Source organism: Acidimangrovimonas pyrenivorans (genome assembly GCF_042643245.1).
Taxonomy (GTDB): domain Bacteria; phylum Pseudomonadota; class Alphaproteobacteria; order Rhodobacterales; family Rhodobacteraceae; genus Acidimangrovimonas; species Acidimangrovimonas pyrenivorans.
This window is the reverse complement of the sequence record NZ_JBHRSK010000017.1, coordinates 1-110,348: the sequence shown is the minus strand read 5'-3', so window position 1 is coordinate 110,348 and position 110,348 is coordinate 1. Positions and strand designations below refer to the sequence as shown.

112 protein-coding genes (1 of these 112 running past the window's edge) are annotated in these 110,348 nt (G+C 69.4%); 59 read left to right on the top strand and 53 right to left on the bottom strand.

The features are described 5' to 3' along the window. From ACFOES_RS18715 to ACFOES_RS18705, 3 genes are all read left to right on the top strand, one after another. Window positions 1-559, top strand: partial view of a TRAP transporter permease gene (locus ACFOES_RS18715; protein ID WP_377834898.1) — the end only. The gene continues 2,060 nt to the left of window position 1, outside the view; 559 of the gene's 2,619 nt are visible here — the last part of the coding sequence; the start codon falls outside the window, past its left edge; the stop codon is at window positions 557-559. Further along, window positions 556-996: a universal stress protein gene (locus ACFOES_RS18710; protein ID WP_377834897.1), complete on the top strand. Its 441-nt coding sequence runs from the start codon at window positions 556-558 to the stop codon at window positions 994-996. The genes ACFOES_RS18715 and ACFOES_RS18710 overlap by 4 nt, the downstream gene beginning before the upstream one ends. 108 nt (window positions 997-1,104) lie before the next feature. Then, window positions 1,105-2,622 (top strand): YifB family Mg chelatase-like AAA ATPase, encoded by a 1,518-nt coding sequence (locus tag ACFOES_RS18705; protein ID WP_377834896.1) that lies wholly within the window; start codon window positions 1,105-1,107, stop codon window positions 2,620-2,622. 10 nt (window positions 2,623-2,632) lie between these two features. On the opposite strand, the gene ACFOES_RS18700 is transcribed toward ACFOES_RS18705, so the two are convergent. The 4 genes from ACFOES_RS18700 to rsmI form a co-directional block, all read right to left on the bottom strand. Next, window positions 2,633-3,574 carry an alpha/beta hydrolase gene (locus ACFOES_RS18700; RefSeq protein WP_377834895.1) on the bottom strand — a complete coding sequence of 314 codons (942 nt, stop codon included), beginning with the start codon at window positions 3,572-3,574 and terminating at the stop codon, window positions 2,633-2,635. Next, window positions 3,571-4,515, bottom strand: a complete 945-nt coding sequence (gshB, locus tag ACFOES_RS18695) for a glutathione synthase (RefSeq protein ID WP_377834894.1) — start codon at window positions 4,513-4,515, stop codon at window positions 3,571-3,573. The genes ACFOES_RS18700 and gshB overlap by 4 nt, the downstream gene beginning before the upstream one ends. A 78-nt stretch (window positions 4,516-4,593) precedes the next feature. Further along, window positions 4,594-4,965: a YraN family protein gene (locus ACFOES_RS18690; RefSeq protein WP_377835053.1), complete on the bottom strand. Its 372-nt coding sequence runs from the start codon at window positions 4,963-4,965 to the stop codon at window positions 4,594-4,596. Between the two features lie 100 nt (window positions 4,966-5,065). Then, window positions 5,066-5,950 carry a 16S rRNA (cytidine(1402)-2'-O)-methyltransferase gene (gene rsmI / locus ACFOES_RS18685; RefSeq protein ID WP_377834893.1) on the bottom strand — a complete coding sequence of 295 codons (885 nt, stop codon included), beginning with the start codon at window positions 5,948-5,950 and terminating at the stop codon, window positions 5,066-5,068. 90 nt (window positions 5,951-6,040) lie between these two features. On the opposite strand from rsmI, the gene ACFOES_RS18680 reads away from it, so the two are divergent. The 16 genes from ACFOES_RS18680 to ACFOES_RS18605 all read left to right on the top strand — a co-directional run bounded on the left by ACFOES_RS18680 (window position 6,041) and on the right by ACFOES_RS18605 (window position 22,817). Then, window positions 6,041-7,228, top strand: a complete 1,188-nt coding sequence (locus ACFOES_RS18680) for a penicillin-binding protein activator (protein ID WP_377834892.1) — start codon at window positions 6,041-6,043, stop codon at window positions 7,226-7,228. Further along, window positions 7,185-10,004 (top strand): [protein-PII] uridylyltransferase, encoded by a 2,820-nt coding sequence (locus ACFOES_RS18675; protein ID WP_377834891.1) that lies wholly within the window; start codon window positions 7,185-7,187, stop codon window positions 10,002-10,004. Before ACFOES_RS18680 ends, ACFOES_RS18675 begins: the two co-directional genes overlap by 44 nt. Continuing rightward, a complete protein-coding gene (gene murJ, locus ACFOES_RS18670; RefSeq protein ID WP_377834890.1) occupies window positions 10,004-11,548 on the top strand; it encodes a murein biosynthesis integral membrane protein MurJ in 1,545 nt (514 codons plus the stop codon). The genes ACFOES_RS18675 and murJ overlap by 1 nt, the downstream gene beginning before the upstream one ends. A gap of 81 nt (window positions 11,549-11,629) precedes the next feature. Then, window positions 11,630-12,796: a 4-hydroxybenzoate 3-monooxygenase gene (pobA, locus tag ACFOES_RS18665; protein WP_377834889.1), complete on the top strand. Its 1,167-nt coding sequence runs from the start codon at window positions 11,630-11,632 to the stop codon at window positions 12,794-12,796. Window positions 12,797-12,827: 31 nt separating this feature from the next. Continuing rightward, window positions 12,828-13,616 carry a 3-oxoadipate enol-lactonase gene (pcaD, locus tag ACFOES_RS18660; protein WP_377834888.1) on the top strand — a complete coding sequence of 263 codons (789 nt, stop codon included), beginning with the start codon at window positions 12,828-12,830 and terminating at the stop codon, window positions 13,614-13,616. Beyond that, window positions 13,609-13,992, top strand: coding sequence for a 4-carboxymuconolactone decarboxylase (pcaC, locus tag ACFOES_RS18655; protein WP_377834887.1), 384 nt, complete (start codon window positions 13,609-13,611; stop codon window positions 13,990-13,992). The genes pcaD and pcaC overlap by 8 nt, the downstream gene beginning before the upstream one ends. Then, window positions 13,985-14,716: a protocatechuate 3,4-dioxygenase subunit beta gene (pcaH, locus tag ACFOES_RS18650; RefSeq protein WP_377834886.1), complete on the top strand. Its 732-nt coding sequence runs from the start codon at window positions 13,985-13,987 to the stop codon at window positions 14,714-14,716. The genes pcaC and pcaH overlap by 8 nt, the downstream gene beginning before the upstream one ends. Beyond that, the gene (gene pcaG, locus ACFOES_RS18645; protein ID WP_377834885.1) at window positions 14,716-15,333 is read left to right on the top strand and encodes a protocatechuate 3,4-dioxygenase subunit alpha; all 618 of its coding nucleotides are present in this window, start codon (window positions 14,716-14,718) and stop codon (window positions 15,331-15,333) included. The genes pcaH and pcaG overlap by 1 nt, the downstream gene beginning before the upstream one ends. 6 nt (window positions 15,334-15,339) lie before the next feature. Beyond that, entirely contained in the window at window positions 15,340-16,047 is a 708-nt protein-coding gene (locus ACFOES_RS18640) for an alpha/beta fold hydrolase (RefSeq protein WP_377834884.1), read from the top strand. 9 nt (window positions 16,048-16,056) lie between these two features. Next, on the top strand, window positions 16,057-16,887 hold the full coding sequence (locus tag ACFOES_RS18635) for a BKACE family enzyme (protein ID WP_377834883.1): 831 nt from the start codon (window positions 16,057-16,059) through the stop codon (window positions 16,885-16,887). Further along, entirely contained in the window at window positions 16,887-18,227 is a 1,341-nt protein-coding gene (locus ACFOES_RS18630) for a class-II fumarase/aspartase family protein (RefSeq protein ID WP_377834882.1), read from the top strand. The genes ACFOES_RS18635 and ACFOES_RS18630 overlap by 1 nt, the downstream gene beginning before the upstream one ends. 100 nt (window positions 18,228-18,327) lie before the next feature. Next, on the top strand, window positions 18,328-19,551 hold the full coding sequence (locus ACFOES_RS18625; protein ID WP_377834881.1) for an MFS transporter: 1,224 nt from the start codon (window positions 18,328-18,330) through the stop codon (window positions 19,549-19,551). Between the two features lie 36 nt (window positions 19,552-19,587). Continuing rightward, window positions 19,588-20,670 (top strand): Zn-dependent alcohol dehydrogenase, encoded by a 1,083-nt coding sequence (locus ACFOES_RS18620; protein ID WP_377834880.1) that lies wholly within the window; start codon window positions 19,588-19,590, stop codon window positions 20,668-20,670. Between the two features lie 94 nt (window positions 20,671-20,764). Further along, window positions 20,765-22,015, top strand: a complete 1,251-nt coding sequence (locus ACFOES_RS18615; RefSeq protein WP_377834879.1) for a mandelate racemase/muconate lactonizing enzyme family protein — start codon at window positions 20,765-20,767, stop codon at window positions 22,013-22,015. A 309-nt stretch (window positions 22,016-22,324) separates the two neighbouring features. Continuing rightward, window positions 22,325-22,534, top strand: a complete 210-nt coding sequence (locus ACFOES_RS18610) for a DUF2905 domain-containing protein (protein WP_377834878.1) — start codon at window positions 22,325-22,327, stop codon at window positions 22,532-22,534. Between the two features lies 1 nt (window position 22,535). Next, a complete protein-coding gene (locus tag ACFOES_RS18605; protein WP_377834877.1) occupies window positions 22,536-22,817 on the top strand; it encodes a hypothetical protein in 282 nt (93 codons plus the stop codon). Here the strand turns inward: ACFOES_RS18605 and ACFOES_RS18600 are convergent. Continuing rightward, window positions 22,814-23,068: a GlsB/YeaQ/YmgE family stress response membrane protein gene (locus ACFOES_RS18600; RefSeq protein WP_377834876.1), complete on the bottom strand. Its 255-nt coding sequence runs from the start codon at window positions 23,066-23,068 to the stop codon at window positions 22,814-22,816. The genes ACFOES_RS18605 and ACFOES_RS18600 overlap by 4 nt on opposite strands. Window positions 23,069-23,321: 253 nt before the next feature. Then, window positions 23,322-23,594 carry an accessory factor UbiK family protein gene (locus ACFOES_RS18595; RefSeq protein ID WP_377834875.1) on the bottom strand — a complete coding sequence of 91 codons (273 nt, stop codon included), beginning with the start codon at window positions 23,592-23,594 and terminating at the stop codon, window positions 23,322-23,324. A gap of 104 nt (window positions 23,595-23,698) precedes the next feature. On the opposite strand from ACFOES_RS18595, the gene lgt reads away from it, so the two are divergent. The 4 genes from lgt (at window position 23,699) to ACFOES_RS18575 (ending at window position 26,831) form a co-directional block, all read left to right on the top strand. Beyond that, window positions 23,699-24,586: a prolipoprotein diacylglyceryl transferase gene (lgt, locus tag ACFOES_RS18590; protein ID WP_377834874.1), complete on the top strand. Its 888-nt coding sequence runs from the start codon at window positions 23,699-23,701 to the stop codon at window positions 24,584-24,586. Continuing rightward, window positions 24,583-25,656, top strand: coding sequence for a class I SAM-dependent methyltransferase (locus ACFOES_RS18585; protein WP_377834873.1), 1,074 nt, complete (start codon window positions 24,583-24,585; stop codon window positions 25,654-25,656). The genes lgt and ACFOES_RS18585 overlap by 4 nt, the downstream gene beginning before the upstream one ends. Next, complete coding sequence (gene pgeF / locus ACFOES_RS18580) at window positions 25,657-26,412, top strand: peptidoglycan editing factor PgeF (protein WP_377834872.1); 756 nt, start codon at window positions 25,657-25,659, stop codon at window positions 26,410-26,412. A 242-nt stretch (window positions 26,413-26,654) separates the two neighbouring features. Beyond that, a complete protein-coding gene (locus tag ACFOES_RS18575) occupies window positions 26,655-26,831 on the top strand; it encodes a hypothetical protein (RefSeq protein WP_377834871.1) in 177 nt (58 codons plus the stop codon). 474 nt (window positions 26,832-27,305) lie between these two features. On the opposite strand, the gene ACFOES_RS18570 is transcribed toward ACFOES_RS18575, so the two are convergent. Next, on the bottom strand, window positions 27,306-27,806 hold the full coding sequence (locus tag ACFOES_RS18570; RefSeq protein WP_377834870.1) for an Lrp/AsnC family transcriptional regulator: 501 nt from the start codon (window positions 27,804-27,806) through the stop codon (window positions 27,306-27,308). Window positions 27,807-27,999: 193 nt separating this feature from the next. Between ACFOES_RS18570 and trxB the strand changes: the two genes are divergently transcribed. After that, complete coding sequence (gene trxB, locus ACFOES_RS18565) at window positions 28,000-28,971, top strand: thioredoxin-disulfide reductase (protein ID WP_377834869.1); 972 nt, start codon at window positions 28,000-28,002, stop codon at window positions 28,969-28,971. A gap of 266 nt (window positions 28,972-29,237) precedes the next feature. Then, a complete protein-coding gene (locus tag ACFOES_RS18560) occupies window positions 29,238-30,944 on the top strand; it encodes a bifunctional sulfate adenylyltransferase/adenylylsulfate kinase (RefSeq protein ID WP_377834868.1) in 1,707 nt (568 codons plus the stop codon). A gap of 135 nt (window positions 30,945-31,079) precedes the next feature. Here ACFOES_RS18560 and ACFOES_RS18555 read toward each other — a convergent pair whose 3' ends face one another. Beyond that, window positions 31,080-31,313, bottom strand: coding sequence for a DUF1150 family protein (locus ACFOES_RS18555; RefSeq protein WP_377834867.1), 234 nt, complete (start codon window positions 31,311-31,313; stop codon window positions 31,080-31,082). A 10-nt stretch (window positions 31,314-31,323) separates the two neighbouring features. Then, on the bottom strand, window positions 31,324-31,737 hold the full coding sequence (locus tag ACFOES_RS18550; protein ID WP_377834866.1) for an Hsp20 family protein: 414 nt from the start codon (window positions 31,735-31,737) through the stop codon (window positions 31,324-31,326). A 208-nt stretch (window positions 31,738-31,945) separates the two neighbouring features. Here ACFOES_RS18550 and ACFOES_RS18545 point away from each other — a divergent pair, with 208 nt between their 5' ends. The 3 genes from ACFOES_RS18545 to ACFOES_RS18535 all read left to right on the top strand — a co-directional run bounded on the left by ACFOES_RS18545 (window position 31,946) and on the right by ACFOES_RS18535 (window position 33,831). Continuing rightward, complete coding sequence (locus ACFOES_RS18545; RefSeq protein WP_377834865.1) at window positions 31,946-32,164, top strand: YdcH family protein; 219 nt, start codon at window positions 31,946-31,948, stop codon at window positions 32,162-32,164. A 106-nt stretch (window positions 32,165-32,270) separates the two neighbouring features. After that, window positions 32,271-32,759, top strand: coding sequence for a 5-(carboxyamino)imidazole ribonucleotide mutase (purE, locus tag ACFOES_RS18540; RefSeq protein WP_377834864.1), 489 nt, complete (start codon window positions 32,271-32,273; stop codon window positions 32,757-32,759). Continuing rightward, window positions 32,752-33,831 (top strand): 5-(carboxyamino)imidazole ribonucleotide synthase, encoded by a 1,080-nt coding sequence (locus ACFOES_RS18535; RefSeq protein ID WP_377834863.1) that lies wholly within the window; start codon window positions 32,752-32,754, stop codon window positions 33,829-33,831. Before purE ends, ACFOES_RS18535 begins: the two co-directional genes overlap by 8 nt. A 78-nt stretch (window positions 33,832-33,909) precedes the next feature. Here ACFOES_RS18535 and ACFOES_RS18530 read toward each other — a convergent pair whose 3' ends face one another. Beyond that, window positions 33,910-34,644 carry an esterase/lipase family protein gene (locus ACFOES_RS18530; RefSeq protein ID WP_377834862.1) on the bottom strand — a complete coding sequence of 245 codons (735 nt, stop codon included), beginning with the start codon at window positions 34,642-34,644 and terminating at the stop codon, window positions 33,910-33,912. Between the two features lie 108 nt (window positions 34,645-34,752). Between ACFOES_RS18530 and ACFOES_RS18525 the strand changes: the two genes are divergently transcribed. After that, a complete protein-coding gene (locus tag ACFOES_RS18525; RefSeq protein ID WP_377834861.1) occupies window positions 34,753-35,244 on the top strand; it encodes a GreA/GreB family elongation factor in 492 nt (163 codons plus the stop codon). On the opposite strand, the gene ACFOES_RS18520 is transcribed toward ACFOES_RS18525, so the two are convergent. From ACFOES_RS18520 to groES, 3 genes are all read right to left on the bottom strand, one after another. Next, on the bottom strand, window positions 35,222-36,073 hold the full coding sequence (locus ACFOES_RS18520) for a DMT family transporter (protein ID WP_377834860.1): 852 nt from the start codon (window positions 36,071-36,073) through the stop codon (window positions 35,222-35,224). The genes ACFOES_RS18525 and ACFOES_RS18520 overlap by 23 nt on opposite strands. A 138-nt stretch (window positions 36,074-36,211) precedes the next feature. Then, window positions 36,212-37,858, bottom strand: a complete 1,647-nt coding sequence (groL, locus tag ACFOES_RS18515; RefSeq protein WP_377834859.1) for a chaperonin GroEL — start codon at window positions 37,856-37,858, stop codon at window positions 36,212-36,214. 50 nt (window positions 37,859-37,908) lie between these two features. Next, window positions 37,909-38,196, bottom strand: coding sequence for a co-chaperone GroES (gene groES / locus ACFOES_RS18510; RefSeq protein WP_377834858.1), 288 nt, complete (start codon window positions 38,194-38,196; stop codon window positions 37,909-37,911). Window positions 38,197-38,407: 211 nt separating this feature from the next. On the opposite strand from groES, the gene ACFOES_RS18505 reads away from it, so the two are divergent. From ACFOES_RS18505 to ACFOES_RS18475, 7 genes are all read left to right on the top strand, one after another. Beyond that, window positions 38,408-39,409 carry a TraB/GumN family protein gene (locus tag ACFOES_RS18505; RefSeq protein ID WP_377834857.1) on the top strand — a complete coding sequence of 334 codons (1,002 nt, stop codon included), beginning with the start codon at window positions 38,408-38,410 and terminating at the stop codon, window positions 39,407-39,409. A gap of 118 nt (window positions 39,410-39,527) precedes the next feature. Then, window positions 39,528-40,445, top strand: a complete 918-nt coding sequence (locus ACFOES_RS18500; RefSeq protein WP_377834856.1) for a manganese-dependent inorganic pyrophosphatase — start codon at window positions 39,528-39,530, stop codon at window positions 40,443-40,445. Between the two features lie 173 nt (window positions 40,446-40,618). After that, window positions 40,619-41,500 carry a TIGR01459 family HAD-type hydrolase gene (locus tag ACFOES_RS18495; protein WP_377834855.1) on the top strand — a complete coding sequence of 294 codons (882 nt, stop codon included), beginning with the start codon at window positions 40,619-40,621 and terminating at the stop codon, window positions 41,498-41,500. Between the two features lie 127 nt (window positions 41,501-41,627). Then, the gene (locus ACFOES_RS18490) at window positions 41,628-42,086 is read left to right on the top strand and encodes a MaoC family dehydratase (RefSeq protein WP_377834854.1); all 459 of its coding nucleotides are present in this window, start codon (window positions 41,628-41,630) and stop codon (window positions 42,084-42,086) included. 39 nt (window positions 42,087-42,125) lie between these two features. After that, window positions 42,126-43,064, top strand: coding sequence for a bifunctional riboflavin kinase/FAD synthetase (locus ACFOES_RS18485; protein ID WP_377834853.1), 939 nt, complete (start codon window positions 42,126-42,128; stop codon window positions 43,062-43,064). Window positions 43,065-43,215: 151 nt separating this feature from the next. Continuing rightward, a complete protein-coding gene (locus ACFOES_RS18480; RefSeq protein WP_377834852.1) occupies window positions 43,216-43,686 on the top strand; it encodes a YcgN family cysteine cluster protein in 471 nt (156 codons plus the stop codon). Beyond that, window positions 43,686-44,723 (top strand): threonine aldolase family protein, encoded by a 1,038-nt coding sequence (locus tag ACFOES_RS18475; RefSeq protein ID WP_377834851.1) that lies wholly within the window; start codon window positions 43,686-43,688, stop codon window positions 44,721-44,723. The genes ACFOES_RS18480 and ACFOES_RS18475 overlap by 1 nt, the downstream gene beginning before the upstream one ends. On the opposite strand, the gene ACFOES_RS18470 is transcribed toward ACFOES_RS18475, so the two are convergent. Both ACFOES_RS18470 and ACFOES_RS18465 read right to left on the bottom strand, forming a co-directional pair. Beyond that, complete coding sequence (locus ACFOES_RS18470; protein ID WP_377834850.1) at window positions 44,710-45,531, bottom strand: alpha/beta fold hydrolase; 822 nt, start codon at window positions 45,529-45,531, stop codon at window positions 44,710-44,712. The genes ACFOES_RS18475 and ACFOES_RS18470 overlap by 14 nt on opposite strands. Continuing rightward, on the bottom strand, window positions 45,528-46,127 hold the full coding sequence (locus ACFOES_RS18465; RefSeq protein ID WP_377834849.1) for a 2-hydroxychromene-2-carboxylate isomerase: 600 nt from the start codon (window positions 46,125-46,127) through the stop codon (window positions 45,528-45,530). The genes ACFOES_RS18470 and ACFOES_RS18465 overlap by 4 nt, the downstream gene beginning before the upstream one ends. A gap of 107 nt (window positions 46,128-46,234) precedes the next feature. On the opposite strand from ACFOES_RS18465, the gene ACFOES_RS18460 reads away from it, so the two are divergent. Next, on the top strand, window positions 46,235-47,254 hold the full coding sequence (locus ACFOES_RS18460) for a ribose-phosphate pyrophosphokinase (protein WP_377834848.1): 1,020 nt from the start codon (window positions 46,235-46,237) through the stop codon (window positions 47,252-47,254). An 81-nt stretch (window positions 47,255-47,335) separates the two neighbouring features. Here ACFOES_RS18460 and ACFOES_RS18455 read toward each other — a convergent pair whose 3' ends face one another. The 7 genes from ACFOES_RS18455 to ACFOES_RS18425 form a co-directional block, all read right to left on the bottom strand. After that, window positions 47,336-47,683, bottom strand: coding sequence for an H-type lectin domain-containing protein (locus ACFOES_RS18455; RefSeq protein WP_377834847.1), 348 nt, complete (start codon window positions 47,681-47,683; stop codon window positions 47,336-47,338). Between the two features lie 190 nt (window positions 47,684-47,873). Further along, entirely contained in the window at window positions 47,874-48,272 is a 399-nt protein-coding gene (locus ACFOES_RS18450; protein ID WP_377834846.1) for a F0F1 ATP synthase subunit epsilon, read from the bottom strand. Between the two features lie 10 nt (window positions 48,273-48,282). Continuing rightward, window positions 48,283-49,704: a F0F1 ATP synthase subunit beta gene (gene atpD, locus ACFOES_RS18445; protein WP_377834845.1), complete on the bottom strand. Its 1,422-nt coding sequence runs from the start codon at window positions 49,702-49,704 to the stop codon at window positions 48,283-48,285. Window positions 49,705-49,725: 21 nt separating this feature from the next. Next, entirely contained in the window at window positions 49,726-50,598 is an 873-nt protein-coding gene (locus ACFOES_RS18440; protein WP_377834844.1) for a F0F1 ATP synthase subunit gamma, read from the bottom strand. A 23-nt stretch (window positions 50,599-50,621) separates the two neighbouring features. Then, window positions 50,622-52,160: a F0F1 ATP synthase subunit alpha gene (atpA, locus tag ACFOES_RS18435; RefSeq protein ID WP_377834843.1), complete on the bottom strand. Its 1,539-nt coding sequence runs from the start codon at window positions 52,158-52,160 to the stop codon at window positions 50,622-50,624. After that, the gene (locus ACFOES_RS18430) at window positions 52,161-52,721 is read right to left on the bottom strand and encodes a F0F1 ATP synthase subunit delta (protein WP_377834842.1); all 561 of its coding nucleotides are present in this window, start codon (window positions 52,719-52,721) and stop codon (window positions 52,161-52,163) included. It lies immediately after the preceding gene. Between the two features lie 262 nt (window positions 52,722-52,983). After that, on the bottom strand, window positions 52,984-53,727 hold the full coding sequence (locus ACFOES_RS18425) for a class I SAM-dependent methyltransferase (RefSeq protein ID WP_377834841.1): 744 nt from the start codon (window positions 53,725-53,727) through the stop codon (window positions 52,984-52,986). A gap of 84 nt (window positions 53,728-53,811) precedes the next feature. On the opposite strand from ACFOES_RS18425, the gene gloB reads away from it, so the two are divergent. The 3 genes from gloB to ACFOES_RS18410 all read left to right on the top strand — a co-directional run bounded on the left by gloB (window position 53,812) and on the right by ACFOES_RS18410 (window position 58,050). Further along, a complete protein-coding gene (gene gloB, locus ACFOES_RS18420; RefSeq protein WP_377834840.1) occupies window positions 53,812-54,573 on the top strand; it encodes a hydroxyacylglutathione hydrolase in 762 nt (253 codons plus the stop codon). 164 nt (window positions 54,574-54,737) lie between these two features. Then, window positions 54,738-57,059 carry an ATP-dependent Clp protease ATP-binding subunit ClpA gene (gene clpA, locus ACFOES_RS18415; RefSeq protein WP_377834839.1) on the top strand — a complete coding sequence of 774 codons (2,322 nt, stop codon included), beginning with the start codon at window positions 54,738-54,740 and terminating at the stop codon, window positions 57,057-57,059. A gap of 79 nt (window positions 57,060-57,138) precedes the next feature. Continuing rightward, window positions 57,139-58,050, top strand: coding sequence for a M23 family metallopeptidase (locus tag ACFOES_RS18410; protein WP_377834838.1), 912 nt, complete (start codon window positions 57,139-57,141; stop codon window positions 58,048-58,050). Window positions 58,051-58,110: 60 nt separating this feature from the next. On the opposite strand, the gene ACFOES_RS18405 is transcribed toward ACFOES_RS18410, so the two are convergent. The 3 genes from ACFOES_RS18405 to ACFOES_RS18395 all read right to left on the bottom strand — a co-directional run bounded on the left by ACFOES_RS18405 (window position 58,111) and on the right by ACFOES_RS18395 (window position 61,923). After that, window positions 58,111-60,054, bottom strand: coding sequence for a peptidoglycan -binding protein (locus ACFOES_RS18405; protein WP_377834837.1), 1,944 nt, complete (start codon window positions 60,052-60,054; stop codon window positions 58,111-58,113). A gap of 3 nt (window positions 60,055-60,057) precedes the next feature. Then, window positions 60,058-61,287, bottom strand: coding sequence for a biopolymer transporter ExbB (locus tag ACFOES_RS18400; protein WP_377834836.1), 1,230 nt, complete (start codon window positions 61,285-61,287; stop codon window positions 60,058-60,060). An 87-nt stretch (window positions 61,288-61,374) separates the two neighbouring features. Next, complete coding sequence (locus ACFOES_RS18395; RefSeq protein ID WP_377834835.1) at window positions 61,375-61,923, bottom strand: gamma-glutamylcyclotransferase; 549 nt, start codon at window positions 61,921-61,923, stop codon at window positions 61,375-61,377. 66 nt (window positions 61,924-61,989) lie between these two features. Between ACFOES_RS18395 and ACFOES_RS18390 the strand changes: the two genes are divergently transcribed. Further along, complete coding sequence (locus ACFOES_RS18390) at window positions 61,990-62,982, top strand: DUF2125 domain-containing protein (RefSeq protein ID WP_377834834.1); 993 nt, start codon at window positions 61,990-61,992, stop codon at window positions 62,980-62,982. Between the two features lie 125 nt (window positions 62,983-63,107). Here ACFOES_RS18390 and ACFOES_RS18385 read toward each other — a convergent pair whose 3' ends face one another. The 6 genes from ACFOES_RS18385 to ACFOES_RS18360 form a co-directional block, all read right to left on the bottom strand. Further along, window positions 63,108-64,043, bottom strand: a complete 936-nt coding sequence (locus ACFOES_RS18385; protein WP_377834833.1) for a prephenate/arogenate dehydrogenase family protein — start codon at window positions 64,041-64,043, stop codon at window positions 63,108-63,110. After that, window positions 64,043-65,128, bottom strand: coding sequence for a histidinol-phosphate transaminase (hisC, locus tag ACFOES_RS18380; RefSeq protein WP_377834832.1), 1,086 nt, complete (start codon window positions 65,126-65,128; stop codon window positions 64,043-64,045). Before hisC ends, ACFOES_RS18385 begins: the two co-directional genes overlap by 1 nt. 146 nt (window positions 65,129-65,274) lie before the next feature. Continuing rightward, window positions 65,275-65,895, bottom strand: a complete 621-nt coding sequence (rpsD, locus tag ACFOES_RS18375; protein WP_377834831.1) for a 30S ribosomal protein S4 — start codon at window positions 65,893-65,895, stop codon at window positions 65,275-65,277. A 379-nt stretch (window positions 65,896-66,274) separates the two neighbouring features. Continuing rightward, window positions 66,275-67,285 (bottom strand): Hint domain-containing protein, encoded by a 1,011-nt coding sequence (locus tag ACFOES_RS18370; protein ID WP_377834830.1) that lies wholly within the window; start codon window positions 67,283-67,285, stop codon window positions 66,275-66,277. A 206-nt stretch (window positions 67,286-67,491) separates the two neighbouring features. Beyond that, the gene (gene dnaE / locus ACFOES_RS18365; protein ID WP_377834829.1) at window positions 67,492-71,007 is read right to left on the bottom strand and encodes a DNA polymerase III subunit alpha; all 3,516 of its coding nucleotides are present in this window, start codon (window positions 71,005-71,007) and stop codon (window positions 67,492-67,494) included. Window positions 71,008-71,122: 115 nt separating this feature from the next. Then, entirely contained in the window at window positions 71,123-71,962 is an 840-nt protein-coding gene (locus tag ACFOES_RS18360; protein WP_377834828.1) for a DUF6544 family protein, read from the bottom strand. Window positions 71,963-72,091: 129 nt separating this feature from the next. Here ACFOES_RS18360 and ACFOES_RS18355 point away from each other — a divergent pair, with 129 nt between their 5' ends. From ACFOES_RS18355 to ACFOES_RS18345, 3 genes are read left to right on the top strand one after another with little or no spacing between them, the layout of a single operon-like run. Next, on the top strand, window positions 72,092-72,274 hold the full coding sequence (locus ACFOES_RS18355) for a hypothetical protein (RefSeq protein ID WP_377834827.1): 183 nt from the start codon (window positions 72,092-72,094) through the stop codon (window positions 72,272-72,274). Next, entirely contained in the window at window positions 72,261-72,887 is a 627-nt protein-coding gene (locus ACFOES_RS18350; RefSeq protein ID WP_377834826.1) for an SCO family protein, read from the top strand. Before ACFOES_RS18355 ends, ACFOES_RS18350 begins: the two co-directional genes overlap by 14 nt. A gap of 34 nt (window positions 72,888-72,921) precedes the next feature. After that, a complete protein-coding gene (locus tag ACFOES_RS18345) occupies window positions 72,922-74,136 on the top strand; it encodes a winged helix-turn-helix domain-containing protein (RefSeq protein WP_377834825.1) in 1,215 nt (404 codons plus the stop codon). 315 nt (window positions 74,137-74,451) lie between these two features. Here the strand turns inward: ACFOES_RS18345 and ACFOES_RS18340 are convergent, their stop codons facing one another. Next, the gene (locus ACFOES_RS18340) at window positions 74,452-75,279 is read right to left on the bottom strand and encodes an LOG family protein (protein ID WP_377834824.1); all 828 of its coding nucleotides are present in this window, start codon (window positions 75,277-75,279) and stop codon (window positions 74,452-74,454) included. 153 nt (window positions 75,280-75,432) lie between these two features. On the opposite strand from ACFOES_RS18340, the gene dapD reads away from it, so the two are divergent. Then, on the top strand, window positions 75,433-76,260 hold the full coding sequence (gene dapD / locus ACFOES_RS18335) for a 2,3,4,5-tetrahydropyridine-2,6-dicarboxylate N-succinyltransferase (RefSeq protein ID WP_377834823.1): 828 nt from the start codon (window positions 75,433-75,435) through the stop codon (window positions 76,258-76,260). 1 nt (window position 76,261) lies between these two features. Continuing rightward, window positions 76,262-76,594, top strand: coding sequence for a hypothetical protein (locus tag ACFOES_RS18330; protein ID WP_377834822.1), 333 nt, complete (start codon window positions 76,262-76,264; stop codon window positions 76,592-76,594). A gap of 194 nt (window positions 76,595-76,788) precedes the next feature. On the opposite strand, the gene ACFOES_RS18325 is transcribed toward ACFOES_RS18330, so the two are convergent. The 4 genes from ACFOES_RS18325 to ACFOES_RS18310 all read right to left on the bottom strand — a co-directional run bounded on the left by ACFOES_RS18325 (window position 76,789) and on the right by ACFOES_RS18310 (window position 78,968). Further along, entirely contained in the window at window positions 76,789-77,505 is a 717-nt protein-coding gene (locus ACFOES_RS18325) for an LrgB family protein (protein WP_377834821.1), read from the bottom strand. Further along, the gene (locus ACFOES_RS18320; protein WP_377834820.1) at window positions 77,498-77,851 is read right to left on the bottom strand and encodes a CidA/LrgA family protein; all 354 of its coding nucleotides are present in this window, start codon (window positions 77,849-77,851) and stop codon (window positions 77,498-77,500) included. The genes ACFOES_RS18325 and ACFOES_RS18320 overlap by 8 nt, the downstream gene beginning before the upstream one ends. Window positions 77,852-78,126: 275 nt before the next feature. Beyond that, the gene (locus ACFOES_RS18315) at window positions 78,127-78,594 is read right to left on the bottom strand and encodes a GNAT family N-acetyltransferase (protein WP_377834819.1); all 468 of its coding nucleotides are present in this window, start codon (window positions 78,592-78,594) and stop codon (window positions 78,127-78,129) included. Then, window positions 78,591-78,968: a GFA family protein gene (locus ACFOES_RS18310; protein WP_377834818.1), complete on the bottom strand. Its 378-nt coding sequence runs from the start codon at window positions 78,966-78,968 to the stop codon at window positions 78,591-78,593. The genes ACFOES_RS18315 and ACFOES_RS18310 overlap by 4 nt, the downstream gene beginning before the upstream one ends. Before the next feature lie 267 nt (window positions 78,969-79,235). Here ACFOES_RS18310 and ACFOES_RS18305 point away from each other — a divergent pair, with 267 nt between their 5' ends. Further along, the gene (locus tag ACFOES_RS18305; RefSeq protein WP_377834817.1) at window positions 79,236-82,691 is read left to right on the top strand and encodes a chromosome segregation SMC family protein; all 3,456 of its coding nucleotides are present in this window, start codon (window positions 79,236-79,238) and stop codon (window positions 82,689-82,691) included. Window positions 82,692-82,700: 9 nt separating this feature from the next. Here ACFOES_RS18305 and ACFOES_RS18300 read toward each other — a convergent pair whose 3' ends face one another. Both ACFOES_RS18300 and ACFOES_RS18295 read right to left on the bottom strand, forming a co-directional pair. Next, a complete protein-coding gene (locus ACFOES_RS18300) occupies window positions 82,701-83,870 on the bottom strand; it encodes a lytic murein transglycosylase (protein WP_377834816.1) in 1,170 nt (389 codons plus the stop codon). A 199-nt stretch (window positions 83,871-84,069) separates the two neighbouring features. Next, on the bottom strand, window positions 84,070-85,140 hold the full coding sequence (locus ACFOES_RS18295; RefSeq protein ID WP_377834815.1) for a bifunctional transcriptional activator/DNA repair enzyme AdaA: 1,071 nt from the start codon (window positions 85,138-85,140) through the stop codon (window positions 84,070-84,072). Between the two features lie 189 nt (window positions 85,141-85,329). Here ACFOES_RS18295 and ACFOES_RS18290 point away from each other — a divergent pair, with 189 nt between their 5' ends. Continuing rightward, a complete protein-coding gene (locus tag ACFOES_RS18290; protein ID WP_377834814.1) occupies window positions 85,330-85,692 on the top strand; it encodes a hypothetical protein in 363 nt (120 codons plus the stop codon). Here the strand turns inward: ACFOES_RS18290 and ACFOES_RS18285 are convergent. Continuing rightward, window positions 85,674-86,690 (bottom strand): glutathione S-transferase family protein, encoded by a 1,017-nt coding sequence (locus tag ACFOES_RS18285; RefSeq protein ID WP_377834813.1) that lies wholly within the window; start codon window positions 86,688-86,690, stop codon window positions 85,674-85,676. The two genes, ACFOES_RS18290 and ACFOES_RS18285, sit on opposite strands and share 19 nt — an antisense overlap. Window positions 86,691-86,904: 214 nt before the next feature. Here ACFOES_RS18285 and ACFOES_RS18280 point away from each other — a divergent pair, with 214 nt between their 5' ends. After that, window positions 86,905-87,258: a hypothetical protein gene (locus tag ACFOES_RS18280; RefSeq protein WP_377834812.1), complete on the top strand. Its 354-nt coding sequence runs from the start codon at window positions 86,905-86,907 to the stop codon at window positions 87,256-87,258. 3 nt (window positions 87,259-87,261) lie between these two features. On the opposite strand, the gene ACFOES_RS18275 is transcribed toward ACFOES_RS18280, so the two are convergent. Beyond that, complete coding sequence (locus tag ACFOES_RS18275) at window positions 87,262-87,831, bottom strand: DNA-3-methyladenine glycosylase I (RefSeq protein ID WP_377834811.1); 570 nt, start codon at window positions 87,829-87,831, stop codon at window positions 87,262-87,264. A 137-nt stretch (window positions 87,832-87,968) separates the two neighbouring features. Between ACFOES_RS18275 and ACFOES_RS18270 the strand changes: the two genes are divergently transcribed. The 3 genes from ACFOES_RS18270 (at window position 87,969) to phbB (ending at window position 91,010) form a co-directional block, all read left to right on the top strand. Further along, entirely contained in the window at window positions 87,969-88,829 is an 861-nt protein-coding gene (locus ACFOES_RS18270; protein ID WP_377834810.1) for an EAL domain-containing protein, read from the top strand. A gap of 184 nt (window positions 88,830-89,013) precedes the next feature. Beyond that, window positions 89,014-90,189, top strand: a complete 1,176-nt coding sequence (locus ACFOES_RS18265) for an acetyl-CoA C-acetyltransferase (RefSeq protein WP_377834809.1) — start codon at window positions 89,014-89,016, stop codon at window positions 90,187-90,189. 98 nt (window positions 90,190-90,287) lie between these two features. Then, window positions 90,288-91,010: an acetoacetyl-CoA reductase gene (phbB, locus tag ACFOES_RS18260; RefSeq protein ID WP_377834808.1), complete on the top strand. Its 723-nt coding sequence runs from the start codon at window positions 90,288-90,290 to the stop codon at window positions 91,008-91,010. A 175-nt stretch (window positions 91,011-91,185) separates the two neighbouring features. On the opposite strand, the gene ACFOES_RS18255 is transcribed toward phbB, so the two are convergent. The 3 genes from ACFOES_RS18255 to ACFOES_RS18245 all read right to left on the bottom strand — a co-directional run bounded on the left by ACFOES_RS18255 (window position 91,186) and on the right by ACFOES_RS18245 (window position 92,469). After that, window positions 91,186-91,353 carry a YdcH family protein gene (locus ACFOES_RS18255; RefSeq protein ID WP_377834807.1) on the bottom strand — a complete coding sequence of 56 codons (168 nt, stop codon included), beginning with the start codon at window positions 91,351-91,353 and terminating at the stop codon, window positions 91,186-91,188. A 136-nt stretch (window positions 91,354-91,489) separates the two neighbouring features. After that, a complete protein-coding gene (locus ACFOES_RS18250) occupies window positions 91,490-92,254 on the bottom strand; it encodes a tRNA1(Val) (adenine(37)-N6)-methyltransferase (protein ID WP_377834806.1) in 765 nt (254 codons plus the stop codon). Beyond that, on the bottom strand, window positions 92,254-92,469 hold the full coding sequence (locus ACFOES_RS18245; protein WP_377834805.1) for a putative signal transducing protein: 216 nt from the start codon (window positions 92,467-92,469) through the stop codon (window positions 92,254-92,256). The genes ACFOES_RS18250 and ACFOES_RS18245 overlap by 1 nt, the downstream gene beginning before the upstream one ends. A 56-nt stretch (window positions 92,470-92,525) precedes the next feature. On the opposite strand from ACFOES_RS18245, the gene ACFOES_RS18240 reads away from it, so the two are divergent. Beyond that, complete coding sequence (locus tag ACFOES_RS18240; RefSeq protein ID WP_377834804.1) at window positions 92,526-93,527, top strand: polyprenyl synthetase family protein; 1,002 nt, start codon at window positions 92,526-92,528, stop codon at window positions 93,525-93,527. A gap of 70 nt (window positions 93,528-93,597) precedes the next feature. On the opposite strand, the gene ACFOES_RS18235 is transcribed toward ACFOES_RS18240, so the two are convergent. Both ACFOES_RS18235 and ACFOES_RS18230 read right to left on the bottom strand, forming a co-directional pair. Next, window positions 93,598-94,260 carry a YggS family pyridoxal phosphate-dependent enzyme gene (locus ACFOES_RS18235; protein WP_377834803.1) on the bottom strand — a complete coding sequence of 221 codons (663 nt, stop codon included), beginning with the start codon at window positions 94,258-94,260 and terminating at the stop codon, window positions 93,598-93,600. A gap of 109 nt (window positions 94,261-94,369) precedes the next feature. After that, a complete protein-coding gene (locus tag ACFOES_RS18230) occupies window positions 94,370-95,302 on the bottom strand; it encodes a porin (RefSeq protein ID WP_377834802.1) in 933 nt (310 codons plus the stop codon). A 299-nt stretch (window positions 95,303-95,601) separates the two neighbouring features. Here ACFOES_RS18230 and ACFOES_RS18225 point away from each other — a divergent pair, with 299 nt between their 5' ends. Beyond that, window positions 95,602-96,129, top strand: coding sequence for a DUF3576 domain-containing protein (locus ACFOES_RS18225; protein ID WP_377834801.1), 528 nt, complete (start codon window positions 95,602-95,604; stop codon window positions 96,127-96,129). 55 nt (window positions 96,130-96,184) lie between these two features. On the opposite strand, the gene ACFOES_RS18220 is transcribed toward ACFOES_RS18225, so the two are convergent. After that, window positions 96,185-96,631: a hypothetical protein gene (locus ACFOES_RS18220; RefSeq protein WP_377834800.1), complete on the bottom strand. Its 447-nt coding sequence runs from the start codon at window positions 96,629-96,631 to the stop codon at window positions 96,185-96,187. A 14-nt stretch (window positions 96,632-96,645) separates the two neighbouring features. Next, window positions 96,646-97,908 (bottom strand): FAD-dependent monooxygenase, encoded by a 1,263-nt coding sequence (locus tag ACFOES_RS18215; protein ID WP_377834799.1) that lies wholly within the window; start codon window positions 97,906-97,908, stop codon window positions 96,646-96,648. 49 nt (window positions 97,909-97,957) lie between these two features. On the opposite strand from ACFOES_RS18215, the gene ACFOES_RS18210 reads away from it, so the two are divergent. From ACFOES_RS18210 to ACFOES_RS18195, 4 genes are all read left to right on the top strand, one after another. Next, window positions 97,958-99,289 (top strand): amidase, encoded by a 1,332-nt coding sequence (locus tag ACFOES_RS18210; RefSeq protein ID WP_377834798.1) that lies wholly within the window; start codon window positions 97,958-97,960, stop codon window positions 99,287-99,289. Between the two features lie 272 nt (window positions 99,290-99,561). Next, the gene (locus ACFOES_RS18205; RefSeq protein WP_377834797.1) at window positions 99,562-100,755 is read left to right on the top strand and encodes an aminotransferase class I/II-fold pyridoxal phosphate-dependent enzyme; all 1,194 of its coding nucleotides are present in this window, start codon (window positions 99,562-99,564) and stop codon (window positions 100,753-100,755) included. A gap of 15 nt (window positions 100,756-100,770) precedes the next feature. Next, the gene (locus ACFOES_RS18200) at window positions 100,771-103,833 is read left to right on the top strand and encodes a DNA translocase FtsK (protein WP_377834796.1); all 3,063 of its coding nucleotides are present in this window, start codon (window positions 100,771-100,773) and stop codon (window positions 103,831-103,833) included. Window positions 103,834-104,333: 500 nt separating this feature from the next. Beyond that, window positions 104,334-105,533, top strand: a complete 1,200-nt coding sequence (locus ACFOES_RS18195; protein WP_377834795.1) for a hypothetical protein — start codon at window positions 104,334-104,336, stop codon at window positions 105,531-105,533. A 7-nt stretch (window positions 105,534-105,540) separates the two neighbouring features. On the opposite strand, the gene ACFOES_RS18190 is transcribed toward ACFOES_RS18195, so the two are convergent. The 5 genes from ACFOES_RS18190 to ACFOES_RS18170 all read right to left on the bottom strand — a co-directional run bounded on the left by ACFOES_RS18190 (window position 105,541) and on the right by ACFOES_RS18170 (window position 109,224). Beyond that, entirely contained in the window at window positions 105,541-106,302 is a 762-nt protein-coding gene (locus tag ACFOES_RS18190) for an enoyl-CoA hydratase/isomerase family protein (RefSeq protein WP_377834794.1), read from the bottom strand. After that, window positions 106,299-107,606, bottom strand: coding sequence for a phenylacetate--CoA ligase family protein (locus ACFOES_RS18185; protein ID WP_377834793.1), 1,308 nt, complete (start codon window positions 107,604-107,606; stop codon window positions 106,299-106,301). Before ACFOES_RS18185 ends, ACFOES_RS18190 begins: the two co-directional genes overlap by 4 nt. Then, a complete protein-coding gene (locus ACFOES_RS18180) occupies window positions 107,603-108,295 on the bottom strand; it encodes a TetR/AcrR family transcriptional regulator (protein ID WP_377834792.1) in 693 nt (230 codons plus the stop codon). Before ACFOES_RS18180 ends, ACFOES_RS18185 begins: the two co-directional genes overlap by 4 nt. A gap of 93 nt (window positions 108,296-108,388) precedes the next feature. Then, window positions 108,389-108,865 carry an aminoacyl-tRNA deacylase gene (locus ACFOES_RS18175; RefSeq protein ID WP_377834791.1) on the bottom strand — a complete coding sequence of 159 codons (477 nt, stop codon included), beginning with the start codon at window positions 108,863-108,865 and terminating at the stop codon, window positions 108,389-108,391. After that, the gene (locus ACFOES_RS18170; RefSeq protein WP_377834790.1) at window positions 108,862-109,224 is read right to left on the bottom strand and encodes a DUF4186 domain-containing protein; all 363 of its coding nucleotides are present in this window, start codon (window positions 109,222-109,224) and stop codon (window positions 108,862-108,864) included. The genes ACFOES_RS18175 and ACFOES_RS18170 overlap by 4 nt, the downstream gene beginning before the upstream one ends. A gap of 165 nt (window positions 109,225-109,389) precedes the next feature. Between ACFOES_RS18170 and ACFOES_RS18165 the strand changes: the two genes are divergently transcribed. Beyond that, complete coding sequence (locus ACFOES_RS18165; RefSeq protein WP_377834789.1) at window positions 109,390-109,764, top strand: DsrE family protein; 375 nt, start codon at window positions 109,390-109,392, stop codon at window positions 109,762-109,764. A 52-nt stretch (window positions 109,765-109,816) separates the two neighbouring features. Here ACFOES_RS18165 and ACFOES_RS18160 read toward each other — a convergent pair whose 3' ends face one another. Continuing rightward, on the bottom strand, window positions 109,817-110,257 hold the full coding sequence (locus ACFOES_RS18160) for a YtoQ family protein (protein WP_377834788.1): 441 nt from the start codon (window positions 110,255-110,257) through the stop codon (window positions 109,817-109,819). Between the last annotated feature and the right edge of the window lie 91 nt (window positions 110,258-110,348).

The window sequence follows — 110,348 nt, the reverse complement described above, 5'->3', positions numbered from 1 at the left end:
GATCCTGATCTTCACCGCCGGGACGATGGGCTGGTTCATCACCCGCAGCCGGATCTACGAAAGCGTCGCGCTGGTGCTGATCGCCTTCGCCCTGTTCCGGCCCGGCTTCTTCATGGACCAGATGGTCGCGCCGTTTAGGGACGTGCCGCCGGCGCAGCTGACCCAGACCATGGGCGCGCTCAAGCAGGGCGAGGATCTGCGGCTGGTGATCGCCGGCCCGGACTTCGACACCGGCAAGCCGCGCGAGCTGCACATCATCGTCCCCGCCGGCGCCCCCGGCACCGGCGAGGCGCGGCTGCAGAAACTCGGGCTGGCGGTGCACGAGGACGGCGGCAAGCTGCTGCTTGACGAGCCGTTCCCGGCGACGCCCTACTTCAAGAAGCTGTCCGAGTTCGACTTCTACGGCGACGACCCGGTGGTGGTGAGCGCGGTGAAAGCCGCCGCGCCGCAGCCGCCGAAGGAACTGATCTACATCCCGGCGCTCTTGCTGCTGGCCGGGGTCGCCTTCCTGCAGAAGCGGCGTGCGGAACGCCAGGAGAGAGAAGGAGTGCCGGCATGAGCCGTTCGATCCTCTGCGCCATCGATGTCAGCGAAGGCGCGCATGACCGCGAGGTGCTGCTGACCGCCCAGAAGCTGGCCACGCTCGACAAGGCCCGGCTGGACGTCATCACCGTCGTCCCCGATTTCGGCATGAGCGTCGTCGGCAGCTATTTCGACAAGGGTTTCCACGACAAGGCGGTCGAGCACGCCCGCGAGGCGCTGAGCAAGTTCGTCTCGGAAACGCTCGGCGCCGAGGCCGATGCCGGGATGCGCCACATCGTGGCCACCGGCAAGGCCTACGAGGAAATCCTCCACGCCGCGCGGGCGGCGGGGACCGACCTGATCGTCATCGGCTCGCACCGGCCGGAGCTGAGCGACTACCTGCTCGGCCCCAACGCCGCGCGGGTGGTGCGCCATTCCGACTGCTCGGTCTACGTGGTGCGGCCCTCGGCCTGACCCTGCCCCCACGTCCGATTGCCCAGAGCGCCCGGCCGCAAGGTCGGGCGTTTACCATTCGTCAACTCCTCTGGCCTAGCGGTTAACCATCCGGCGGGAGGGGGAGAGATGGTGGCGCGGGCCCATACTGTGGCCTTCGAGGGAATCGAGGCGCGGCCGGTCGAGGTGCAATGCGCGCTCAGCCCCGGCCTGCCCGGCTTCGGCATCGTCGGCCTGCCCGACAAGGCGGTCAGCGAGGCGCGCGAGCGGGTGCGGGCGGCGCTCAACGCGCTCTCGATCGCCCTGCCCTCGCGCCGGATCACCGTCAACCTGTCGCCCGCCGACCTGCCCAAGGAAGGCTCGCATTTCGACCTGCCGATCGCGCTGGCGCTGCTGGCGGCGATCGAGATCCTGCCCGCCGACGCGGTCGACGGCGTCATGGCCCTGGGCGAGCTGTCGCTCGACGGCAAGCTGGTGCCGGTGCTGGGCGCCCTGCCCGCCGCGCTGGCGGCGGCCGAGTCCGACCGGGCTCTGCTGTGTCCCGAGGCCTGCGGCGCCGAAGCCGCCTGGGTCGGCGCCACCCAGGTGCTCGCCGCCGGCAGCCTGTCCGAAGTCGTGCGCCACTATACCGGACAGGCGCCGCTGACCCCGGCCGAGGCGGGCGAGCTTGCCCCCCTTCCGTCCTCCCGCGACCTGCGCGACGTCAAGGGCCAGGAGCGGGCCAAGCGGGCGCTGGAAATCGCCGCCGCCGGCCGCCACCACCTGCTGATGACCGGCCCGCCCGGCGCCGGCAAGTCGATGCTCGCCGCCCGCCTGCCCGGGCTGCTGCCGCCGCTCTCGGCACCCGAGGCGCTGGAAACCTCGATGATCCATTCGCTCGCCGGGTTGCTCGACGAGGGCGGCATCTCGCGCGTGCGGCCGTTCCGCAAGCCGCATCACACCGCCTCGATCCCCGCCATCGTCGGCGGCGGCCGCGGCGCCAAGCCGGGCGAGATCAGCCTCGCCCATAACGGGGTGCTGTTCCTCGACGAGCTACCGGAATTCCCGCGCCCGGTGCTGGAGACCCTGCGCCAGCCGATCGAGACCGGAGAGGTCGTCGTCGCCCGCGCCAACGCCCATGTCCGCTATCCCGCCCGCTTCCTGCTGATCGCCGCCGCCAACCCGTGCAAATGCGGCCACCTGACCGACCCGGCCCGCGCCTGCGCCAAGGCCCCGCATTGCGGCGAGGATTACCTGGGCCGCATCTCGGGGCCGTTGATGGACCGGTTCGACCTGCGCATCGAGGTGCCGCCCGTCGCCTATCGCGACCTCGACCTGCCGGCGGCGGGCGAGGGCTCGGCCGAGGTGGCCGAGCGGGTGGCGGCGGCCCGCGCCCTGCAAAGCGCGCGTTTCGAAGGCCGCCCGGAGATCCGCGTCAATGCCGATGCCGAGGGCACGCTGCTGGAAGAGATCGCCACGCCGGATGCCGAGGGCAAGGCCCTGATCGCCCGCGCAGCCGACCGCTTCGGCCTGTCGGCCCGCGGCTATCACCGCGTCCTGCGCGTCGCCCGCACCATCGCCGATCTCGACGGCTCCGACACGGTGCGCAAGCTCCATGTCGCCGAGGCGGTGAGCTACCGGCTGACCGTGGCGGCGGCGGAAAGCTGAGCCGCGGCGCTCAGCCCTGATCGGCCGGCGCGATCTCGGCCAGCCGGCGCCTTATCTCGGCCGCCGCCCCCTCCAGCGCATCGCGCGCCTCGGGCACCCAGCCGTCGAAGATCTGGAACACATGCGGCGCGTCCGGCCAGGTCTGCAGCGTCACCTCGGCGCCGAAGTCGCGCAGCCGCGCCTCCAGCCGCAAGGTATCGTCGCGCAGGATCTCGCTTTCAGACACCTGCAGCAGCACCGGCGGCGGGTCCGGGAAATCGGCGTAAAGCGGCGATAGCCGGACATCGTTGCGCGGCAGCGTCCCGGCATAGAGCCGGACCAGGTCCTCGAAGCGGGCGGCGGGCAGCAAGGCGTCGCGCCCGGCATTCTCGGCCAGGGAGGCGCCGCCGCCCGCCAGGTCGACCCAGGGCGCCAGCCCGATCGCCAGCGCCGGCGGCGTGCCGGCGGCGCAAAGCCGGGCCAGCAGTGCGAAGGCCAGCCCGCCGCCGGCACTGTCACCGGCCAGCACGATGCGCTCGGGCTCGTAGCCCAGCGCGACCAGCCCGTCCCAGGCCGCCTGCGCGTCCTCCAGCGCCGCCGGCGCCGGGTGCTCGGGGGCCAGACGGTAATCGGGGGCGAAGACCCGCAGCCCCGAGAGCTTCGACAGCCGCGCCAGCATGCCACGATGGGTGTCGGGCGAGCCGGTGGTGTAGCCGCCGCCATGGAGATAGAGGATCACGTGACGCTGGCGCACCGGGCCGCAGGAAATCCACAGCCCCGGGATCTCGGGCGCGCCCTCGGCCTCGCCGCGCACCGCGCCGGGCAGCCACAGGCTGTAGGGCGGAGCACGGAAGACCAGCCGCGCGGTACGCGCGAAGTCCCGCCTCGCCTCCTGCGGATCCCTGACATGCGACAGGCGCGGCCGGGCGATCAGCCGCAGCAGGGTATTGAGAGCGGTGAGCCGGCGGCTCACCCCGCCCTCCGGGCTTCGATCGCCTGCCAGATCTTTTCGGCCACGTTGATACCATCGAAGCGCTCGAGTTCCTGGATGCCGGTGGGCGAGGTGACGTTGATCTCGGTCAGCCACTCGCCGATGACGTCTATGCCGACGAAGACCTGGCCCTTCTCGCGCAGCACCGGGCCGATGGTGGCGCAGATCTCGCGGTCGCGCGCGGTCAGCTCGATCTTCTCGGGCCGGCCGCCGACATGCATGTTCGAGCGCGTCTCGCCCGCCGCCGGCACCCGGTTGATGGCGCCGACCGCCTCGCCGTCGACGAGGATGATGCGCTTGTCGCCGGCGGCGACGGCGGGCAGGAATTTCTGCACGATCAACGGTTCGCGGCTCATCGAGGTGAAGAGCTCGTGCAGCGAGGACAGGTTGCGGTCATTCGGATCGAGCCGGAAGACACCGGCGCCGCCATTGCCGTAGAGCGGCTTGAGGATGATGTCGCCATGGCGCTCCTTGAAGGCGCGGATGGTGGCGAGATCGCGGGCGATGGTGGTCGGCGGCGTCAGCTCGGGAAAACGCAGGACCAGGAGCTTCTCGGGCGAGTTGCGCACCCAGAACGGGTCGTTGACCACCAGCGTGCCGGGATGGATCATCTCGAGCAGGTGGGTCGTGGTGATATAGCCCATGTCGAAAGGCGGGTCCTGGCGCAGCCAGACCACGTCCCACTCGGCCAGGTCGATCTCCCGCTCCGCGCCGTATCGAACGTGATCGCCGCGCACCCGCTGCACCGTGATCGGCCAGCCCCGCGCCGTCACCCGGCCTTCCTGGTAAGCCAGCCGGTCCGGCGTGTAGAAAAACAACTCGTGGCCCCGCGCCTGGGCTTCCTCGGCCAGGCGAAAGGTGCTGTCGGCCTCGATATCCACAGCGCCGATCGGATCCATCTGCAACGCGACTTTCAAACCCATGGCCATCCCCTGAAGCTACTGCTCCTAGATGGCCCATGCGCCTGCGCGTTGCAATCGCCGGCATGCAGATCCGCCGGTTCACGCCGCCATGACATTCTCGAGTATGTCGATCCGCCCGGCCCCGTCGACAAGCGCCACGTCGACGCGCGCCAGCGTGTTCTGTCCGGCCGGCTCCCGGGCCATGAACTCGGTCGCCGCGGCCTGGATGCGTGCCAGTTGCCGCGGGCTCACCCGTTCGGCGGCGCGAGCGAAGTCGCGGCTCGTCTTGACTTCGACGAAGATCAGCCCCTCCCCGTCGCGCAACACAAGGTCGATCTCGCCGCCCGCCCCGCGCCAGCGCCGGGCGGCAACCGGATGGCCGGCGCGATCGTAGTGCCGCTCGACCGCCGCCTCGGCCGCCTGGCCGGCCTGGTAGGCACGGGCGCCGCGCCGTGCCCGCCGCGCAGCCACGCCCACCGCAGCCACGCCCACCGCAGCCACGCCCGTCACCGGCTCCGCCCCGTTTCTGCACCGCATCCCGATCGCTTGCCGCATCCCGATCCCTCCGCGTTCAATCCTTCCCGTCCAGCTTCAGCGCCGCCTGGTAGACCTGGCGCCGCGGCAGCTTCAGCGCGGCCGACACGTCGGCCACCGCATCCTTCAGCGATTTCTCGGTCAACGCCGCCCGCAACGCCTCCTCGAGAAACTCGGCATCATTCTGCGGCGCGCCCGGCCGGTCGATGACCAGCACGATCTCGCCCTTGACGTGGCGCTCAGCGAACGCCTCCGTCAGCTCGGCCAGCGTTCCCCGCGTCACTTCCTCGAATCGCTTGGTCAGTTCGCGGCAGACCGCCGCCGGCCGCTCCTTGCCGAGATGCTGTGCCAATTCCCCTAACAATTTGCTAACGCGCTTGGGCGATTCGTAGAGCACGAGCGTCGCCGGCACCGCGGCGATCTCGTCGAGGAACCGCGCCCGGGCGCCCGCCGCGGGCGGCGGGAAAGCGGCGAAGAGGAACCGGTCGGTCGGCAGGCCGGAGACCGTCAGCGCCGCCAGGACCGCCGAGGGACCGGGGGCGACATGGATCGGGTGCCCGGCCTCGATTGCGGCGCGGGCTAGGCGGTAGCCGGGATCGGCGACCAGAGGCGTGCCCGCCTCCGAGGCGTAGACCACCGACTTGCCCTCCTCGAGCGCGCGCAGCAGCCGCGGCCGGGCCTGGGCGCCGTTGTGATCGTGATAGGCGACCACCGGCCGGTCGCCCAGCGCCACCCCGTGCAGCTCCATCAGGTGGCGCAGGGTCCGGGTGTCCTCGGCCGCCAGCACGTCGGCCCCGGCCAGCAGATCGAGCGCGCGCAGCGTGATGTCGCGCGCCGCGCCGATCGGCGTGGCGATGAAATACAGCCCCGGCGCGGGCGCCGGCGCGCCCTTCCTGCTCTCGTCCCTGTCCTTGCCCGTCATCGCCGTCCGCTCCTCTGGCACGTTTACTTCACCCGCTGTTGCGCTTAGGCTGCCGCCGACCATCCGCCAATTCCGGGAGCCGAAAGTCTGATGTTCGCCGTTCTGGGTTTCGCCCGCAAGTCATTGGCCCGTCTCGCCCTTGTCGTCACCGCCCTGTTCTCGGTCCTGGCTCTGGCCGCCTGCGTGCCCGGCACGACCGGCGGCGGCCAGATGATCAATACCGGCGCCCCGGTGCCGGTGGCGCTGCTGGTGCCCTCGGGCTCGGGCCAGGCCGGCGACGAGGTGCTGGCCCAGAGCCTCGAGAACGCCGCCCGGCTGGCGATCTCGGATCTCGACGGCGTCAAGATCGACCTGCGCGTCTATTCCACCGCCGGCCAGCCGGCCCAGGCCGCCGCGATGGCGACCAAGGCGGTCGACGAGGGCGCCAAGATCATCCTCGGCCCGGTCTATGCCCAGTCGGCCAATGCCGCGGGTCTGGCGGTCGCCGGCCGCAATGTCAACGTGCTCAGCTTCTCGAACAATGCCGCCATCGCCGGCGGCAATGTCTTCATCCTCGGCCCGACCTTCCGCAACACCGCCAACCGGCTGGTGCGCTACGCCGTCGCGCAGGGGCGCGGCAACATCATGATCGTCCATGACGGCACCACCGCCGGCATGGCCGGGCAGGCGGCGATCTCGGGCGCGATCCAGGCAAACGGGGCGACGCTGGCGGGCTCGGATTCCTACGCGTTCTCGCAGAAGGGCGTGCTCGACGCCGCGCCCGGCATCGCCAAGGACATCCAGAACAGCGGCGCCGAGGCGGTGTTCTTCACCGCCAATACCGCCGGCGCCCTGCCGCTGGTTACCCAGATCCTGACCGAGAACCATGTCGACCCCAAGGTCACCCAGTTCATCGGCCTGACCCGCTGGGACATCCCGGCCTCGACCCTGTCGCTACCCGGCGTCCAGAACGGCTGGTTCGCGCTGCCCGATCCGGGCCTGAGCCAGCAATTCGCCAGCCGCTACGCCACCGCCTTCGGCGGCCCGCCGCTGCCGATCACCGGGCTGGCCTATGACGGCATCGCCGCGATCGGGGCGCTGGTCAAGGCCGGCAAGGCCGACGCGCTGACCGCCCGGGCGCTGACCCAGTCGGCCGGCTTCGTCGGCGTCGGCGGCATCTTCCGGCTGCTGCCCGACGGCACCAACGAGCGCGGCCTCGCCGTCGCCCAGATCGTCAATAACCAGGTAAACGTGATTGACCCCGCCCCAAGAAGCTTTGGCGCCGGCGCCGGGTTCTGACCCGGCCCCCGCCCGCCAGCCGGCGCCCGACGCGCTGATCCGCCCGGCCGAGGAGATTTTCGACGCCCCGCGGGTGATCGCCGAGATCGACGCGGCGCTGGCCGCTGCCGACACCACCGACCCCAAGGCGCTGCGGGCCGAGGCGGTCCGCGTGCTGACGACCGCCCGCAAGGCCGGCAACGCGGCGCTGTCGGCGGCCTTCGCCGAGCGCCCGCGCGCGGCGCGCGAATTGATCTCGGGCCAGGCCTACCTGACCGACGGGCTGGTGAACGCGGCGCTGCATGTCGCCCAGACCCACCTCCATCCGCGCCCCAACCCGACCGAGGGCGAGCGCATCGCGCTGCTGGCGGTCGGCGGCTACGGCCGGGCCGAGATGGCGCCGCATTCCGATATCGACCTGCTGTTCCTGATCCCGTGGAAGCTGACCGGCTGGGCCGAGAGCCTGGTCGAATCGATGCTCTACATCCTGTGGGACCTGCGACTGAAGGTCGGCCATTCGACCCGCACGGTGGCCGACTGCATCCGGCTGGGCAAGGAGGACATCACCATCCGCACCGCCCTGCTGGAACACCGCTTCCTGGCCGGCGACGCGGCGCTGGCGCAGGAGCTGAAGGACAAGCTTTGGAGCGACCTGTTCCGCAATACCGGGCCGGAGTTCATCGAGGCCAAGCTGGCCGAGCGGGCCGAGCGCCACAAGCGCCAGGGCGGCCAGCGCTACGTGCTCGAGCCCAACGTCAAGGAGGGCAAGGGCGGGCTGCGCGACCTGCAGACGCTCTACTGGATCGCGAAATACCTGCACGGCGTCGACAAGGCGGCGGAACTGGTCGATCTCGGCGTGCTGCTGCCCGAGGAATACGCCGCCTTCGCCCAGGCCGAGAATTTCCTCTGGGCGGTGCGCTGCCACCTGCATTACATCACCGGCCGGGCGATGGACCAGCTGACCTTCGACCTGCAGGTCGAGGTCGCCGAACGCATGGGATACGCCGATGCCGGCGGCCGCCGGGCGGTCGAGATCTTCATGCAGGACTATTTCCGCCAGGCCACCAAGGTCGGCGAGATCACCCGCATCTTCCTGACCAAGCTCGAGGCCCAGCACGTCAAGACCGCCCCCGCCCTGACCCGCTTCTTCCGCCGCCGGCGCAAGCTGCGCGAGGGCATGGTGCTGGTGCAGAACCGGCTCGCCATCGCCGACGAGGAAGCCTTCCTGTCGGACAAGCTCAACCTGCTGCGGATCTTCGAGGAGGGGCTGCGCACCGGCCACCTGCTGCACCCGGACGCGATGCGGCTGGTCTCGGCCCATCTCGACATGATCGACGACGAGATGCGCGAGGACAAGATCGCCAACCGCATCTTCCTCGGCCTGCTGCTCAAGCACGGCAACCCCGAGCGGGCGCTGCGGCGGATGAACGAGCTCGGCGTGCTGGGCGCCTTCATCCCGGAATTCGAGCGCATCATCGCGATGATGCAGTTCAACGTCTACCACCACTACACGGTCGACGAGCATACCATCCAGTGCATCTCGACCCTGGCCCAGATCGAGCGCGGGGAACTGGTCGAGGAGCTGCCGATCGCCAGCCGCATCCTCAAGGAGGGCGTGAACCGCAAGGTGATCTATGTCGCGCTGCTGCTGCACGACATCGGCAAGGGCCGGCCCGAGGATCATTCGGTGATCGGCGCCCAGATCGCCCGCCGGCTGGCGCCGCGTCTGGGGCTGAACGCGGAAGAGAGCGACACGGTCGAATGGCTGGTGCGCTATCACCTGCTGATGTCGGACATGGCGCAGAAGCGCGACATTTCCGACCCGCGCACCGTGCGCGCCTTCGCCAAGCTGGTGAAGACCAAGAAGCGGCTCGACCTGCTGACGGTGCTGACCGTCTGCGACATCCGCGGCGTCGGCCCGGGGACGTGGAACAACTGGAAGGCCATGCTGCTGCGCAAGCTCTACGGCGACACCGCGCAGGCGCTGGAAACCGGGCTCGAGGACCTCAACCGCGACAAGCGCGAGAACGAGGCCAAGCGGCAGCTGCGCGAGGCGCTGGCCGACTGGGACCGCAAGGACCTGCGGGCCGAGACCGCGCGCCATTACGGCCCCTACTGGCAGGGCTTGTCGACCGACACCCACGTCGTCTTCGCCAACCTGCTGCGCGACCTGCCGGAGAGCGAGATCCGCATCGACCTGCATCTCGACGCCGATCACGACGCCACCCGCGCCTGCTTCGCGCTGGCCGACCATCCCGGCATCTTCTCGCGCCTCGCCGGGGCGCTGGCGCTGGTCGGCGCCAACGTCGTCGACGCGCGCACCTATACCTCGAAGGACGGCTATGCCACCGCGGTGTTCTGGATCCAGGACGCCGAGGGCCACCCCTACGAGACCGAGCGCCTGCCGCGCCTCAAGCAGATGATCGACAAGACCCTGAAGGGCGAGGTGGTGGCGCGCGAGGCACTGAAGGATCGCGACAAGCTGAAGAAGCGCGAGCGCGAGTTCCGCTTCCCGACCTCGATCGCCTTCGACAACGAGGGCTCGGAGATCTACACCATCATCGAGGTCGACACCCGCGACCGGCCGGGGCTGCTCTACGACCTGACCCGGACCCTGGCGAGCAACAACATTTACATTGCCTCGGCCGTCATCGCGACCTATGGCGCTCAGGTGGTCGACAGCTTTTACGTCAAGGACATGTTCGGGTTGAAACTGCACGCCAAGCCGAAGCAGGAGGCGCTGGAGCGCAAGCTGCGCGAAGCCATCGCCAAGGGCGCCGAGAGGGCCCAGGGCTGATGCAGCCGATCCGTCTGGTGAAGGGGTTCGTCACCGTCGGCGGCTGGACCCTGGCAAGCCGCCTGCTGGGCTTCGTCCGCGACATCCTGATCGCCGCCTATCTCGGCGCCGGGCCGGTGGCGCAGGCCTTCATCATCGCCTTCTCGCTGCCCAACATGTTCCGCCGCTTCTTCGCCGAGGGCGCCTTCAACATGGCCTTCGTGCCGATGTTCTCGAAGCGGCTGGAGGGCGAGGAGGATGCCGAGGGCTTCGCCCGCGACGCTTTCTCGGGGCTGTCGACGCTGCTGATCGCCTTCACCCTGCTCGCCCAGCTGGCGATGCCGTGGCTGGTGCTGGCGATGGCCTCGGGCTTCGCCGGCGACGACCGCTTCGCCATGGCGGTGCAGTTCGGTCGCATCGCCTTTCCCTATATCCTGTTCATCTCGCTCGCCGCGCTGTGCTCGGGCGTGCTCAACGCCGCCGGCCGCTTCACCGCCGCCGCCGCCGCGCCGGTGCTGCTCAACGTGTTGTTCATCTCGGCCCTGGCCGGGGCCGATATCCTGGGCTGGCCCTTCGGCCTGACCTTGGCCTGGACGGTGCCGGTGGCCGGCGTCGCCCAGCTCGGGCTGGTCTGGATCGCGGCGGCGCGGGCCGGGTTCCGGCTGACGCCGCGGCTGCCGCGGCTGACGCCCGAGATGAAGCGGCTGGCGCGGATCGCGGCGCCGGCGATGCTGGCCGGCGGCGTGGTCCAGGTGAACCTGCTGATCGGCCGCCAGGTGGCCAGCTATTTCGGCAATGCCGTCGCCTGGCTCTACAATGCCGACCGGCTCTACCAGCTTCCCCTCGGCGTCGTCGCCATCGCCATCGGCGTGGTGCTGCTGCCCGACCTCGCCCGCAAGCTCAAGGCCGGCGACGTCGCCGGCGGCCGGGCCTCGTTCAGCCGCGCGACCGAGTTCGCGCTGGCGCTGACCGTGCCCGCCGCCGTCGCCCTGATCGTCATCCCGATGCCGCTGATCCACGTCCTGTTCGAGCGCGGCCGCTTCACCGCCGCCGACGTGCCGCCGACGGCGCTGGCGGTCTCGGTCTACGGCGCCGGGCTGCCCGCCTTCGTGCTGCAGAAGGTGCTGCAGCCGCTGTTCTTCGCCCGCGAGGACACGCGGCGGCCGTTCTACTATGCCGTCGTCGCGATGGTGGTGAACGCGGCGCTGGCACTCGGCCTCGCCCCCTTCCTCGGCTTCATCGCCGCCGCCCTGGGGACGACGCTGGCGGGCTGGGCGATGGTCTGGCAGCTCTGGTCCGGCTCGCGCGCGATGGGGCCGGCGGCGGGCCTCGACGAACGCTTCCGCCGCCGCGCGCCGCGCATCGTGCTGGCCTCGGCCGGGATGGGGCTGTGCCTGTTCGTCACGATGATGGAGCTCGAGGGGATGCTGGCCGCCGGGGCGCTGAAATACCTCGCCCTGCTGATCCTGATCGGCGTCGGCGTGGTCAGCTATTTCGGCATCGGCGCCGCGATCGGGGCGTTCCGGCTGTCCGACTTCCGCTCGGCCCTGCGCCGCGGCGGCTGAGCGGATCACGCCTGAAACCGTGACCGCGATATAGTTGACATCGCCAACTACCTGCGACAGAGTTGCCGCGGGAGGAATGGAATGCGCACCCAGATTTGTATCATCGGGGGCGGGCCGTCGGGTCTGCTCCTGTCGCATATCCTGCACCGGGCCGGGATCGATTCGGTGGTGCTGGAACGGCGCAGCCGCGCCTACGTGCTCGGCCGGATCCGCGCCGGCGTGCTGGAATGGGGCAGCGTGCGGATGCTCGACGCCGCCGGGCTCGGCGAACGGATGCAGCGCGAGGGCTTCGTCCATGACGGCACCTACCTCGCCTCGCGCAATCGCGGCTTCCGCGTCGACTTCAAGGGCCTGACCGGCCACCCGGTGATGGTCTACGGCCAGACCGAGGTGACGCGCGACCTTTACGACGCGCGCGACGCGATGGGCGGCACGGTGATCGACGAGGCCGAGGGCGTGACCCTGCACGGCCTGCCCGACAGCCCCCACGTCACCTACATCAAGGACGGCACCGAGCACCGGATCGACTGCGACTACATCGCCGGCTGCGACGGCTTCCACGGCCCCAGCCGGGCGGCGATGCCGGAAAGCCTGCTGAAGACCTACGAAAAGGTCTATCCCTTCGGCTGGCTCGGTATCCTGTCGGAAACGCCGCCGGTCTCGGACGAGCTGATCTACGCCAACCACGACCGCGGCTTCGCACTCTGCTCGATGCGCAACGCCAATCTCAGCCGCTACTACCTGCAGGTGCCGCTGGAGGACACGGTCGAGAAATGGACCGACGATGCCTTCTGGGACGAGTTGAGACGCCGCATCCCGCATGACGCGGCCGAAACCCTGGTCACCGGCCCGTCGATCGAGAAATCCATCGCCCCGCTGCGCAGCTTCGTCGCCGAGCCGATGCGCTGGGGCAAGCTGTTCCTGGCCGGCGACGCCGCCCATATCGTGCCGCCCACCGGCGCCAAGGGGTTGAACCTGGCCGTGTCCGACGTCCACTACCTGTCGGAGGCGCTGATCGCCCATTACAGGACCGGCGACGACACGCTGATCGAGGGCTATTCGGCGACCGCGCTGGCCCGGGTGTGGAAGGCGATCCGTTTCTCGTGGTGGATGACGACGCTGCTGCACCGCTTCCCGAACCAGACCGAGTTCGACCAGCGTATCCGCGACAGCGAAATGGACTATCTTGAGCATTCGGTGGCGGCCCGCACGGCGCTGGCCGAGAACTATATCGGCCTGCCATTCTGACGCCGTCCTGAAGGTTCCAAGGGAGACGCCCATGCAGATCTGCGATCTCGACGACATCCGCATCCATTACCGCGAGGACGGCGACCCGAAAGGCGCGCCGGTGGTCTTCGCCAACTCGCTGGGCACCGACCTGCGGCTCTGGGACAAGGTGGTGCCGCTGCTGCCCGCCGGCCTGCGGATCATCCGCTACGACAAGCGCGGCCACGGCCTGACCGATTGCCCGCCCGGCCCCTATGCGATGGGCACGCTGGTGCGCGATGCCGAGCGGCTGCTGGACGCGCTGGAGATCCGCGACTGCGTCTTCGTCGGCCTATCGATCGGCGGCATGATCGCCCAGGGGCTGGCGGTGAAGCGGCTCGACCAGGTCCGGGCGATGGTGCTGTCGAACACCGCCGCCAAGATCGGCACCAAGGAAATGTGGGAGAGCCGGATCCAGGGCGTGCTCGACGGCGGCATCGAGGCGTTGGCCGAGGGCATCCTCGAACGCTGGTTCACCAAGCCCTTCCGCGACACGCCCGAATTCACCGGCTGGCGCAACATGCTGATCCGCCAGCCGGTGGAAGGCTATGCCGGCTGCTCGGCCGCGATCTCGGGCACCGATTTCTACACCCCGACCTCGGGCCTCGCCCTGCCGACGCTGGCCATCGCCGGCTCCGAGGACGGCTCGACCCCGCCCGACCTGGTGCGCGAGACCGCCGATCTGGTCAAGGGCAGCCGCTTCCACCTGATCCGCGGCGCCGGCCACCTGCCCTGCGTCGAGAAGCCCGCCGAATATGCCGAGGTGCTGACCCAATTCCTCAAGGAGACCGGCCATGTCTGAGCGCCGCAAGCAGGGCGAAGCCACCCGCCGCCGCACGCTGGGCGACGACCACGTCAACCGCAGCCAGCAGACCGGGACCGATTTCGACACCCCCTTCGTCGACCTGATCACCGAGGCGGCCTGGGGCCATGTCTGGTCGCGCGACACGATCCCGCCGCGCGAACGCTCGATGATCACGCTGGCGCTGCTGGCGGGCCTGGGCAACTGGGAAGAATTCGCCCTGCACCTGCGCGCCACCGCCAATACCGGCGCCTCGGCCGAGGACATCCGCGAGGTGCTGCTGCATGTCGCGATCTATGCCGGGGTGCCGCGCGCCAACCACGCCTTCAAGCTGGCGCGCGAAATCCTGGCCGAAATGGAGGAAACCGATGACTGACGCCCCCACCACCGGGCCGCTGGTGTCCCGCGACCGGCTCTGGCACCCGCCGGCCTACACGCCGGGCTACAAGACCTCGGTCACCCGCGCGCCCTCGCGTGCCCTGATCGCCACCGGCTCGACGCTGAGCGAGGAGACCGGCCCGGTCTTCGGCCGCGACATGCTGGGCGAGATGGACAACAACCTGATCCTCAACTTCACCGGCCAGCCGGCGATCGGCGAGCGCATCATCATGCACGGCCGCGTGACCGACGATCAGGGCCGGGCGGTGCCGGGCGTGCTGCTGGAGATCTGGCAGGCGAACGCGGGTGGCCGCTACCGCCACAAGAAGGACGGCTATGCCGCCCCGCTCGACCCCAATTTCGGCGGCTGCGGCCGGACCGTGACCAACGAGCGCGGCGAATACGAGTTCCTCACCATCCGCCCCGGCGCCTATCCCTGGCCCAACGGGGTCAACGACTGGCGGCCGATGCATATCCACGTCTCGGTCTTCGGCTCGGGTTTCGGCCAGCGCCTGATCACCCAGATGTATTTCGAGGGCGACCCGCTGATCGCCCGCTGCCCGATCGTCAACACGATCAAGGACCGCTCGGCGGTCGAACAACTGGTCGCGCCGCTCGACATGAGCGCGGCGATCCCGATGGACTGCCTCGCCTACCGCTTCGACATCGTGCTGCGCGGCCGCCGCCAGACCTTCTTCGAAAACCGGCCGGAGGGCATGTGATGGTCCAGAAACTCCCCTACCTGCCCGAGACGCCGTCGCAGACCGCCGGGCCTTACGTCCATATCGGCCTGACACCGAACGCCCTGGGCAATGCCGGCATCTACCCGTCCGACCTCGGCACCTCGCCGATCCGCGACGGCGCCAAGGGCGAGCGCATCACCGTCACCGGCCATGTCCGCGACGGCGCCGGCATGTTGCTGCGCGACGCGCTGATCGAAAGCTGGCAGGCCGATGCCGACGGGCTCTACCCGGCGCCGAACGAGAAGCGCGGACAGGCCGATCCCAACGTCACCGGCTGGGCCCGGATCATCGCCGATTTCGACAGCGGCGACTGGACGCTGGAAACGATCAAGCCGGGCCGGGTGCCGCATCCCTCCGGCGGGCTGATGGCGCCGCATATCTCGCTCTGGGTCGTGGCGCGCGGGATCAATATCGGGCTGCAGACCCGGATCTATTTCGAGGACGAGGAGGCGGCCAACGCCGAATGCCCGGTGCTGGCCCGGATCGAGCACAAGGGACGCATCCCGACCCTGCTGGCGAAAAAGACCGGCCCCGGCGCCTACCGTTTCGACGTCGTGCTGCAGGGCCCCGACGAAACCGTGTTCTTCGACATCTGAGGTCCGATGCGTATCATCCTTGTTCACGGCGCCTGGAGCGACGGGCGCACCTGGGAGGCCGTCGCGCCCCTGCTCACCGCGGCGGGCCATGACGTCACCGCCGTCACCCTGCCCGGCCACGGCGCCGACGGAAAGGCGCCGGGCGAGGTCGGGATGGCCGATTACGCCGCCCATGTCGCCGGCATCGCGGCGGAGGGCGCGCCGGCGCTGCTGGTCGGCCACTCGATGGGCGGCATGGTGATCTCGGCGGCGGCCGATCTGGCGCCCGAGGCCGTGCGCAAGCTGGTCTATGTCGCCGCCCTGCTGCCGCGCTCGGGCCAGTCTCTGCTCGACCTGATCAAGACGCAGCAGACGCGCGGCGTTGCCGATGCCGTGCGCCCGGCCGACCAGCCCGGCGCCACCGTTCTGGTGCCGGAGCAGGCGGCGGACGCGCTGTTCCAGGATGCCACGCCCGAGCAGCGGGCGCAGGCGATGACCCGCTTCGTGCCCCAGCCGAACAAGGGTCAGACCGACCGGGTGGACCTGACCGAGGCCCGCTTCGGCAGCTTGCCCCGGGCCTATGTCTTCTGCACCGAGGACCGCACCGTGACATATCCGTTGCAGCAGGCTATGGAGGCCGCGAGCCCCTGTGCCGAGAGGTTCACGCTCGATTGCGGCCACCTGCCGCAACTGACACGACCGGCGGCCCTCTCGGAGATCCTGGCCGCGCTGTGAAGGAAGACCATGTCGAATCCCTGCATCATCTGCGTCGCCATCACCGGATCGGTCCCCCGCAAGGAGGACAACCCGGCCGTTCCCGTCACCATCGCCGAGCAGGTCGAAAGCACCCAGGCCGCCTATGAGGCCGGGGCGTCGATCGCCCATTGCCACGTCCGCAACGACGACCAGACGCCGACCTCGGACCCCGACAAGTTCGCGGCGCTGAAGGAGGGGATCGAGAAGCATTGCCCGGGCATGATCGTCCAGCTGTCGACTGGCGGCCGCTCGGGCGCCGGGCAGGCGCGCGGCGGCATGCTGCCGCTGCGGCCAGACATGGCCTCGCTCTCGGTCGGCTCGAACAACTTCCCGACCCGGGTCTACGAGAACCCGCCCGAGCTGGTCGACTGGCTGGCCTCGGAGATGCTGAAATACGACGTCAAACCCGAGATCGAGGCCTTCGACCTGTCGCACATCTTCCAGGCGGTGAAGATGAGCGCGGACGGCCGGCTGAAGAAGCCGCTCTACATCCAGTTCGTCATGGGCGTGATGAACGCGATGCCGGTCGACAAGGAGGTCTTCGACTTCTACGTGCACACGCTCAAGCGGCTGGCGCCCGACGCGCAATGGTGCGGTGCCGGGGTCGGCGCCGGGCAGATCCTGGTCAACGAATGGTCGATCGCCGCCGGCGGCCACACCCGCACCGGGCTCGAGGATAATGTCCGGCTCGACCGCAACACTTTGGCGCCCTCGAACGCGGCGCTGGTGGAACGGGCGGCGACGCTCTGCGCCAAGTACGACCGGCCGGTCGCCACCCCGGCGCAGGCGCGCGAAATCCTCGGGCTGCGGAGCGCCTGATGCCGGCCTCGCCCCTCGACAGCGCGATGTTCCGCGAGCTGTTCGGCGATGCCGAGGCCGGGCGGCTGTTCACCGACACGGCCGAGGTCCGGGCGATGCTGCTGGTCGAGGGCGCGCTGGCCAAGGCGCAGGGCGGCCTCGGCGTGATCCCCGAGGTCAGCGCCGCCTTCCTGCACCGCGCCTGCCACGAGGTCCAGATCGACCCGGCCGGGCTGGCGGCCCAGACCGGCAATGACGCGGTCTGCGTCCCGGCGCTGGTGGCGGCCACGCGCAAGGCGCTGGAGGCGCCCGAGCATGCGCAATACCTGCATTGGGGCGCGACCAGCCAGGACATCATGGACACCGCCCTGATCCTGCGCCTGCGCCAGGCGCTGGCGATCTGCGAGGCGCGGCTGGTGGTCACCGTCACCGCGCTCGGCCAGCTGGCCCAGGCCCATGCCGGGACGCCGATGACCGGCCGCACCTACGGCCAGGCGGCGACGCCGACCAGCTTCGGCGCCGTGGTCGCGTCCTGGGGGATGCCGCTGATCCGTCACCTCGAGCGGCTGAACGAGCTGCGGCCCCGGCTGCTGACCGTCTCGCTGTCGGGCGCCGCCGGAACCCTGGGCGCGATGGGGGAGAAGGGGCCGGAGGTGCGGGCGGAACTCGCCCGCCTGCTCGGCCTCGCCGATCCGGGCGCGAGCTGGCACGCGACCCGCGACGGCATCGCCGAATGCGCCGGCTGGCTGGCGGGCGTCTCGGCCACGCTCGGCAAGCTCGGCGAAGACCTGGTGACGCTGACCCAATCGGGGATCGAGGAGATCGCCCTGCCGACCGGCGGCGGCTCTTCGACCATGCCGCAGAAGGTCAACCCGGTGGCGCCCTCGCTGCTGGTGGCGCTGGCGCGGCAGGCGGTCGGGCTGAACGCCAATGTGCAGGGCGCAGCGGTCCATCAGGCCCAGCGCGACGCCACCGCCTGGCTGGTCGAATGGATGTCGCTGCCGCAGCTCGTGCTCGGCACCGCCCGCGGGCTGGCCGTGGCGCTGGCGCTGGCCGAGGGGATCGCCCCGCGCACCGACCGGATGCTGGAAACGCTGGAAGGCGGGCTCGGCCTGATCCATGCCGAGGCGCTGTCCTTCCTGCTGGCGCGCGAGATGCCCCGGCCCGAGGCGCAGGCGGCGGTCAAGGCGCTGGCGAAGGAGGCGCGCGCAACCGGCACGCCGCTGGCCGAGCTGGCCGCGCAACGCTGGCCCGGCACCGACTGGGCCGCCGCGCTGGCGCCCGAGGCCCAGCTCGGCCAGGCCCCGGCCGAGGCCCGTGCCTTCGCCGCGATGGCCGCCGCCCTGCCCCGGCCGTCCTGACCCGGCGAAACTGACGTCGCGTCGCGCCCCACCCGACCGCTTCACAGCCCGGCCCGGGCCGCCTAGGCTCCCCGAACTTGCCCGGCCTGCGTAGGACGCCATGCAAAACCGCGCCGCCCTGATCTTCGTGCTGATCACGGTCACGCTCGATTCCATCGGCATCGGGCTGATCTTCCCGGTCATGCCGCAGCTGATCGAGGAAGTGACCGGCGGAGACCTGTCGCAGGCGGCGGTCTGGGGCGGGGTGCTGGCGACCTCCTTCGCGGTGATGCAATTCCTCTTCGGCCCCGTCGTCGGCAACCTCTCGGACCGCTACGGCCGCCGCCCGGTGATGCTGACGGCGCTGGCGGTGATGGCGGCCGACTACCTGGTGATGGCGCTGGCCGGCTCGGTCTGGCTGCTGCTGGCCGGGCGCCTGCTGGCGGGGATCACCGCCGCCACCCATTCGACCGCCGCGGCCTATGTCGCCGACATCTCAGCCCCCGAGGACCGCGGCCGCAACTTCGGCCTGATCGGCGCCGGCTTCGGCATGGGCTTCATCCTCGGGCCGCTGATCGGCGGGCTGCTGGCGGCGCTCGACACCCGCGCGCCCTTCTACGGCGCCGCGCTGATGGCGGCGGCCAACCTGGCGCTCGGCCTCGCCGTCCTGCCCGAGACCGTCACCGACCGCATCCGCCGCCCGTTCAGGTGGTCCCGCGCCAACCCGCTGGGCGCCTTCCGCGCCGCCGGCAAGCTGCCCGGCCTGACCCGGCTGATGGCCGTCTTCCTGCTGCTCTCGGTCGCCGGCTACGTCTACCCGGCGATCTGGGCCTATTACGGCCGCACCCGCTTCGGCTGGGGCGCCGGCACCGTCGGGCTGTCGCTGGCGCTCTATGGCGGGGCGATGATGGCGGTGCAGGCGCTGCTGGTCGGCCCGGCGATCCGCCGTATCGGCGAGGCCCGCGCCGCCTCGGCCGGGATGGCGGTCGACCTCGTCTCGGCCCTGTTCTACGGCGTCGTCACCAGCCCCGTCGCCGCGCTCGCCTTCACGCCCTTTGCCGCGCTCGGCGGCCTCTCGACCCCGGCGCTGCAGGCGCTGGCCTCGCGCGCCGCCCCCGACGATGCCCAGGGCGAGCTGCAGGGCGTGCTGGCCAGCCTGTCGGCCGTCTCGATGATCCTGTCGCCGCTGATCATGACCGCCACATTCTCGGCCTTCACGCGGCCCGGCGCGGCGGTCTATGCTCCCGGGGCGCCCTTCCTGCTGGCGGCTGTCCTGCTGGTCGTTTGCATCCTGCTTCATGTCGCCGGCCCGCGCGTAGCGGCCCCCGAGAAAGACCTAGCCTGAGCCGAAACCATCTGCCCCCGGAAAGAGGAGACCGAGATGCAGAAAATCCGCGCCGCCGTGTGCCACGCCTTCAACGAGCCGCTGGTGATCGAGGAGGTCAACCTGGCCCCGCCCGGCCCCGGCGAGGTCGAGATCACGCTCGACGCCGTGGCGATCTGCCATTCCGACATCTCCTATGCCGAGGGTGCATGGGGCGGCACCCTGCCGGCGGTCTACGGCCACGAGGCGGCGGGCAGGATCTCGGCCACCGGCGAAGGCGTGACCGGCTACAAGCCCGGCGACAGCGTGATCGCCACCCTGATCCAGTCCTGCGGCACCTGCCCGGCCTGCGCCACCGGCCACCCGGTGCGCTGCGAAACCCCGCGCGACAACGATAACGGCCCGCTCAGCATGGGCGACGGCAGCACCCTCGCCCGCGGCCTCAACTGCGGCGCCTTTGCCGAGAAGATGGTGGTCAAGACCAGCCAGATCGCCCCCTACCCGGCCGAGATCCCGGCCTCCTCCGCCTGCCTGCTGTCCTGCGGCGTGATCACCGGCATCGGCGCGGTGGTGAATACCGGCGGCGTCCGCGCCGGCGAGACCGTCGTCGTCATCGGCGCCGGCGGCGTCGGCCTCAACGCCATCCAGGGCGCCCGCATCGCCGGCGCCGGCCGCATCATCGCCGTCGACATGAGCCAGGAGAAACTCGACGCCGCCCGCGACTTCGGCGCCACCGACGGCATCCTCGCCACCGATCCCAAGCCGTGGTCGGCGGCACGCAAGATCACCGGCCGCGGCGCCGATGCCGTCTTCGTCACCGTCGGCGCCATCCCCGCCTACGACACCGCCGCGCGCTACCTCGCCCCCGGCGGCCGGCTGGTGGCCGTCGGCATGCCCCATTCCGGCGCCAAGTCGAATTACGAGCCGGTCATCCTCGCCGCCACCGGCCAGCAGATGGTCGGCTCGCTGATGGGCGACACCGTGCTGGTGCGCGACATCCGCTGGATGGTCGATCTCTACCAGCAGGGCCGGCTCAAGCTCGACGAACTGGTCTCGAACCGCTTCACGCTGGACCAGATCAACGAGGCCTTCGAAAGCACCAAGTCCGGCACCGCCCGCCGCAACGTCATCACCTTCTGAAGGGGCCCCGCCCTTTCATCTTCAGCCAAATATCCTGCGGGGGTCCGGGGGCGCAAAGCCCCCGGCGCTCTCCAACCCGCGAAAGGCCCGTCCCATGCGCCTCGCCGATCTGGAGATCTTCACCGTCGCCCCGCCCGCCCCGGGCTGGGGCGGCCGCTACTGGACCTTCGTCAAGCTGACCACCGATGACGGCATCGTGGGCTACGGCGAATGCTACGCCTCGACCGTCGGCCCCGGGGCGATGAAGGCGGTGATCGAGGATGTCTTCGCCCGCCACATGCAGGGCGAGAGCCCCGAGAACGTCGAACTGATGTTCCGCCGCGCCTATTCCGCCGGCTTCACCCAGCGCCCCGACCCGACCGTGATCGGCGCCTTCTCGGGGCTGGAAATCGCCTGCTGGGACATCGTCGGCAAGGCCCGCGAGCGGCCGGTCTGGGCGCTGCTGGGCGGCAAGATGAACGAACGCATCCGCTCCTACACCTATCTTTACCCGCAGCCAGGCCAGGACGGGGCCGAGTTCTGGGTCAGCCCCGAGATGGCGGCGGAAGCGGCGCGGCACTACGTCGACCTCGGCTTCACCGCGGTCAAGTTCGACCCGGCCGGCCCCTACACGATCCGCGGCGGCCACCAGCCGGCGATGTCCGACATCAGCCGCTCGGTCGCCTTCTGCAGCGCGATCCGCGACGAGATCGGCGACAGGGCCGACCTGCTGTTCGGCACCCACGGACAGTTCACCACCGCCGGCGCGATCCGGCTGGGCCAGGCGCTGGAGCCCTACAACCCGCTGTGGTTCGAGGAACCGATCCCGCCCGACAACCTGCTCGAATTCGCCGAGGTCGCCCGCGCGGTGCGGATCCCCGTCGCCACCGGCGAGCGGCTGACCACCAAGGCCGAATTCGCCACCCTGCTGCGTTCGGGCGGGGCGAAGATCCTGCAACCGGCGCTCGGCCGGGTCGGCGGCATCTGGGAGGCGAGGAAGCTGGCCGCGATCGCCGAGGTGTTCAACGCCGAGATGGCGCCGCACCTCTATGCCGGGCCGGTGGAATGGGCGGCGAACATCCACCTGAGCGCCTCGATCCCCAACCTTCTGATCGCCGAGACGATCGACACCGGCGGCGCCTTCCACCTCGCCCTGATCCAGCATTCGATCACCTGGGAGGACGGCTTCATCATCGCGCCCGAAGCGCCGGGGCTGGGCATCGCCTTCGACGAGGATCTCGCCCGCGCCCATCCCTATGACGGCGACAAGCTGCACCTGGAGATGCAGGAGGCGCCCTGCGACTATGCCAACGGCAACCGCTTCGAGGGCGGCGCACCGTCGTCGGATGCGGGACAGAAGGCGTAGGGCCCGCGCCGGATCGGAGCGCGGGCCGGTCTCCTCAGAAGAACGAGGACGGCCCGGACCCGCCGGAGAAGCCGCAGGCGGCAAGGGTGGTAAGGACCAGTCCGCACAGCACGACCAGACGCATTTTCATGGCTACAACCTCCTGAACCGGGCCGGGATTTCCCCGGCGCTGGTCCCATCATCTGCCGCCACCCGGCAAAGGCAAGCCGCCCCGATGCCGCGGCCCGCCGCCGTCGCTGCCGCGCCACAATCCTTTCGCCCCCCCTTCCCCCCCTTTCGCCACAGGCCGGCCCGCCCTATCTTCGACGCATGTCCCGCACCCTGATCCTCGCCGGGGTCGTCCTGATCCTGTTCGGTCTGCTCTGGGGGCCGATCACGCGGCTCGGCCTCGGCCGGCTGCCCGGCGACATCGTCATCGAGCGGCAGGGTTTCCGGCTCTACATCCCCGTCACCTCGGCGATCCTGGTCTCGGTCGTGCTTTCCGCCCTCCTTGCCCTGATCCGCCACTTCCTGCGCTGAGATGCTCGAGCTGGAGTGCAGCCATAGCCACCTCTATCCCGGCGCCCGCGGCCGGGTGCTGGCAGGGGCGCCCGGCGACGGGCGGGCAACGGACGGGCCGGTGACGCTCGCCTTCGCCGATGGCGGCCGGGCGCAGGGAACGCTGTCGGGCGACCGGCTGAGCCTCCGCCCGCACCTCACCGCCGCCGGGACCCGCGTCGCCGCCCGCGCCTGGCGCATCGCCTTCGAGCCCGGCGCGCCCGGCTTCCGCATCACCGCCCGGCTGGCCGAGGCCGGCGGCTAGAGCCGCTTGGCCACCCGGATCAGCACCAGGAGGATCACCGCGCCGAAGGTCGCCCGCAGCACCGCGGCGACGAAGCCCTGGCCCATGCCCAGCCCCAGCCGCGGCAACAGCAGCCCGGCCAGCACCGCGCCGACGACGCCGATGGCGATGTTGCCGATCAGGCCGAAACCGCCCCCCTTGACGATCTGCCCGGCCAGCCACCCGGCCAGCGCACCGACAATGAGCATGATGAGCAGGCTACCCGGGCCCATGGTTCTCTCCCCGTTTGCGCGGCCTGACGCCGCGGGGGGCAGAGTAGCGGGCGATGACGGCGCGGACAATCCGTGAGCGAGGGGCCGCCGCCACGGGGCGCCATGGGGGCGCTGCCCCCGCCGCGCTTGGCGCGGCTCCCCCGGGATATTTTCACTCAGGTGAATGGGAAAGAAGCCCTGCAGCTTCTTCTTTGCCCAAATACTCCCGCCGGAGGCGATCGGGCGGCGCGGCCGGGCGCGGCCCGTCGATGGCTCAGCCCTTCGGCTTGGGCGTGGCGGCCTTGGGTGCGGCGGCTTCCAGCGCCTCGATCCGGGCCTGCAGCGCGGCGTTCTCCTCGCGCGCCTTCTGGGCCATGGCGCGGACGGCGTCGAACTCCTCGCGGGTCACGAAGTCGCGATCGGCGAGCCAGCGGTCGAGCAGGCTTTTCATCGCCGTCTCGGCCTCGGTCCGGGCACCCTGGGCGACTCCCATCGCGTTGGTCATCAGTTGCGAGAAGTCGTCGAGAATCTTGTTGCGGGTCTGCATGGCTGCCTCCGGTGTGCCTGGCCCCCATATGGCGCCATCGCCGGCGAATCTCAAGGTTGACTTCGCCCCTGCGGCAAAGACAGGTAGCGGCGCAAGGAGGCGCCATGCAGCACTACATCCCGTTCCCGAACATCTCGCCCGAGATCTTCTCGATCACCGTCGGCGGCTTCACCTTCGCGCTGCGCTGGTACGCGCTGGCCTATATCACCGGGCTGCTGATCGGCTGGCGCATCGTCCTCGGGCTGGTCAAGACGCCGCGACTGTGGCCCGGGCACACGGCGCCGATGACGCCGCTGCAGGTCGAGAACCTGCTGACCTGGGTGATCCTGGGCGTCGTGCTGGGCGGCCGGCTGGGCTTCGTGCTGTTCTACGAGCCGGCCTATTACTTCAGCCACCCGTGGGAAATACCGATGGTCTGGCATGGCGGCATGTCGTTCCACGGCGGGCTGCTGGGCGTGCTCACCGCCGGCTACCTGTTCTGCCGCCGGCAGGGCATCCCGATGCTGTCGGCCGCCGACGCGATGGCGGTGGCGACGCCGCCGGGGCTGATGCTGGGCCGGATCGCCAATTTCATCAACGGCGAACTCTGGGGCCGGCCGACGACGATGCCCTGGGGCGTGGCCTTCCCCGGAGCCGCGGCGCAGGATTGTCCCGGCGTCGTCGGCATCTGCGCCCGCCATCCGTCGCAGCTCTACGAGGCGGGAATGGAGGGCGTGCTGCTCGGCCTCCTGCTGCTGTGGCTGGCCTGGCGCAGCGGGGCGCTGCGGGCGCCGGGGCGGCTCTTGGGCGTGTTCCTGACCGGCTATGGCATCGCCCGCTTCGTCGTCGAGTTCTTCCGCCAGGCCGATGCCGAGTTCATCACCGCCAGCGATCCGATGGGCAACGTGATCCAGTTCGGCCATCTCGGCGGGTTCTCGATGGGCCAGGTCCTGTCGCTGCCGATGATCGCGCTCGGCCTCTTCTTCCTGTTCAGGGCGCGGAGGGCGGATTGACCCCGCTGGCCGAGATCCTGACCCGGCGCACCGCCGCATCGGGGCCGATGACGGTGGCCGACTTCATGGCCGAATGCCTGCTGCACCCGCAGCACGGTTACTACGTCAGCCGCGATCCCCTCGGCGCCGGCGGCGATTTCACCACCGCGCCCGAGATCAGCCAGATGTTCGGCGAAATGGTCGGTCTCTGCCTCGCCCAGAGCTGGCTCGACCAGGGCGCGCCGGCGCCTTTCGTCCTGGCCGAGCTCGGCCCCGGCCGCGGCACGCTGATGGCCGACGCGCTGCGGGCGACGAAGGGCGTGCCGGGGTTCCACGCCGCGCTGTCGGTCCACCTGGTCGAGGCCTCGCCGGTGCTGCGCAAGGCGCAGCGTGCGGCGCTGGAGGGCCATGCCGTCACCTGGCACGACACCATCGCGACGCTGCCCGAGGCACCGTTGTTCCTGGTCGCCAACGAGTTCTTCGACGCCCTGCCGATCCGCCAGTTCCTGCGCGACGAGACCGGCTGGCGCGAGCGCATGGTCGGGCTGAGCGACGGCGCATTGAGCTTCGGCCTCTCCGGCCCGGTGGCGCCGGCGGGGCTGGAGGAGCGGCTGGCGGACACCCGGCCGGGCGATCTGGTCGAGACCTGCCCGGCCGCCGCGCCGATCGTCGAACAGCTCGCCGCCCGCATCGCCGGCCATGGCGGGGTGGCGCTGATCGTCGATTACGGCGACTGGCATTCGCTGGGCGATACGCTGCAGGCGCTGCGCTCACATGAATTTGATCCAGTCCTCGCCCATCCCGGCGAGGCCGACCTGACCGCCCACGTCGATTTCGAGGCCCTCGCCCGCGCCGCGCCGGAATTGAACCATTCGAAGCTGACGCCGCAGGGGGTCTGGCTCGAACGGCTGGGAATCACCCCGCGCGCCCAGGCCCTGGCCCAGCGGATGGGCGGCGAGGCGCTGACCGCCCATATCGCCGCACATCGCCGCTTGACCCACCCCGAGGAAATGGGAACGCTGTTCAAGACGCTCGCCCTGTTTCCCAAGGGGGCCCCGCCGCCCGCCGGTTTCGAGCCCGGAAATGATTGAATGACGTTGGAGATTTTGACAGCCGATGCCCTCGCCCCGCTGCGCCACGGGTTCTTTACCCGCAGGGGCGGCGCCTCGTCGGGCATCTTCGCCGGGCTCAATTGCGGCCCGGGCTCGTCCGACCAGGCGGCGGTGGTTGAAATCAACCGCCAGCGCGTGGCCGAGGCGATGGAGGTGTCGTCCGACCACCTGCTGACCGCAAACCAGGTCCATTCCGCCGAGGTCGCGACGCTCACCGAGCCGTTCGCCGAACGGCCGCGCGTCGACGCGATGGTGACGGCGACGCCGGGATTGGCGCTGGGGATCCTGACCGCCGATTGCCAGCCGGTGCTGTTCGCCGATGCCGAGGCCGGGGTGATCGGCGCCGCCCATGCCGGCTGGCGCGGCGCTTTGAATGGCGTCCTCGAGGCGGTTCTGGACGCGATGGAGGCGCTCGGGGCGCATCGGGAAGACACGGTGGCGGTGATCGGCCCGACGATCAGCCAGGCGGCCTACGAGGTCGGGCCCGAATTCCTCGAGACCTTCCTCGCCGAAGACCCGGATTACGGCCGCTTCTTCGCCGGCGGCGAAGGCGACCGGGTGCAGTTCGACCTGCCGGCTTTCGGCCTGCACCGGCTGCGCGAAGCCGGCATCGGCGAAGCGGAATGGATTCGCCACTGCACCTATGCCGCGCCCGAACGGTTCTATTCCTACCGCCGTTCGGTGCATCGGGGCGAGGCCGATTATGGCCGCCTGATCTCGGTCATCCGCCTCTAGCGGCCACGGAATTGCCGCAATCCCGGAAACAATACCGCTGGCAGCTGGCGGGTTGAGCCAGCCGCGCCAACAATTCCGGGACAAGACAGCCCCGCCGCCTTGCCACATTCCGGTCCCGCCGGCGCCCGCCGCTCCGCAAATTTTCCGAACCCGCGCCATCCCGGCGCCCCATTGGACGGTGTATCCTGCCGCCAAGGAAAGACGCCGCGCCCCGCCCGTGCGGCACAGCAAGGAGCCGCCGAATGAAGACCGAACGCCGCTGGATGAAATGGGTCCTGGCCGAAAGCGCACAGGCAGGCCCCGGTGCCCCCGCCCTGCCCTGGCAACGCGGCAACCGCCGCCGCCCGGCCAGCCTGCGCACGGCCAGCCTGCGCACGGCGCCCCGGCCCAAGCCGACGCGGACCGGCGCCGCCCGCTGAGTCTCCAGCCATCGCACCGATTCTCGCGGCCGGGAGGGAAACCTCCCGGCCGTTTCGCATGTCATGCGGCCGTTCCGGCTCCACGATGTCTCGCCAGAAGAAACAATTGCGCAGATCTCGCCGCATTCCGACAAATTCGGAATATATACATGAAATATTTGACTTTTTCCCACAATCCGGGCAGGTTTGAAGAGTGGATAGTCCCCGCGCGCCCTAGGTGGTGCGGGCCACGCCCTCGGCAAATTCGGCCGGACGTCAGGCCCCTCACCCGCTCGTCGCTCCTCTGGCGACGGGCGGGGCTGCGGCGCCTCCTCCCCGTCATCAGACATACGGAACAGGGGTACGGAACAGGGGTAAAGACGCCTGCAACGTCTCCCGGTCGCCACAGATCGACACATATGAGACAACGTCGCGCCAGACACGATCCGGGCCGCGACAGAAAAGTCGAGACGGGGAGAACTCGGCGCCGGCTGCTCAGGCCAGACGGCCGAGTCGTTCTTCCAGAACGTCGAACGGCACGCCCGGCTCGTCCTTGGCGCAGCGGATCACCAGCGAGGTTTTCACCGAGGCCACGTTCTCGGCGGCGGTGAGTTGCTCGGTCAGGAAGCTCTGGAAGGTCGACAGGTCGGGCGCGACGCATTTCAGGATGAAGTCGATCTCGCCGTTCAGCATGTGGCACTCGCGCACCAGCGGCCAGTCGCGGCAGCGCTGCTCGAAATTCGACAGGTCGGCCTCGGCCTGGCTGTGCAGCCGGACCATGGCGAAGACCTGGACCTCGAAGCCCAGCTCGCGCGCGTCGATATCGGCGTGGTAGCCGCGGATATAGCCGGCTTCCTCCAGTGTCCGCACCCGGCGCAGGCAGGGCGGCGCCGAGATGCCCACCCGCTTGGCCAGTTCGACATTCGTCATCCGACCGTCGGCCTGAAGCTCCGCCAGTATCTTGCGGTCGATCGGATCGAGTTTTGCCCCAGCCATTCGAGTTCCCCTGTCATTCGGCGAGAACTTACGCAATCGCCAATCCGTGCGCAATATTATTTCACGGCTGCGCAATTTTGCATTTGGGACCAGATGTCGCGTCCGGTGCGGGCCATCCACCCCTGCCGGGGCTTTCGATTGCCGCCCCGGCGCCCTATATCGGGAAGCGGCAACGAATAGCGAGGGCACCGAGATGGGCGAGACACGCCATACCAAGCTTCTGATCATCGGGTCCGGACCGGCCGGATATACCGCTGCGATCTACGCTTCAAGGGCTATGTTGGAGCCGGTGCTGGTCCAGGGCGTCCAGCCGGGCGGGCAGCTGACCATCACCACCGAGGTCGAGAACTGGCCCGGCGACACCGAGGTCCAGGGCCCCGAGCTGATGGTGCGGATGGAGGCCCATGCCAAGGCGATGGGCGCCGAGGTGATCTCCGACCATATCTCGTCGCTCGACCTGTCCAAGCGGCCCTTCACCGCGATCGCCGACAGCGGCACCACCTATAGCGCCGAGGCGCTGGTGCTGGCGACCGGCGCCCAGGCGCGCTGGCTCGGCCTGCCCTCGGAAGAGAAGTTCAAGGGCTTCGGCGTCTCGGCCTGCGCCACTTGCGACGGCTTCTTCTACCGCGGCAAGGAAGTGGTGGTGATCGGCGGCGGCAACACCGCTGTCGAAGAGGCGCTGTTCCTGACCAACTTCGCCTCCAAGGTGACGCTGATCCACCGCCGTGACAGCCTGCGCTCGGAGAAGATCCTGCAGGACCGGTTGTTCAAGAACCCCAAGGTCGAGGTGCTTTGGAACCATGTCGTCGAGGAGGTCGTCGGCGACGAGGAGCCGCTCGGCGTCACCGGCGTCCGGGCCAAACATGTCGAGACCGGCGAGATCACCGAGGTGCCCTGCGCCGGCTTCTTCGTCGCCATCGGCCATGCCCCGGCCTCGGAACTGGTCAAGGACCAGCTCGAGCTGCACATGGGCGGTTACGTCAAGGTCGAGCCGGGCAGCACCCGGACCTCGGTGCCCGGCGTCTTCGCCGCCGGCGACCTGACCGACCACACCTACCGCCAGGCCGTCACCTCGGCCGGCATGGGCTGCATGGCGGCGCTCGATGCCGAACGCTGGCTGGCCGAGAACGAAACCGAAGCGGCGCCCGAGCCGGCGACGGCCTGAAACCCGTCTCCAACGCCGTGGTACGGGGCGCCCTCAGGGCGCCTCGACTTCCTTTGCGGCCCCCTTTTTCGCGAACAATAGGCCTGACATGCCCGCGACACAGACTACGAGGTTCCAACCCGCCTCCGCAGCCGGGCATAATTGCCTCATTTCTTGCCAAACGCCCTGTTTCGCCTTGAAAAGGTCCAGACAGCGGGGCTAAGCCCCGGGGCATATGCCGCGAAGCGAACGCACCGCATTTCCGTTTGAGAAAGCCGAGAGCACAGATGTCGATGTCGAATCTTACGCCGATCCCAGAACTTTACGTCTCCGCCGAATCCGCCCAGAAACTGAAGGCCGAAGCCGGCGCCCTGCCGTCCTGGGATCTCACCCCGCGCCAGATCTGCGACCTCGAACTGCTGATGAACGGCGGCTTCTACCCGCTCAAGGGCTTTCTGACCGAGGCCGATTACGACGGCGTCGTCGAGAGCATGCGCATGGCCGACGGCAGCCTGTGGCCGATGCCGATCACCCTCGACGTCAGCGAGAAATTCGCCGAGGGCATCGAGCCGGGCCAGGACATCGCGCTGCGCGACCAGGAGGGCGTGATCCTCGCCATCCTCTCGGTCACCGACAAGTGGGAGCCGAACAAGGCGAAGGAGGCCGAGAATGTCTTCGGCGCCGACGACCTCGCCCATCCGGCGGTCAACTACCTGCACAACACGGCCGGTAAGATCTATCTCGGCGGCCCGGTCACCGGCATCCAGCAGCCGGTGCATTACGACTTCAAGGCCCGGCGCGACACGCCGAACGAGCTGCGGGCCTATTTCCGCAAGCTGGGCTGGCGCCGCATCGTCGCCTTCCAGACCCGCAACCCGCTGCACCGCGCCCACCAGGAGCTGACCTTCCGCGCCGCGAAAGAGGCCCAGGCCAACCTGCTGATCCACCCGGTCGTCGGCATGACCAAGCCCGGCGATGTCGATCACTTCACCCGGGTGCGCTGCTACGAGGCGGTGCTGGACAAGTACCCGGCCCAGACCACCCAGCTCAGCCTGCTGAACCTGGCGATGCGCATGGCCGGCCCGCGCGAGGCGCTGTGGCACGCCATGATCCGCCGCAACCACGGCTGCACCCACATGATCGTCGGCCGCGACCATGCCGGCCCCGGCAAGAACTCGGCGGGCGAGGATTTCTACGGCCCCTATGACGCCCAGGACATGGTGCGCAAGCACCAGGACGAGGTCGGCATCGAGATGGTCGACTTCAAGCACATGGTCTATGTCCAGGAACGCGCCCAGTACGAGCCCGCCGACGAGATCGAGGAAGGCGTCACCGTGCTCAACATCTCGGGCACCGAGCTGCGCCGCCGCCTGGCCGAGGGGCTGGAAATCCCCGATTGGTTCTCGTTCCCCGAAGTGGTTTCCGAGCTGCGCAAGACCCGGCCGCCGCGGGCCCAGCAGGGCTTCACCGTCTTCTTCACCGGCCTGTCCGGCTCGGGCAAGTCGACGGTGGCCAACGCGCTGATGGTCAAGCTGATGGAGATGGGCGGCCGCCCGGTGACGCTGCTCGACGGCGATGTCGTCCGCAAGCACCTGTCGTCCGAGCTCGGCTTCTCGAAGGAACACCGCGACATCAACATCAAGCGCATCGGCTATGTCGCCAGCGAGATCACCAAGAACGGCGGCATCGCCATCTGCGCCCCGATCGCGCCCTACACCGCCACCCGGCGCGCGGTGCGCGAGATGATCGAGCAATACGGCGCCTTCGTCGAGATCCACGTCGCCACCTCGCTGGAAGAGTGCGAGCGCCGCGACCGCAAGGGTCTCTACAAGCTGGCGCGCGAGGGCAAGATCAAGGAGTTCACCGGCATCTCCGACCCCTACGAGGCGCCGGGCAATGCCGAACTGGTGCTCGACACCGAGAATGTCGAGGTCGACCACTGCGCCCACCAGGTGCTGCTCAAGCTCGAGGCGATGGGGCTGATCAAGGGCTGACCACGGCCCCTGCCCCGGAAATACCCCCGGAAATACCGACGCCCCGGTCCGCAACGGCCGGGGCGTTTCGTTTTCTGCAGATATGACTTCTGCAGATATGACGCGGCACGGGGACGCCAGGCGCGGAGAGCGGGCTCAGTGCACGCTCACCGGCGCCATGTCGTTCTGGCGCGCCAGGATGAAGGCAAGCTTGCGGTCGCGCACCAGCGCGATGCGCTCGCCATGGCTGTCATGCACGGCATAGAGGGTTTCCAGCCCGCCGGCCTGCTCCTGCACCTCTGCGGGAAGGCTGTCCACCGCCACCGGGCGGACATAGACGATCTGCCGGCCTTCCTCGGTTTCCGGTCCGAATTCATATTTCACATCCATCGAAACCTCCTTAGGCTTTCGTGATCTGGATCTTCTGCACCACGGCCTCGGGAACCGCCCGCTCGAGATCGACATGCAGCAGGCCGTTCTCCATCGCGGCCCCCGACACCTCGACCCCGTCGGCCAGCACGAAGCTGCGCTGGAACGCCCGTGCGGCGATGCCGCGATGCAGGAAGACGCGGTCCTCCGCATCCTCGCCCTGGCGGCCGCGGATCACCAGTTGGCGGTCCTCGACGGTGATCGCCAGGTCTTCCTCGCGGAAGCCGGCCACGGCCAGGGTGATGCGATAGGCGTTCTCGCCCGACTGTTCGATGTTGAACGGCGGATAGCCCTCGTTCGCGCCCTTGGCGCTGCTCTCGACCAGGCGGTCGAGCTGTTCGAAGCCGAGGAGGAACGGATGCGATCCGAAGGTCAGTTTGGTCATCAGGCCATGCCCTTGCGTGAAGCGACAGTGCAACGCGGCCCCATTGCGGCGACCGCATTCCTAATATGGGTCGCGCGCCGGGCCGCCGCAAGGGCTGCCCCCGGTCCCGGAACCGCCCTCGAGGGCGATACCGGGTTCAGATCGCTTCTTATTCGCACCGAACCGGTCTATATTGGAATTCCTTGGAATCACTGCCTCCGGCATCCCGATGAACGCCCCGTCAGAACTGAACACAGAGGAAGTGCTGCGCGTCGAGCTCGAAGTGCTGCGGCGCGAGCATCGCGATCTCGACGAGGCGATCGACGCGCTCCAGACCTCGGGCCGCGGCGACCAGCTGACCCTGCGCCGGCTGAAAAAGCAGAAGCTGGGGCTGAAGGACCGGATTTCGCGGCTGGAAGACAAGCTGACCCCCGACATCATCGCCTGAACGGCCCCGCGACCTTCAGCGCCGCGCCCGCCCGGTCCGCGCCCTTGCTCCCGACGCCTGCCCGGCTATAGTGCGCGCTCCATCCAGAGGGGGGCGCGACAGCACCATGGCGGACGTGAAAGTGGGCATCATCATGGGCAGCCAGTCCGACTGGCCGACGATGAAGGAAGCGGCCAGCGTGCTCGACGAGCTGGGCGTGGCCTACGAGGCCCGGATCGTCTCGGCCCACCGCACCCCCGACCGGCTGTGGCGCTATGGCAAGGAGGCCGTGGAGCGCGGGCTCCAGGTCATCATCGCCGGCGCCGGCGGCGCCGCCCACCTCCCCGGGATGATGGCCTCCAAGACCCGGGTGCCGGTGATCGGCGTGCCGGTCCAGACCCGGGCGCTGTCGGGCGTCGACAGCCTCTATTCCATCGTCCAGATGCCCAAGGGCTTCCCCGTCGCCACCATGGCGATCGGCGCCGCCGGGGCGGCCAATGCCGGGCTGATGGCCGCCGGCATCCTGGCGCTGAACGACCCGGCGCTGGCTGCGCGGCTCGACGCCTGGCGCGCGGCGCTCTCGGCCTCGATCCCGCAGGAGCCCTCGGATGACTGAGATGCTCGCCCCCGGTGCCACCATCGGCATTCTCGGCGGCGGACAGCTCGGCCGCATGCTCTCGGTCGCCGCCGCTCGGCTCGGCTTCCGTTGCCATATCTACGAGCCCGGCGCCAACCCGCCGGCGGCCGACGTCGCCCATGCCGTGACCACCGCCCCCTATGACGACGCGGCGGCGCTGACCGCCTTCGCCGAGGCGGTCGACGTCATCACCTACGAGTTCGAGAACATCCCGACCGCGGCGCTCGACCTGCTTGAGGCGCAGCGCCCGATCCGCCCCAACCGCCGCGCCCTCGCGGTCAGCCAGGACCGGATCTCCGAGAAGGATTTTCTCAGCGGTCTCGGCCTTGCCACCGCCCCCTACCGCGCGGTGACCGACGCCGCCGAGCTCGATGCCGCGCTGGAAGCGATCGGCACGCCCGCGATCCTGAAAACCACCCGGCTGGGCTATGACGGCAAGGGCCAGGCCCGGATCGACGCGCCCCAAGACGCCGCCGCCGCGCTGGCGGCGATGAACGGCGCCGCCGCGGTGCTGGAAGGCTTCGTCGATTTCAGCCACGAGGTCAGCGTCATTGCCGCCCGCGGCCTGACCGGCGAGGTCGCCGCCTATGACCCGGGCGAGAACGTCCACAGGTCCGGCATCCTGCACACGACAACGGTGCCGGCCCGCCTGACCCCGGCGCAACGCAGCGACGCGGTGCTTCTGGCCGCCCGCATCCTCAACGATCTCGACTATGTCGGGGTGATGGGGGTCGAGCTGTTCGTCACCCCCGCCGGGCTGATCGTCAACGAGATCGCGCCGCGGGTGCACAATTCCGGCCACTGGACCCAGAACGGCTGCGCCGTTGACCAGTTCGAACAGCATATCCGCGCCGTCGCCGGCTGGCCGCTGGGCGACGGCGCACGCCATTCCGACGTGGTTATGACCAACCTGATCGGCGACGACATCGAGCAGGTGCCGCAGCTCGCTCGCGAACCGATGACGGCGCTGCATCTCTATGGCAAGGCCGCGGCCCGGCCGGGCCGCAAGATGGCCCATGTCAACCGCATCACCGGTCCCGCCCCGCGCTGATCGCCCTTTCATCTTCACTCAAATATCCCGCGGGGGTCCGGGGGCGCGAAGCCCCCGGCCCTGCCGCCGGGCCCGCGGTCAGGGTTTCAGCCGCATCACCGTCCCCTTGACGGTCGGGTTGTGATCGAAGGCGCCGCTCTTCAGGAAGGCGATGGTCTCGGCAATCACCAGCGGGTTGAACATCATGAAGGTGTGGCTGACCGGCAGGGTGATATGGTCGTCCATGCCGACGATCCGGGTGCTGTCGACCGACACCTTGCCGTCGTCCTGGCCCGCGATCACCGAGGAATAAAGTGGGTTCAGCGACCGGTCGCCGGCAATCACGCCGAGGTCGAAATGCGGGTAGCCCAAGGTGTTGGGCAGCGAATCCGGCCCGGTGCCCAGCTGCAGCCCGGCCGGGCCGTTGATCCAGCGGAACGGGCCCAGGTCGCCGAAGGCGTCGACCAGTTCCGAGCCGTGATTGGGCGGGGCCAGCATCACCACCCGCCCCATCTTCTTCGGCCGATGCTCGGCCAGCCAGGCCCGGACCAGGATGCCGCCCATCGAATGGGTGACGAAATGCACCCGCGCGTCGCCGCATTCCGCCACCGCCGGGCCGACATGCTTTTCCACCAGCTCGGCGATCGGGGCCCGGGTCGAGGGATAGGCGCGGTTGACGACGCGGTAGCCCTGCTTTTCCAGCGCCGCCTTCATCGCCAGCATCGAGTTGGAACTCCGCGCCAGCCCGTGCAGCAGCACGACGCAGTCGCCCGCGGCGGCGGCGGACTTGGCGAAGGGCAGCAGCGACAGCAGGGCGAGAAGCAGGGCACGCATGGCTCGAAGATAAGTCCGGCGCCATCGCTTTGCGAGGGGCATGGACAAAGCCCGCGCCCGGCGCCAGTCTGTCCGGCCAGAACCGCCGATCCACCGGAGAGCCGCCGCATGAGCCGCGCATTCGTCAAGGAGGACGGGCCCGACAACGAGCCGCTGCCCGACCTGCCGATCAGCCCGCATCCGAACTACGTCACCCCGTCGGGGCTGGCGGCGCTGCGCGCCCGGTTGGCCGAGACCCAGGCCCGGCTGGCCGGGCTGCGGGCCCGGGCCGAGCGGCTGGACAAGCTGCCCGAAGCGGCGGCCGAGCGCGACATCCGCTATCTCGAGGCGCGGCTGAAAAGCGCGATCCTCGTCGACCCGGCCCGGCAGCCGGCGGCTGAGGTCGCCTTCGGCGCCACCGTGACGGTCGAGGACGAGGACGGCCAGGCGCGGCAGTTCCGCATTGTCGGCGAGGACGAGGCCGCGGCCGGCAAGGGCTGGATCACGGCGCAGTCGCCGCTGGCCCGGGCGCTGATCGGCAGCGGCGTGGGCGACGTCGTCGAATGGCGCCGGCCCGGCGGCACGGTCGAGCTCGAGATCACCGCGATCCGCTACGATTGAGCCGCAGCAGCGACAGGCCGATCCCGCCCAGCACCAGCAGCGCGGCACCGGTGAAGCGCAGGGTCAGGGTTTCGCCGAGGAAGAGCGCCCCGCCGGCCATGGCGATCAGCGGCACGGTGAGCTGGGCGACGGCGGCGATGGTCGCCGGCAGCTCGGGCAGCACCCTGTACCACAGCGCGTAGCCGAGGCCAGAGGTCACCACGCCCGAGGTCAGCGCCAGCCCGATGCCGGGCGCGGTCAGCGGCGCGCCGTCGGGGACGAGGAGCAGCGCGGCAAGGCCGAGCGGCACGGCAAGGGCGAAATTCGCCGCCGTCGCCGCCAACGAGTCGGAGGCGCCGCGGCCGCGCAGCGAATAGAGGCCCCAACCGACCCCGGCCGCCGCCATCAGCGCCGCGCCCAGCGGCGCCGGGGCATCGTGGCCGCCGGGCCAGAACAGCCAGGCGAGCCCGGCGAAGGCCAGCGCCGCCCCGGCCCAGCGTCGCGGCGGCACCGGCTCGCGTGCCAGCACCGCGCCGGCGAACATGGTGATCTGGACCGCGCCGAACAGGATCAGCGCCCCGATCCCGGCATCGAGGCTGAGATAGGCGTAGGAGAAGCCGAGCACATAGACCGCCAGCGCGGCGACAGCGGCCCAGCGGCCGCTCTCGGCCAGCGGCAGCCGGCGGCCGCGCAGCGCGACCAACGCCGCCAGCGCGACGGCACCCGAGCCGAGCCGCAGCGCCGCGAAGGCCGAGGGGCCGATCGCCCCGTCGGCCAGCGCCAGCCGGTTGAGCACCGAATTGGCGGCGAAGGCGATCATCGTCAGCGTGGTCAGGACAAGCAGGCGCATGCGCCCAGACTGCCCCGCCGCGGCACCGGGCGCAATCCGCGACCGCGCGCCCCACACCGCGCTCCGCCGGCAGGGCATCCGGCCATGAAAAAGGGGACCCGAAGGCCCCCTTTCCCGTTCCGTCATGCGACGGGCAGCTTACATCATGCCGCCCATGCCGCCCATGCCACCCATGTCGGGCATGCCGGCGCCGGCGCCTTCCTTGGCCGGCTTGTCGGCGATCATCGCCTCGGTGGTGATCAGCAGGCCGGAAACCGACGCCGCGTCTTCCAGCGCGGTGCGAACCACCTTGGCCGGGTCGATCACGCCGAAGGCGAACATGTCGCCGAACTCTTCGGTCTGGGCGTTGAAGCCGAACTTGAGGTCGTTCGACTCGCGGATCTTGCCCGCGACGACCGAGCCGTCGACACCGGCGTTCTCGGCGATCTGACGCAGCGGCGCTTCCAGCGCCTTGCGCACGATCATGATGCCGGCGTCCTGGTCGCTGTTCGCACCGGTCACGCCCTCGAGCGACTTGGCGCCCTGGATCAGGGCGACACCGCCGCCGACGACGACGCCTTCCTGAACCGCCGCACGGGTGGCGTTCAGCGCGTCATCGACACGGTCCTTGCGCTCTTTCACTTCGACTTCGGTCATGCCGCCGACGCGGATCACCGCAACACCGCCGGCCAGCTTGGCGACGCGCTCTTGCAGCTTCTCGCGGTCGTAGTCCGAGGTGGTTTCCTCGATCTGGGTGCGGATCTGCGCCACGCGGGCCGCGATTTCAGCCTTGTCGCCGGCACCGTCGACGATGGTGGTCGCGTCCTTGGTGATCGAGACCTTCTTGGCGGTGCCGAGCATGTCCATGCCGACATTCTCGAGCTTCATGCCCAGGTCTTCCGAGATCACCTGGCCGCCGGTCAGGATCGCGATGTCCTGCAGCATGGCCTTGCGGCGATCGCCGAAGCCCGGCGCCTTGACGGCGGCGATCTTCAGGCCGCCACGCAGCTTGTTGACCACGAGGGTGGCCAGGGCTTCGCCCTCGACGTCCTCGGCGATGATCAGCAGCGGCTTCTGCGACTGGATCACCTGCTCGAGCAGCGGCACCATCGGCTGCAGCGACGAGAGTTTCTTCTCGTGCAGCAGGATGAGGCAGTCATCCAGCTCGGCGATCATCTTGTCGGGGTTGGTGACGAAGTAGGGCGACAGGTAGCCGCGGTCGAACTGCATGCCTTCGACCACTTCGGTCTCGGTCTCGAGGCCCTTGTTCTCTTCGACGGTGATGACACCCTCGTTGCCGACCTTCTGCATCGCGTCCGCGATCTGCTTGCCGATTTCGGCTTCGCCGTTGGCCGAGATGGTGCCGACCTGCGCAACCTCGGCGCTGTCGTTGACCGGGCGGGCGGCGGCCTTGATGGCTTCGACGACCTTGTCGGTGGCCAGATCGATGCCGCGCTTCAGATCCATCGGGTTCATGCCGGCGGCGACCGCCTTCATGCCTTCGCGGACGATGGCCTGGGCCAGAACCGTGGCGGTGGTGGTGCCGTCGCCGGCCTCGTCATTGGTGCGCGAGGCGACTTCTTTCACCATCTGCGCGCCCATGTTCTCGAACTTGTCCTCGAGTTCGACCTCTTTCGCGACCGAGACACCGTCCTTGGTGATGCGCGGCGCGCCGAACGACTTCTCGATGACCACGTTGCGGCCTTTCGGGCCCAGCGTCACCTTCACCGCGTCGGCGAGGATGTTGACGCCACGCAGCATGCGGTTGCGGGCATCGGTGTCGAACTTGACGTCCTTGGCAGCCATGTTGCTTGCTCCTGGTTGTCTGTATTTCAGTTAATCGAAGGCGGACAGGCTCAGGCGATGATGCCGAGGATGTCGCTTTCCTTCATGATCAGCAGCTCTTCGCCGTCGATGGTCACCTCGGTGCCCGACCACTTGCCGAACAGCACCCGGTCGCCGGCCTTGACGCCCATCGCGATCAGCTCGCCCGAATCCTTGCGGGCGCCTTCGCCGCAAGCGACGACTTCACCCTCGGCGGGCTTTTCCTTGGCGCTATCGGGGATGATCAGACCGCCCTTGGTTTTTTCTTCGCTCTCGACGCGGCGGACCAGCACACGGTCATGCAGCGGTTTGAATGCCATCTGAGAACACTCCCTAGGTTCCAGGTTAATTTGTCGTTAGCACTCACCACCGGCGAGTGCCAACGCTCCGCATCTAAGGACAGCGTTGGGCCGAGTCAACTCACCTGGGCGCGAAAAATTCACGCTGCCGCGCGGCATCGGCTGGCCCGGCATGATCCGCCGTGGCATCGTGGCCGGCGGGGCAAGCCGGAACCTGTTCGAGGAGCGTTTGATGTCCGTGTTCTCTGTCGTCGCCCGGGTCGCCGTGACCCTGCTGCTGCTGGCCGCGCCGGGGGCCTCCACCGCCGCCTGCCACGGCAAGGACCTGCTGGCCGGATATAGCGACGCCCGGAAGGCGGCACTGGTCGGCGACGCGCCCTATGCCACCGGCAATGTCTGGCGCGCCACCAGGGGCGACGCGAGCCTCACCCTCATCGGCACCTATCACCTGCCCGACCCGCGTTTCGACGCGCTGATGCCGCGGCTGACACCGCTGCTGCGTGGCGCCGACGCGCTGCTGGTCGAGGCCGGGCCGAAGGAAGAGGCCGCCCTCAAGTCCGAGATGACCAGCCGGCCCGAGATCCTGTTCCTGACCGAAGGCCCGACCCTGCCCGAGCGGCTCGACGAGCCGACATGGCAGGCGCTGGTGAAGGCGGTCCGGGCCCGCGGCATCCCGCCCTTCCTCGCCGCCAAGATGCGGCCCTGGTATCTGACGATGCTGCTCTCCGTCCCGCCCTGCGCCCGCGCCGAGATCAAGGCGGCGCAGAGCGGCGGGCTGGACAAGCGGCTGATCGCGGCCGCCCGGGCCCGCGGCATCCCGGTCCGGGCGCTCGAACCCCACGACACGGCGCTCCGCGCCTTCGACGCGATCCCGTTCCCGGCCCGGCTCGACATGCTGCGCGCGACCGTGGCCACGGACGGCAACGCCGCCGACCTGCTGGCCACCACCGCCAGTGCCTATTTCGCCGGCCAGCACCGGCTGATCTGGGCCTTCTCGCAGCACCTCGCCGTGACCGGCTCGGGCCTGCCGCCCGGCCGGGGCCGGGCCGCCTATGCCCAGATCGACCGCCACCTGGTCACCGACCGCAACCGCGCCTGGATCCCGGTTCTGGAACGCGCGGCGGCAGGGCACCACGTCGTTGCCGCCTTCGGCGCCGGTCACCTGGGCGGCCGCGACGGCGTGCTGAACCTGCTGCACCGGGCCGGCTTCACCCTGACCCGGCTGGAACCGTAACCTGCGCCCGGCGTCAGGCCGACAGCGGGCCGATGCCGCGCCGCAGCGGGGTGACAAGCCCGGGCGCAATGCCTATAAAGCGCGCGATTTGACCCTCTTTTGCAGACGGAACACCGCCATGATCAAGGTATTCGGCCATAAATCCCCCGACACCGATTCGACCGGCTCGCCCATCATCTGGGCCTGGTACCTGACCGAGGTGAAGGGCACCCCGGCCAAGCCGTGCCTGCTGGGCGAACCGAACACCGAGGCCGCCTTCGTCCTGACCCGCTGGGGCCTCGACAAGCCCGAGATCATCGCCGATGTCGAAGCCGGCGAGACCTGCGTCATCGTCGACACCAACAACCCGGCCGAGCTGCCGGCCTCGATCAACGACGCCGACGTGGTCCAGATCATCGACCACCACATGCTGGCCGGCGGGCTGAAGACCAAGCGGCCGATCGACATCACGATCCGTCCGCTCGCCTGCACCGCGACGATCATGTACGACCTGATGGGCGACGACACCGCCAAGATGCCCGACGCGATCAAATGCGCGATGCTGTCCTGCATCCTGTCCGATACGCTCGAGTTCCGCTCGCCCACCACCACCGACCATGACCGCGAAGTGGCCCAGACCCTGGCCAGCGAGCTGGGCGTCTCGATCCCGGATTACGCCGCCGAGATGTTCGCGGCGAAATCCGACGTCTCGGCCTTCTCGGAGGCGGAACTGCTGAAGATGGATTCGAAGGAATACGAGCTCGGCGGCAAGAAGCTGCGGATCTCGGTGCTGGAAACCACCGCGCCGGCCGTCGTGCTCGAACGCAAGGACGCCCTGGTCGCGGCGATGCCCGGCGTGGCCGAGGCCGACGGCGCCGACCAGGTGCTGCTGTTCATCATCGACATCCTGCGCGAGGAGGCGACGCTGCTGGTGCCCAACGACCTGGTCAAGACCATCGCCGAGAAGAGCTTCGGCGCCAAGGTCGAGGGCGACACCGTGGTCCTGCCCGGCATCATGAGCCGGAAGAAGCAGATCATCCCGTCGCTGAACGTCTGAGCGACATCCCGGTGGGGCGGCCCGGCTGCCCCGCCGCCGAGGCTGGGGGCGCTGCCCCCAGACCCCCGGGATATTTCGGCTGAGAGGAAGACGGGAACGCCTTTCCTCTCAGTCCAAATATCCCCGCCGGAGGCACCGCGCCGCAGGTGCGGCCCGGCCGAGCCGAGGCTTCCATGACCCGCATCCTTCAATCGCTTGCCGAGATCGGCCCCGCCTATGACGCGCTGTTCTGCGATCTCTGGGGCTGCCTGCATAATGGCCAGGCCGCCTTTCCCGAGGCGGTGGCGGCACTGCAGGCGTTCCGCTCCGGCGGCGGCAAGGTGGTGCTGCTGACCAACGCGCCGCGGCCCAAGCCCAGCGTGCTGCGCCAACTCGACCGGCTGGGCGTGCCGCGCGACGCCTATGACGAGGTGGTGACCTCGGGCGACGCGGCGCAATACGCGCTGGTAACCGGGGCGGTGGGGCAAAAGGTCTATCATCTCGGGCCCGCGAAGGACGACGGTTTCTTCACCGAGATGGCCGAGGACCTGCCCACGGGCGCGCCGATCAGCCGGGTGCCGCTGGAAGAGGCCGAGGGCATCGTCTGCACCGGCCTGTTCGACGACCTGACCGAGACGCCCGAGGATTACCGCGCCACCCTGCTCTACGCCAAGGCCAAGGGGCTCAAGCTGCTCTGCGCCAATCCCGACATCGTCGTCGACCTTGGCGACAAGCGGATCTTCTGCGCCGGGGCGATCGCCCGCGCCTATGACAAGATGGGCGGCGAGAGCCTCTATTTCGGCAAGCCCTGGCCGCCGATCTACGACCTCGCCCGGCGCCGGCTGGCGGCGCTGGCGGGCGAGGTGGCGGACCGCAGGATCCTCGCCATCGGCGACGGCATCGCGACGGATATCAAGGGCGCCGTCGGCGAGGGGCTGGACGCGCTCTTCGTCACCGGCGGACTGGCGGCCGAGGAATTCGGTCCCGACCCGGCCCGGCCCGATCCGGCGCTGGTCGATGCCTACCTGGAGCGCCACCAGATGACGGTGACGGCGGCGATCGCCCGTCTGCGCTGAGGCAAAACGGCGTAGCATCATAATTACGCCGCAATGTCGCATCCGGAAATATTGTTGCGCGCCCATCTTGCGCCTTCCCCTGCCCCTCGCTATGCTGCGGCGCAACATGAGCGATGGACCCAGACAGATGTTCGACACCCCGCCGAATGACAACCTGCCGCGCGGCACGATCTGCATCGAGGATCTCGAAGTCGGCATGATGCGCTATCTGCGCAAGCAGGTCACCGACCGCGATATCGAGCTGTTCGCCGAGGTCTCGACCGACCACAACCCGGTGCATATGGATGACGATTACGCCCAGGACACCATCTTCGAGGGCCGCATCGCCCATGGCATGCTGACCGCCGGGCTGATCTCGGCGGTGATCGGAGAGCAGCTGCCGGGCCATGGCACGGTCTATATGGGCCAGACGCTGAAGTTCCTCGCCCCGGTGCGGCCGGGCGACACGGTCGAGGCCCAGGTCAAGGTTCTGACCATCGACCACGCCAAGCGCCGCGTCACCCTTGATTGTCGCTGTCTGGTGGGCGATACGGTCGTCCTGAAAGGCGAGGCGCTGGTTCTGGCGCCGAGCCGCAAGTTCGACTGACGGCGGGCGCCTCCGCCGCGAGAGACGGCGCGGGGATCGATGCGGATTGTCACGACATGGACCGGGGTTGAGCCGGGCGACCGGGGCGCTTCGGTCGCCATGGGCAACTTCGACGGCGTCCATCGCGGCCATCAGGCGGTGATCGCACTGGCCGAGACCGAGGGCCGCAGGATCGGCGCGCCGCCCGGCGTCATCACCTTCGAGCCGCATCCGCGCCAGGTCTTCGCCCCCGATGCCCCGCCCTTCCGGCTGATGAACGCCGCCGCCCGCGCCCACCGGCTGGAGAAGCTGGGCGTCGAATTCCTCTACGAGCTGCCCTTCACCCTGGCGCTGGCCGGGATGACGCCGCGCGAGTTCGCGCAGCAGGTGCTGGCCGACGGGCTGGGCGTCGCCCATGTCGTCGTCGGCGCCGATTTCTGCTTCGGCAAGGGCCGCAAGGGGACGGCGGCGGACCTCAAGGCCTTCGGCGAGGAGATGGGCTTCGGCGTTACCATCGCCGAACTGGTCGCCGATGCCGGCGACGAGGTCTCCTCGACCTCGATCCGCAAGGCGCTGAGCGACGGGAGGCCGCGCGACGCCGCAAGGATGCTGGGCCACTGGCACCGGATCGAGGGCGAGGTGCTGCACGGCGACAAGCGCGGCCGCGACCTCGGCTTCCCGACCGCCAACATCGCCATCACCGCCCTGCACCCACCGCGCTTCGGCGTCTACGCGGTGAAGGTCGACGTGCTGACCGGCCCCCATGCCGGCAGCTATGACGGCGCCGCCAGCCTTGGCGTGCGACCGATGTTCGGCGAGAACCTGCCCAATCTCGAGACTTTCCTCTTCGATTTCGACGGCGATCTCTACGGCGCCGAGATCTCGATCGGGCTGGTCGAGTTCCTGCGGCCCGAGATGACCTTCGACGGGCTGGACGGGCTGATCGCGCAGATGTCCGCCGATTGCGACAAGGCGCGCGAGATTCTCAAGGACGCCTGATCGCGCCGGCACGCCGCCGGACGAAGGGTCGGATCGGCACCGCCCCTGCGACCCTGCGTCCGCTTTGCCCCGGCGCTGCCCCGCCCCATCTCTGCGTGAACCCCGCCTTTCCCCCTTCCCTTTCCCGCAACTCTCCGACAGTCTCCCGCCCATGAAAGACCCGATCGCCCGCGAAGGCCTGCGCCCGAAATTCTGGGAACGCGTGCCGCTGAAGAACCTCACCCCGCGCGAGTGGGAGGCGCTGTGCGACGGCTGCGGTAAATGCTGCCTGAACAAGCTCGAGGACCCGGACACCGCCGAGATCGCCTTCACCCGCGTCGCCTGCCGGCTGCTCGACGACGAGACCTGCCACTGCGCCCAATACGAGATCCGCAAGCAGTTCGTCCCCGAATGCGTCGTGCTGACGCCGAAGAATATCGGCGACATCGCCTATTGGATGCCGTCGACCTGCGCCTACCGGCTGCTTTACGAGGGCAAGGCGCTCTACGACTGGCACCCGCTGATCTCGGGCGATCCGGAAACCGTGCATGAAGCCGGCGTCTCGGTGCGCGGCTGGACGGTGCCGGAATTCGAAGTGGACGAGGACGAGTGGGAAGACCACATCATCGAAGGAGACCTGTGATGTTCTTTGCCTCCGACAACGGATCGGCCGTGCCGCCCGAGGTGATGGCGGCGCTGGCCCGCGCCAACGAGGGCTATGCCATGCCCTATGGCGCCGATGCGATCATGGACGGGGTGCGCGAGAAGGTCCGGGCCGTGTTCGAGGCGCCCGAGGCGGCGGTCTACCTGGTCGCCACCGGCACCACCGCCAATTCGCTGGCGCTGGCGAGTTTCTGCCCGCCCTGGGCGACGGTCTTCTGCCATACCCACGCCCATATCGCCGAGGACGAGTGCGGCGCGCCGGAATTCTACACCGGCGGCGCCAAGCTGACGCTGGTCCCGGGCGAGCACGGCAAGATGACGCCCGAGGCGCTGGCCGCGGTGATCGGCCGCAGCGGCGGCAGCGTCCACAACGTCCAGCGCGGCATGCTCAGCCTGACCAACATCACCGAGGCCGGGACGCTCTATTCGGCCGGGGAGATCGCGGCGCTGTGCAAGGTCGCCAAGGCGGCCGGCCTGCCCTGCCACCTCGACGGCGCCCGCTTCGCCAACGCCATCGTCGCCTCGGGCGCGACGCCGGCCGAGATGACCTGGAAGGCGGGCATCGACGTGGTCTCCTTCGGCGGCACCAAGAACGGGTTGCTGGGGGTCGAGGCGGTGGTGATCTTCGATCCCGAGAAGGCCTGGGAATTCGAGCTGCGGCGCAAGCGTGCCGGCCACCTGTTCTCGAAACACCGTTACCTGTCGGCGCAGATGGATGCCTACCTGACCGACGATCTGTGGCTGAGGCTGGCCCGGCAGGCCAACGCCGCCGGCACGCGGCTGGCCGAGGGGCTGGCGCAGGCGGGGGCCGAGCTGCTGCACCCGGTGCCGGCCAACCTGATGTTCGCCGCCCTGCCCCGCGCCGCCCATGGCCGGGCCCGCGACGGTGGCGCGCTCTACTACCTGATGGGCCCGGCCGAGGGGCCGGCGGACGAGCCTGTGCCGGCCCGCTTCGTCACCTCCTGGTCGACCACCGAGCAGGACGTCGACCAGTTTCTCGGCTTCATCCGCGGGTGAGGTGAACGCCGATTGCGGCGGCGACGGCGTCGGGATGGGTGACCGGCAGCATGTGGGTCGCGCCCGGCACCGTCACCCGCGTCACCCGCTTCAGCCGCCGCGCCAGTTCGCGCGCGATGGCGGTGATGATCGGCGGCGAATCCCCGCCCTCGAGCAGCAGCACCGGCATCTCCAGCCCTTCCAGCCGCCCCGGCGCCAGCAGGTTGCCGCTGTCGTGCCACAGCACCGGCTCGGAGGCGAGGATCAGGTGGATGCGCTCGGCGAAGTAGCGCCGCTGGGCCTCGGGGGTCGCCTCCCAGCTCTGGCCGGTGCCCCAGTCGGCGATGAACATCCGCGCCGCGCCCTCGGCATCGCCCGCCTCCAGCGCCGCCTGCAACGGCCGCATCTCGTCCTCGTGCCCGACCGCCTCGGGCGCCCCGGCGGCGCGGGCGGCGGCGAAGAGCGTCGGTTCGATCAGGGTCAGGGTACGGACCAGATCGGGCCGCTCCAGCGCCAGCCGCAGCGCGACGACGGCGCCGAAGGAATGGCCGACCAGATCGACCGGCCCGTCTTCCGCCTCGGCCAGCGGCACCGCGCTCTCCAGCGCCACCGCGGCGATGTCGGACCCCGGCTGCCAGTCCGGCGCCCGGCCGTGGCCCGGCAGGTCGAAGGCCACCATGTGCAGCCTGTCGCCCAGCCGCTCGGCCAGCGCGCTCCATTCGCCGGAATGGGCCAGCGAACAATGGATCATCAGCGCCGGGCGCGGCCCCTGCCCCAGGCGCCGCACCATCGCCGGATCGGGCCGGGTCGCCGCCGCCACGTCGTTCACAGCCGGCCCTCCAGATGGGCGTCGAGATCGTCGAGCCGGTCCTGGCCCCAGAAGCGCTCGTCGTCCTGGGTGATGTAGAACGGCACGCCGAAGACGCCGCGCTCGACCGCCTCCTCGAGGTTCCTGGCATAGGTCTCGGCGCCGGTCAGCAGCCCGCTATCGGCCAGCTTGGGATCGAAACCCGCCGATTTCAGCACGTCGCGGATGACGTCGTCATCGGCGATGTTGCGCTCCTCGGCCCAGCAGGCGCGGGTGAAGCCGTGCACCAGCGCCGCCATGTCGCCGCCGCCAGCGTTCTGCGCGGCGATGATGGCATAGGAGGAAGGCGCCGGGTTCACCGGCCAGAAGGCGGGCTGAAGGTTGATCGGCAGCCCGGCCTTGGCCGCCTGGCGCCGCAGTTCCTGCAGCCGGTAGTCCAGCCGGCTGCTATGCCGGTCCTTGGGCGCGGTGCCGCCGGTGCGGGTGAACAGCGCCAGCACGTCAAGCGGCTTGTAGGTGATCGTCGCGCCATGCTTGGCCGCGATCTCCTCCAGCCGGGTGCCCGCCAGGTAGGTGAAGGGCGACACGGTTGCGAAAAAGTAGTCGATATGAGTCATTCTTGACGTCTCCCCTGCCGCCACGAGGTTTGCAAGACGGTAGCCGGGTGGTAAGCGGGGTCACCGTCACGAATCCGTCACCGGACAACCTGTCAAGGACCCCGCCCATGCCCGCCTATACCGAGCCGAAACTGATTTCCGGCAATGCCAACCGCACCCTTGCAAATTCGATCGCACGGCGGATGTCAATGCATCGGGGCATGTCGGTCGGGCTGGTCAACGCCCGGGTCGAGCGTTTCAACGATCAGGAAATCTTCGTCGAGGTGTTCGAGAACGTCCGCGGCGAGGACATGTTCATCATCCAGCCGACCTCGAACCCGGCCAACGACAACCTGATGGAGCTCCTGATCATCGCCGACGCGCTGCGCCGCTCCTCGGCCTCGCGGATCACCGCCGTGATCCCCTATTTCGGCTATGCCCGCCAGGACCGCCGCACCAAGGCGCGGACGCCGATCAGCGCCAAGCTGGTCGCCAACCTGCTGACCGAGGCCGGGATCGAGCGCGTCCTGACCCTCGACCTGCACGCCGCCCAGATCCAGGGCTTCTTCGACATCCCGGTCGACAACCTCTACGCCGCGCCGATCTTCGCGCTCGACATCGAGCATCACTTCAAGGGCCACCTGGAGGACGTCATCGTCGTCTCGCCCGATGTCGGCGGCGTCGGCCGCGCGCGCGAGCTGGCCCAGCGGATCGGCTGCGGCCTGGCCATCGTCGACAAGCGCCGGGTGCGCCCGGGCGAGGTGGCCGAGATGACGGTGATCGGCGAGGTCTCGGGCAAGACCTGCATCATCATCGACGATATCTGCGACACCGCCGGCACCCTGTGCAAGGCGGCGGAACTGCTGATGAACAACGGTGCCCAGGAAGTGCATTCCTACATCACCCACGGCGTCCTCTCGGGCCCGGCGGTCGAACGCATCCGCAACTCGGTGATGAAGAGCCTGGTGATCACCGACTCGATCGAGCCGACCGAAGCGGTGCTGGCGACGCCGAACATCCGCATCGTGCCGACGGCGCCGATGTTCGCCCAGGCGATCCTCAACATCTGGAACGGCACCTCGGTGTCGTCGCTGTTCGAGGTCGAGACCCTGGTGCCGATCTACGAGGGCCTCTACCAGCGCGGCTGAGGCCGCCCTCCGTGCCTTCCCGCTTTCATCTTCACGAAAATATCCCGGGGGTCCGGGGGCTGGCCCCCGGCCCTGCGCCGGTCACAGCTGCCACAGGTCGTCGTCCTTGAGCGCCCCGATCGCCGTCCAGTCGGCCCGGATGCGGGCGACGCGGGTATCGCCCCAGCAGTGAAAGACGATCTCGAAGCCGTCGCAGGTAACGGCCTCGGCGGCGATGTCGGCGCGCAGGTTCGAGCTGCTGTCGACATCCCAGAGCGAGACGCCGACGCTCACCGCCGGCGGCGCCTGGAACGGTTCCGAGAAGCGCACCGCGCAGCGGCGCTCGCGCGGGCCGCTGCCGGTCCACATCTCGCCGCCATCCTCGAAATCCGAAAACACCAGGGTCGAGCCCTGGTCGATGCCCAGCATGTCGCCGCGTATCCGCTTCACCCCGTCCCCCTCGCGTTCCCTGTCCCCGGCCGCCACCCTTGCCGGCAATTCCGGCAGAAATACGGAGCGCCGGGGCCTGACTTGGGGGCTGGCTTGGGGTCTTACCGCGCCCGGCCCGCCATTTCCAGCACCGTGAAACGACAAGGGCCCCGCCGAAGCGGGGCCCTTGCCAAACCAGTGACCGGATCGCTCAGATCGCGACGGTGCCGCGCAGCATGTGCACGTCGTGGATCAGCTTCTCGGCCGCGTCCTTGTCCTCGGGCAGCGCCGCCTCGGCAAGGCTGCGGGCCTCCTCGAGCATCTGGTCGATGATCGTGCCGGTCGCTTCCTCGATCGGGATCGCGCGCTCGGCCAGGACCGAAACCGCATTGCCGGTGATCTCGGCGAAGCCGCCGGTCACGACATAGGCCTGCAGACCATCGGAACCGGCCGCCCGCAGCACCCCCGGGCGCAGCGTGGTGATCAGCGGCTCGTGGCCGTCCATCGCCACGAGGTCGCCCTCGGCGCCGGGGATCTGGACCTCGGTCGCGTCGAAGGACGCAAGCTTGCGCTCGGGCGAGACCAGGTCGAATTGCAGCGTGTTGGCCATTTATGCCTCCTCAGGCCGCTTCGGCGGCCAGACGTTCGGCTTTCGCGATCGCCTCGTCGATGTCGCCGACCATGTAGAAGGCGGCTTCCGGCAGGTGGTCGTATTCGCCGGCCACGACCGCCTTGAACGACGCGATGGTCTTCTCGAGCGGGACCTGGACGCCGTCGGTGCCGGTGAACACCTTGGCGACGTCGAACGGCTGGGACAGGAAACGCTGGATCTTCCGGGCGCGGGCCACGGTCAGCTTGTCCTCTTCCGACAGTTCGTCCATGCCGAGAATGGCGATGATGTCCTGCAGCGACTTGTAGCGCTGGAGGATGCCCTGGACGTCGCGGGCGACCTGGTAATGCTCTTCACCGACGACCTGCGGGTCGAGGATCCGCGAGGTCGAGTCGAGCGGGTCGACGGCCGGGTAGATGCCGAGCTCCGAGATCGCACGGTTGAGAACCGTGGTCGCGTCGAGGTGGGCGAACGAGGTCGCCGGGGCCGGGTCGGTCAGGTCGTCGGCCGGCACGTAGATGGCCTGCACCGAGGTGATCGAGCCCGCCTTGGTCGAGGTGATCCGCTCCTGCAGGGCGCCCATGTCGGTGGCCAGCGTCGGCTGGTAGCCCACGGCCGAGGGGATGCGGCCCAGCAGCGCCGACACTTCCGAGCCGGCCTGGGTGAAGCGGAAGATGTTGTCGACGAAGAACAGAACGTCGGTGCCCGAGGCATCGCGGAACTGCTCGGCCAGGGTCAGGCCGGTCAGGGCGACGCGGGCACGGGCGCCCGGCGGTTCGTTCATCTGGCCGTAGACCAGCGCCACTTTCGATTCCTCGAGCTTCTCGGGGTTGATGACCCCGCCCTCGATCATCTCGTAGTAGAGGTCGTTGCCCTCGCGGGTCCGCTCGCCGACGCCGGCGAAGACCGAGTAGCCCGAGTGCACCTTGGCGATGTTGTTGATCAGCTCCTGGATCAGAACCGTCTTGCCGACGCCGGCGCCGCCGAACAGGCCGATCTTGCCGCCCTTCGAATAGGGCGCCAGCAGGTCGATGACCTTGATGCCGGTGACCAGGATTTCCGCCTCGGTCGACTGCTCGTCGAAGTCCGGGGCCGGCTGGTGGATGCCGCGGCGCTCTTCGGTCGCGACCGGGCCCTTCTCGTCCACCGGCTCGCCGATGACGTTGAGGATGCGGCCCAGGGTGGCGTCACCGACCGGAACCGAGATCGGCCCGCCGGTGTCGCTGACCGCCGCGCCGCGGACCAGACCTTCGGTCGCGTCCATGGCGATGGTGCGCACGGTGCTCTCACCCAGGTGCTGGGCGACTTCCAGAACCAGGCGCTTGCCGTTGTTGTCGGTTTCCAGCGCGTTCAGGATGGCCGGAAGATCGCCATCGAACTGGACGTCCACGACGGCGCCGATGACCTGGGTCACTTTGCCTTTGCTTGCCATTGTTTCCTATCTCCGGTTCCGTCAGAGCGCCTCGGCGCCCGAAATGATTTCGATGAGTTCCTTGGTGATCGCGGCCTGGCGCGAGCGGTTGTACTCGACCGTCAGCTTGTCGATCATGTCGCCCGCGTTGCGCGTGGCATTGTCCATCGCGCTCATCCGGGCGCCCTGTTCCGAGGCGCCGTTTTCCAGCAGGGCAGTGAAGATCTGGGTCGCCACGCCGCGCGGCAGCAGGTCGGCCAGGATGCCTTCCTCGCTGGGCTCGTAGTCGTAGAGCGAGGCTTCCGCGCCCTCCACTTCCTCGAACATCGCGGGGATGATCTGCTGCGCGGTCGGGACCTGCGAGATCACCGACTGGAAGCGATTGAAGAACAGCGTCGCGACGTCGAACTCGCCGGCGTCGAAGCGCGCCAGGATGTCCTTGGCGATGGCCTGGGCATTGTCATAGCCCACCGACTTGACCTCGGTCAGGTCGACATGGTCGATGAAATGCTCGCTGTAGTCGCGCTTAAGCTGCTCGCGGCCCTTCTTGCCGACGGTGAGGATCTTCACCGTCTTGCCCTGGGCCAGCAGCTCCTGCGCGCGGGCCCGGGCGAGGCGCACGATCGTCGAGTTGAAGCCGCCGCACAACCCGCGCTCGGCGGTCATCACCACCAGCAGGTGGGTCTGGTCCGAGCCGGTGCCCGACAGCAGCCGCGGCGCGCTGTCAGAGCCGCGCACCGAGGCGGCGAGGCCGGCCATCACCGCGTTCATCCGCTCGGCATAGGGCCGGGCGTTCTCGGCGGCTTCCTGGGCGCGGCGGAGCTTTGCCGCCGCGACCATCTGCATCGCCTTGGTGATCTTCCGCGTGTTCTTGACGCTTCCGATCCGGTTTTTCAGATCCTTGAGGCTGGGCATCTAGCGTCTCCTCGACTCCGCCCTCAGGCGAAGTCTTTCGCGAACTCGTCCAGCGCAGCGCGCACTTTGTCGGCCAGCTCGTCCTTCACCTTGCGGTCGTTGTTGGTGATGTCGTCCAGCAGGTCCTTGTGATTGGCCCGCAGGTGCGCCAGCATCGCCGCCTCGAAGCGGCCGACTTCGGCGACCGGGATGTTGTCGAGGTAGCCGTTGGTGCCGGCGAAGATGACGCAGACGATCTCGGCGTTGGTCAGCGGCGAGTATTGCGGCTGCTTCATCAGCTCGGTCAGGCGGGCACCGCGGTTCAGCAGCTTCTGGGTCGCGGCGTCGAGGTCCGACCCGAACTGGGCGAAGGCCGCCATCTCGCGATACTGGGCCAGCGACAGCTTGACCGGGCCGGCGACCGAGGACATCGCCTTGGTCTGGGCCGAGGAGCCGACGCGCGACACCGACAGACCGGTGTTCACGGCCGGGCGGATGCCCTGGTAGAACAGTTCAGTCTCGAGGAAGATCTGGCCGTCGGTGATCGAGATCACGTTGGTCGGGATGAAGGCCGAGACGTCGCCGCCCTGGGTTTCGATGATCGGCAGCGCGGTCAGCGAGCCGGCACCGTTATCCTCGTTCATCTTCGCCGAACGCTCGAGCAGGCGCGAGTGCAGGTAGAAGACGTCGCCCGGATAGGCTTCACGCCCCGGCGGACGGCGCAGCAGCAGCGACATCTGGCGGTAGGCGACGGCCTGCTTGGACAGGTCATCGTAGATGATCAGCGCGTGGCGGCCGTTGTCGCGGAAGAATTCCGCCATCGCGGTCGCGGCGTAGGGGGCGAGGAACTGCATCGGCGCCGGGTCCGAGGCGGTCGCGGCGACGATGATCGAGTAGTCGATCGCGCCGGTTTCCTCGAGCTTCTTGACCAGCTGCGCCACGGTCGAGCGCTTCTGGCCGACGGCGACGTAGATGCAGTAGAGCTTCTTGCTCTCGTCGTCGCCGGCGGCTTCGTTGTAGCTCTTCTGGTTCAGGATGGTGTCGAGCGCCAGCGCGGTCTTGCCGGTCTGACGGTCGCCGATGATCAGCTCGCGCTGGCCGCGGCCGATCGGGATCATGGCGTCGACCGACTTGAGGCCGGTGGCCATCGGCTCGTGCACCGATTTCCGCGGAATGATGCCCGGGGCCTTGACGTCGGCGACGCGGCGCTCGGTGGCCGCGATCGGGCCCTTGCCATCGATCGGGTTGCCGAGGCCGTCGACCACGCGGCCGAGCAGCGCGTCACCGGCCGGCACATCCACGATGGACTTGGTGCGCTTGACGGTGTCGCCTTCCTTGATGTCCTGGTCGGAGCCGAAGATCACGATGCCGACGTTGTCGACTTCGAGGTTCAGCGCCATGCCGCGGATGCCGCCGGGGAATTCGACCATCTCGCCGGCCTGGATGTTATCGAGGCCGTAGACACGGGCGATGCCGTCCCCGACCGAGAGCACGCGCCCCACTTCGGCGACTTCGGCTTCCTGGCCGAAGTTCTTGATCTGCTCCTTGAGGATCGCAGAGATCTCAGCAGCTTGGATACCCATTTATCCGACCTCTTTCATTGCATTCTGGAGGGCCGCGAGCTTCGAGCGGATCGAGGTGTCGATCATCTTCGAGCCCACTTTCACGACGAGACCGCCGATGAGCTTTTCATCGACGGCCGTTTTCAGTTTCACATCTTTGCCGATCTGCGCCTTGAGCGTGGCGGCCAGCTTGTCGGCCTGGGCCTCGGTCAGGGCGGTCGCGGCGGTTACCTCGGCCAGCACCTCGCCCTTTTCGTCGGCGATCAGGTCGCGCAGCACGGCGACCAGCTGGGGCAGCACGAACAGGCGGCGCTTGGACGCCATCAGGCCCAGCGTGTTGGCGGTGATCGGGCCGAGATCCATTTTCTTGGCCAGCGCGGCGATGGCCTGCGCCTGGTCCTCGCGCGAATAGAGCGGCGAGGAGATCATCACCTTGAAATCCTTGCTTTCGCTCAGCGCGCCGTCCAGCGCTTCCACATCTTGTTCAAGCTTCGGCAAAGCCTTGTCTTCGCGGGCCAGTTCGAAAATGGCCGTGGCGTAGCGCGCGGCGATGCCGGAGGAGATCGAAGCTGGTTCGGACACGTCAACCCTTCCGCTGTTGCTGCCGTCCCGACACTTCGGTGCACAGGACAAGGCTTACCCATGACGCACGCAGACAGCATGCACCTCAAATCCGGCGTGGGTGTAGCAGAGGTCGGTGGGCCTCGCAACCATCTTGCTCACGATCCGGTGAGGCTTCGCGCCCCTAATTACAGGCACTTGATCGGTTTTCACGAAACTGCGACCGTTTGGCGCCGCGCCGCAGCGGCGAAATGTCCGGAATCGCGCCTGAAACGGGGGTGAATCAGACCGGCTCCGCCCCCGGCGCGGGCACGCCCTCCAGCACCTTCAGCGGTCGCCGCACGACCTCGCGCAGGCCGGGCCGCTTGGGCGCGAAGACCTGTTTCGAGACCTCGAGCATCAGCACCCCGCCGGCGCGCCAGGGAATGCTGCGGCCGGTGCGCTCCCAGAACGGGGCGGTGCGCAGCCAGAAACGCTTGTGCGACGGCGGCGCGTAGAGCGCCGACAGGTGCCGCTCGGGCGCGAACTCCGCGCGCTTGAGCTGGGCTTCGAGCTGGCCCGAGGTGTAGGGCCGGCCATAGCCGAACGGCGTGATGTCGCGCCGCGCCCACAGCCCGGTGCGGTTGGGCACGATAATCAGCGCCCGGCCGCCCGGGCCCAGCACCCGCCAGGCCTCTTCCAGCACCGCCGTCGGATTGTCCGAGGTCTCGAGCCCGTGCATCAGGATCAGCCGGTCGACCATGCCGGTCTGCAGCGGCCACCGCGCCTCTTCGGTCAGGACCGAGACATTGGGCATCCCGGCGGGCCAGGGCATCACGCCCTGCGGCGCCGGCATCAGCCCGACGACCCGCCGCGCCTCGGCCAGGTAGGGGCGCAACAGCGGCACCGCGAAGCCGAAGCCGACGACGGTCTGGCCCTTGGCCTCGGGCCACAGCCCCAGCACCTTGTCGCGGATCGCCTTCTGCGCGGCGCGGCCGAGGCCGGTCCGGTAGTAGAAGTTGCGCAGGTCGAGCACGTCGAGATGCATGGGCTATCCGGAATTGATCCTTGTCCTCGGCCGGGGATGGCGCGAGAGTCGGGCCGCAGAATACCCAAGACACACGGAAACGCCATGCCGCTTCAGATCGTCACCGTTCCCTGCCTCTCCGACAATTACGCCTATATCGTGAAGGGACCGGAAAGCACCTGCGTGATCGACGCGCCCGAGGCCGGGCCGATCATCGCCGAGCTCGAGGCGCGCGGCTGGTCGCTCGACAGCATCCTGATCACCCATCACCACCACGACCATGTCGGCGGGGTCGAGGAGCTGCGGGCGAAATACCACTGCGACGTGCTGGGCCCGAAGGCAGAGCAGGACAAGCTGCCCGAGCTCGACCTGGCGCTGGCCGACGGCGACAGCGGCGGCGAGGGCGATGAGCTGGTCGAGGTGATCGCGGTGCCGGGCCACACGCTGGGCCATGTCGCCTATTACTTCCCCAATGGCGGCGCCGTCTTCACCGCCGACAGCCTGATGGCGATGGGCTGCGGCCGGGTCTTCGAGGGCACGCCCGAGATGATGTATCACAGCCTGCAGCGCCTCGCCGCGCTGCCGCCCAAGACGCTGGTCTATTCGGGCCACGAATACACCGCCGCCAATGCCCGTTTCGCCAAGACCATCGAGCCCGACAACCAGGAGCTGAACTGGCGCATCGAGCAGATCGACCATGCCCGCGCCGAGGGCGAGCCGACGGTTCCGGCGATCCTGGCTCAGGAATTGGAGACCAATCCCTTCCTGCGCGCCCATCTGCCGCAGGTGAAGGCCGCGGTCGGCATGCCCGACGCCCCGGATGTCGCTGTCTTTGCCGAGATTCGTGCCCGCAAGGACCGGTTCTGAGACCCGCGCCCAGAGATCACAAATTGGGCGTTTGCGCATCATTCAGAACTTTCCCGGCAGAAAAACCTTGAAGCGCGGGAAATAAAACCGAACTCTAAATCTATGAGGCAACGGTCGGAGTCCGGGCCCGTCCCGCTCCGTCCTCTGGAATAGGAGCACGCACAGTGCCGTCATTCTCGTCCACGCTCGAGCAAGCCATCCATGGCGCGCTGGCGCTCGCCAACGCCCGCAAGCACGAACTGGCAACGCTGGAACACCTGCTTCTTGCGTTGATCGACGAACCCGATGCCGCCAAGGTGATGCAGGCCTGCAGCGTCGATCTCGACGCGCTGCGCAGCACCCTGACCGAATTCATCGACGACGATCTGTCGACCCTTGTCACCGATGTCGAAGGCTCCGAGGCGGTGCCGACCGCCGCCTTCCAGCGGGTGATCCAGCGCGCCGCGATCCACGTCCAGAGCTCGGGCCGGACCGAGGTGACGGGCGCCAACGTGCTGGTCGCGATCTTCGCCGAGCGTGAATCCAACGCCGCCTATTTCCTGCAGGAGCAGGACATGACCCGCTACGACGCGGTCAACTTCATCGCCCATGGCGTGGCCAAGGACCCGTCTTTCGGCGAGGCCCGCCCCGTCACCGGCACCAGCGAGGCCGAGGAACAGCAGGCCAAGGCCGAAGCCGGCGAGGCCAAGGAATCCGCGCTGGCGAAATACTGCGTCGACCTCAACGCCAAGGCGCGCGAGGGCGATGTCGACCCGCTGATCGGCCGCGAGCACGAGGTCGAGCGCTGCATCCAGGTGCTCTGCCGCCGGCGCAAGAACAACCCGCTGCTGGTCGGCGATCCCGGTGTCGGCAAGACCGCCATTGCCGAGGGCCTGGCCTGGAAGATCGTCAAGGGCGAGGTGCCCGAGGTGCTGGGCGAGGCGACGATCTACTCGCTCGACATGGGCGCGCTGCTGGCCGGCACCCGCTACCGCGGCGATTTCGAGGAGCGGCTGAAGGCCGTGGTCAAGGAGCTCGAGGATCATCCCGACGCGGTGCTGTTCATCGACGAGATCCACACCGTGATCGGCGCCGGCGCGACCAGCGGCGGGGCGATGGACGCCTCGAACCTGCTCAAGCCCGCACTGCAGGGCGGCAAGTTGCGCTGCATGGGCTCGACCACCTACAAGGAATTCCGCCAGCATTTCGAGAAGGACCGGGCGCTGTCCCGTCGGTTCCAGAAGATCGACGTCAACGAGCCGTCGGTCGATGACGCGGTGAAGATCCTGATGGGCCTCAAGCCCTATTTCGAAAAGCACCACGACATCCGCTATACCCACGATGCGATCCGCACCGCGGTCGAGCTGTCGGCGCGCTACATCCACGACCGCAAGCTGCCCGACAAGGCGATCGACGTGATCGACGAGGCCGGCGCGGCACAGCATCTGGTGGCCGAGAGCAAGCGGCGCAAGACGATCGGGCCGAAGGAGATCGAGGCGGTGGTCGCCAAGATCGCCCGGATCCCGCCCAAGAACGTCTCCAAGGACGATGCCGAGGTGCTCAAGGATCTGGAGAAGTCGCTCAAGCGCGTCGTCTTCGGCCAGGACAAGGCGATCGAGGCGCTGTCCTCGGCGATCAAGCTGGCCCGGGCCGGGCTGCGCGAGCCCGAGAAGCCGATCGGCAACTATCTCTTCGCCGGCCCGACCGGCGTCGGCAAGACCGAGGTGGCCAAGCAGCTGTCCAGCACGCTGGGCGTCGAGCTGCTGCGCTTCGACATGTCGGAATACATGGAGAAGCATGCCGTTTCCCGCCTGATCGGGGCCCCGCCCGGCTATGTCGGCTTCGACCAGGGCGGATTGCTGACCGACGGCGTCGACCAGCACCCGCATTGCGTGCTGCTGCTCGACGAGATCGAGAAGGCGCACCCGGATGTCTACAACATCCTGCTGCAGGTGATGGACCACGGCAAGCTGACCGACCACAACGGCCGGACGGTGGATTTCCGCAACGTGATCCTGATCATGACCTCGAATGCCGGCGCCACCGAGCAGGCCAAGGCCGCGATCGGCTTCGGCCGCGACCGGCGCGAGGGCGAGGACACGGCGGCGATCGAGCGCACCTTCACGCCCGAGTTCCGCAACCGGCTCGACGCGGTGATCTCCTTCGCGCCGCTGCCGAAAGAGGTCATCCTGCAGGTGGTCGAGAAGTTCGTGCTCCAGCTCGAGGCCCAGCTGATGGACCGCGGCGTCAATATCGAGCTGACCCCGGCGGCGGCCGAATGGCTGGCCGACAAGGGCTATGACGACAAGATGGGCGCCCGCCCGCTGGGCCGGGTGATCCAGGAGCACATCAAGAAGCCGCTGGCCGAGGAACTGCTGTTCGGCAAGCTGATGAAGGGCGGGCTGGTCAAGGTCGGCGTCAAGGACGACGCCATCGAGCTCAGCTTCGAGGAACCCTCGAAGCCGCGCATCGCCGGCAACAAGCCGCGCCTTCTGACCGCAGAGTGAGCCGGCCGGCGTGCTGCGCCCCGCTCTGATAGGTCTCTTTTTCCTCGCCCTCGCGGTTCCGGCCGCGGGGGCGCTGACATTGAAACTGCCGATCGCCTGCACCCTCGGGCAGACCTGCTTCATCCAGAACTATGTCGATGACGACCCCGGCCCGGGGGCCGAGGATTTCACCTGCGGGCCGCTGACCTATAACGGCCACAAGGGCACCGATATCGCCCTGCCCTCGCTGGCCGCGATGCGGGCCGGCGTCGCCGTGCTGGCCGCGGCCCCCGGCACGGTGCTGGCGCTGCGCGACGGCATGCCGGACATCGCCGCCAACGCTCCGGACGCCCCGGACATCTCGGGCCGCGAATGCGGCAACGGCGTGCTGGTCGCCAATGGCGACGGCTGGCAGACCCAGTATTGCCACATGAAACGAGGCTCGATCTCGGTCCGCAAGGGCGAGAAGGTCAGCGCCGGCACGGTGCTGGGACAGGTCGGCCTGTCGGGCGATACCGAGTTTCCCCATGTCCATCTCTCCGTCCGCCATGACGGCAAGGTGGTCGACCCCTTCGCCCCCGACACCGCCCGCCCGCCCGCCTGCGGCACCCCGCCGACCGACACCCTGTGGCAGCCGCCGATCGCCTATGTGCCCGGCGGGCTGGTGAATATCGGTTTTGCGACGGCCGTGCCCGGCTTCGACGCGGTCAAGGCCGGGCTTCCCTCGCCCCGCGACCTGCCCGCCGACGCGCCGGCCCTGGTGCTCTGGGCCCAGGTCTATGGCGGGCGGGCCGGCGACAAGCTCGGGCTGCGGATCGTCGCACCGGACGGGACGGTCCTGGTGCAGCAACTCGTTACGCTCGACCGGGCCCAGGCCCGGCTGTTCCGCGCCATCGGCAAGCGGTCGCCGGCCGATGGCTGGCCGCCCGGCCCCTATATCGCGCTGGTGCAACTGCAGCGCGACGGCAACACGCTGGGCCAGCAGCGCACCAGCGTCGAGATCGGGCAGTAACGCCCCCGACACGGCCACGGCCGGGCGCCCGCCCGGGAGCACGGTCTCTCGCCGTGCCCCCTAGCGTTCGGTCAGCTTGAGTTCGATCCGACGGTTCTGCGCCCGCGCCTCGGGCGTGTCGCCGGTCGCCACCGGCTGGTACTCGCCGAAGCCGGCCGCCTTCAGCCGCTCGGGCGAGAAGCCGAGATCGTCGATCATGTAATGCACGACCGACAGCGCCCGCGCCTGGCTCAGCGCCCAGTTGTCGGCGAACTGGGCTCCGGGGGCCAGCGGCACGTTGTCGGTGAAGCCGTCGACCTCGAGGATCCAGTTGATCCCCGTCGGGATCTCCTGCGAGATCTGCTTGAGCGTGGTGGTCACGTCGGCGATCTGCTTCTTGCCCTCGGGCGACAGGTCGGCCGAGGCGGATTCGAACAGCACCTCGGACGAGAAGACGAAACGGTCGCCGACGATCCGGACGCCGGGCTGGCCCGCCAGCAGCTTGCGCAGGCGGCCGAAGAATTCCGAGCGGTACTGCTCGAGGTTCTGGGCCTTCTCGGCCAGCGCCTTGGCCCGCTCCTCGGCCGCCTTGCGCGCCGCTTCTTCCGCGACCAGCCGCCGCTTCTGCTCCATCGTCACCTGGGCCAGCGCGGCGTTGAGCTGCTTGCCCAGGCTCTCGATCTGCACCTTGTTGGCGCTGTCCTTCGCCGTCGAGGCGTCCAGCATCCCCTGCAGCTGCTTCAACTGGCCGCGCAGCGCCGCGAGTTGCTGGTTGAGCAGCGCCACCTGGCGCTGGCTCTTGGCCGATTTCGCCTTCTCGTCGGCCAGCGCGCTATTCGCCGCCGACAACAGCGCCGCCTGTTTCTCGGCCTCGGACATCTGCGCCTTGGCCGCGTTCTCGGCCTGCAGCTTGGCCGCCAAGGCCGCCGCCAGCTGCTTCTCGACCTCGGCCTTGTCGAGCCCGGCGGCCTGAAGATCCTTCACCTGCCCCTGCGCCTTGTCCCGCGCCGCCAGCGCCGCGGCCAGCTTGACGTCGAGATTCTTCTGTGCCGCCTGGGCCGCGGCCAGCATGGTCAGCGTGTCCTCGGCCTTCTTGCGCTGCTCCTCGAGCGCCAGCGTCATCGCCGTCAGCTCGTCCTGGGCGCCCTTGAGCCTGTCGCGCAGCAGCTTGGCGGCGGCGGCATCGGCCAGCCGCTGCTTCTCCTGCGCCGTCAGCTGCTCCTGCGCCCCGGCCAGCTTCTCGCGCAGCGCCTTGGCCGCGGCCGCCTCGGCCAGCTTGGCCTTCTCCTCGGCCGACAGGCTGTCCTGCAGCTTGGCGATCTGCGCAGACTGGTCGGCGACCGTCTGCTTTGAGCCTTCAAGCTCGGCCAGCACGGCGGCGAGGTTGGTGTCCTTGGCCGCGGCCTGCTTGCGCAGGCTGGCGATCAGCGCCTGCAGCGCGTCGCGCCGGGCGGCGGCCAGCCTCGCGGCCTCTTGCTGGGCGTCGATCTCCTTGCGCGCCTTGGCCACCGCCAGTTGCAGCGCCTGCTGCTCGCTCAGCAGCTTGTCGCGGGTCTCCTGAAGGTCGGCGACCTTGGCCGACAATGCGTCGTTGCGCTTGGCCGCGGCAGCGCGATCGGCCAGCAGCCCGGCGACCTGGGCCTCGAAATCGGTGATCTTGGCCTGCGCCGTCTTGAGCTCGTTCTGCCGCGCCGTCAGCTGGCTGCCCAGCGAGGCGATCAGAGCCGCCTGCTGGTCGGCCTTGTCGCGCGCCGTCGCCAGATCGCCGGTCAGTTGCCCGACCTCGCCCTGCAGCTTGGCCGTCTTCTGCTTTTCCAGCCCCAGCGCGTCGGCCAGCCCGGCGATCTGCTCGTTCAGCGCGGTCAGCTCGTTGCCCTGATTGGTGATCGTCTCACGCAGGACGAACTGCACGATCATGAAGATCGTCAGCACGAACATCAGCACCAGCAGCAGCGACGTCATCGCGTCGACGAAGCCCGGCCAGATCGGCGCCTCGGTTCGGCTGCCCCGGCGCGACAGTCCCATCGCCTAGCCCCGCCCCGAGCCGGCCGCCCCGGCCCGCGCCAGCTGCCGCACCGCCGCGGTCAGCGCCGAGAGGTCGCTGCGCAGGTCAGTGATGCTCTCCTGCCGGCCGGCCGAGATCTCCTCGAGTATCCGCAGCAGCTGGACGTCGATCGAGCGCAGCCGCATCCGGCTTTCGGCATCGACATGGGGGCCGCCGTCCTCGGCATGCTGCTCGAGAGTGGCGATCAGCCGCTCCTGGCCATCGGCGACACGGCTCTGGCCATCGGCGATCCGCGCCAGCGCCGCCGTCGCGCTGCCCTGGGCCTCGCCCTGGCCTTCCAGCCGCTCGGTCAGCCGCTCGACCGCGCCGGCCAGCCCGGCCATGCGTTCGTCCAGCGCCGTCGTCCGGGCGTCGGACTGGGCGAACAGGCTCTGCAGCGCGTCCATCTGCTCGGCCATCTGGTCGAGCACGGCAACGACCGCGCCCTGCTCCAGCCCGCCCTCGCCTTCGCCCTCGCCACTGGCGAAGCCGAGCCGGGTGATCGTCGACAGCCATTCCTCGAGCTCGCGGTAGAAGCGGTTCTGGCCGTGGCTGGCGAACAGCTCCAGCAGGCCGACGACCAGCGACCCGGCGAGGCCGAGCAGCGAGGACGAGAAGGCCGTGCCCATGCCGCCGAGCTGCTTCTGCAGCCCGCCCATCAGGTTGCCGAACACCTCGACCGCGCTCTGCCCCTCCTTCGGCGCCAGCGAGCGGATGGTCTCGACCACCGCCGGCACGGTGGTGGCAAGGCCCCAGAACGTGCCCAGAAGGCCGAGGAAAACCAGCAGGTTGATCAGGTAGCGGGTGATGTCGCGCGCCTCGTCGATGCGGGTGGCGACGGAATCGAGGATCGAGCTGGCCGAGGTCGAGGAGATCTGCGCCCGGGCCGTCCGCGACCGCAACAGCGCCGCCAGCGGCGCCAGCAGGCGCGGCGCCTTGACCAGTTGGTGGCCGGGCACGTCATTGGTGAAATCGATCAGCCAGCTGACCGAGGTGAACAGCTGCAACACCTGCAGGAAACAGGCGATGACACCGACCAGGAAGACGAAGAAGATCAGCGCGTTCAGATAGGGATTGGCGAGGAACACGCCCGAGACCCGGGGCCAGGCGACATAGGCGCCCGAGGCCACCAGCCCGACCACGATCAGCATCGTCGTCAGTTGCCGTACCGGCTGTTTGAAGAAACGCTCCGCCTCGCGCGTGGGCTTGTCCATCTGGACCTGTCCTGACCCCTGTTTTCGCTGGCCCGACCATAGGCGGGCCGGGCCGCCCTGCCAACCGGCAATTCCCTGCGCAATACCTTAGAGTTGCCTCTCTGCCCTCAGGCTGCGCACCCGCCGGGCAAGCCAGCTTAGATCGGCATCCTCGATGCCCAGTTCGGCAAGGTGATCGGCGGTGTTGTAGAGGTATTCGCTGTTCGGGCCGCGGCCGCCGGTGGCGCTGGCGATGATCCGCGCCTGCTCTTCCAGCTCCAGCCCGCCGCAATACTGCACGTGGTCCGGGTCGATGACATAGGTGACGGCGCTCAGCCGGCGACCGTCGCGCAATTCGATCTCCTGCTCGGTCTCGAAATAGGCCGAGGAGATCAGTTCGCGCTCGCGCAGGTAATCCAGCGTCTCCTCCTCGCGCCCCGGTGCCACCGCGAAGGCGACGCCGTCGCAATGGGCGCCCTCGGCGGCGTCGAGCGCCAGCACCAGCCCCGGATCGGCCTCGGTGCCGCGATGGTGGATCGAGCGCATGCAGAAGGACCGGTGCCAGCCCGGCAGCCGCGCGATCCGGCGCTCCGCCACCGCGAAGCCCGGATTCCAGATCAGCGACCCGTAGCCGAACACCCAAAGCTCTGCCGTCACTTGACTGGCCCTCCTTGTCCCGCCCCTGTAAACACCACCGGGCCGGTCAGGAAAAGGGGGCGGACAATGCGGATTCTCACCCTCGTCGTCGTCATCGCGGGCGCCCTCTGGGGCGGCTACTGGTATATCGGCTCGACGGCGCTGCAAAAGGCCGCCGTCGCCGCCTTCGCCAATGCGCGCGAAGAGGGCCGCGTGGCGCAATATTCCAGCCTCTCGGTCGCCGGCTTTCCCAACCGCTTCGACCTGACCGTCAACGACATCGCGCTGGGAGACCCGGCCGAGGGCGTCACCTGGCGCGCGCCCTTCGCCCAGATCCTGTCGCTCAGCTACACGCCCTATCACGTCATCGCCGCCCTGCCCCACCGCCAGGTGCTCGAATTGCCGGGCCAGAGCCTGACCCTGACCTCGCAGAAGATGGAGGGCAGCGTGCTCTTCGCCCCGACCCCGGCGCTGCGGCTGAAGAGGACGACCTTCATCGCCGCGCAGCCGGAGCTGGTGTCAACGGCCGGCTGGCAGGTCGGGCTGCACCAGGCGCGCTTCGCGGCGCGGCCGGTGGCAGGCAAGGAAAACAGCTACGAGATCGGCTTCGAGGCGCTCGACATCGCCCCCGATGCCAGTCTCAAGGCGCAGCTCGACCCCGAGGGCAAGTTGCCGCCCAAGGCCGAAATCGTCCATCTCGACGGCGACCTGAGCTTCACCGCCCCGCTCGACCGCCATGCCGGCGAGACCCATCCCCGCCTCACCGCCCTGACCCTGCGCGACAGCCATGCCCGCTGGGGCGACCTGTCGCTGACGCTGAAAGGCGCGCTCGAGATCGGCCGCGACGGATTGCCGATCGGCCGCATCACCCTCAGCGCCCGCCATTGGCAGCAGATGCTCGACATCGCCGTCGCCCTCGGCCTGGTGAAACCCGAGATCGCCCCGACCGTGCGCAACATGCTGACCGAGCTGGCCAAGGGCTCCGGCAGCCCCGACACGGTCGAGCTGCCGCTGAGCTTCCAGAAAGGCTGGATGAGCGTCGGCCCCCTCCCCCTCGGCCCCGCACCAAGGTTCCGCTGAACACGCAGCCGGGCGCAAGCCGCGCCCCCACTTTCTGCTCGAAAATATCCTCGGGGGGCGCGGGGGGCAGACAGCCCCCCGCCCTCGCGACGCGCATCGCGCGGCGCAACCGTCCCCGCCAGGCGCTACGTCTCCGCCGCGCCGCGGCCGAAGTCCGGCGCCGCGGTATCCTGCCCGGCCTCGATGATGCCGCGCCGGATCGCCCGCGTCCGGGTGAAATAGTCGAACAGCGCCTCGCCGTCGCCGGTGCGGATCGCCCGCTGCAGCGCGAACAGCTCCTCGGTGAAGCGGCCGAGGATCTCCAGCGTCGCCTCCTTGTTGGTCAGGAAGACGTCGCGCCACATCGTCGGGTCCGAGGCGGCGATCCGGGTGAAGTCGCGGAAGCCGGCGGCGGAATACTTGATCACCTCGCTGTCGGTGACGCGGCCAAGGTCATCGGCCACGCCGACCATCGTGTAGGCGATCAGGTGCGGCGTGTGGCTGGTCACCGCCAGCACCAGGTCATGGTGGGTCGGCTCCATCTCCTCGACATGGGCCCCCATGTGTTCGAGGAAGCCGCGCAGGCAGGCAACGGCCGCCATGTCGGCCTGGGCCAGCGGCGTCAGCAGCCACCAGCGGTTGCGGAACAGCGTCGCGAAGCCCGAACGCGGACCGGAATGCTCGGTGCCGGCGATCGGGTGGCCGGGGACGAAATGGACGCCCGGCGGCAGATGCGGCGCCACCGCGTCGATCACCGCCTGCTTGACCGAGCCGACATCGGTGACCGTGGCACCGGGCTTGAGGTGCGGCCCGATCTCCTCGGCGACCTTGCCCATCGCCCCCACCGGCACGGCAAGGACAACGAGGTCGGCGTCCTTCACCGCCTCGGCGGCGGTCTCATGGACAGAGTCGCACAGCCCGATCTCGGCCGCCGTGGCCCGGCTTTCGGCGCTCTTGGCATGGCCGGCGATGTGGCGGGCGAGGCCGTTTTCGCGGATCGCATGGGCCATCGACGAGGCGATCAGCCCGAGGCCGATCAGCGCGACGCGGTTGTAGAACGGCTTGTGCACGATCCCGGCCATCAGCGTTGCCCCTTGAACTGGGTCACCGCATGGGCGACCCGGCGGCAGGAAGCCTCGTCGCCCACCGTGATCCGCAGGCAATTGGCCAGGCCGTAGCCGCCAGTCTTGCGCACGATCAGCCCTTCGGATTTGAGGAAGGCGTCGCAGGCCTCGGCCTCCTCGGCATCGGCGAAGCGGGCGAGGATGAAATTGGCGGTCGAGGTGTCCGAGGGCACGCCGACCTCGGCCAGCGCCTCGGCCAGCCAGGCCCGCATCCGCGTGTTCTCGCCCCGGCATTTCGCCACCCAGTCCTGATCGCGCACCGCCGCCTCGGCAACCTCGAGCTGGGTCGTCGAAAGGTTGAACGGCCCGCGGATGCGGTTGAGGACGTCGATGATCTCCTTCGGCCCGTAGCCCCAGCCGATGCGCAGCCCGCCGAGGCCGTAGATCTTCGAGAAGGTCCGGGTCATCACCACGTTGTCGCGCGCCTCGACCAGCGCCTTGCCGCCGTCGAAGCCCTCGACATATTCGGCATAGGCGCCGTCGAGCACCAGCAACGCCTGCTCCGGCAGGCCCTCGGCCAGCCGCGCGACCTCCTTGGCGCCGATCATCGTGCCGGTCGGGTTGTTCGGGTTGGCGATGAAGACCAGCCTGGTGCGCGCGTTGCAGGCCGCCAGCAGCGCGTCGACATCGGTGGTGCGCTCGCGCTCGGGCACGGCGACCGGGGTCGCCCCGGCGGCGCGGGCCGAGATGTCGTACATCAGGAAGCCGTGCTCGGTGCGCAGCACCTCGTCGCCCGGCCCGGCATAGGCCTGGCACAGGAAGGTGATGATCTCGTCCGAGCCGACGCCGCAGATGATCCGCTCCGGGTCGAGCCCGTGGATCTCGGCGATGGCGGCGCGCAGCTCGGCATGGTCGGTCGAAGGATAGCGGTGGAGTTGATGAGCCGCGCGCAGATAGGCCTCGCGCGCCTTCTCGGACGGGCCGAACGGGTTTTCGTTCGACGACAGCTTGACCACGTTCGACACCCCGGAGACATGGGCCTGGCCGCCCTGGTACAGGGCGATGTCCAGGATGCCGGGCTGCGGGCGGATCGCGTCACTCATCTTTCATCTCCTCACCTCGGCCGGTTCTAGCGGGGCGCCGGAACCCTGACCAGAGACTTGTTGGCCCCAACGGGGGGCCGCAGAACATAAGAAAGGGGCCGCACCGGATGGTGCGGCCCCGCATGGGTATTCCATCCGCGAAGGGGTTAGTTCTTCGCGTAATATTCGACCACCAGGTTCGGCTCCATCTGCACCGCGTAGGGCACATCGGCCAGCGCCGGGGTCCGCACGAAGGTGGCGGTCATCTTCGAATGGTCAGCTTCGATGTAGTCGGGCACGTCGCGCTCGGCCAGGCCGACGGCTTCCAGCACGATCGCCAGTTGCTTCGACTTGTCGCGCACGGCGATGACGTCGCCTTCCTTGACGCGGTAGGACGGGATGTTGACCCGCTTGCCGTTGACGGTGACATGGCCGTGGTTGACGAACTGGCGCGCGGCGAAGATGGTCGGCACGAACTTGGCGCGGTAGACGACGGCGTCGAGGCGGCGCTCGAGCAGGCCGATCAGCTGCTCACCGGTATCGCCCTTGACGCGCTCGGCTTCGCCGTAGATGCGGCGGAACTGCTTCTCGGTCAGGTCGCCGTAGTAACCCTTGAGCTTCTGCTTGGCGCGCAGCTGGGTGCCGAAGTCCGACAGCTTCTGCTTGCGGCGCTGGCCGTGCTGGCCCGGGCCGTATTCGCGGCGGTTGACCGGCGATTTCGCGCGGCCCCAGATGTTCTCGCCCATCCGGCGGTCGATTTTGTACTTGGCAGAGGTGCGTTTGGTCACCGCTGATCTCCTTCTTTTCGTTTGCGTCCTCGACTTGTCCGAAAACCGGTTCCCACTTTTCAGGTCTCGGATCGTCCTGCGACGCTCCGCCTCACCGTTGCGGTCCCCGGTTCCGGCCAACCCGGAACAGAAGGGCGTTGTCCTCTCCCCGAAGGGCGACAGGCATCCCCTTGCGGGGGCCCCCAACACCAAATGAATGCCGGACACAATGCACCCGGACGGGCGGCTTATACAGCCCCGCGCCCCGGAGTCAACGCCGCTTTGTCGATGCCGCTCTGGCGGCGCCCCTACCAAGTCTTCTGGGCACAGATATCCTCGGGGGTGAATTCGCGTCCCGGCGCGAAGAGGGGGAAGACAGCCCCCTGCCCCGCCCAATGCCTCACGCCGCGTCGTGGCGCAGGATCGCCGCCTCCGGCCGCGACAGGTTGCGTCGGGCATGACTGCCATAGCCTTCCGGGTCCGTGGCCAGCTCGGGCAAGGCGGCGAACAGCGCCGCGCGCTGCGCCGGGTCGATGGTCTGCAGCGAGGTGTTCGAGGGATGGAAGCTCTCGGTCTCGAGCCCGTTGGCCCAGACGATCTCGTGCCGCTCGAGCAGGACGTGGACATAGGTGACCTGGGGCAGGAGAGCGTCCACCGTCACCGCCCGGCCGTCGACCAGGTCCTCGGCCGCGACCAGCACCTCGTCGGTGTTGAACAGCGCCCGCGCCGCCGCGCCCTGGACCAGCATCCGGTGCTGGGGCGAGACCAGCAGCTCGTCCTCGGGCCGGCCCAGGCCCAGCGCGCCGGCCCGGAAACGGATCGGCCGCAGATGCGGCAGGGCGAAGAGCCGCGCACCGCTGAACCGCCGATGCCCGGTCCACAGCACCGGCTGGGGGCCGTTATCCTTGGTCAGCACCCGTTCGCCCGGGCGCAGCGACTCGATCCGGCGGGCGCCCAGCGGGGTGGCGATCAGCGTGCCCGGCGTGAAGCAGATCACCCCGGCACGCTCGGGTTCGGCCGGTTCGCAAGGCGGTGCGACCAGCGTCGAACGCACCACCCAGAGCTCCCGGTCCACGGGCGGCATCTCTCCGCTGAAGACCAGCAGCCGGGAGCCGTCCTCGGGGGCCGCGATCACCGTCGCCTCGTAGGCGGCATAGCCGTCGGTGACGACGAAGCCGTCGGTCGGCGGGATCTCGGCGGGCTCGACCGCCGGGCGCTGTTGCGGCGCCATCGCCGCGCCGCTCAGCCGCCGCGCCATCCGCGCCGCCCGCCGTCGCAGCGCCGCGGTTTCGGCATCGCCCTCCAGACGCATCAGCCCCTGCGGCCCGTCGACCCGCAAGGCCCGGCCGCGCCAGGACCAGCTCGCCCCGGCGCCCAGCAGCTTGAGCGGCGCGGCGTGCACGCCGTCCACCTCGGTCTGTGTCCATGAAATGACAAACGTGCCGCGATAGCCCGTCTTCATGCCTGCCTGCCCGTCCGACTGCCCGGTTATTCGTTTTTGTTGTCGCGACGGTAACATGGAATGGAATCGCGGCCAATACGCTGCGATTCAGAAACAATCCCTGACCGCGACGCGGAAGGCCGCCCAATCCGCCACCGGTCCGCCCCCGGTCCGCCCTAGATTTCCTCGACCAGCACCACGCCGTCGAGCGACTTGATCGCGCTGCGGATCTGGGGCGAGACCGGGAAGCCGTCGCCGGCCGAGATATCGACCTCGCGGCCCGAGTCCGGGTCGGCGACGCAGAAGGTGATCGGCCCGCGCGCCCGGCCCGCCGCGCCGCCCATCCGTTCCAGCAGCGAGGCGACCGAGGCCGCCGCCTCGGGCGCGCCGATATGGATGCGCAGCCCGGCCGCCCCGGCATCGGCGATGGTCCGCTCCAGCGGCGTGACCGAGCGGCCGACCGGATCGAACTGGCCCTCGTTGAACCGCGCCTCGAGCGCCATCACCACCTGGTTGGTCTGGTCGAAGACCTTGCGGCAGGCGTCGAAATCCTCGGGGAACAAAGCGATGCCGGCGACCTGGCCGGTCGGGTCCGAGATGTTCATGCGGAAGAACCGCGTGCCCTTGGCCGACTTGCGCTCCTGCAGGGCCGAGACCAGCACCCCGACACGGCCGACGGCGCCGCCACGCTCCTCGGCCTGGACCTGCAGCTCGGCCAGCGTCGGCAGCTTCTTGCGCTTGAGCGCGGGGGCGAAATCGTCCAGCGGATGGCCCGACAGGTAGAAGCCGATCGCCAGATGCTCCTGGTTCAGCCGCTCGTCGGGCAGCCAGTCGTTGCATTTCGCCAGCCGCGGCTCGGGCAGGTCCTCGCCCGCCTCGCCGAAGAGCGAAACCTGGTTCGACGCCTTCTGCTCGTGGATCGCCGCCGAATAGGCGCTCAGGGCGTCGAGGCTGTCGAACACCCGGCGGCGGTTGGGGTCGAGCTGGTCGAAGGCGCCGGCCCGGGCCAGCATCTCGAGCGGCCGCTTGCCGATCCGCTTGAGGTCGACCCGGCGGGCGAAGTCGTAAAGCGTGACGAAGGGCTTGTCGCCACCCTCGGCCTGCCGCGCCTCGACGATCAGCCGCATCGCCTCGACGCCGACATTCTTGAGCGCGCCCAGCGCGTAGACCACGGCGCCGTCCTTGACCGAGAAGGTCGCCAGCGAGCGGTTGACGCAGGGCGGCACGATGGCGATCTTCAGCCCGCGCCGGACCTCCTCGGCATAGATCGACAGCTTGTCGGTGAGGTGCATATCGCAGTTCATCACCCCGGCCATGAACTCGACCGGGTGGTTCGCCTTCAGCCATGCCGTCTGGTAGCTGACCACGGCATAGGCGGCGGCGTGCGACTTGTTGAAACCGTAATTGGCGAATTTCTCCAGCAGGTCGAAGACCTCGGTGGCCTTCTTGGCGTCGACACCGTTCTTCTTGGCGCCCTCGACGAATTTCGGCCGCTCGGCGTCCATCGCCTCCTTGATCTTCTTGCCCATGGCGCGGCGCAGCAGGTCGGCGCCGCCGAGGCTGTAGCCCGCCATCACCTGGGCGATCTGCATCACCTGCTCCTGGTAGACGATGATGCCCTGGGTCTCTTCCAGGATATGGTCGATCAGCGGGTGGATCGAGGTGATCTCCTTGAGCCCGTTCTTGACCTCGCAATAGGTCGGGATGTTCTCCATCGGGCCGGGACGGTAGAGCGCGACGAGGGCGACGATATCCTCGATGCAGGTCGGCTTCATCCGCCGCAGCGCGTCCATCATGCCCGAGCTTTCGACCTGGAACACCGCCACCGTCTTGGCGCTGGCATAGAGGTCATAGGTCGCCTTGTCGTCGAGCGGGATGGCGTTGATCATGTCCACCGCGCCCTCGGGCGGCTGGTAGAGCTGGGTGCCGTCGGCGGCGACATGCAGGTGCCGCCCGCCACCGCGGATCAGGTCGACGGCGTTCTGGATCACCGTCAGCGTCTTGAGGCCGAGAAAGTCGAACTTCACCAGGCCGGCCGATTCCACCCATTTCATGTTGAACTGGGTCGCCGGCATGTCCGAGCGCGGGTCCTGGTAGAGCGGCACCAGCTGGTCCAGCGGCCGGTCGCCGATCACCACGCCCGCGGCGTGGGTCGAGGCGTTGCGCAGCAGGCCCTCGACCTGCTGGCCGTATTTCAGGAGCCGGTCGACCACCTCCTCGGCCCGGGCTGCTTCGCGCAGCCGGGGCTCGTCGGCCAGCGCCTTTTCGATGCTGACCGGCTTGACCCCCTCGACCGGGATCATCTTGGACAGGCGGTCGACCTGACCATAGGGCATCTGCAGCACCCGGCCGATATCGCGCACCGCCGCCTTGGACAGCAGCGCGCCGAAGGTGATGATCTGGCCCACCTTCTCGCGGCCGTATTTCTCCTGCACGTAGCGGATCACCTCTTCGCGGCGGTCCATGCAGAAGTCGATGTCGAAGTCGGGCATCGACACCCGTTCGGGGTTGAGGAAACGCTCGAACAGCAGGCTGTAGCGCATCGGGTCGAGGTCGGTGATGGTCAGCGCGTAGGCGACCAGCGAACCGGCACCCGAGCCCCGGCCGGGGCCGACCGGGATGTCGTGCTCCTTGCCCCATTTGATGAAGTCGGCAACGATCAGGAAGTAGCCCGGGAAGCCCATCTGCTCGATGATGCCGAGCTCGAATTTCAGCCGTTCCTGGTATTTCTCGACCGGCACGGCATGGGGAATGACCTTGAGCCGGGCCTCCAAGCCCTCCCAGGCCTGGCGGCGCAGTTCCTCGACCTCGTCATCGGCGAATTTCGGCAGGATCGGCGCCAGCTTGGGCACCTTGAAGGCGCAGCGTCTGGCGATCTCGACCGTATTCTCGATCGCCTCGGGCAGATCGGCGAACAGGGTCGCCATCTCGGCCTCGGACTTGAAGTAGTGCTGCGGCGTCAGCCGCCGGCGCGGCTCCTGCTGGTCGACATAGGCGCCCTCGGCGATGCAGATCAGCGCGTCATGCGCCTCGTACATGTCGGGTTTCGGGAAATAGACGTCGTTGGTGGCGACCAGCGGCAGGTCCATGGCATAGGCCATCTCGACATGGCCGCGCTCGGTCGCGCGCTCGGCCTCGGTCGGCTTGCCGCCCTCGCCCGGGTGGCGCTGGAGCTCGACATAGAGCCGGTCGGGATAGATCTCGGCCAGCCGCTTCATCAGCGCCTCGGCGCGGGGCCGCTGGCCGGCCTGCAACAGCTTGCCCACCGGCCCCTCGGGCCCGCCCGACAGGCAGATCAGCCCTTCGGAATGCTGCGCCAACTCGTCGACCGTGACCTGCGGCAGCTCCCCGCCGGCATCGACATAGAGGCAGGTGCTGAGCTTCATCAGGTTGCCGTAGCCGGCCTCGGACTGCGCCAGCAGCACCACCGGCGCCGGCAGCCGCGGCCGCTCGCCCGGCTGGGCGGGGTCGTAGGTGACATCGACCTGGCAGCCGATGATCGGCTGCAGCCCGGCATCGCCGGCGATGGTCGAGAATTCCAGCCCGCAGAACATGTTGTTGGTGTCGGTGACGGCGACGGCCGGCATCTTGGCGGCGGCGCACATCTTGATCAGCTTCTTCACCGGCACCGCGCCTTCGAGCAGCGAGTATTCGGTGTGGACGCGGAGATGGATGAATCGGGGAGCGGTCATGCCCCGATCCTAGTGCGGAACGGCCGGCAGGGGGAAGAGCGGTCGGCGGTGGCGGCGGCACAAATGGCGCGGCGGCCCGGTTCCGCCCACCAGGACGGGGGCAGCGGCCTGCGACCTATTCAACCAGCGTATAGCCGGTGATCCGGCCCTTGAAATAGGTCTCAAAGCCCTCGGGATGGACATAGCCGACCTCGCCCTGGCGCGGCAGGCGGCGGGGGCCGACGGGGCCGTAATCCCAGAACCGCGCCCGCCAGTCGTAGCGCGCTGCCTTGCCCGCCGCGTCCTGGGCCGGCCGGTCGCGCGCCTCCATCGCGACGATGTCGCCGGCGGCGTCGAAGGCAAAGATCACCGCCGCCCGCCCTGCCGGGGTATCCAGCGCCGCCTCGGCCCGGCCGTCCGCCAGCATCCGCCAGGCCACCGCCGGGTTGCCGAGGATGGCGTCGGGCGCCCAGGGCAGTTCGGCGAGGTAGCGATAGGCTTCGGCCAGCGACACGGACGCGTCCGCCGCCCGCGCCACCCGGATCGAGCCGAAGAGCCGCGCCTCGAGCAGCCCCCTGCCGTCGACATAGCTGTCGATCACCCGCACCACGGTCAGCGGCCCGAACCCCTGCCGCGCATCCCAGACGAAGCCCGGCACGGCCAGCGCGACAGTCTGGCGCGCGGTCGTCGCCGAGAAACCGCCGCCCTGCTTGAGCCGCAGTTCGGCGCTCTGTTCGAGGACGGCAGCGCGGGCGCCCGGCTGCGCCCCGGCGCGGCGGGCGAAGGCGGCGACCGCCGGCGGCAGGTCCGGCCTCGCCCCGGCCACCGGGGCGCCACGCAGCTCTGCCGCCAGCGCCGCCGCCTTGTCGCGGAAGGCCTTGGCCAGCATGAATTGCCCCGCGCCGGCCACCGCCACCGCCCCGATCAGACCAAGCCAGAGAATGCGCATCACCGCCCCGTCCCCGAGATCGTTCACGAAAATGTGCGCCGATCCTGCCGCAATCCGCGCGACAGGCAAACCCCGCCGTGGCGAAACGACCGGTCGGCAGGCTTGGCAGGGCGGCGCCGGGCCGCTACGACTTGGGGCCAACCCGGAAAGGCCGAGATGACGACAGAGCCCCAGACCACGGAGACCCCGGACGAGGACATCCCCGTCACCGCCGAGGAGCAGCGCGCCCGCGCCAGCGGCGCCAACAAGACGCTGGCCCTGCTGCTGGTCGGCGGCGCGCTGGTGATGCTGGTCGCCGCCTTCGGCGTGGCCATCCTGGTGACGCATGGCGGCTACTGATCTGACCCGGCGCGGCGCGGCGGCGCTGATCGGCGGCGGCGCGGCGCTGGCGCTGCTGGGCGGCTGCAGGGAGGGCGGGAAATGGCACTCGGTCCAGGTCCAGGGCGCCCTGCCCGACCTGTCCTTCGCCATGACCCGCGCCGATGACGGCAAGCCCGTCACCCAGGCCGACTACCTTGGCCGGCCGGTGATGCTGTTCTTCGGCTTCACCAATTGCGAGGACGTCTGCCCGCTGACCATGGCCAACGTGGTCGAGGTGCTGTCGAAGATGGGCGCGGCCGGGCGCGACGTCGCGGCGCTGTTCGTCACCGTCGATCCCAGCCGCGACACGCTGCCGGTGTTGAAGCAGTTCGCCGACACCTTCGATCCCCGCGTCGACGCGCTGCGCGGCACCGACAACCAGCTGGCCAGCCTCGCCCGACGCTACCGGGTGACCTACAAGGTGATGCCGGCGACGGCGACCCAGCCCTACCGGGTGCTGCACGGCCCCTCGATCTACGTCTTCGACCGCAAGGGCAAGGCACGGCTGATGATCCCGAAATTCTACGACGGCAGCGCCGATATCGCCGGCGTCGCCGCCGACATGACCCGGCTGGCGAAGGAACCGGCCTGATTGACGCCTTGCCGGGGCCTGCTATCCCTGGGCCATGAGCGCACCGATCCTGTCCAACCCCGCCGCCCGCCGGCTGTTCCTCGACCGCCACGCGCTGGCCGAGCCGCCGGCCGGCCCGTCCAAGGGCGCCGACCTGCTGGCGCTGATCGAGCGGCTGGGCTTCGTCCAGGTCGACAGCATCAACACCGTCGCCCGCGCCCATGACATGATCCTGTTCGCCCGACGCCCGAGCTACCGCGCCGCGCATCTGCGCCCGCTGCTGGAACGCGACCGCCAGCTGTTCGAGCACTGGACCCATGACGCCTCGGTCATCCCGGCCGCCTTCTACCCCCATTGGAAGCTGCGCTTCGCGCGCGACCGGGAGCGGCTGGTCGCACGCTGGAAGGGCTGGCAGCGCGACGGTTTCGAAGAGAAGTTCGACGAGGTGCTCGAGCGGATCGCGGCGCAGGGGCCGGTCTCCTCGACCGATGTCGGCGAGGGCGAGACGCGCGGCTCGGGCGGCTGGTGGGACTGGCATCCGTCGAAGACCGCGCTGGAATATCTCTGGCGCACCGGCGCGCTGGCGGTGACAAGGCGCGAGGGCTTCCGCAAGCTCTACGACCTGGCCGAGCGGGTGCTGCCGCCGCATCACCTCGGCCCCGAGCCGGACCCGGAGGAAACCGTCGACTGGGCCTGCAATGCCGCGCTCGACCGGCTCGGCTTCGCCACCTCGGGCGAGATCGCCGCCTTCTTCGAAACCGTCACCCCGGCCGAGGCCCGCGACTGGTGCGCGGCGGCGTTGCAGCGGGGCGAGATCGTCGAGCTGGTCGTGGAGGGCGCCGACGGCAGGCCGCGGCGCTGCGTCGCCCGGCCCGACGTGCTGGAACAGGCCGCCGCGGCCCCGGAACCGACCGGCCGGCTGCGCATCCTCAGCCCCTTCGACCCGGCCCTGCGCGACCGCAAGCGCGCCGAGCGGCTGTTCGGTTTCCGCTACCGCATCGAGGTCTTCGTGCCCGAGGCCAAGCGGGTCTACGGCTACTACGTCTTCCCGGTGCTCGAGGGTGACCAGCTGGTCGGCCGCATCGACATGAAGGCCTGGCGCGACGCGGATCTGCTGCGGGTGCGGGCGTTTTGGCCCGAGGTCGGGGTGAAGATGGGCCGTGGGCGCGTGCAGCGGCTGGAGGCCGAGCTCGACCGGATGGCGCGGTTGGCCGGCGTCGGCCGGGTGACGTTCGAGGACGGATGGTTGCGCGAGACGTTGGAGGGGTGAAGGGGCTGGGGCCCTTTCCCGAACATCGCGCGTAGCTACGACGAGCGCAGGGCGTGCGCCTGCCCGTGGGGTGGCGCTCGTAACCGTCGAACTGCGCGCTTTATGCCAGCCACTTCCCTCCCAACTCTGAACGTTGCGCGCGGCCCCAACAGCGCCAGCCCGCGTCGTGCCCCAGGCACGCCTCCGGCGTGACGACGGGCAGGCGCTCGCCCTGCGCGGTTCCCGCGCGCACCGGGCGGAGTTGCGCATCGTGCAAGCCGCCGCTTCGCTCCACATGGCCGGGCCAGCCCCGCCTTCGAACCAGAAGGCTCGCCCCTAGCAGCCCCTGCCGTCGTTCCAGGCATCCATGACGGCCAGCGCCTCGTCGGCGGTCTCGACGAATGTGATCAGTTCGAGCTCGTCGGCCGAGATCGTCCCGACCTCGACCAGTCCCTGCCAGTCGACGATCCGCTCCCAGAATTGCCGGCCGAACAGGATCAGCGGCACCCGCTGCATCCGCCGGGTCTGAATCAGGGTGATGGATTCGAACAGCTCGTCGAGCGTGCCGAAACCGCCGGGGAAGACCGCGACGGCCCGGGCGCGCATCAGGAAATGCATCTTGCGGATGGCGAAATAGTGGAAGCTGAAGGTCAGCTCGGGCGTGACGTAGCGGTTCGGCACTTGCTCGTGCGGCAGCACGATGTTGAGCCCGACCGACAGCCCGCCGGCCTCGTGCGCGCCGCGGTTGCCCGCCTCCATGATCCCCGGCCCGCCGCCGGTGGCGATGACGAATTCGCAGCAGGCATGTTCCAGCGACCGTTGCGTCACCAGCATCGCGAAGCGCCGCGCCTCGTCGTAATAGCGGGCGAGATCGGCCAGACCGGGCGTCCTGACCGACCCCGCGTCCTCGGTCGCCGGTATCCGGGCGCTGCCGAACAGGATCACGGTCGATTCGATGCCGCGCTGAGACAGCTCCAGCTCGGCCTTCTGCAATTCGAGCTGCAGCCGCACCGGCCGCATCTCGTCGCGCAGCATGAAATCTGTATCGGCATAGGCAAGCCGGTAGCTGGGCGAACGCGCCTGCGGCGTGTCGGGCACCACTCGGGCGCGGCGGATATCCTCGCCGGCGTCGGGAAAGCGGCTGATACGGTGGTCGTCGGTCATGGATACCCTCCCTGGGGCCGGCTGCGTCGCGATCCGGGCCCGATGCGTCGCATTGCGCGGGCCGTTCGCCTCGTCTATAGGCTTCGCCTCGACAGGGCCAGACAACATTGGGGCCAGCATCAGTCGGGCCAGATCCGCACCGGAGGGGAAATCATGTCGAACGCTGCACTGGAAGCCGCCATCGAAGCCGCCTGGGAGGTGCGCGACACGATCAGCCCGGCCACCAAGGGCGAGGCGCGCGAGGCGATCGGCGCGACGCTCGAGGCGCTGGATTCGGGCCGCCTGCGGGTCGCCGAACGCCAGGAGGACGGCAGCTGGCACGTCAACCAATGGGCCAAGAAGGCGGTGCTGCTGGGCTTCCGGCTCAAGGACATGGCGCAGCAGCATGGCGGGCCGCAGGGCGGCAGCTGGTGGGACAAGGTCGACAGCAAGTTCGCCGGCTGGGGCGACAACCACTGGAAGGCCGCCGGCTTCCGCGCAGTGCCCAACTGCATCGTCCGCAAATCGGCCTATATCGCCCCCGGCGTGGTGCTGATGCCCTCCTTCGTCAATCTCGGCGCCTATGTCGACGAGGGCACGATGGTCGACACCTGGGCCACCGTCGGCTCCTGCGCCCAGATCGGCAAGAACGTCCACCTGTCGGGCGGCGTCGGCATCGGCGGCGTGCTGGAACCGATGCAGGCCGGCCCGACCATCATCGAGGACAACTGCTTCATCGGCGCCCGCTCCGAGGTCGTCGAGGGCGTCATCGTCCGCGAGGGCTCGGTGCTGGGCATGGGCGTGTTCATCGGCCAGTCGACCAAGATCGTCGACCGCGAGACCGGCGAGGTGATGTATGGCGAGGTTCCGGCCGGCTCGGTCGTCGTCTCGGGCTCGATGCCGTCGAAGAACGGCGTCAACCTCTACTGCGCGGTGATCGTCAAGCGGGTCGACGCCCAGACCCGGTCGAAGACCTCGATCAACGACCTGCTGCGCGACTGAGATGGCCGAGGCCCCGCGCGAGAAACGCCCGCAGCAGGTCTATACCCTGCTGGTCGAGGTCGGCCGCTCCAGCGGCGACGGCCTGCCCGCCAAGGCCACCGGCGCGGGGCTGCTCTGCTATGCCTCCGGCGTCGACGAGGCCGAGGCGGTGCGCGAGACGGTGGCGCTGCTGAAGACGGCCGAGATGGCGCCGCTCGACGTCACCGGCTACGGCACGCTGGCCGAGCGCCGGGCCGGCGGCGAGGAGATCGGCGCCGAGGAAGTGGCGCTGATGGACCGGGCGCTGGCCGAGAACTCGGTCGTCGTCGCCCAGGTGACGCCGTTCTACGACTGACGCTTTCCGCTTAGCGGCCGAACCCCTCTCCTATCGCCCGGCGGCACGCCACAGGCGTGCTTCCAGCACGACGGGAGGGCGCTATTTCCGCTCAATCAAGCGGACCGAGCGTTGGGCTTGCGGTGCGACGTTCCAGCAATACAGCCGCTGCGAGCGCCCCCCGGGGTCGTGCGCCGCCCTCGCCTCCTTCCCCGCTACAGGAACAGCCGCACCACCAGCGGCGCGATCAGTGCGGTCAGCACCGCGTTCATGCCCATGCCCAGCCCGGCGAAGGCGCCGGCGGTCTCGTGCACCTGGAAGGCCCGCGCCGTGCCGATGCCATGCGCGGCGACACCGACGGCGAAGCCCCGTGCCCGCCAGTCCTTCAGCCGCAGCAGGTTGAGCAGCGGCGTCGCGACGATGGCGCCGGTGATCCCGGTCAGGATCACCAGCACGGCGGTCAGCGTCGGCGACCCGCCGATCGCCTGCGAGATCCCCAGCGCCACCGGCGCCGTCGCCGATTTCGGCGCCAGCGAGATCAGCACCTCGCCGCGGATGCCCAGCGCCCAGGCGATCGCCAGCGCCGAGCCCACCGCCGTCAGCGAGCCGGCGACCAGCGCCGCCAGGATCGGCAGCGCCGCGCGCCGGACATGGTGCAGGTTGGCCTGCAGCGGCACCGCCAGGGCGACCGTCGCCGGGCCGAGCAGGAAATGGACGAACTGGGCGCCGGCGAAATAGGTCGCATAGGGCGTGGCCGTGCTCCACAGCACCGCCGCCAGCAGGATCACGGCGATCAGCACCGCATTGACCAGCGGCGACCGCCCCGCCGCGCGCGACGCCGCCTCGCCGATACCGTAGGCGACCAGCGTCGCCGTCAGCCACAGCAGCGGGCCTTGGGAGAGGTAGCTCCAGATCTCGGTGAAATCAGCCATCGCCCTCTCCCACCAGCCGCGCCACCGCGGCGAAGACCAGAGCCCCGACCGCGATCGCCAGCACCGTCGACAGCACCAGCGCGACCAACAGCGCCGGCCCTTCGCGGGTCAGCACGCCCAGATGGCCGACGACGCCGACCCCGGCCGGCACGAAGAGCAGCGACAGGTTGCCCAGGATGCCCTGCGCCACCGGTCGCACCCGCGCCACCAGCCGCGGCGACAGCACCAGCGCCGCCAGCAGCAGCGCCATGCCGATCACCGGCCCGGGCAGAGGCAGGCCAAGCGCCCGCGCCGCCACCTCGCCGGCAAGCTGACACAGCAGGATCACGGTAAGGGCTGGGATCATCGCGGCGCTCCTGAACGGTTTCGGCCAGCCTAGCCGCGCCCCCGCAACGCGCCAAGATCGAAGCCGCGCCCGGCCCTGCCGTTGCCGGGGGCGCTGCCCCCGTCGCCCGGGGGCGACTCCCCCGGAGTATTTCGGCAAAGGTGAAACACAGTGCCGCCTCGTGCTTTCACCTGAGCGAAAATATCCCGGGGGAGTCACCGCAGGTGACGGGGGCAGCGCCCCCACGCGCGCAGCGCAAACAAATGACTTGCGCCGCAGGCGCGCTATCGGATCGCCTAATGCAGCGTCTTGCGGAAGGTCAGCGAGGTCGGGCGATCGTAGCCCGGATGCGCCGTCTCGTCGGCGAGGGTGAAGCCCATCGAGGCGAAGGCGGCGTGGTTCTCGACCAGCTCGATGCGCGACTGCAGTTCGAGCAACGGCAGGCCGAGGGCGCGGGCGCGGGACTGGGCGGTCTCGACCAGTTTCCGGGCGAGGCCGCGACCGCGATAGCCCGCCTCGACCGCCAGCTTGCCAAGATAGAGCGCGTCCTTGCGCGGGGTCAGGAAGACGCAGGCCACGGGGTGATCCGCCTCCTCGATGACCCAGACCTCGCCGATCTCGGCCTGCTGGGCGATGTCGTCGACGGTCAGCCGGTGCATCGACGAGGGCGGGTCGATCCGCCCCTCCATATAGGCGAAGCTGGTCTGGATCAGGCGCAAGAGCGCCGGCCAGTCATAGGGATCGGTGGCGCGGATCGGTTTCATGCCCGCTCCAATCCGTCGCAGAGATGGACCCAGGGCAGGTGTTCGTCCCAGTGGACATGCCGGGTGGCGGCATAGGCGGCGGGATCGTCGAGGCTGGCGGCGTAGAAATGGATCTCGTCCGGCCAGCGTTCGGAGCGGAAGGCCATCGGCGTGCCGCAGGTCGGGCAGAACATCCGCGCGACCCCGGGCGAGGAGGCATAGGCGGCCGGCGCCGCCCCGGTCCAGCGCCAGCTGCCGTCGGCGACGCCGAGGAACGAGGTGAAGGGGGCCGAACAGTTGCGCCGGCAGCTCTCGCAATGGCAATGGGCCTGCCAGAGCGGGGCGCCGTCGAATTCGAAGCGCACGGCGCCGCAGAGGCAGTGCCCGCCTGTCATCGCGGGCTCCGCCGATGCCATCGTCTGCGCATCGCGCGCAGACCCGCTGTCGCCCGAGTGAGCGCCATCCCACCTCCCAAGAACAGGTGCACAATTGTGATGCCGCAGCGCAGAAGGTCAAGATAAACGCGCTTCGCAACCGCAGCATTTCCAAGATGTTGTGGATAACCCTGCCCATCCAGCCAGATCGTGGGGTTCCCGGTTGACAGCTCCGGCGCGGCTCGGGACCATGACGGACCATACGGGAATCATGGGAAAGGACGCCCCTTGCGCTTCACCCGGCTGCGCCTGAACGGTTTCAAGAGCTTCGTCGATCCCACCGACCTGGTGATCGCCGAGGGGCTGACCGGCGTCGTCGGGCCGAATGGCTGCGGCAAGTCCAACCTGCTCGAGGCGCTGCGCTGGGTGATGGGCGAGAACCGGCCGACCGCGATGCGCGGCGGCGGCATGGAGGATGTGATCTTCGCCGGCGCCGCCTCGCGCCCGGCCCGGAACTTCGCCGAGGTCAGCCTGTCGATCGACAATTCCGAGCGGCTGGCGCCGGCCGGGTTCAACGATCAGGACGTGCTCGAGATCGTGCGCCGGATCACCCGCGATGCCGGCTCGGCCTACAAGGCGAACACCAAGGACGTCCGCGCCCGCGACGTCCAGATGCTGTTCGCCGACGCCTCGACCGGGGCCCACAGCCCGGCGCTGGTGCGGCAAGGCCAGATCGCCGAACTGATCAACGCCAAGCCGAAGAACCGGCGCCGCATTCTCGAGGAGGCGGCCGGGATCTCGGGCCTCTACCAGCGCCGGCACGAGGCCGAGCTGCGACTGTCGGCGACCGAGACCAACCTCGCCCGGGTCGAGGACGTGGTCGAACAGCTTGCCTCCCAGATCGCGACCCTGGCGCGGCAGGCGCGACAGGCGGCGCGCTACCGCCAGATCGGCGAGGAGTTGCGCAAGGCCGAGGGGCAGCTGCTCTATCGCCGCTGGCGCGAGGCCGACGAGGGGCGGCGCGGCGCCGAGGAGGATCTGACGGCGCGGACCACGGCGGCAGCGCAGGCCGAGCAGGCGGCGCGGGCCGCGGCCAAGGCGCGGGCCGAGCACGAGGACCGGCTGCCGCCGCGGCGCGAGGAGGAGGCGATCGCCGCCGCCGTGCTCCAGCGCCTGACGGTGCAGCGCGACGCGCTCAACGACCAGGAAGCGCGGGCGCTGCAGCAAATCGAGACGCTGAAGAACCGCATCGCCCAGCTGACCCGCGACATGGAGCGCGAGGCCGGCCTCAACCACGATGCCGGCGAGACCATCGAGCGGCTGGAATGGGAGCAGGACCAGCTCGCCAAGGCGCATGAGGGCCACGAGGACAAGATCGCCGAGGCGGCCGAGGCCGCGCGCGAGGCGGCCTCGGTGCTGTCCGAGCGGGAGGAGACGCTGGCCGAGCGGACCGAGGATGTCGCCCGGCTGGCGGCCCGGCACCAGTCGGCCCAGCGCCTGCTGTCGGATGCCAGGACCACGGTCGAGAAGAACGAGGCCGAGGCGGTGAAGGCGCGCGAGGCGGCCGAGGCCGCCAGCGCCGCGCTGGACAAGGCGGCGGAGGATTTTGCCGGCGCCGAGGAGGCACAGGCAGAGGCCACGGAGGCGGCCGAGGAAGCCGAGGCCCAGCTCGAGGAGACCGAGGCGGCGCGCGGCGAGGCGCAGGGACGCGAGGCCGATGCCCGGGCGCTGCGCTCGGAGGCCGAGGGCGAGGCCAGCGCGCTGCGGGCCGAGGTCGCGGCCTTGGCCAAGCTGGTCGAGCGCGAGGCCCAGGCCGGCAGCCAGCTGCTCGACCGGGTCGAGGTCGAACCGGGCTACGAGCCGGCGCTGGGGGCGGCGCTGGCCGACGACCTGCGCGCGCCCGAGCTGGACGGCGACGGCGCCTCGGGCTGGGCCGGGCTACCGGATTACGACGACACCCAGCCGCTGCCGGCCGGGGTTTATCCGCTGGCCGCCCATGTCAACGTGCCCGAGGTGCTGCGCCGCCGGATCGCCCAGATCGGGCTGGTGAGCCGCGATCAGGGCGCCGCTCTGCAAGCGCAGCTGCTGCCCGGCCAGCGCCTGGTCAGCCGCGAGGGCGACCTGTGGCGCTGGGACGGCTTCCGCGCCGGGGCCGAGGACGCGCCCTCGGCCGCCGCGCTGCGGTTGCAGCAGCTCAACCGGCTGGTGGCGCTGAAGCGCGATCTGGAAGAAGTGTCCGCCCGTGCCGCCGGAGCGCAGCAGGCGCATGAGCTGCTGCAGCAGCAGCTGGCCGAGCTGGCCCGTGCCGACCAGGCCGCGCGCGAGGCACGGCGCGCCGCCGATGCCCGCGTCACCGAGGCCAACCGGGCACTGTCGCGGGCCGAGGCCGACCGCTCGATCGCCGGCGGCAAGCTCGAATCCGCCCGGCTGGCCGTCGCCCGTTACGAGGAAGAGGCGATGGCGGCGCGCAAGACCCTGCGCGAGGCCGAGGCCGCGCTGGCCGCCCTGCCCGATCTCGACGCCGCCCGGGCCGGGATCGAGGACGTCAAGATGACGGTCGAGGCGGCGCGGATGACGATGCTGACCCGCCGCTCGGGCCATGACGAGCTGCGCCGCGAGGGCGAGGCCCGGGTCCGCCGCCGGCAGGAGATCACCAAGGAGATCTCGGGCTGGCGCCACCGGCTCGAGACCGCCGAGAAGCGCAGCCAGGAACTGGCCGAGCGCAAGGCGGAAAGCGAGGAGGAACTGGAAGAGGCCGCCGCCGCGCCCGAGGAGATCGCCGCCAAGCGCGAGGAGCTGGGCGAGGCGATCGACGCCGCCGAGGACCGCCGGCGCGCCGCCGCCGACGCGCTGGCCGAGGCCGAGACCACGCTGCGCGCCGCCCAGGAGGCCGAGCGCGAGACCGAACGCACCGCCGGCGAGGCGCGCGAGGCCCGTGCCCGTGCCGAGGCCCGCGCCGACGCCGCCCGCGAGACGGTGGCGCTGGCCGCCGAGCGCATCGAGGAGGAAACCGAGATGACGCCGCAGGCGCTGCTCGACAGCCTCGAGACCGATCCCGACAGGATGCCCAATGCCGAGGCGCTCGAGGTCGAGGTCGGCCGGCTCAAGCGCCAGCGCGACTCCCTCGGCGCTGTCAACCTGCGCGCCGAGGAGGATGCCCGCGAGGTGCAGGAGGAGCATGACACGCTGGCCACCGAGAAGACGGACCTGGAAGAGGCGATCAAGAAGCTGCGCTCGGGCATCGCCGGGCTGAACCGCGAGGGGCGCGAGCGGCTGCTGACCGCGTTCGAACAGGTCAACAGCAACTTCCGCATGCTCTTCACCCATCTCTTCGGCGGCGGCGAGGCCAATCTGGTGCTGGTCGAGAGCGACGACCCGCTCGAGGCCGGGCTCGAGATCATGTGCCAGCCGCCGGGCAAGAAGCTGTCGACCCTGTCGCTGCTCTCGGGCGGCGAGCAGACGCTGACGGCGATGGCGCTGATCTTCGCCGTCTTCCTCGCCAACCCGGCGCCGATCTGCGTCCTCGACGAGGTCGACGCCCCGCTCGACGACGCCAACGTCACCCGCTTCTGCGACATGCTCGACGAGATGACGCGCCAGACCGAGACCCGCTTCCTGGTCATCACCCACCACGCGGTGACGATGAGCCGGATGGACCGGCTGTTCGGCGTGACGATGCAGGAACAGGGCGTGAGCCAGCTGGTCAGCGTCGATCTCAAGAAGGCCGAGCAACTGGTGGCGTGAGCGCCGGGGTCAGAGCCGGTTCAGCAGCCCCGCCGTCGGCCAGGCATCGGCCGGCAGGCCGAGCCGTTCCTGCTCTTTCTGCACCGCCGCGCGGGTCTTGGCACCGAGGATGCCGTCGACCTTGCCGACATCGTGGCCCCGCGCCGCCAGCTTGCGCTGCAGGTCCTTCATCTGGGCCAGCGACAGCTGTGGATCGGGATGGCCGGCGTCATAGGGCGGCGCGCCCTCCAGCCGGGTGGCGAAATAGGCCGCCGTGGTGACGTAGACGAAGCTCTTGTTCCACTCGAACAGCACCCGGTAATTGGGGAAGACCATGAAGGCCGGCCCCTTGCGCCCCTGCGGCAGCAGCACCGAGGCCGGAAGGGTGCCCTTGGGCAGCTTGCCGTTGCGGGCACGCACCCCCATCCGCGCCCAGTCGGCCACGGTCAGTTCCGTCCCCAGCCCGGTCTTGGCCCAATCCAGCCCCGCCGGCACCACGACCTGCTGCAACCACGGCTGGTTCGGCAGCCAGCCCAGCATCGACAGGGTATGGGCGGCGGACAGGATCGCGTCGGGCGCCGAGGTCTTCAGCGTCACCTTGCCGTCGCCGTCGCCATCGACGCCGCGCTCGAGGATGTCCCGGGGCAGCATCTGGACCATGCCGATCTCGCCCGCCCAGGCGCCGGTGGTGTTGAGGTCGAACTCGCCCAGCTCGTAGAGCTTCAGCGCCGCCATGACCTGGGGCTGGAAGATCTGCGGCCGGCGGCAGTCATGGGCGAGGGTGAGCAGCGCGTTGCGGGTGTTGTGATCGCCCTGGACCGCGCCGTAATCGGTCTCGAAGGCCCAGAAGGCCAGCAGGATCCCGCGCGAGACGCCGTAATCGCGCTGTGCCCGGGCGAAGACGCCGGCGTATTTCTTGGCGTTGCGGCGGCCGTTGACGAGGCGGTTCTGGCTGATCAGCGCGCGCGAGAAGTCGATGAAGGTCTTGCGGAACACGCCCTGCGCCCGGTCGGCGCGCAGCACCTTCTGGTCCTGCCGCGCCCCGCCGAAGAACCGCGCCGCCGCCGCCGGGTCATGCCCCGCCGCCACTGCCTCGGCCTGCATGGTTTTCAGGAAACCGGCGAAACTGCCGCCGCAAGGTGCGGCACCGGCAGGAGCGGCGGCGAGAAGAGAGAGGGCAAGAGCGGCGGGCAGGCGCATGGCGGTCTCCGGTCTGGTCGCGCCGACAGACTAGCAGGGCAATCCCCAAGTTCAATCGCCGAGCTGATCGGGGGCTCTGCCCCCTGCCCCCCGGGATATTTTCCCTCAGGTGAAAGGACAGAGGGCGCGCCGCTCCCCCTTTCATCTTCATGCAAATATCCCGGGGGCCCGGGGGCAGCGCCCCCGGCCTTGCCGCTCCTCACCCGGCCGCGGCGCCTGGCGCGGCATGGGCCCGCTCGAATTCGATCAGCCGCTGCTTGCGCCACAGCCCGCCGCCATAGCCGGTCAGCGATCCGTCGGCGCCGATGACGCGATGGCAGGGCACGACCAGGGCGATCTGGTTGGCGCCGTTGGCGCGGGCGACGGCGCGGGCGGCGTCGGGGCGGCCGAGGGCGCGGGCGAGTTCGGAATAGCTGCGGGTCTCGCCCGCCGGGATCTGGCGCAATGCGTGCCAGACCTCGCGGGTGAAGGGGCTGCCATGGAACACCAGCGGCGTCTCGAACCGTGCCGAGCGGCCGGCGAAATAGGCCTCCAGCTCGGCCTCGATCCGGTCGGTCGGGGCGTGGCGGCCGATGCCCAGCTCGCCCTTCACCGCCGCGCGCAGCCGCTGCAGCTCGGCCGGCAGGGCCTTGCGGCCGACGAATTCCAGCAGGTGCAGCGCCTGGGCATCGGAGACGGCGATCATCGGCCCCAGCGGCGTCTCGATCCAGTCGGCCCGCAACAGCTCGCGCCCGGTGAAGGCCCCAGGGGCGACGCCGAGCAGCCGGGCGAAGGCGGCGCGGAAGGCGCTGGGAGACTCGAAGCCGGCCTCGAGCTGGGCTTCGATCACCTTGCCGCCCCGGCCCAGCATCCGGACGCTGCCGGCCAGCCGCGCCTGGCGCGCCATCTCGAGGAAGGTGATGCCGAAATGGCGCTTGAAGCTGCGCCGCACGGTCGAGGGATCGAGCCCCATCGCGGCGATCCCGGCCTCGGACCAGCGCCGGCCGGGATCGTCCCGCAGCGCCGGTAGCAGACGCTGGATCGCCGGGTCGGCCTCGGCCTCGGCGCCGAGCGGGTGGCATCGCTTGCAGGGCCGGAAACCGGCCTCGATGCAGGCGGCGGCGGTTTCGAAGAAACGGCAATTCTCGCGCCTGGGCTTGCGCGCCGGGCAGGTCAGCCGGCAGAAGATGCCGGTCGAGGAGACGCCGACGAAGGCGCGCCCGTCATAGGCCGGATCGCGCGCCAGCAGGGCGGCATAGAGGGTGTCGTCGGAAGGCAGGGCAAACAGCATGTTCCAGCAATAGCGCCCGCTGCCCCGCTTGTCCGTCGGAAATCGGGCGCGGATTTTCCGGGTGCAATGCCGGGCGCAGCGCCGGGCGCCCAGGGCGATCCTTCCCGCGGGGCAAAATCCGTCGCCGCCCGGCGCGATTTCCTGTATGTGTTAACTATAGCCCGCTTCCGCCTGCCGTCCGAGCTGTCCATGTCCATTCTGATCGTCGAGAGCGACCCGGAGCGCGGCCCCTGCTGGCAGCGCCATGTCGAGGCCGAGGGACAGACGGTGAGGCTGGTGGCGACGCAGGCGGCGGCGGTGGCGACGCTCAAGACGGTGGACGTGCGGCTGATCGTCCTCAACCTCGACCTCGCCGGCGGCGGCGCATTGGCGGTGGCCGATTTCGCCCATTACCGCCAGCCCGACGCCAGGGTGATCTTCGTCACCGGCAGGGGGCTGTTCGCCGACGGTTCGATCTTCGCCCATGCCGCCAATGCCTGCGCCTTCCTCCCGGCCGACACCGCGCCCGCCGACCTGGCCGCGATGGTCTCCCATTACGCCAGCGCGGGCTGAGCCTGCCGGATCTCGCTGCGCAGCGCATTGCGGCCATGCGGCGCGGCCAAGTCGAGCTCGGGCCCCAGCGGGATGATCCGGTGCGGGTTGATGCTGTCGTGGCTGTAGTAGTAGTGGCGCACGATATGGTTCATCTGCACCGTCGCCGAGATGCCGGGCCACTGGTAGAGCTCGCGCGTGTAGGCCCAGAGGTTGGGATAATCGACCAACCGCCGCCGGTTGCACTTGAAATGACCGTGATAGACCGCGTCGAAGCGGATCAGCGTGGTGAACAGGCGCCAGTCGGCCTCGGTGACCCGGTCGCCCATCAGGTAGCGATTGGCGGCCAGCCGGTCCTCGAGCCAGTCCAGCGTGGCGAAGACCTGCTCGGCCGCCGCGTCATAGGCCGCCTGGCTGGTGGCGAAACCGGCGCGGTAGACGCCGTTGTTGAGCCCGTCATAGATGCGCGCGTTCACCGGCTCGATCGCCGCGCGCAGGTCCTCGGGCCAGAAATCGGCGCGGTTGCCGGTTAGCCCGTCGAAGGCCGCGTTGAACATGCGGATGATCTCGGACGATTCGTTCGAGACGATGGTCTCGGTCTTGCGGTCCCACAGCACCGGCACCGTCACCCGGCCCGAGACGTCGGGCACGGCGCGGGTGTAGAGGTCGCGCAGGAACGGCAGGCCGTAGAGCCGGTCGCCGGTGGTGCCGGGGAAGTCGGTGGCGAAGCTCCAGCCGTCGCTCAGCATGTCGGGATGGACCACCGACAGGCCGATGATCTCTCCGAGCCCCTTCAGCGCCCGGAAGATCAGCGTGCGATGGGCCCAGGGGCAGGCATAGGAGACATAGAGATGGTAGCGGCCCGATTCGGCCCTGAACCCGCCGGCGCCGCTGGGCCCGGGCCGGCCATCGGCGGTGATCCAGTTGCGGAATCCCGCCGTCGAGCGCACGAAGGCGCCGCCGCTCTTCGAGGTGTCGTACCACGCTTCGCTCCACGCGCCGCTGACCAGCTGGCCCATGCCATTCTCCGCAATCGTTGCTGTCCGGCAGGGGACCTATGCCGCCCCGGCGGAGATGAAAAGCTGTCCCAAAGCGCAGCTCCCCTGCATCGCTGCACAGCGGCAGGCGTTGCCCGGGCGCGTCACCCCGCGGCCGGGCGCTGCGGCGCGCTGCGAGCCGGGTTGCTTTTTTCCAACCTCAGGGCAGACTTGGCGGCAGGGAAGGAGTGCTGCCATGCTCGAACATCTGCCGCAGGAAGTCCGCGAGGGGCTCGCGATGGCACGCAAACGTGAACAGCGCCGCCGGTCGCGGCTGCGGGTCCATGTCGGCGGCGAGATCTTCCCGATTCTGCGCTTCTGGCAGGATGGCTTCGCGCTCGACGCCGGCAATGCGCCGCAGCAGCTGCGCGGGCTGGTCGACATCTATGACGGCGGCCGCCACATCTACCAGTGCCTGATCGTCGCCTCGGCCGAATCGGAGGGCGAGGTGGTCTGCGACTTCAAGCGCGCGACGGCGACGCTCGACCGCGCGCCGGTCGATTTCGACCGCGACGAGAACGCCCCCGCCGGCCTGCTGCCCCGACGCTGACCGCTATCCCAGCGCCGCCACCCGGTCATGCGCCGGGCAGGTCACCAGGTGGTCGTTGACCATGCCCGTGGCCTGCATGAAGGCATAGGTGATGACCGGGCCGCAGAAGCGGAAGCCCGCCGTCTTCAGGTCCTTCGAGATGCGTTGCGACAGTTCGGTCTGGGCCGGGACATCGGCCAGCGTCTGCGGCTGGTTCTGGATCGGCTTGCCACCGACGCGGTCCCAGAGGAAATTGCTGAACCCTTCGCGCGCCTCGATCGCCTGCCAGGCGCGGGCATTGCCGATCGTCGCCTCGATCTTCGACCGCGAGCGCACGATACCGGGATCGTTCAGCAGCCGCGCGACCTCGTCCTCGCCCCAGCCCGCGATCAGGTTCGGGTCGAAGCCCTCGAAGGCGGCGCGGAAGGCCGGGCGCTTGCGCAGGATGGTGATCCAGGACAGGCCGGCCTGGAAACCGTCGAGAATCAGCTTCTCCCACAGCGCGCGGCCGTCATATTCCGGCACGCCCCATTCCTCGTCGTGATAGGCCACATAGAGCGGATCCTGCCCGCACCAGCCGCAACGCTCGCCCATATCTCCGTTCTTTCCCTTGTTCGTCAGCCGGTTATCCGGTCGTGCCGCAGCTTAGCACGGCTGGAACAAAATGCGAATATTCACCTTTTGTTTACGCCCCTTCCGCCACCCTGTCCGCGACGGAAGCGGAGGGGCACATGCACTTGGCAGCATATCCGGGCACCGCCTTGCCCGACGACGACGCGGAGGGGCCGCCCCGCACCGGTGCGACGGTCACGGGGCCGGCGGCGGAGGAGACCCTGGCGATGGTGCGCCGGGCGCTGGACGGCGGGCGGGTGCTGCTGGCCTACCAGCCGGTGGTGATGACGCGCGACACCGGGCGGCTGGCCTTCTGCGAGGGGCTGATCCGGCTGCTCGACGATGCCGGCCAGGTGATTCCCGCCGCCCGCTTCATCGAGGTGGCGGAGCGCAGCGAGATGGGCCGCATCCTCGACTGCCTGGCGCTCGAACTCGGCCTGGCCGCCCTGGCCGCCGATCCGGCACTGCGGCTGGCGGTGAACATGTCGGCGCGGACCATCGGCTATCCGCGCTGGTCGCGCAGCCTGACCCGCGCGGTCGACCGCGACCCGACGCTGGCCGAGCGGCTGATCATCGAGATCACCGAAACCTCGGCCCTGCGCCACCGCGACAGCGTCGTGCTGTTCATGGACGGGCTTCAGCGCCGCGGCATCGCCTTCGCGATCGACGATTTCGGCGCCGGTTTCACCGCCATCTCGCATTTCCGCGCCTTCTATTTCGACGTGCTCAAGATCGACGGCCAGTTCATCCGCGGCATCCATCGCGACCCGGACAACCAGGTGCTGACAAGGGCGATGGTCTCGATCGCTCGCCATTTCGACATGTTCACCGTCGCCGAATATGTCGAGGACATGCGCGACGCCGACTACCTGAGCGGGTTGGGCGTCGATTGCCTGCAGGGCTACCTGTTCGGCGCGCCGACGCCGCGGCCGCCGGGACGGGGCGGGCCCGTGCCGCCCGCCCCTCCCGCAGCGGCGTAGCCGATGAGCCGTTTCCCGCCCGCGCGCGTCGCATGCTCCCGCCCGCGCGCGCCACATAACGGGGCCGCGCGCGTGTTTTGTTTGCCTTTGCAGCAATGAGCGCTTAGGTCATGCTGCAGAGCGGCGTGGGTCCGCCTGCCCGAGGACGGCCCGCACTGCTGAGTGGTAAGGGAGAGGACCCAACATGACCAATGTCGTAATCGTCTCGGCCGCGCGCACCGCCGTCGGCAGCTTCAGTGGCGCGTTCGCCAATACCCCGGCCCATGACCTCGGCGCTGCCGTGCTCGAAGCGATCGTCGCCCGCGCCGGCATCGAGAAGGGCGAGGTCTCCGAAACCATCCTCGGCCAGGTGCTCAGCGCCGGCCAGGGCCAGAACCCGGCCCGCCAGGCCCACATCAATGCCGGCCTGCCGATCGAAAGCGCCGCCTGGGGCATCAACCAGGTCTGCGGCTCGGGCCTGCGCGCCGTCGCCCTCGGCGCCCAGCACATCGCCCTGGGCGATGCCGCCATCGTCGCCGCCGGCGGCCAGGAGAGCATGAGCCTGAGCCCCCACGTCGCGCATCTGCGCGCCGGCCAGAAGATGGGCGACATGAAGTTCATCGATTCGATGATCCGCGATGGCCTCTGGGACGCCTTCAACGGCTACCACATGGGCCAGACCGCCGAGAACGTCGCCGCCAAGTGGCAGCTCAGCCGCGAGATGCAGGACGAATTCGCCGTCGCCAGCCAGAACAAGGCCGAGGCCGCCCAGAAGGCCGGCAAGTTCGCCGACGAGATCACGCCCTTCACCGTCAAGACCCGCAAGGGCGAGACCGTGGTCGATGCCGACGAATACATTCGCCACGGCGCGACGCTCGAAGCGATGCAGAAACTGCGCCCGGCCTTCACCAAGGACGGCACGGTCACCGCCGCCAATGCCTCGGGCATCAATGACGGGGCCGCCGCGGTGCTGCTGATGAGCGCCGAGGAGGCCGAGAAGCGCGGCCTCGAGCCGCTGGCGCGGATTGCCAGCTACGCCACCGCCGGTGTCGATCCGGCGATCATGGGCACCGGCCCGATCCCGTCCAGCCGCAAGGCGCTGGAAAAGGCCGGCTGGAAAGTGGCCGACCTCGACCTGGTCGAGGCCAACGAGGCCTTCGCCGCCCAGGCCCTGGCCGTGAACAGCGACATGGGCTGGGATCCCGCGATCGTGAACGTCAACGGCGGTGCCATCGCCATCGGCCACCCGATCGGCGCCTCAGGCTGCCGCATCCTCAACACCCTGCTGTTCGAGATGAAGCGCCGCGACGCCAAGAAGGGCCTTGCCACGCTGTGCATCGGCGGCGGCATGGGTGTGGCCATGTGTCTCGAACGCCCCTGAGTAGCCAGATTTTGAAGAATCCGGCGCGCAACTTAATTGCGCGCCGGAGTTTGTTTCGATAACACCGTTTCAAAGGCATTTCATCTTACGGAGGCATCATGTCCAGAACAGCTCTCGTCACCGGCGGCACCCGCGGGATCGGCGCGGCGATTTCCATCGCGCTGAAAGAGGCCGGCTACACCGTGGCCGCGAACTATGCCGGCAATGACGAGGCCGCGGCCAAGTTCACCGAAGAGACCGGGATCCCCACCTTCAAATGGTCGGTGGCCGACTACGACGCCTGCGCCGAGGGCACGAAGAAGGTCGAGGCCGCGCTGGGGCCGATCGAGGTTCTGGTCAACAATGCCGGCATCACCCGCGACGCGCCGTTCCACAAGATGACGCCTCAGCAGTGGAAAGAGGTGATCGACACCAACCTATCGGGCGTGTTCAACATGACCCACCCGGTCTGGCCCGGCATGCGCGAGCGCAAGTTCGGCCGCGTCATCACCATCTCGTCGATCAACGGTCAGAAGGGCCAGTTCGGCCAGGTCAACTATGCCGCCTCGAAGGCCGGCGACCTGGGCGTCACCAAGTCGCTGGCCCAGGAAGGCGCCCGTTTCGGCATCACCGCCAACGCGATCTGCCCGGGCTACATCGCCACCGACATGGTGATGGCGGTGCCGGAAAAGGTGCGCGAGGCGATCATCGCCCAGATCCCGACCGGCCGCCTGGGCAAGCCGGAAGAGATCGCCCGCTGCGTCACCTTCCTCGCCTCCGACGATGCCGAGTTCATCAACGGCTCGACCATCACCGCGAATGGCGGCCAGTTCTTCGTCTGAACCGGCCCCGATCCGCGATCGGCGCCCCGTCGGCCCGGCCGGCGGGGCGTTTTCGTGACCTGGCGCGCCGCATGAAAAACAAAACGGGCGCGCGACCTTGCGGCCCCGTGCCCGTTCCTCGGCATCCGTCTCTCAAGGGGGACGCCGGCTGCCGCAGCGGCCGGCGCCAGATCGGTCAGGCGTGGCTCAGCCGCGCGATTTCCTCTTTCAGCCTGAGCTTCTGTTTCTTCATTTCCGCAATCGTCAAACCATCCGCGCCGGGGTTTCGCTGCGCCTGTTCCACCTTCTCCGAGAGGACCTGATGCTTGCGCCGAAGCTCCTGCAGGTGAGACGTCATCGACATGGTCTTCCTCCTCTTTTGGAAATGGCTTGTCACAATAGCATCACACTTTGCGAGTCGTGTCACTTCCCCTGCGCGCTCGCGCCGCATCACAGACTGTCGACATGCAGAAAACAGCCGAAACGCCGGCCTGGGGCGCTCAGCGGGCGGGAAAAGGCAGCGCCGCCCCGTCGCGCAGCACGGCCTCGGCCCAGGCGCTGTGGCTGTCGCGGTCGCCGTCATGGACGGCGCCCTCATGCAGCACCAGCGGCGCGAGCAGCCGGAACGCCCCGCGCCCGCCCTTGCGCGCCCGTAGCAGCACCCGCTTGGCCGGCCGGCCCGCGCGCGGCGCCAGCGGCAGCAGGTCGAGGCTGCCCAGCCGGCGATCGCAGGCCGCCAGCAGGTCGGGCAGCCGCTCGGCCAGCTGGATCACGGTCAGATAGCCGCCCGGTTTCAACCGCCGCGCCGCGAGGTCGATCCACTCCGCCAGCGGCAGCGCCTCGCGCAGCCCGGTCTCGCGTCCGGCATCGCTGGCCGGCGTGCCGCCGCCGGCGGGATACCAGGGCGGGTTGGCGATGACGTGGTCGAAGCTCCGGTGCCGCAACGCGGCGGGCGGCGCGGCGACATCGCCCTCGATCACCTCGAGGGCCTGGCCGTTGCCGCCGGCATTGTCGCGCGCCAACGCGGCATAGGCCGGCTGCAATTCGAGCCCGGTGAGCGCGAGCCCCGGCACCCGGTGGCCAAGGCACAGGCTGGCAACGCCGGCGCCGCAGCCCAGTTCCAGCGCCGTCTCCCCGGCCCGCGCCGGGCAGGCGGCGGCCAGCAGCACCGGGTCGGTGGCGGCGCGATAGCCCTGGCGCGGCTGCAGGATCCGCAGCCGCCCGCCAAGGAAGCCGTCGTCGGAAAGCGCCTCGGGCGGGAACATCACTGGCTCAACGGGATATCGTTGTCGGTCATCACGATCCGGGCGCGGTGGTAGTCTGCCGCGCGCACCATCAGGCGGCGCGGCAACACACCGATCGAGCCTTCGAGAACGCTCATGTTTACGTCGATCGGAAAGACGTCTATACCCTCGCCTTGCAGAAGCGCGGTGGCATAGGCGATGATCGTCGGGTCGGTCGTGCGCAGAAGCTCTTTCATGGTCTGTGACTTAAGGGGATGTACGGGCCATTGTCGAGAACGGTTGCGAGAATGCGATGGGGCTGATGGAAACCACCAACAAGCCGCATGACCGGCTGGCCGCCTGGCTGGCCGAGGACATGGCGTCGGTGAACGGTCTGATCCGGGAGCGGATGGCGTCGGAACATGCGCCGCGAATCCCCGAGGTAACGGCCCACCTGGTCGAGGCCGGCGGCAAGCGGCTGCGGCCGATGATGACCCTCGCGGCGGCGCGGCTCTGCGGCTATGACGGGCCCTATCACGTCCACCTGGCGGCGACGGTCGAGTTCATCCATACCGCGACGCTGCTGCATGACGACGTGGTCGACGAGAGTGCCCAGCGGCGCGGGCGGCCGACGGCCAACCTGCTGTGGGACAACAAGTCTTCGGTGCTGGTCGGCGATTACCTCTTCGCCCGCTCGTTCCAGTTGATGGTCGAGACCGGCAGCCTGCGGGTGCTCGACATCCTCGCCAACGCCTCGGCGACGATCGCCGAGGGCGAGGTTCTGCAGCTTTCGGCGGCGCAGGACCTGGCCACCGACGAGGACATCTATCTCAAGGTGGTGCGCGGCAAGACCGCGGCGCTGTTCGCGGCGGCGACCGAGGTCGGTGGCGTCATCGCCGCGGCGGCGCCCGAACAGATCGCGGCGCTGCACCGCTATGGCGACGCGCTCGGCATCGCCTTCCAGATCGTCGACGACCTGCTGGATTACGGCGGCACGACCCAGGTGATCGGCAAGAATGTCGGCGACGATTTCCGCGAGCGCAAGCTGACCCTGCCCGTGATCAAGGCGGTCGCGGCGGCGGATGAGGAAGAACGCGCCTTCTGGTCGCGGGTGATCGAGAAGGGCGACCAGCGCGAGGGCGACCTGGAGCGGGCGATGGAGCTGATGGCCCGTCACGGCACACTGGCGGCGACCCGCGACGCGGCGCTCGGCTGGGCGGCGCAGGCCAAGAGCGCGCTGGAGCTGCTGCCGGCGCACGAGCTGCGCGACATGCTGCGCGACCTGGCCGATTACGTGGTCGAGCGGGTGGCCTGAGGCAACGCTCGCTGGCAGCGGCGCCAGTCCAAGGCGCGCCGCTCCCTTCCTCGCCTGCCCGCCTGACGATCTAGCCCTTGCTGCCGTAGTCCCGGGCACCGAAAATGGCGCTGCCGACGCGGACATGGGTGGCGCCGGCGGCGACGGCAGCCTCGAAATCGGCGCTCATGCCCATCGACAGGCCGGTCAGACCGTTGCGCTCGGCCATTTCCGCCAGCGCGGCGAAATGCGGCCTCGAATCCTCGCCCTCGGGCGGAATGCACATCAGCCCGACCACCGGCAGCTCCTTGGCCCGGCAATCGGCGATGAAGGCGTCGGCATCGGCGGGCAGGACGCCGGCCTTCTGCGGCTCCTCGCCGGTATTGATCTGGACGAACAGCTCGGGCGAGACGCCGCGCGCCTGGGCCAGGTTCGCCAGTTTCTTGGCCAGCGACGGCCGGTCGACCGTGTGGATCGCCTCGAACAGCTCGACCGCCTGCTTGGCCTTGTTCGATTGCAGCGGCCCGATCATGTGGACCTCGGTGCCGGGGAAACGCGCGCGGAAGGCGGGCCATTTCGCCGCCGCCTCCTGGACGTAATTCTCGCCGAACAGCCGGTGGCCCTGTTCCAGCACCGCCTCGACCCGCTCGAGCGGCTGGACCTTGGACACTGCGATCAGCCGCACCGATCCCGCCGGACGCCCGGCCGCTGCCTCGGCCTTTGCCAGCCGTTCCCTGATCTCCACCAGTCCCATCGTGCCTCCTTGCGCATGCCGGGGTTCGGGCCCGAAAAGGCCACAGACAGGCGCAAAAGAAAAGAGCGGGCCGAAGCCCGCTCTTCCCTTAAGTCCGGTTCGTTCTGGATCAGAACGAGAACTTGATGCCGAAGTCGGCGCGGGTGTCACCCGTCGGCTGCTTGGCAACACCACCGATCAGCGAAGCGCCGCCGATGTCGTAAGCAGCGCCAACACCGTACGAGGTGTCAACACCCGAGGTGTCTTCCGTAGCGATGTAGCCATTCACGGTCAGGGCGCTCATGGTGTACGACCCATGGACAGTGTACTTCTTGACGCCATCGTTGTCCGCACCGGCGAGGCCGACATTGAAGTCACCCAGCTTGCCACCGACGGTCAGGACGGTCTTTTTGTTGCCAGCCGTGTCGCTGGTTTGGTGCGCAACGGCAACGGTCCAGTCGCCGAAGGTGTAGGCCAGGAAGCCGGCGGTCTGGTTGTCGCCGCTCACACCGTTCAGGGTGCTGTGCGACAGGTGAGCGGTAAAGCCGCCAGCGGTGTAGATGGCTTCAACGCCGTTCGAGCCAGTGCCGGTGCTGCTGTAGGCATCCCAGTTCCAGTAGCTGGCATACGGCGTCGCGGTGCCAAGGTTGGCGCCGACAACGTTGGTGACCAGATCGTCGAAGTTCAGACCGGTCAGGCCGACGTCAGCGGCGTACAGGCCCGGCATGCTTTCGATGGCCCCGACGATGTTGCCGACGCGCAGGGTGAAGCCGTTGGCCTTGACGTAGGCGTTGGCGCCGTTGCCGGCGGTCATCGCGTTTTCGTCACCCTGCATACGGATGCGAGCGCCCATTTCGATGCCCGAGTCCGACATCTTCGAGATGTCGATGTTCAGACGGATCCGCTTTTCCAGCGTCACTTTGCCGGTGACACCCACGGGCGGGGCGGAGTTGTACTGCGCGCCGAAGCGGACATAGCCGCCAAAGTTGACGTTCGCGTTGTCCGCAGCAGCGGCGCCAGCGGTCATGACCACGGCGGCCGAAGCAAGGAGAAGCTTTTTCATGTTTTCCCTCGTTGTCTCAAAAGGTGCGGCCCAACTCGGGAGGTCCAAATTGGGTATGGCCCTATTTCCTGCTTCCCCCCCTGCAATGCAAGGCGAACTCAGGTCGCCCCGGGAAAGTCGTTAAAGTTGGTGCAGCTTTGCCACAGTCTTGCCATGGTGACGTCAGAAGTCGCGAGTGCGGCCCGGGCAAGGCGGGATCGTCCGGCGCCGGGCGGGACCGATGCGGGCGGAGCGCAAGGGCCTTGTTTGCACAGGAGTGCTCGGCTAGACAGGCCGAAACGGAACCGGGGGCAGGCAGTATGAGCTTGGCACGCATTCTCCGCGCAGGCGCCCTTTGCGGGCTGGTTGTCGGCCTGACCGCCTGTGGCGGTGGCATCGGCAGCGGCGGGATCAGCAGCGGAACGAGATCGAGTCAGGGTGCGCCGAAGGTCACTGTCTCGCCGGAGGCGCCGCAGGAGCGGCTCGACCCGCGCGAGCGCAAGTCCTCGACGATCTGGTCGCTGTTCAACAACAACGACAACCCCAACACCACGGTCGAGGTGAACCGCTATATCTGGAACGCGGCGCTCGACGTGCTGAACTTCCTGCCCATCGAATCGGTCGACCCGTTCTCGGGCGTGATCGTCACCGGCTATGGCCGTCCGCCGGGCGGCGGCCGCGCCTACCGGGCCACGATCTACGTCCAGGACGCCGCGCTCGACGCCCGCTCGCTCAAGGTCGCGCTGGCGACCCGCGGCGGCCCGGTCAGCGCGGCGACGCAGCGCAAGGTCGAGGATGCAATCCTGACCCGCGCCCGCCAGCTGCGGATCGCCGACGGCAAGCTCTGACACCCGATCCGTTTGCGGAAGAAGGCCGGGCCGCGCCCTTGCGCCGCCCCCTGGCCTAGCGGTCGCGGCGCCAGTCGATGCCGAAGACCGCGGCCAGCACCAGGCAGAGCACCGCCGCCCCGGCGGCAAGGCCCAGCATCACGCCGGCGACGAGGTTGCCGGCCAGGATCGGCACCAGCGGCACGGTGAGAATCACGCCGAACGGGTTGGAGCCGCCGGCCGCCGAAGCGCCGGCCTGCTCGCCCTGCGCCACCACCGCGAAAGCCAGCGGCAGCGCGCCGACGGCGAAGGACAGGCCCAGCGCCAGGAAGCCGCGGCCGAATTGCGGCGCCGTGCCCCTGGCGCCGGAGACGAAGCGCCGGCCCCAGGTCACCGCCAGCACCAGCGCCGCCAGCGCCGCGATCAGCGCCAGCGAGGCGCCCAGCCCCCAGGCGACGCCGGTGGCCATCACCACCCGCGCCCACCACAGGCCGATGATCAGGGCAAAACCGATCGGGACCATGCCGGCCACAGGGCTCAGAGCGGCCGGCCGCGCAGCAGCAGCGGCACCTCGCCCGACAGCCCCGCCGCCTCGCGGATGAAGCGCCGGCGCAGGCCGGGCATCGCGTTGACGGCGCCCATGCCGAGGTCGCGCAGCCCGCGCAAGAGCGGGTTATCGTTCGAGAACAGCTTGTTGACGGCATCCATGCCCAGCGCCAGCACCGTCGAATCGAAGCGCCGCCAACGCTGGTAGCGTTCGAGGACGTCCTCGGCGCCGATATCCTCGCCGCGGCGATGGGCATTCACCACCACCTCGGCCAGCGCCCCGACATCGCGCAGCCCCAGGTTCAGCCCCTGGCCGGCGATCGGGTGGACGCCATGGGCGGCATCGCCGACCAGCGCGATGCGCGAGGCGATGAAGCTGTTGGCCAGCGTCAGGTTGAGCGGATAGGTGAAACGCTTGCCGACCAGCCTGATCTCGCCCAGGCAATCGCCGACCCGCAGCCGCAGCGCCTCGAGATAGGCGTCGTCGTCCAGCGCCTGGATCGCTTTCGCGGTCTCGTCGCGCTCGGACCAGACGATGGCGGTGCGGTTGCCCGGCAAGGGCAGCAGCGCCAGCGGCCCGGCGGGCATGAAGAATTGCTGGGCGACACCGTGATGCGGCTTGTCGTGCTCGATGGCGCAGACCAGCGCGGTCTGGCCGTAGCCCCAGCCGGTGCGCGAGATACCGGCGCGCTGGCCCGTGCCACTCGCCCGCCCGTCGCAGCCGGCGATCAGCCGGCCGGTCACGGTCTTGCCCGAGGCCAGCGTCACCGTCGCGCCCGAGGGCCCGACCTCCTGCGCCACCACCGTTTCGCCCGACAGCCGGGTGATGCCCCGCGCCTCGGCCATGGCGTCGAGCAGGGCGCGGCGCAGGTAGCGGTCCTCGACCATGTAGCCCATCGGGCCTTCCTCGATCTCGCCGTAGTCGAAATGGAGGAACAGCGGCGAGGGTCCCTCGCCCGCCCGGCCGTCGCTGGCCTTGACTTCCAGAATCGGCTGGGCGTCCTCGGCCAGCCGCTGCCACAGCCCCAGCGCCGCCAGCAGCCGCTGCGAGGCCAGCGCCAGCGAATAGGCCCGGCCGTCGAAATCTTCGGCGCCACGAGTCGCCTCGGGCAGCGCGTCGATCACGGTTGCAGTCAGGCCCGCCCGGGCCAGCGCCAGCGCCAGCGTCGGGCCGTTCAGCCCGCCGCCGACAACGATCACGTCACAATCGGTTTTCATGGCCGCCACTATGCGCCGATCTGCGGGATTGTCCATGCGCCGCGGCCCGGCTACGGTCGCGCCACACGGAAAATCGGAGGGCGTGATGGCGGCAGAGTGGCTTTGGATGACGGCGGCGGATCTGGGGCGCGGCATCGGTGCCGGCAAGATCGACCCGGTGGCGCTGACCGAGGCCTATCTCGACGCCATCAGGGCCCATCCCGACAGCGCCCGCATCTATGCCCGCGCCACCGAGGCGCGCGCCCGCTGCGAGGCCGAGGCCGCCGCCGCGCGGGCCAGGTCGGGCCACCGGCTCGGCCCGCTCGACGGCGTGCCGCTGTCGTGGAAGGACCTGTTCGACAGCGCCGGGGTGGCGACCGAGGCGGGCTCGGCCCTGCTCAAGGACCGGGTGCCGGCGCGCGACGCCCGCGTGCTGGCCAACGCCACCGCCGCCGGCACGGTCTGCCTGGGCAAGACCCACATGTCGGAGCTGGCCTTCTCCGGCCTCGGCCTCAACCCGATCACCGCCACCCCGCCCTGCGTCAACGATCCGGGCGCGGTGCCCGGCGGCTCGTCCTCGGGCGCGGCGGCCTCGGTCGCCTTCGGGCTGGCCCCGGCCGGGATCGGCTCGGATACCGGCGGCTCGGTGCGCATCCCCTCGGCCTGGAACGACCTCGTCGGGCTCAAGACCACCGCCGGCCGGATCTCCTGCGACGGGGTCGTGCCGCTATGCGAAACCTTCGACACGGTCGGCCCGCTCTGCCGCAGCGTCGAGGACGCGGCGCTGCTGCTGGCCTTGCTGGAGGACGGCAAACCGGCGGACCTGCGCGGTGCGACGCTCGCGGGCACCCGGCTGCTGGTGCTGGACACCGTGGCGATGGAGGATCTGCGCGACGGCCCGGCGAAGGGATTCGAGCAGGCGCTGGGGCGTCTGTCGCAGGCCGGCGCCAGGATCGAGCATGGCGACGTGACCGAGGTGGCCGAGGCGATGGACCTGGCCGGGCTGCTGTTCACCTCCGAGGCCTATGGCATCTGGGCCGAGACCATCGAGGCCAATCCCGACCTGATGTTCCCGCGCATCCTCGACCGCTTCCGCGCCGGGGCGAGCGCCCGGGCCTCGGATTACGTCGCCGGCTGGCGCCGGCTGCACGAGCTGCGCGCGGCCTGGGCGGCGCGCGTCGCCGGCTATGACGCGGTGGTGATCCCGACCTGCCCGATCCTGCCGCCGAATGTCGAACGGCTGCTGTCGGACGACGACTACTACGTCACCGAGAACCTGCTGACCCTGCGCAATACCCGCATCGCCAACCTGTTCGGCCTGCCCGGCCTGACCCTGCCGACCGGCGTGCCCTCGACCGGGGTGCTGCTGATGGGGCCGGCCGGCGGCGAGGAAAAGCTGTTGCGGCTGGGCGCGGCGGCGGAAGCGGCGCTGAAGTAGGGGCGGAGCAGCAAGACGAGGGCGGCGCCCGTCCCGTCGAAGCGGTCGAGAAGCGCCAGCCGAGGGGCAGGTAGGCGCTGCCGCCGGGCGAAATGGCTGGACCGTCGCCTTTGCCGCCCGGTCAGGGAACGCTGCTGCAATCCCCACGACTCAAATGCCACAATCGTGCCCGTCAAGGCCCCGAGTTGACGGCGTTTTTCTGGACCATGCCCGATTTGGGCGGTATCGTGCAGGCAAAACGGGGCGCAACGACCCCGGACATGAGGCAACATATGGCATTCCCAGAGCGGTTCTCGAACCTGCCTGATTACGCATTTCCGCGTCTGCGCGCCCTGCTCGACATCCACGAGCCGGGGGGGGCCCCGATCGCCATGACGATCGGCGAGCCGCGGCACCCGTTTCCCGATTTCGTCGGCGAGATCCTCGCCGGCAACCTGGGGGGATTCGCGAAATACCCGCCGAACGACGGCACGCCCGAGCTGCTGACCGCCATCGCCGGCTGGATCCGCCGCCGCTACGGCGTCACGCTGGAGGCCGAGCGCCGGATCATGGCGCTGAACGGGACGCGGGAAGGACTGTTCAACGCCGCCATCGCGCTGTCACCGGAGACCAAGAGCGGCAAGCAGCCGGTGATCCTGACGCCGAACCCGTTCTACCAGGTCTATGCCGTGGCCGCGCTGACCGTCGGCGCCGAGCCGATCTATGTGCCCGCCACCGCCGCCACCGGCTTCCTGCCCGATTACGCCGCGCTGCCGGCGGAAGTGCTCGACCGCGTCACCATCGCCTATCTGTGCTCGCCGTCGAACCCGCAGGGCGCGGTGGCCTCGGCCGACTACCTCGCCGACCTGATGGCGCTGGCCGAGAAGCACGATTTCACCATCTTCGCCGACGAGTGCTATTCCGAGATCTGGCGCAGCGCGCCGCCGCCCGGGGCGCTGGAAGTGGCCGCCAAGACCGGGGCCGATCCCGAGCGGGTCTTCGTCTTCCACTCGCTGTCGAAGCGGTCGAACCTGCCCGGGCTGCGCTCGGGCTTCGTCGCCGGCGGGCCCGAGGGCATCGCGCGGATCAAGCAGCTGCGCGCCTATGCCGGGGCGCCGCTGCCGCTGCCGCTGCAACGGGTGGCCGAGCGGGTCTGGGACGACGAGGCCCATGTCGCGGCCAGCCGCGCGCTCTATCACGAGAAATTCGCCCTCGCCGACGAGGTCTTTGCCGGCCTGCAGGGCTACCAGCCGCCCGAGGGCGGGTTCTTCCTGTGGCTGCCGGTGCCCGAAAGCGTGGGCGACGGCGAGGCCGCGGCGCTGAAGCTGTGGCGCGAGACCGGGGTGCGGGTGCTGCCCGGCGCCTACCTGGCGCGCGACGCCGCCGGCGGGAACCCGGGCGCGGGCTACATCCGGGTCGCCCTGGTGGCCCCAAAAGAAGAAACGCAGCGCGGGCTGACGACGCTCCGCGACTGCCTTTACCGGTGAGGACGAGGGACAGGCATGGCTTCCTATCAGATCAGACAGCGTGATCCGCTTCTCGACCAGAACACGCAGGCGGTGCTCGAACGCCGGGGGCGCGAGTTGCTCGGCGTCGGGCTCATCGTCGTCGCGTTCCTGTGCCTGCTGATGCTGGGCTCTTACACCCCTGGCGATCCGGGCTGGATGGCGGCGACCGACAAGCCGGTGCAGAACCTGCTCGGCGGGCTGGGCGCGCGCATCGCCTCGTCGCTGGTGATCATCGCGGGCCGCGGTGCCTGGGGCATCCCGCTGGTGCTGGGCGCCTGGGGGCTGCGCTTCGTCCTCCATCGTGGCGAGGAGCGGGCGCTGAACCGCGTCATCTTCGCCCCGATCGCCATCGCGCTGGCCGCCGTCTACGCCTCGACCCTGGTGCCGGGCAGCGACTGGGGCCATTCCTTCGGTCTCGGCGGCCTGTTCGGCGACACCGTGCTGGGCGCCATCCTCGGCGTCGCGCCGATCGGCGCCGCCTTCGGGCTCAAGGCGCTGTCGCTGCTCTCCTTCCTCGCCGTCATCGGCATGACGCTGTTCGTCACCGGCTTCGACACCAGGGAAGTCCGCGCCCTCGGCCGTTTCCTGCTGCTCGGGCTGGTGCTGTGCTATGCCGGGCTGCTCAAGGCGATGGGCCGCACCGCGACCGGGGGCGTCAGCCTTGCCCGCGGCCTGAACGACCGTCGCCGCGACCGGCGCGAGGCCGCCCTGCTGGCCCGCACCGAGGCCGCGCTGGCGCCCGAGCCGATGTCGCTCGGCCGCGCCGCGCCGGCTGCCCCGGCTGCCACGTCGACGGATCCGGCGCTGGCCCCGGCCCCGCTGGGCATGCCGAAGCCGTCCTTCCTGTCGCGCATGCCGGCACTGGTGAAGCGCGCGCCCGAGCCGCAGCCCGAGCTGGTCGAACCCGATCACATCCCCCATGCCCCCGAGATGGGTCCGAGCGAGGAGCGGATTCGCAGCCGCATCGCCAGCGCGGTCCATGCCCGCGCCCGCCAGCAGGCCGAAGCGCAGGCCCAGTCCCAGGCTCCGGCCCAGCCCGCCGAACCGCCGGTGACGGTGCCCGAGGACGCGCCGCCGCGCTTCCGCCGGCCGCGCTTTGCCGCCGGCGCGGCGCCGAGCCACCGGGTCGAACCGCCGGTGACCGCCGCCCAGCGTGCCGAACCGCCCGTGACCGAGCCGCCCCTTGCCGAACCGCCGGTCAACGACGCCGTGCGCCGGGCCGTCGATGCCGCCCAGGCCGCCCCCCGGAACGCCGCCGCCCGCGTCGCCCGCCCGGCCGAAGCGCCGGAAGCGACCATCCTGTCGGATGACGATTACGGCGATTACGGCGATTACGATGACGGCTATGGCGACGGTTACGACGACGAGGCGGTCAACCTCTACGAGGCCGAACCGCCGACCGCCCCCGCCGCCCCGGTTCCGCGCGCCGCCACGCCGGCGCCCGAGGCCAGGCGCGTCGTCCAGCACAGCCCACGCAAGCCGGTCGCGCCCTCGCGCCAGGCCCGGGCCGAGGCCCAGCCCAAGCTGCAATTCGACGAGCCGGCGGTGGCATACGAGAACCCGCCGCTCAGCCTGCTGACCAACCCGGCCTCGATCCAGCGCCACCACCTGTCGGACGAGGCGCTGGAAGAGAACGCGCGGATGCTGGAGACGGTGCTCGACGATTACGGCGTCAAGGGCGAGATCGTCTCGGTCCGCCCCGGTCCCGTCGTCACCATGTACGAACTGGAACCGGCGCCGGGCCTCAAGGCAAGCCGCGTCATCGGCCTGGCCGACGACATCGCCCGCTCGATGTCGGCGCTGTCGGCGCGGGTCTCGACGGTGCCCGGCCGCTCGGTGATCGGCATCGAACTGCCCAACGCCGAGCGCGAGAAGGTGGTGCTGCGCGAGATCCTGGCCGACCGCACCTATGGCGATACCGGCATGAAGCTGCCGCTGGCGCTGGGCAAGGATATCGGCGGCGGCCCGGTCGTCGCCAACCTGGCCAAGATGCCCCACCTGCTGATCGCCGGCACCACCGGCTCGGGCAAGTCGGTAGCGATCAACACCATGATCCTGTCGCTGCTCTACAAGCTGACGCCCGAGGAATGCCGGCTGATCATGATCGACCCGAAGATGCTGGAACTCAGCGTCTACGACGGCATTCCGCATCTGCTCTCCCCCGTCGTCACCGATCCCAAGAAGGCGGTCGTCGCCCTGAAATGGGTCGTCGCCGAGATGGAGGAACGCTACCGCAAGATGTCGAAGATGGGGGTGCGCAACATCGAGGGCTATAACGGCCGGGTCAAGGAAGCCCAGTCGAAAAACGAGATGTTCAAGCGCACGATCCAGACCGGCTTCGACGAGGAGACCGGCGAACCGATCTTCGAGACCGAGGAGTTCGAGCCCAAGACGATCCCCTACATCGTCGTCATCGTCGACGAGATGGCCGACCTGATGATGGTCGCCGGCAAGGAGATCGAGGCCTGCATCCAGCGCCTCGCCCAGATGGCGCGGGCCTCGGGCATCCACCTGATCATGGCCACTCAGCGGCCTTCGGTCGACGTCATCACCGGCACGATCAAGGCCAACTTCCCGACCCGGATCTCGTTCCAGGTGACCTCGAAGATCGACAGCCGGACGATCCTGGGCGAACAGGGGGCCGAGCAGCTGCTGGGCATGGGCGACATGCTCTACATGGCCGGCGGCAGCCGCATCACCCGCGTCCACGGCCCGTTCGTTTCCGACGAGGAAGTCGAGGAGATCGTCAACCACCTCAAGAGCTTCGGCCCGCCTGAATACATGTCGGGCGTGGTCGAGGGGCCGGACGAGGACAAGGAGGCCGATATCGACCTGGTGCTCGGCCTCGGCGGCAATACCGACAGCGAGGACGCGCTCTACGACCAGGCCGTCGCCGTGGTGCTGAAGGACCGCAAGGTCTCGACCTCCTATATCCAGCGCAAGCTGGCGATCGGCTACAACAAGGCCGCAAGGCTGGTCGAGCAGATGGAGGAACAGGGCCTCGTCAGCGCCGCCAACCATGTCGGCAAGCGCGAGATCCTGGTGCCCGAGCAGTAGGACACGGCAAGCAAAAGCGTCCAGCCCGCACGCCGGGCCGCGCCCGCCCCGCAAGGAGGCGGGCGTTTTCCTTTGAGCTTGCCCAAGCTCCATCTTGACCGGCTCCGCTGGGCAGAGCGGTTGCCCTGGACGGAACGCGAGACGCGCAGCGCCTGCCCGTGGGGAGGCGCCCCGACGCCAGAGCGACGCACTTCATGGTGCCATCCACCTCTTCCGCCGGAGGCCAGCGCGCGGCCTCCAAAGCGCCTCCCCGCCGGGACGGGCAGGCGCTGCGCGGCGGCTACGCCTAGATTCCGCGCCACCAAAGAACCGCAGCCAATGCCGATAGGGAGCATAAACAGGGAACTCAAAACCTGCTGTCGCGGCCCGAGGGAATGCCCCCCTGCCCTTTCCGCCACGTCTTGCCACCCGACCCGCCGCCGGGGCTGTCCCCGCCCGGCACATGCGCTATGCACGGTGCGACGCGGGGCCGCGCCCCACCCCCAGGACGGAGCCACCCCGTGAAGACCGATATCGCCGTCATCCTCGCCACGCTCGTGCTTGGCGGCCTGCTGGCCCTGCCGCGGGTGGCGGAATTCCGGCTGTGGCGGGCGACGATCACGCCGCTGGCCTCGATCATCGGCTCGGGCTTCCTCGTCCTCGGGCCGATCCTCGACGACGCCTATGGCGGCTATGCCCCACTGGCGATGGCGCTGCTCTGCGCCCTGGCCTGGGCCTTCGGCGCCGCGATCCGCTTCAACATGGCCGACGGCGCCGAGGACGACGCCAACCAGACCCGCAGCGAGAACCTGCTCGACACCGGTTCGCAATGGGCGCTGGCCTTCGCCTATGTCATCTCGGTCGCCTATTACCTCAACCTGTTCGGCGGCTTCGCGGTCAGCCTGACGCCCTGGCCCGGGCATTTCGCCGCCCATCTCGTCACCACCGCGATCTACGCCGTGATCCTGACCGTCGGCTGGACCCGCGGCTTCCGCTGGCTGGAATGGATGGAATACGGCTCGGTGACGCTGAAGCTGGCCATCATCGCCGGGCTGATCGTCGGCCTGGGCGCCTTCTTCGACGTCAAGGCGTCGCAGGGCACGCTGATCCTCGCGCCGCCGCTGCTGACCGGCGTGCCGGCGCTGACGCTGCTGTTCGGGCTGATCGTCACCGTGCAGGGCTTCGAGACCTCGCGCTACCTCGGCGCCAGCTACGACCGCGGCCTGCGCATCCGCTCGATGCGGCTGGCGCAGGGCCTCGCGACGGCGATCTACATGATCTACATCCTGCTCATCGCCTATGTCTTCCCGCCCGACGCCGCGCCGCTGACCGAGACCGCGGTCATCGACCTGATGCGGCTGGTCTCGCCGCTGTTGCCGGTGATGCTGGTTGCCGCCGCGCTCAGCGCCCAGTTCAGCGCCGCGGTCGCCGATACCGGCGGCGCCGGCGGGCTGTTGGCCGAGGTGACCGGCGGCAAGGTGACGGTGCGCAAGGGCTATGCCGCGCTCGGCACACTCGGCATCGCACTGACCTGGACGACGAACATCTTCGTCATCATCAACTATGCCTCGCGCGCCTTCGCCGCCTATTACGCGCTGCAGGCGGCGATCGCGACCCTGCGCGCCGCCCGCCGCGGCGACCGGCGGCGGGCCGCCGGCTTCGGCGCGCTCGCCCTGCTCGGCCTGGCGATCGTGATCTTCGGCACCCCGGCCCCGGCCTGAGGGCGTCCTAGAATTCCTTGAGCCGACGCGTCGTTTCCGGGTCGAGGAAGCCGGCGACGGTGGCATCGGTCTCAAGCTGCAGCGCCCGGTGGATGTCGGGCAGGGCGGCGGCGTTGAGCACCCGCTTCATCGCCCGCAACGACAGCGGCGGCAGCGCGGCCAGCCGCCGGGCCGCCTGCTGCGCCTCCGCCATCAGCTCGGCCTCCGGCACCACTTTCCAGGCCAGGCCGATCTCGCCCAGCTCGGCCGCGCTGTAGCGGTCGCCGAAGATCAGCATCTCGCGCGCCTTGTTGAGCCCGACCAGCGCCGGCAGCAGCGTCGACACCGCCCCGGTGACGAAGAGGTTGAGCGAGACCTCGGGAAAGAAGCCCCTGGCGCCTTCGGCCCAGATCGGGAAATCGCAGTTGATCGCCCATTCGAAGCCGCCGCCGACGGCCCAGCCGTTGATCGCGCCGACCACCGGCTTGGCCCCCAGCACCATCGCCCGGGTCACCCTTTGGATCGCGTCGACCAGGATGCGCGCCTGTTCCTCGGTCTCGGGATGGACATGCTCGCGCCGGTCGTCGCCGGCGCAGAAGGCCTTGCCGGCGCCGGTGAGGATCATTACCCGCGTCGCCGGATCGGCATTGGCGTCCTCGACCGCGCGGCCGAGATCGGCGATCAGCTGCGGGTTCATCGCGTTCAGGCTGTCGGGCCGGTTCAGCGTGATCGTGCGGATGCCGCTTTCATCCAGGGCGCTGAGGACGGTGTCATAGCGAAATTCGCTCATTCGTAGCTCCTGATGACGCGTTTCGTCTTGCCCTCGCTGCGCGGCAGGCTGCCGGCGGGCGCCGCCGTGACCCGGGCCGTGGCGCCGAGCCGCGCCTTGATCTCCTGCGCCACCCGCTGGGCGAGGTGATCGCAGACCACGTGCAGCCCCTCGGCCAGTTCGACCGTCACCGGCAGCGTGTTGTATGGCGGCGGGGCGTCGAGCTCGATACGGTATTCGCCCGACAGCTCGGGGAACTCGTTGATCACCGCCGCCACCATCGACGGGAACATGTTCAGCCCGCGCACCACGACCATGTCGTCGGCGCGGCCGACCACAGAGAAGCGGAAGCCGGTGCGGCCGCAGCGGCAGGGCTCGGTCTCGGCGATCTCGACGATGTCGCCGGTGCGGAACCGCACCAGCGGCTGGCAGTCGCGCACCAGGTGGGTGAGGACCAGCTCGCCCCTGCGCCCGGGTTCGAGCGGCAGCGGCGCCTCGCTGTCGGGGTCGATCAGCTCGGGGTGCAGCACGTCGGCGGCCATGAAATGCAGGTGCGTGTCGTGGTCGCATTCAGCGGCGAAATTGCTGAACACGTCCGAGACGCCGTAATTGGCGTTGCGCGGCTCCATTCCCCAGGTTTCGCGCAGGCGGGCGCGGAAGGCGGGGTCGTCCAGCCCCGGCTCGCCCCCGAACAGCCCCAGCCGCAGCCCCAGATCGCGCGGTTTGAGGCCGGGGAACTTCTCGGCGATCACCCTCTCCAGCACCGCCGGGTAGGAGGGGGTGCAGGAAATCGCGGTGACGCCGACCTCGCGGATCGTCCGCACCAGCAGCTCGGTCGCGCCGACGCCGAAGGGGATCACCATCGCACCGGTCGCCTCGAGCGTCATGTGATCGGTCAGCCCGCCCATCCACATCTGGTAGTTCAGGCAATGCACCACCGTGTCCTCCGCGGTCAGCCCCGCGGCGCGGTGACAGCGGCCGCCGACCTCCTGGGTGATCTGGGCATCGTGCCGCGACAGGGCCAGGTTCATCGCCTGGCCGGTGGTGCCCGAGGTCCGGTGCAGCCGGTTGACCATCCGCCGGGGCGCGGCGAGGTAGTCGCCGAAGGGCGGCGACGCCGCCTGCGACAGCCGCAGCAGCATCTTGTCCGACAGCGGCAGTTCCGGCAGGTCGCGCAGGTCCTCGGGCGGGGTACGGCCCTGCCAGAGTTCCTGGTAGAAGGGCGAGGTGGCGGCGACATAGGTCCGCTGGGCCTGCCAGGCTCCCTTGACATGGCTTGCCAGTTCGGAGAGCGGCAGGCGCTCGGCATCGCGGATCGTCGTCATATTTCCATGCCCCGTTCCCAGATCAGTGTCAGCGTGTCCAGCACCGCCTCGCGGTCCTGCGAGACGGCGACCAGCGCCGGGTCCCCGGAGAGCAGCAGGCTGGCGAGATACTGGTCGACCATGCCGCCGAGCGCATAGGCGCGGCGCATCAGCTCGTCATGCCCGATCTCGCCGCCCCACCCCGCGCGCTGCAGCCGGCGCATGGCGGCGGCGACTACGGTTTCGATCCAGTCGCGGTTGAGCCGGTGAAAGGCGGCCTGCGCCTCGGGATAGCCGTCGAGGTGATGGACGAGGCAGCGCATCAGGCCGCGATTGTGGCGGAAGAGCTCGTAATAGGCGCTGTTGGCCGCGCGCATCGGGGCCTCGGTCCGCGCCGCGCTGGCCGAGCGCAGCATGTCCAGCACGAAGCCGCCGAAGCCGATCAGCAACTCCTCGAGCAGCAGCGTGCGGTCGGCGAAGTAGATGTAGAAGGTGCCGTTCGAGATCCCGGCCTCGGCGCAGATCGCGGCCACGGTCAGGTCGGACGGCCCCTTGCGGTCGAGCACCGCGCAGGCCGCGGCCTGGATCTGGGCCCGCGTCCGCGCGCCCTTGGGCTGTTCCGCGCTGCGGGCGACAAGGATGTCCGGATAGGCGAAGGTTCCGGGCGGATCGGCCGGGGTCTCGGCGAGGGGGCGGCGCGCTGGGGGCATCGGATCACAAATATGAAAGTGACGTCAGTTTCATATCTAGCGCCGAACCGATTGCGCCTGTCAAGCGTCGTGGCCGCCGATATCTTCCCCGGCCTACTCCGTGCAGAGCGGCCGGGCCGCGCCGCCGCTGGCCCGCAACGCCTCGGCCGGGGCGAGCACGACCATCAGCCCGCGCTTGCCGCCGTTGATCACCACCTCGGCCGCCGCCAGCGCGCTGTCCTCGAAGGCAATCGGCGCGCGGCGCTTCTGGCCGAAGGGGCTGATGCCGCCGGTGTGGAAGCCGGTCAGCCGCTCGGCCTTGTCGGGGGCCATCATCTGGGCCGACTTGCCACCGAAGGCCGCCGCCACCTTCTTCATCGACAGGCTGCGATCGGCGGGGATCACCGCGCAGGCCGGCTTGCCGTCGACCTCGACCATCAGCGTCTTGAGCACTTGGCCCGGGTCGACCCCGAGCGCCTCGGCCGCGTGCAGGCCGATCTTGTCCTGCCCGGCCACGTAATCGTATTCCAGCACCCGGAAGGCGGCCTTCGCCTGCCCCAGCGCCCGGGTCGCCGGTGTCGCCTTGCTCATCTTCCCACTCCCATCTCGCGGTCGATCCAGGCCATGACCAGCGCCACCACCCGCGCCTGCTCGGCCTCCTCCAGCGCCCGGCCCCGGCGCAGCCCGTGCCATTTCTCCAGACAGCCGCGGCAGCAGGTGGCGGTCGCGTGCTGGGCGATGAAGACCGGGTGGCCGCGCATCGGCGTCTGCTTGCCGTCCTTCGCCGGCGCGGCGGGCGCCAGCCTCTGGGCGACGAAGTCGCGCGCGTGGGCTTCGATCACCGCCCTGCCCTTGGCGTCGGCATAGGCCCGTTCCCGCGCGCCGAGGCGGAACCGGCTGCGGAAGGCCGAGCGGGCGAGCCTGTCGAAAATGTCCGGTTGCGGGGCCATGGCCGTCCTTTCCCGGCCAGGAATAGACCGCGGCCGCGCCCGGGAAAAGGCCCCGGCGGCGGCGGGCAACCTTCACGATCGCGCCGACGATTGATCGCTGTCATTGCCGAAGCGGGCAGGCGGACCATCTCCTCGGCCATCGCAACCGTTTCACGGAGACACCTCATGAGCGATACCCCTGCCGACCTGGTGATCATCCTGATCACCGGACCCGAGAACCCCAGGCGCCTGCCCTCGGCCTTCTTCCTCGCCGCCACCGCGGCGGCGGCCGAGCAGAACGTGGTGATGTATTTCACCGGCCCGGCGACCGAGCTGCTGGCCAAGGGCAAGGCCGCAACCATCTACCCGATGGAAGGCGGCAAGAGCGTGGCCGAGTTCCTCAAGCTGGCGACCGACAACGAGGTCCAGATCATCGGCTGCCTGCAGTCGCTGGAGCTGAACGGGATGACCCGGGACGACGTGCCCGCCGACATCCCGCTGCTGACGCCGAGCACCGCCCTGCCCTCGCTGGCGGCGGCGGGCAAGGTCCTGACCTGGTGAGGCGGTTGGCGGCCGCCGGGTCGAGCGGCGGCGGCCCTCTCTCCGAGGTCCCTTACAGCGCGCCGGTCAGAACGTAGCGCAGGGCGCGGGCGACCTGCTCGGGCGTCTCGGCCACGGCATTGGCGGCGGCGTCAACCTCTTTCAGCGCGTGCTGGTGCTCGGGGCGCTGCAGCACGATGATCGGCTTGCCCAGGGCGGCGGCGTAGCCGGCGTCGAAAGCGGCGTTCCACTGCTTGTATTTCTCGCCGAAGCAGACCACCAGCACGTCGCAGCCCTCGATCCCGCGCCTGGTCCGGATCGCGTTCAGCGCCGCGCCCTTACGGTCATGCCAGAACTTGTTCTCCTCGGCGCCGAAGATGGCGACGCCGCAATCGTCCGAGGCGGCATGATCGGTCACCGGCGCCGACCATTCGATCTCGAGCCCGGCGCAGGCCGCCTTGACCGTCTCGCGCCAGTCGGTGTGAATCTCGCCCGAAAGATAGACCTTCAACATCGCGTCGCTCCTCTGCCCATGCGCCAACCGGGCGCGACTGTCGCGTGGCGGGCGTCGCTTGGCAAGGCCGGCAGGCGCGGCATCCGGTCCC

Coding starts and splice junctions, on each gene's coding strand:
- ACFOES_RS18710 (WP_377834897.1), top strand. CDS start 556: ATGAGCCGTTCGATCCTCTGCGCCATCGATGTCAGCGAAGGCGCGCAT.
- ACFOES_RS18705 (WP_377834896.1), top strand. CDS start 1,105: ATGGTGGCGCGGGCCCATACTGTGGCCTTCGAGGGAATCGAGGCGCGG.
- gshB (WP_377834894.1), bottom strand. CDS start 4,515: ATGGGTTTGAAAGTCGCGTTGCAGATGGATCCGATCGGCGCTGTGGAT.
- rsmI (WP_377834893.1), bottom strand. CDS start 5,950: ATGACGGGCAAGGACAGGGACGAGAGCAGGAAGGGCGCGCCGGCGCCC.
- ACFOES_RS18680 (WP_377834892.1), top strand. CDS start 6,041: ATGTTCGCCGTTCTGGGTTTCGCCCGCAAGTCATTGGCCCGTCTCGCC.
- murJ (WP_377834890.1), top strand. CDS start 10,004: ATGCAGCCGATCCGTCTGGTGAAGGGGTTCGTCACCGTCGGCGGCTGG.
- pobA (WP_377834889.1), top strand. CDS start 11,630: ATGCGCACCCAGATTTGTATCATCGGGGGCGGGCCGTCGGGTCTGCTC.
- pcaD (WP_377834888.1), top strand. CDS start 12,828: ATGCAGATCTGCGATCTCGACGACATCCGCATCCATTACCGCGAGGAC.
- pcaC (WP_377834887.1), top strand. CDS start 13,609: ATGTCTGAGCGCCGCAAGCAGGGCGAAGCCACCCGCCGCCGCACGCTG.
- pcaH (WP_377834886.1), top strand. CDS start 13,985: ATGACTGACGCCCCCACCACCGGGCCGCTGGTGTCCCGCGACCGGCTC.
- pcaG (WP_377834885.1), top strand. CDS start 14,716: ATGGTCCAGAAACTCCCCTACCTGCCCGAGACGCCGTCGCAGACCGCC.
- ACFOES_RS18640 (WP_377834884.1), top strand. CDS start 15,340: ATGCGTATCATCCTTGTTCACGGCGCCTGGAGCGACGGGCGCACCTGG.
- ACFOES_RS18635 (WP_377834883.1), top strand. CDS start 16,057: ATGTCGAATCCCTGCATCATCTGCGTCGCCATCACCGGATCGGTCCCC.
- ACFOES_RS18630 (WP_377834882.1), top strand. CDS start 16,887: ATGCCGGCCTCGCCCCTCGACAGCGCGATGTTCCGCGAGCTGTTCGGC.
- ACFOES_RS18625 (WP_377834881.1), top strand. CDS start 18,328: ATGCAAAACCGCGCCGCCCTGATCTTCGTGCTGATCACGGTCACGCTC.
- ACFOES_RS18620 (WP_377834880.1), top strand. CDS start 19,588: ATGCAGAAAATCCGCGCCGCCGTGTGCCACGCCTTCAACGAGCCGCTG.
- ACFOES_RS18615 (WP_377834879.1), top strand. CDS start 20,765: ATGCGCCTCGCCGATCTGGAGATCTTCACCGTCGCCCCGCCCGCCCCG.
- ACFOES_RS18610 (WP_377834878.1), top strand. CDS start 22,325: ATGTCCCGCACCCTGATCCTCGCCGGGGTCGTCCTGATCCTGTTCGGT.
- ACFOES_RS18605 (WP_377834877.1), top strand. CDS start 22,536: ATGCTCGAGCTGGAGTGCAGCCATAGCCACCTCTATCCCGGCGCCCGC.
- ACFOES_RS18600 (WP_377834876.1), bottom strand. CDS start 23,068: ATGGGCCCGGGTAGCCTGCTCATCATGCTCATTGTCGGTGCGCTGGCC.
- ACFOES_RS18595 (WP_377834875.1), bottom strand. CDS start 23,594: ATGCAGACCCGCAACAAGATTCTCGACGACTTCTCGCAACTGATGACC.
- lgt (WP_377834874.1), top strand. CDS start 23,699: ATGCAGCACTACATCCCGTTCCCGAACATCTCGCCCGAGATCTTCTCG.
- pgeF (WP_377834872.1), top strand. CDS start 25,657: ATGACGTTGGAGATTTTGACAGCCGATGCCCTCGCCCCGCTGCGCCAC.
- ACFOES_RS18575 (WP_377834871.1), top strand. CDS start 26,655: ATGAAGACCGAACGCCGCTGGATGAAATGGGTCCTGGCCGAAAGCGCA.
- ACFOES_RS18570 (WP_377834870.1), bottom strand. CDS start 27,806: ATGGCTGGGGCAAAACTCGATCCGATCGACCGCAAGATACTGGCGGAG.
- trxB (WP_377834869.1), top strand. CDS start 28,000: ATGGGCGAGACACGCCATACCAAGCTTCTGATCATCGGGTCCGGACCG.
- ACFOES_RS18560 (WP_377834868.1), top strand. CDS start 29,238: ATGTCGATGTCGAATCTTACGCCGATCCCAGAACTTTACGTCTCCGCC.
- ACFOES_RS18555 (WP_377834867.1), bottom strand. CDS start 31,313: ATGGATGTGAAATATGAATTCGGACCGGAAACCGAGGAAGGCCGGCAG.
- ACFOES_RS18550 (WP_377834866.1), bottom strand. CDS start 31,737: ATGACCAAACTGACCTTCGGATCGCATCCGTTCCTCCTCGGCTTCGAA.
- ACFOES_RS18545 (WP_377834865.1), top strand. CDS start 31,946: ATGAACGCCCCGTCAGAACTGAACACAGAGGAAGTGCTGCGCGTCGAG.
- purE (WP_377834864.1), top strand. CDS start 32,271: ATGGCGGACGTGAAAGTGGGCATCATCATGGGCAGCCAGTCCGACTGG.
- ACFOES_RS18535 (WP_377834863.1), top strand. CDS start 32,752: ATGACTGAGATGCTCGCCCCCGGTGCCACCATCGGCATTCTCGGCGGC.
- ACFOES_RS18530 (WP_377834862.1), bottom strand. CDS start 34,644: ATGCGTGCCCTGCTTCTCGCCCTGCTGTCGCTGCTGCCCTTCGCCAAG.
- ACFOES_RS18525 (WP_377834861.1), top strand. CDS start 34,753: ATGAGCCGCGCATTCGTCAAGGAGGACGGGCCCGACAACGAGCCGCTG.
- ACFOES_RS18520 (WP_377834860.1), bottom strand. CDS start 36,073: ATGCGCCTGCTTGTCCTGACCACGCTGACGATGATCGCCTTCGCCGCC.
- groL (WP_377834859.1), bottom strand. CDS start 37,858: ATGGCTGCCAAGGACGTCAAGTTCGACACCGATGCCCGCAACCGCATG.
- groES (WP_377834858.1), bottom strand. CDS start 38,196: ATGGCATTCAAACCGCTGCATGACCGTGTGCTGGTCCGCCGCGTCGAG.
- ACFOES_RS18505 (WP_377834857.1), top strand. CDS start 38,408: ATGTCCGTGTTCTCTGTCGTCGCCCGGGTCGCCGTGACCCTGCTGCTG.
- ACFOES_RS18500 (WP_377834856.1), top strand. CDS start 39,528: ATGATCAAGGTATTCGGCCATAAATCCCCCGACACCGATTCGACCGGC.
- ACFOES_RS18495 (WP_377834855.1), top strand. CDS start 40,619: ATGACCCGCATCCTTCAATCGCTTGCCGAGATCGGCCCCGCCTATGAC.
- ACFOES_RS18490 (WP_377834854.1), top strand. CDS start 41,628: ATGTTCGACACCCCGCCGAATGACAACCTGCCGCGCGGCACGATCTGC.
- ACFOES_RS18485 (WP_377834853.1), top strand. CDS start 42,126: ATGCGGATTGTCACGACATGGACCGGGGTTGAGCCGGGCGACCGGGGC.
- ACFOES_RS18480 (WP_377834852.1), top strand. CDS start 43,216: ATGAAAGACCCGATCGCCCGCGAAGGCCTGCGCCCGAAATTCTGGGAA.
- ACFOES_RS18475 (WP_377834851.1), top strand. CDS start 43,686: ATGTTCTTTGCCTCCGACAACGGATCGGCCGTGCCGCCCGAGGTGATG.
- ACFOES_RS18465 (WP_377834849.1), bottom strand. CDS start 46,127: ATGACTCATATCGACTACTTTTTCGCAACCGTGTCGCCCTTCACCTAC.
- ACFOES_RS18460 (WP_377834848.1), top strand. CDS start 46,235: ATGCCCGCCTATACCGAGCCGAAACTGATTTCCGGCAATGCCAACCGC.
- ACFOES_RS18450 (WP_377834846.1), bottom strand. CDS start 48,272: ATGGCCAACACGCTGCAATTCGACCTGGTCTCGCCCGAGCGCAAGCTT.
- atpD (WP_377834845.1), bottom strand. CDS start 49,704: ATGGCAAGCAAAGGCAAAGTGACCCAGGTCATCGGCGCCGTCGTGGAC.
- ACFOES_RS18440 (WP_377834844.1), bottom strand. CDS start 50,598: ATGCCCAGCCTCAAGGATCTGAAAAACCGGATCGGAAGCGTCAAGAAC.
- atpA (WP_377834843.1), bottom strand. CDS start 52,160: ATGGGTATCCAAGCTGCTGAGATCTCTGCGATCCTCAAGGAGCAGATC.
- ACFOES_RS18425 (WP_377834841.1), bottom strand. CDS start 53,727: ATGCATCTCGACGTGCTCGACCTGCGCAACTTCTACTACCGGACCGGC.
- gloB (WP_377834840.1), top strand. CDS start 53,812: ATGCCGCTTCAGATCGTCACCGTTCCCTGCCTCTCCGACAATTACGCC.
- ACFOES_RS18405 (WP_377834837.1), bottom strand. CDS start 60,054: ATGGGACTGTCGCGCCGGGGCAGCCGAACCGAGGCGCCGATCTGGCCG.
- ACFOES_RS18400 (WP_377834836.1), bottom strand. CDS start 61,287: ATGGACAAGCCCACGCGCGAGGCGGAGCGTTTCTTCAAACAGCCGGTA.
- ACFOES_RS18390 (WP_377834834.1), top strand. CDS start 61,990: ATGCGGATTCTCACCCTCGTCGTCGTCATCGCGGGCGCCCTCTGGGGC.
- ACFOES_RS18385 (WP_377834833.1), bottom strand. CDS start 64,043: ATGGCCGGGATCGTGCACAAGCCGTTCTACAACCGCGTCGCGCTGATC.
- hisC (WP_377834832.1), bottom strand. CDS start 65,128: ATGAGTGACGCGATCCGCCCGCAGCCCGGCATCCTGGACATCGCCCTG.
- dnaE (WP_377834829.1), bottom strand. CDS start 71,007: ATGACCGCTCCCCGATTCATCCATCTCCGCGTCCACACCGAATACTCG.
- ACFOES_RS18355 (WP_377834827.1), top strand. CDS start 72,092: ATGACGACAGAGCCCCAGACCACGGAGACCCCGGACGAGGACATCCCC.
- ACFOES_RS18350 (WP_377834826.1), top strand. CDS start 72,261: ATGGCGGCTACTGATCTGACCCGGCGCGGCGCGGCGGCGCTGATCGGC.
- ACFOES_RS18345 (WP_377834825.1), top strand. CDS start 72,922: ATGAGCGCACCGATCCTGTCCAACCCCGCCGCCCGCCGGCTGTTCCTC.
- ACFOES_RS18340 (WP_377834824.1), bottom strand. CDS start 75,279: ATGACCGACGACCACCGTATCAGCCGCTTTCCCGACGCCGGCGAGGAT.
- dapD (WP_377834823.1), top strand. CDS start 75,433: ATGTCGAACGCTGCACTGGAAGCCGCCATCGAAGCCGCCTGGGAGGTG.
- ACFOES_RS18330 (WP_377834822.1), top strand. CDS start 76,262: ATGGCCGAGGCCCCGCGCGAGAAACGCCCGCAGCAGGTCTATACCCTG.
- ACFOES_RS18325 (WP_377834821.1), bottom strand. CDS start 77,505: ATGGCTGATTTCACCGAGATCTGGAGCTACCTCTCCCAAGGCCCGCTG.
- ACFOES_RS18320 (WP_377834820.1), bottom strand. CDS start 77,851: ATGATCCCAGCCCTTACCGTGATCCTGCTGTGTCAGCTTGCCGGCGAG.
- ACFOES_RS18315 (WP_377834819.1), bottom strand. CDS start 78,594: ATGAAACCGATCCGCGCCACCGATCCCTATGACTGGCCGGCGCTCTTG.
- ACFOES_RS18310 (WP_377834818.1), bottom strand. CDS start 78,968: ATGACAGGCGGGCACTGCCTCTGCGGCGCCGTGCGCTTCGAATTCGAC.
- ACFOES_RS18300 (WP_377834816.1), bottom strand. CDS start 83,870: ATGCGCCTGCCCGCCGCTCTTGCCCTCTCTCTTCTCGCCGCCGCTCCT.
- ACFOES_RS18295 (WP_377834815.1), bottom strand. CDS start 85,140: ATGCTGTTTGCCCTGCCTTCCGACGACACCCTCTATGCCGCCCTGCTG.
- ACFOES_RS18290 (WP_377834814.1), top strand. CDS start 85,330: ATGTCCATTCTGATCGTCGAGAGCGACCCGGAGCGCGGCCCCTGCTGG.
- ACFOES_RS18285 (WP_377834813.1), bottom strand. CDS start 86,690: ATGGGCCAGCTGGTCAGCGGCGCGTGGAGCGAAGCGTGGTACGACACC.
- ACFOES_RS18280 (WP_377834812.1), top strand. CDS start 86,905: ATGCTCGAACATCTGCCGCAGGAAGTCCGCGAGGGGCTCGCGATGGCA.
- ACFOES_RS18275 (WP_377834811.1), bottom strand. CDS start 87,831: ATGGGCGAGCGTTGCGGCTGGTGCGGGCAGGATCCGCTCTATGTGGCC.
- ACFOES_RS18270 (WP_377834810.1), top strand. CDS start 87,969: ATGCACTTGGCAGCATATCCGGGCACCGCCTTGCCCGACGACGACGCG.
- ACFOES_RS18265 (WP_377834809.1), top strand. CDS start 89,014: ATGACCAATGTCGTAATCGTCTCGGCCGCGCGCACCGCCGTCGGCAGC.
- phbB (WP_377834808.1), top strand. CDS start 90,288: ATGTCCAGAACAGCTCTCGTCACCGGCGGCACCCGCGGGATCGGCGCG.
- ACFOES_RS18255 (WP_377834807.1), bottom strand. CDS start 91,353: ATGTCGATGACGTCTCACCTGCAGGAGCTTCGGCGCAAGCATCAGGTC.
- ACFOES_RS18250 (WP_377834806.1), bottom strand. CDS start 92,254: ATGTTCCCGCCCGAGGCGCTTTCCGACGACGGCTTCCTTGGCGGGCGG.
- ACFOES_RS18245 (WP_377834805.1), bottom strand. CDS start 92,469: ATGAAAGAGCTTCTGCGCACGACCGACCCGACGATCATCGCCTATGCC.
- ACFOES_RS18240 (WP_377834804.1), top strand. CDS start 92,526: ATGGGGCTGATGGAAACCACCAACAAGCCGCATGACCGGCTGGCCGCC.
- ACFOES_RS18235 (WP_377834803.1), bottom strand. CDS start 94,260: ATGGGACTGGTGGAGATCAGGGAACGGCTGGCAAAGGCCGAGGCAGCG.
- ACFOES_RS18230 (WP_377834802.1), bottom strand. CDS start 95,302: ATGAAAAAGCTTCTCCTTGCTTCGGCCGCCGTGGTCATGACCGCTGGC.
- ACFOES_RS18225 (WP_377834801.1), top strand. CDS start 95,602: ATGAGCTTGGCACGCATTCTCCGCGCAGGCGCCCTTTGCGGGCTGGTT.
- ACFOES_RS18220 (WP_377834800.1), bottom strand. CDS start 96,631: ATGGTCCCGATCGGTTTTGCCCTGATCATCGGCCTGTGGTGGGCGCGG.
- ACFOES_RS18215 (WP_377834799.1), bottom strand. CDS start 97,908: ATGGACAATCCCGCAGATCGGCGCATAGTGGCGGCCATGAAAACCGAT.
- ACFOES_RS18210 (WP_377834798.1), top strand. CDS start 97,958: ATGGCGGCAGAGTGGCTTTGGATGACGGCGGCGGATCTGGGGCGCGGC.
- ACFOES_RS18205 (WP_377834797.1), top strand. CDS start 99,562: ATGGCATTCCCAGAGCGGTTCTCGAACCTGCCTGATTACGCATTTCCG.
- ACFOES_RS18200 (WP_377834796.1), top strand. CDS start 100,771: ATGGCTTCCTATCAGATCAGACAGCGTGATCCGCTTCTCGACCAGAAC.
- ACFOES_RS18190 (WP_377834794.1), bottom strand. CDS start 106,302: ATGAGCGAATTTCGCTATGACACCGTCCTCAGCGCCCTGGATGAAAGC.
- ACFOES_RS18185 (WP_377834793.1), bottom strand. CDS start 107,606: ATGACGACGATCCGCGATGCCGAGCGCCTGCCGCTCTCCGAACTGGCA.
- ACFOES_RS18180 (WP_377834792.1), bottom strand. CDS start 108,295: ATGCCCCCAGCGCGCCGCCCCCTCGCCGAGACCCCGGCCGATCCGCCC.
- ACFOES_RS18175 (WP_377834791.1), bottom strand. CDS start 108,865: ATGAGCAAGGCGACACCGGCGACCCGGGCGCTGGGGCAGGCGAAGGCC.
- ACFOES_RS18170 (WP_377834790.1), bottom strand. CDS start 109,224: ATGGCCCCGCAACCGGACATTTTCGACAGGCTCGCCCGCTCGGCCTTC.
- ACFOES_RS18165 (WP_377834789.1), top strand. CDS start 109,390: ATGAGCGATACCCCTGCCGACCTGGTGATCATCCTGATCACCGGACCC.
- ACFOES_RS18160 (WP_377834788.1), bottom strand. CDS start 110,257: ATGTTGAAGGTCTATCTTTCGGGCGAGATTCACACCGACTGGCGCGAG.